This window comes from Arthrobacter sp. efr-133-R2A-120 (genome assembly GCF_030209835.1).
Lineage (GTDB): Bacteria > Actinomycetota > Actinomycetes > Actinomycetales > Micrococcaceae > Arthrobacter.
Window position 1 is genome coordinate 1 of the sequence record NZ_JARVRF010000019.1, and the last position, 115,343, is coordinate 115,343.

A 115,343-nucleotide genomic window follows, 5' to 3' on the forward strand; every position below is an offset into this window, starting at 1 on the left:
CGACGGCCTCCACGGCCGGGCTGCTGCCCGCGCTCCAGGCTGTCCTTCCATCCATACCCACAGCATCGCAGGAGGCACCGACAATTTAGTCCCGCCGCCGACGGGCACGAGGCAGACGAACGCGAGATGCACTCGGCTAGCTAGGTTCCTGCGCTCGGGAAGGAACCATTCGCCTGAATCTCCGGAAAGGGAACGTGAGAGCCTCCCGTGAATCACGGGACCCTGATTTTGCGAAGCGGAGGTAGAGGGAAGGAACAATGAACAAATTGAGCAGTGTGGATGTGACAAGTCCGCCCAGAATGACCACGGCCATGGGATGTTCGATTTCGTGGCCCGGGATATTGCCCATGACCACCAAGGGTACGAGGGCAAGTCCGGTAGCCAAGGTGGTCATGAGGATCGGGGAAAGCCGTTCCGCAGCTCCGCGCAACACGAGGGCGCGGCCGAAGGCTTCATCCTCGTTCCTTTCCAGATGCTGGCAGTGGCTGATGAGCAGGATCCCGTTACGCGCCGCGATGCCCATCACCGTGAGGAACCCGACGAGTGACCCTAGGGACAGGACCCCTCCGGTGATGTAGGCGGCGAAAACTCCGCCGACGAGGGCTATGGGAAGCGTCAGCAGTGCGAGTAGGGCCAGCCGCCAGCTCCGGAACGATGCTTGCAGGAACAGGAAGATCAGGGCAAGGGCAGCCACGGCGAAGATCGTCAGGCGTTCGGTGGCCGCCTGGCGTTCCGTGTACTCGCCGAGGAGCTGGACGCTGTAACCCGGCGGCAGGTTCATCTCTTCGAGGCGTTCCTGTAGCGTGCGGACAACGGTCCCGAGGTCCGCGTCCTTTTCGATAAAGGAGCCGACCTCGACTCTGCGGGAACCGTTCGTGCGGTCAATGAGGTTGGGTGTCGCTTGCACACTGACAGCGGCGACGTCGGCCAGCCGGACTCGCTGTCCGCTGGGGGTGTCGAGCGGCAAGTCTTCAATGCTGGTGACGCTGGCGCGGGTCTCCGGAGTGCTCCAAACCTGGACGTCATAGGCACGTCCGTCCCGGAAGACATCGCCGACCTCTTCCCCGGCGACGAGCGTCGCGGCTGCCCGCCTGACATCGCCGGGTTTCAGCCCATACTTCTGGGCGGCGGCTAGGTCCACCTTGACCGTAATCTGCGGCACCTCGACTTCCAGGGAAACGTGGGGTTCATTGGTGCCCTGGATGTGGTCAAGGATGGATTTGATCTTCTGGGCCTGGTCCCGAAGCACGTTGAGGTCATCGCCGTAGACCCGGACCAGGATTGGTTCGCTGGCGCCGGTCAGGACCTCTTCGATTCTCTCTTTCAGGTAGGTCTGGACGTCACGGTGCAGGCCCGGATAGCCGTCGACGACCTCCTGGACAGCGGCCACCGTTTTTTCGTAGTCGGCGTGGCGGTCGATGCTGATCCAGTTTTCCCCGGCGTTGACGCCGACGATCTCGTCTGCGGTGAACGCCTGGCCAATGTGTGTTCCGCAGTTCAGGACTCCGGGCACCTTGAGGAGCTCCTCGCAGCCCCGCTGTGAGATGCGGTATTCCTCCGCCGCAGATGTTCCGGGCTCCGAGACCCAGTGCATCAGAAAGTCCCGTTCCTTGAAGGTGGGGAACAAGGACTGGCCCAGCAGGGGAGCGATCGCCAGACCCACCAGTGCGATGGCGCCGAAACCGGCGTAGCCGTAGCGGGGCCGATTCATGGTCCGGGACAAGGCGGCGTGGTATCCGCGTTTGAGCACCCGGACCAGGGGAGGATCGCGCTGCTCCAGTTTCGCGTTGCCGAGCAGAATCAGGGCCAGCGCAGGGGTCACCGTCAGCGCGACCAGCATCGAGGCGAGGACGGCCAAGGTATAGGAAACGGCGAGCGGCCGGAAGAAGACACCGGTCAGTCCGTCGAGGAAGAAGATGGGAAGGGCCGCGACGACGATGATCAACGTCGCGTAGACAATCGGACTTCGCATTTCCAGGGAGGCCCGGAGCACCACCGACGCCGTTGATTCCTCGCTGCCCACGGCCCGGTGTTGCCTGAGCCTGCGCATGATGTTTTCGACGTCGATGATCGCGTCGTCGACGACGACACCCACCGCGATCACCAGCCCCGCCAGGACCATCGTGTTGATGGAGCTGGCCGTGAAGTACAGCACGAGCGCCGCCGTCAGCAGGGAGAGCGGAATGGCCACAAGACTGATCAGCGCGGTGCGCCACTGGAAGAGGAAGGCGCCGAGGATCATGACCACCAGCAGGCAGCCCAGGAGCAGCGCGAGGCTGAGGTTGGAAATCGCCTCTTCGATGAAGCTCGCCGGACGGAAGATGGTGGTGTCGAAAGTGATTCCACTCAATCCCGGCTGGAGCTGGCGGAGGGCATCCTCAACTCCCTTCGTCACGTCGAGCGTGTTGCCCCAAGGGAGTTTTTCGACGATGAGCATGAGCCCGTGCCCGTTGTTGATGACCGCATCGCCGATGAGCGGCTGGTGGTCCTCCACGACCTTGGCAACGTCGCCCAAGTGAAGCGCGACGCCGTCCTTTTCCCTGATGGTGACCTGCGCCAAGTCCGCGGGGCTGGAGACCGCCTGGACATGCCGGACGCCCATTCTCTGGTTCGGACTGTCGATGAAGCCGCCCGTGCCGATGAAACGGCCGGGGGAGTACTTCAGCAGCCCGGCGTCCACGGCGCCGGCGGTGACTTCCATGACCTCGTTGAGCGAAACGTTTTCAGCCTTGAGCCTGTCCGGCTGCACCTGGACCTGCAGCATTTGGAGCCGCTCACCCCAGATGGCGACGTTGGCCACCCCGGGTACGCGGAGCAACCGGGCGCGGATCGTCCAGTAGGAGAGCATGGACATCTCGATCAGGGACCGGTTCGAGGAGGTCATGCCGATCTTCATGACGCGGCTCGTCGAGGACAGGGGCTGCAGCATGACCGGCGGAGCCGCCCAGGTGGGCAGTGCAGAGGTCACCGCCGCCATCCGCTCCGAGACCAGCTGGCGGGCGTTCAGCAGATCGGTACCCTGCTTGAAGACAAGTACGATCGAGGACAGCTGGGGCACGGATTTGGAGCGCAGCTCATCCAGGCCGGGCATGCCGCTCAGCGAAGCCTCGATCGGGACGCTTACCAGCTCTTCCACTTCCTGCGCGGTCAGGCCCAGGCAGGCAGTCTGGATCTCCACGCGCGGGGGCGCGAACTCCGGAAAGACATCGATGGACGCTGAGCTCAACTGCACAGAGCCCAACAGCATCACCGCGCAGGCCAGTGCAACAACCACGGTCCTGAATTTGAGGCTGATGCCGATGATCCAACGCATCTCAGTGGGCCGTATCGAATTCCTCGCCGAACAGTTCTTCGGCCCCCAGCGTTACCACCTCCGTGCCGACAGGCGGACCCTCTTTCAGCAGGGCGGCTTCGCCGGCGATGCGCTCGATGTTGACCGCCTGGCGGACATACACTCGGGGCTCCGGATTCGTGTACACCCAGGTCCTGCCCTGGCTGTCGTACAGGATCGCCCCGTAGGGGACGGTGAGCTTCCCCTGCGGACCGGACGCCGCCATCCCTGTCTTTAGCCCAAGACGTTCGACGGCGCGTTCCGTCAGGGTGATGCGGTGCAGGTCCGTCCCCGGGACTTCTTCCATGGTCGCAGGGGCATCCGCGCCTGGCACGGCTTCGGCTTGCGGCTGGGAGCAGGCCGGCAACGATAGCGTCATGAACGCGGCGACCACCAGGGCGATGAGGACCTTCGTGCCGCGGCCCTGCTGGGAAGCTAACTTTTTCATGATGCACCCTCGTTCTGCGCCCGGAGCAGCGAATCGTTCCGGGTTGCGGTCCTGGGCGCCCGCTCCGGTCCGAATCGAAGCAAAAGTGCGGGCAAGACAAATAGCAGGAAAGGAGTCGTGGTCAGTAGCCCGCCCCAGATAATGACGGCGAGCGGTTGGATGATTTCAGTTCCGACCACGCCGCCGAAGAGCGCGAGCGGGAGCAGTGCAAGAGCCGTCATCAGGGCCGACATCAGTACGGGCATCAACCGATCCCGCGCGCTTCGGACGACGAGCGCGGGCCCGTAGGCCGCGCCCGCCTCGGTCCGCAAGCTTTGGGCGTGCCGTATCAGCAGGATGGAACCACGCACGGCGATACCCAGTACGGCGGAGAAGGCAGGAAGCGAGACCAAGGAGTTGACTCCGCCGGTCATTTGGGCAGTGAGCACCCCGCCCGAGAGCGCCGCAATAAGGCCCAGGAAGACCATCGCGCCTAGCCGCCAGCTTCCAAGCGCCGTCTGGAGGAGCACGAGGATGCCGGCCGCAGCGACCGCCGCCAGTAGCCAAAGCCACCGGGCGCTATTCTGCTGCTCTGCGTACCGGGTGAGGATTTCCGCATGGTACGAGAGCGGGAACTGGAGCTGCCGGAGGCCCTTCTCGATGTCCTGCTGCACGTCGTTGAGCGCGCGCCCTTGAATTTCAGCCTTCACATCGATCCGGCGCGAGGTGTCATCGTGGAGGATGACCGCCTCGTTCCCGACCATCTTGACCTGCGCCACGTCGCCGAGGCGTACGTGCCCGCCGCTGGGGGTGTCGATCAGCAGCTCGCGGACGCTGGTAAGGCTGTTCCGGGTCGACGGCGTTCCTTTGACGATCACCGAAAAGACCTTTTGTTGCTGGTAGATGTTGCCGACTTCGATTCCCTGCAGCAGGGCAGCGGCCGCGCGCCTGACATCGCCTGGGATGACGCCCGCCTTCTGGGCCGCTGCCAGGTCAACCTGGACCTCGACGATGGGTTGTTGGGCGGGCGCGTCGACGTGGGGATTGACGACGCCGTCGGTCCGGGCCAAAATCTGCCGGACTTCATCTGCCTTCTGGCGGAGCGTGGCCATATCCAGGCCGTACACCCGGACGGTGAATCCGGCGTCGGCGGTCTCGCGGATCTGCTCGATCTTCTGCTGAGCGTATGTGGATACTTTGCTGGTCAACCCCGGGTACCCATCTACTACGTGCTGGACGGCCGCTGCGGTGTCGCGGTAGGAGGCATCCGGAGAAACGGTCACCCAGAGCTCCCCAGCGCTGATGTCACCCACCTGGTCCGAAGTGATGGCGCGCCCGACGTGTCCCCCCACATTGGCCACTCCGGGAAGGGTCCGGAGCTCTTGGGCGGCCGCATCAGTGATCCGGCTCATTTCCTGGTCTGATGTGCCGGCGATCGTACTCCACTGCACCACGAGGGTCTTGTCCGGCAGGACGGGCACTGTCGGACTGCCTGTGGCCAGTTGGGGCGTGAGGGCAAGTCCGGCGATGGCGACGGCCGCGGCGCCAGCGAATACCCACCGGGCCTTTCCCGCCCCGCGGGATAAAGCACGGCCGTATCCGCTGCGGACCCTGCCCACGGTGCGTCCTTCCCATGCAGTGGTCCGGCGGACGGGCAGGACGAAGACCAGCGCCGCGGTCACAGTCAGCGCCACGATCATCGCGACGGCAAGCGTGAGCAGATAGGAAAGGAGCAGCGGACCGAAAAGCGCTCCGTCCTCGCCCGGCACGAAGAACACGGGCAGCACGGACAACGCCATGATCAGCAGAGAGTAGAGAATCGGCGTTCGCACTGCCCGGAGGGACCCCGATATCAAGGTGTCGCTCGACTCCGCGGCGCCGGACCCGACGCCGGACCCCACGCCGGCCGCGACGCCGGACCCCACGCCGGCCCCGACGCCAGCCCTGCCAGCCCTGCCAGCGCGGACTGCGCCATAGAGGTCTTCGGCGACGTCTCCAACGATGACGGCCAAGGCCAGGACCATGCCGGCCAGGACCATGGTGTTCATCCCGGTGCCTCTCAGGTACAGCACCAAAGCTGCCGCCGTCAGTGAGACCGGAATCGTGACCAGGCTGATGACCGCGGTGCGCCAGGACCGGACGAACGCGCCAAACATGGTGGCTATCAGGACCAGCGAGACAAGCAGTGCGACACCAATTGTGCCGACCTCTTCTTGGATGAACGCTGCCTGTCGGTAGACGGTGGTATCGATCGTGACTCCGGACAAGCCCGGCTGAAGGGCATGGAGCGCCTCGTCGATGCCCCGGGTCACATCCCTCGTGTTCGTCTCTGGAAACTTCTCGATGACCAGGAGCAATTCGGCATCCTTGCCGGAAAGTGCATCGCCGATCAGCGGCTGGTGATCGGTCACGACGCGGGCGACGTCGCCCAACACCAGCTTTCCGGCCGGCCCCTCCAAACTGACTTGGCCGAGATCCTCGGGCGTGGTGATCGGCAGGACGTGCTGCACTCCGAGCCGCTGGTGGCCGGTCTCCAGGAAGCCGCCGGTGCCGGGTGTGGACGCCTCAAGGTAACTCAAGGGCGACACCCACACGGCGTTACCGGTGGTGGTAATGACCTCGTCCAGCGTCACGCCCTTGGCTTCGAGTTGCTCAGGATCGACCAGGACCTGCAATTGCTGGTCTCGGAGGCCCCAAATAGCCACGTTCGCGACGCCGGGCACCGCGAGGAGGCCGGGCTTCATGGTCCAGCGGGCCAGGACAGACATGTCAATGGCAGACATCTCTTTGGAAGTCAGCCGAATCATCATGACCCGGCTCGTCGATGAGAGCGGCTGCATCAGGACGGGCGCTGCAGACACGTTCGGCAACGCGCGCGCCTGTGTCAGGCGCTCGGACACAAGCTGGCGGGCCCGAAAAAGGTCGGTCCCCGGTTTGAACACCATCTGGATGGATGACAGGCCGGGGACGGATTTGGAATGAATGGCTTCCACCCAGGCCACACCGTTCAACAGGTCCGCTTCCATGGGGGAAGTGATCAGCTGTTCAACTTCCGCGGCGGAGAGCCCCAAGGCCTCGGTCTGGATTTCAACCTGTGGAGGGGCGAATTCCGGGAAGGCATCCACTGCCATGCCCGGCAGGCTCGTGAAGCCGAAACCCAGGATCCCCACTGCCAATGCCAGGACCAGAAACCGGAACTGGAGGACCCACCGGAGGATCGTGCCCATCATCGCCGGTCACCCGGTTCCGCGGGAGCGATGGCGGAGAAGCCGTAGAGGGGAGGAGACACTCCAGAATCGATTTTCCGTAAGTGCCTGATGAAAAAGTTAGATCCCCGATACCTGTCCACCACGCGGCTCCTTGGAACTGTGCCAAAGCGCCCCCAGACGTGTACGTCAATAATGAGCCTCGGGCAAACCCCGGGTCAACGCTCCATGCAAGGATTCTCAGGAGAATAACAGGGAATTTTTCATCTTTTCACAAGTGATAGTGGTATACGCAAGAACTAGCCGCCGGAGCCCGGCGTCGCAACCTCGGCGCGGGGCGTTGTGCCGTAAACGCTTGCACTGACCTGGTAGGCGTGCCCGTCCAATTCCAGTGCCTGCTGGTTGATCTCACTCAGCTTGGAGTCTGCGAGCGCCTCCGCTTTGATGAGGTCCAACGACTCTTGGTCCGCACCACCAACCGCTGTCACTTTCACCAGCCCCGTGCCCGCTGAATAGAGCTTTTGCTGGTGGCCCACAGACGGTTCCAGCGGATTGTATTCATCGACGACCAGCACATCGTCATAGCATGCGGCGGGGACGCATACCCGCTCGTGCTGCTTGAAGACAGTTCCGCAATCCAGGAATCCCACGTCGGGTGCGTGGGCCTGGACGTACCCGGGGGTACCGGTCACCGGTTGATCCTGCATGGCGATCCCCGCCTGGGCCTTGGAAATCCCGCTAATGAACGTGCGGGGCGCGCCGGTGAAAGTGCCGTTCTCGTACTCTTCCGGATACTCCCCGAAGAGCCAGACCGCTCCCTTCGCCGTCTGGGCAAAGAAGGCCAGTTCGGATTCCACCAACTGCCCGTCGAAGTAGTCCCGGTCCCACATTACGAGGGTCTTCACGCCGTCAATCACCTTCGTCAGTCCTGTCACGGAGTGGACGACCGTGCGCTCGGAGGTGCCATCGGCACTCTTGACCGTGCCCTTCGTCGTGTACTGCATGCCGGGCTTCAGCGGAAACCACTTGTTGTCTATCCTCGGAGTCGATTGGAAGGCGGAGCTGTCATAGTGGATGGCCGACCCTGCCCCGCAGTACTCTGCGGCGTCGGAGGTCACTGTCGGGGTCGTAGTCGGCGAGGCTGACCCCGACGCCGGCCCTGTCGGTGCCCCGTTTGACGTGGCCGGGGAAGGCGTACTGTTTGGCCCGGAACACGACGCCACCGCGGACAGTGCCAGGAACAGGACGAGCGTGGAACCCCAGGCGGTTAGTCGCTTACTTGGCTGGAACATTTTCGGTGTCCTTCACAACAGGCCAACGTAAGGAGGACTGGGACAGCGAAGAGAGCTCGGCACCCGGGGGAGACCACGTACTTGCCCCGCTGTTCTCAAGCCGCACCGCCCACGGTCCAACTTTTCTCAATTGTGCTCCGGCAGGCGCAGAAAAAGAACAGACCCCCGCACAAACCTGAAGTGGTGAGTGCGGGTTCCCTTGGGCAAGCTGGGGGGCCGGCGGCGTCTGGGGTAGAGAGCCCCGAGCCCCGGGCTCCAGGGGCCCTCCCGCCGTCGGCCCCGTCCAATGCCGGTCCCGGAGGGCCGGCTGGTCTATCTCAAGCCGCGGAAGTGTTCCTGTGTTAATTCAACATCTTTCGCGGCCCTAAGGCACGAGTGCCGCCTACTCGTTTTCCAGGCATGATTGGCTGGACACGCGGGCGGCCTACGTAAGCAAGGCGTTCTCCAACTCCTTGTCCACCCGTGCCAGCTCGGCAAGGAGCCGGGTCAGCAGCTCGGCCCCGGACTCGCCGCCGTCCTTGCGTCCAAGATTCTCCAATTCCTGGCACAGGGATGCAGCGCCGGTGGCCCCGATATTGGCTGCCGCACCCTTGAGCGCGTGGGCTGCCTGTTCGAGTTCCGCTCCGCCGCCATCTTCCAACGCCTGATGAAGGGCAGCCACGCCGGAGGGAACGCCGCGCCGGAACGCTTCGGCCGCTGCGGGCAAGAGCCCAAGCCCATCCGCCGGACCCAGTTCACGAAGTACAGCGAGACGTCCCGGGTCAACGGCCGGTGCTTCAGCTTCGGGGGCAGCCTCGCTGGGAACCCACGCCTTCAGGGCATCCTCCAAGGCAGCCAGATCGACTGGTTTGCTGAGGTAATCATCCATGCCGGCTGAAAGGCAGCGCTCGCGGTCTTCGTCCTGGGCTCCGGCGGTCATGGCGATGATGGGCAGCCGCGCGGAGCGGTTCTCCCTTGCTCGAATGCGCTTGGTTGCTTCGAAACCGTCCATGACGGGCATGTGGCAATCCATGAGCACCGCCGCATAGGAGCGGGCGGCGATGGCGGAGACAGCCTCGGCGCCATCGGCGGCCACCTCGGCTTGGTAGCCCAGTTTGGCAACCATTTCACAGGCAACGAGTTGGTTCACCTCGTTGTCTTCCACCACAAGTATCCTTCCTTTGGAAGGCGTGTCCGGACTCGGGGGCCGGGCAAGTGCGGACGCCTGTTCGGTCGCTGCATTGCCCGCAACGAGCCGCATCAGGCGGTCGTAGAGTTCCGAGCCGCGTACGGGTTTCGTGAGCCATTCGCTGATTCCCGCATCAGTCATATCGGTCTTGGATACCTGGGACGCGGACGTCAGCATCATGAGACGGATTCCCCGCAGGGCCGGGTCGCCGGAAAGCTCGTGGGCAAGCTCGAGGCCGTCCATGTCCGGCATGCACATGTCGAGCACGGCAATGTCGAAGGGTTGGCCAGCGGCGGCTGCCGTCCGTGATCGATCGAGGGCCGTGCGTGCGTCGGCTACCGCGTCCGGCCGCAGCCCCCACGTGTCCAATTGCGATTCCAGCACAAACCTGTTGGTGGCATTGTCGTCGACCACCAACACACGCAGACCCGCCAGTAGGCTCGGGACCGGGGGTTCGGGAAGTCGTCCGGGTTCATTAGCCAGCGGCAATCGGAGGGAGAACCAGAAGGTGCTTCCCTCGCCGGGCGTACTGCTCAAACCGATTTCCCCGCCCATCACTTCCGTCAGACGCCGGCAGATGGCCAGGCCCAGCCCGGTTCCACCGTACCGACGCGTGGTGGAGGCATCCGCTTGGGAGAACGAATCGAACAAGCGCAGATGATCCGCGGCGTCGATGCCGATGCCGGTGTCGCTGACCTCGAATCGCACTAGCGCGGTTCTTGCGTCCTGGTCCGCGATGTTCACCCTGATGGCGACTTCACCGGACGCGGTGAACTTTACGGCGTTGGAAGCCAGGTTCAACAGGATCTGCCGGATCCGGCCGGCATCGCCGGCCAGCTGCGCGGGAACATCGGGGTGGCAGTACGCAATGAGTTCCAGGCCCTTGCCCTGAGCTGCTTCTGCCAGGAGCCCGGCGACTTCCTCCATCAGCAACTGCGGATCGAAGGGGGTGATGTCCAGGTCGATTTTCCCCGCTTCCAACTTCGAGAAATCCAGGATGTCGTTAATCAAGGTCAACAAAGCTCCGGCGGCGGTCTGAACCCCTTCGGCATATTTGCGCTGTGCTCCATCCAGGGGTGTGTCCAACAACAGCGTTGTCAGCCCTATGACTCCGTTCATGGGGGTACGGATCTCATGGCTCATCGTCGCGAGGAACTCGGACTTCAACCTGCTCGATTCCAGGGCCGCCTCCCGGGCGCCCAACAGTTCCGCCTCAGCGGCACGCCGGGCAGTAATGTCCTGCCCGATGGTCGCAATTCCGATGACCCCCTGTTCGCCGTGGATCGGGGAGACCGTCAAGGACACGGGGACGACGGACCCATCCTTGCGCATCCGGTCGGTCTCGAAGCTGCGGGCCTGTCCGCCATTCAGGACAGCGGCCAGCACCTCGTCCTCGGCCTGGAGGTAGGGCGGAACGAGGAGCCCGACGTTCTGCCCTGTCGCTTCAGCCGCAGTGTATCCGTACAGCTTCTCCGCCCCGGGGTTCCAGCTGGTGATGAGGCCCTCGGGCGTCATGCCGATGATCGCGTCGGCCGAGGACTCAACGATCGCGGCCAAGCCCTCCACTTGGGCGAGGGCCTCCCGCGCCTGGTCCTGTGCGCGCTGGCGGGAAGTGACGTCACGGAAACTCCAGACCCGTCCCACGATCTCATCCCCGACCAGTTGGGGCCGGGAATACCGCTCAAACGTCCGCCCGTCACGGAATTCCAACATATCCAGGCTCTCCGCCCCCGGATCGGCGTACAGTTCCTGGACTTTGCCTATGAAGCCGTCGGGATCCGTGAGCTGATCCAGGACGAAAGCCAACAGCCGGCCGTCGTCGTGGGACTCCATAAGATCCGTGGGGATGCCCCACAATTCAGCGAACCGTTCATTCGAACCCGCAATGCTACCGTCTGCCCCGACAACCAGAATGCCGTCCGCTGTGGACTCCAGGGTGGCACTGAGCAAAGAGAGCGCATCACGGAGTTCTGCGTCAACGCGAACGCGGTCACTTACCTCGCGGATGGAGGCGACGAGCTGCAGGCCGGGTCCGACGCCGAGGGGAGCGAAGCTCACCTCAATGGGAAACTCGGTGCCGTCGCGGTGGCGGCCGAACAGTTTCAGGTCGGTCCCGGCACGGCGTATTCCCGGATCACTGGCAAAGAGGTCCCGGATGGCGCCACCTTGGCCCATGAACCGCGCCGGAAGCAGCAACTCATAATGCTTGCCGAGCAGCTGGCTACGCGAATAGCCGAATAGCTGCTCTGCGTAGGCATTGCCGAACGCGATCTGACCGTCCGCGTCGATTACGAGCAAAGCGTCCGGTACGGCCTCAACCAGGCCCCTGAAAGAGCCGACGTGATCCAGCGGCTGCTTTTCGTTTGTCATTTCGGCCCCCAGAGCTGAATAGATGACAAGCCCGCCCACATCGGCGGGCGCCTGGGTGTGCCGGTGTGGCCCTCCCCACGGACAGATTATCCGGGAACCGACTCGAAAGCATCACAAAAATGCCATGTACTTCCGGGCGACTACAACCACCGCTGCCGCTTCGGGAAGGGAACCCGGTCCAGGTCGTTCGCGGCCATGACGGCAGCTCCGCCGGACCGCGCGCGGGCCTGCTCCGCGAGCAGTCCGACGTCGGTGTAGCGCGACGAGAAATGGGTGAGAATGAGCATGCCTGCGCCGGCGGCGGCAGCCAACGCCCCCGCCTGCCCGGCGGTGAGGTGGCGGTACTGCGCCGCAAGGCCGCCGTCGTCGTCGCTGAAAGTGGACTCAGCCACGAGAAGGTCCACGCCCTCGGCGAGTTCCTCCGCCCCCGCACATGGCGCCGTGTCCATCACGAAGGCGAAGCTCTGTGCGGGCCTCGGCACGCTCACGTCTTCCAAGCGCACGCCGCCCAGGCTCCCGTCCCGCTGCAGGAGGCTGATATCCGATCCGGTAATCCCGGCCGCCGCAAGCCGCTCCGGCAGAAGGCTGCGGCCCTCGGGCTCCACAACCCTGTAGCCGTATGTCTCGATTCGATGGAGCAGCGGGCGCACCTCCAATCCCGCGGCGATAGGACCCGCGCCGCCGTGCGGATGAAGCCGAAGGTCGATGCCGGGAGACGCAACAGCCACGAGGGCGCGGATCATGTCCTCACCGGACGCGGGATAGTGCAAGTGGATTGGATGCTCCACCCGGTCCAGTGCCATGCGCGAAAGCACGCCCGGCAGCCCGAAACAGTGGTCGCCATGGACATGGGTAATGCAGATACGCGTGATCTGGCTGGCCGAGACGCCAGCTTGGATCATTTGCCGCTGGGTGCCTTCTCCCGGATCGAAGAGCAGGCCCTCGCCATCCCAATGGAGCACGTATCCGTTGTGGTTGCGCGTCCTGGTAGGGACCTGGGAGGCGGTGCCGAGAACCACGAATTCACGCATGGAACCGAGTGTCTCACTACTTGGCGGCTCCACCCATCATCTTGGGCACCCTTGCCCGGTGACGGTCTTGGGAGGAGGATATGCGGCAAACTCAGGAGGCTTTCGTGACACAGCTTGGCAAATTTGAGAAGTACCTGGTCGAGGAATTCTTTGACGATTACCGTGCCGGAGACATGTCCCACGGTACATTCATTCGTCGGGTGGCGTTCATCACCGGGAGCATGGCCGCGGCTTCCTCGACGATGCTGCAGCTCGGATGTGCTCCGCATGAGGTCCCGCGAAGCACCGATCCCATGCCAAGCCCCATGGCTTCGTCGGCCCGGCTGGCAGGGGAGGCGACGACGGCGGCCGCCGGGCCAGTGCCGGGGGCGAAGAGTCCCCTTTCCGTGCCTGAGGGCGTGTCCGGCCTTGTGACGGCCACTGTCCGGTTCCCCGCCGGCGGAACCGGGATCAGCGCCTACCTTGCGAGGCCCGAGGGGGCCGATGCGGGACCGGCGGTGCTCGTCTGCCATGAGAACCGCGGACTTACCCCGCACATCCAGGACGTCGCGCGCCGTTTCGCCAAGGCCGGGTACGTCGCATTGGCACCGGACCTCCTGAGCCGGGAGGGAGGCACGCCGGGCGTGGATGCCGACGCAGTCCCCGGAGCGCTGACACGGGCAGGAGCTGAGCGCCATGTTTCGGACTTTTCCGCGGGTTTCGATTACCTCCGGTCATTGGATTTCGTGGACGGCGAGCGGATCGCGATGAATGGCTACTGCTTTGGGGGTGGCATCACTTGGCAGGCCGCGACGGAGATACCCAGGCTGAAAGCCACGGCGGCCTTCTATGGCCCTGCGCCCGAGCTGGAGAAGGTTCCATTCATCAAACCGGCCGTCTTTGGCGTCTATGCCGAACTCGACCAGCGCATCACCGGTGCGATGCCGGCACTCAGGGATGCGCTCGCAGCCACCGATGTCCGCCACAAGCTCACTGTCTATCCCGGCGTCGACCATGCATTCCACAACGACACCAGCGAGCGGTACAACGAAGCGCAGGCGACAGCCGCCTGGCAGGACACGCTGGCCTGGTTCGGGGAGTACGTCTGACCAGACGCTTTGCGAAAGAATGTTCGCATGAGTGACGCAGGCGGGTTTATCGATGAGGCCCTGCGCCGTGAAAGCTCGTGGATCCGCGCTGAAGAGATGCAGACCCGGCTCGGAGGCGGTCTCCGTTGCTACGGCTCCTCAGTCGGGGCTATCCGTGGAACGGTCCGCGACGCCCTGCGCCGCCACCCGGGACTCCCGCACGACGAGGTCACTGCCTTGAGCTCGGAATTGTGGGAGGCGCCCGTCTTCGAGCTCCGGCTCTCGGCAATCGTGTTGTTGCAGTCAAACGTCCATCTGCTGACGAATACCGACCTGACGCGCCTCGAGGGTTTTGTCCGTGAAGGAAGGCTGCGCGAACTGGTCGATCCGCTAGCCGTCGACGTTGTTGGACCCTTGATCGCCGGGCTGGATGGGCAGCCGAGGGTGCGTGCTGAAGGCGTGCTGGATCGTTGGACGCAGGAACCTGACGAGTGGCTGCGGCGCGCCGCCCTGATGTCGCCCCTGAGGGCGCTCCGTGCCGGGGGAGGAGATTGGGACGCGTTTGTGCGCCGCGCCACAACCGCGTTGGACACCGCCCGGGAAACGGGCAGGCAGGCCGAGGTTGTCAGGGAAGCGGTTCACGCCGTGCTGAAACAGGTTGCCAAGCAGCGGCCCGAGCTGCAATTCCCCGGGGCTCAGCTCCTCGGGAAACTGGTGTTGTAGCGGTACATGAAGGCCGCCATGGCATCCCGGGCGACTGCTGTAACTGGCCGATAGGTCCTGGTGCCGTTTGTTTCAGTCCACCCCGTGGAGATTCCCGTGGAGGAGAGCCAGGTTATTTCCTTGTAGAACGCAGTCTGCGGTGTCACGTCGGTGAACGGTGATGCCGCAGGGGCAGTGAAGGCCGGGCTGCCTGCGAGGCGGTACATGAAGGCCGCCATGGCGTCGCGGTTCACAGGCTGAAGCGGGCGGTAGGTCTTGATGCCGTTTCCTTCGTCCCAGCCGGTGGAGATGCCCTGCGTCGCGAGCCACGTGATTTCTTTGTAGAACGGAGTTTGCGGCGTCAGGTCGGCGAACGGAGAAACGGCCGGGGGCGTGAACGCCGGGCTGCCTGCGAGACGGTACATGAAGGCCGCCATGGCGTCGCGGTTCACAGGCTGAAGCGGGCGGTAGGTCTTGGTCCCGTTCGCTTCGACCCAGCCGGTGGAGATGCCCTGGGTTGCGAGCCAATTGATCTCGGTAAAGTACGTGTAATTGGTGGGGACATCACTGAAGGGGCTCGACGCCGGGGGTGGCGGCGGGGGTGGCGGCGGGGTCGACTGCCCCAAGGCCTGGGCGACGGTCCGGACGGAAGTGGTGCCGTTGGCCGTCCGCGCGGCCAGCCAGGTGACGAACGTGTCAAAGAGCGTGGGGCTTATGGTCAGCGTGGGATCAGTTCCGACCGCGATGTGGTGGAAAGTCAACTCCAGCCATCCGCCGGTGCTTTCGGCATTGGTGACCAAATCCTCCAGATTCTGCAGGGTCCAGGTGCTGTCCACTTCGTCCGGCGCCTTGGTGACAAGGGGGTTCGCCGGAGGAAGGGTCTCGGCGAACGGGCAGCTTGGGCAGCTGGCGGGTGAGCGGATGTCGCCCAGGCCTCGCGCGCTCGCAAATCCGCAGTTCTTCACGTCAGTTTGAACGGACGCGTTTTCGGCCGCAAATGGATAGGCGAAGTTGTTCACCTGGAATCCCCAGCTTTCGAGCGTCGACTTGCCGTTGCAGATTTCAGCGCTGGCGGCTGCCGAGGTGAGCGTCGTCAGATCCGGGTGTGTAACAGTGTGGCCGCCGATCTCGTTGCCATCGCCTGCGATGGTGTGCAGGTCCGCCTGCGTGAGGTAACCCGGGGTGCCGATCCAGCTGGTCGTGATGAAGAAGGTTCCCACCAGCCCGTGGGCTTTCAACACCTGTTCGGCGGCAAGCTGGTTGCCGTTGCCGTCGTCGAAGGTCAAACTCACGATGGTGGGGGCTGCTGCCCGTGCGGGAACGGCGACTCCGCTGAGGGCTCCCGCGGTGAGCAGCAGGGCACCCAGGACGGCGACGATCCGCTTGTACTTTTTCGGGTTGTTTATCCGACGAAATCCGGCCGCTCGCGGGCCTTGCTTCCTGAAACGCTGACCAAAGTTGCGCATGGTTCCTCCACGAGACGAGGGCCCCCAGGCGCGTATGAATGTAGGGTACGCCTTGAACCCGGCAGGTTGAACACAAATAGCGGGCAAGGGCCGAATTTACAGCTTGCGTTCAGGTTCCACGGCCGGTGCACGTCCCGTGGCCGCGACGTTGGCCGGTTCGTCAGCAAGCTCTGCCTCAAGGAGTTCGATACTTGGCAGGCTTGAAGCGAAATCCTCAGGGAGCGATTCGATGATTTTGCTCTGCCATTCCGAGACGCCGATGGGCAGGTTGATTCCCCGCAGCGCGTACTCGGCCACCACGTTGTTCTTCTCCTTGCAGAGCAGGAGGCCGATGGCCGGCTTGTCATCCGGATGCGCCAGGAGATCGTCCACAGCTGACATGTACATGCCTAGTTGGCCGACAAATCCGGGCTCGAACTTCACAGCCTTGAGCTCGATCACAACATAGCAGCGGAGCTTCAAGTGATAGAAGAGGAGATCGGCGAAGAACTCATCGCCGTTGATTTCCAATCGGACCTGCTCGCCGACAAAGGCGAAGCCTTGGCCCAGTTCCAGGAGGAACTTCTCCACATGCTGGACGAGTTGGAGCTCCAGTTCCCGCTCATTGCGGCGGTCGGTCATGGCGACGAAGTCGAACACATAAGGGTCCCTGGTGGCTTGTTGGGCAAGATCCGAGTCCGCCGGCATCATGGTGGTCTTGAAGTTGGTAATCGCCTGCCCGGAGCGCTCATGGAGGCGCGTTTCGATCTGATGGGCAAGAACGTTGCGCGACCATCCGTGTTCGACGGCGGCCGCTGCGTACCAGAGGCGGGTCGCGGCGTCGTCGAGCTTCTCGAGCAGTGCGATCTGGTGGTACCAGGGCAATGTTGCAAGCGGCGCTTGCAACATTGGGAACTCGGGCCACGCCTGCGCGAAAGTCTTCATGTAGCGGAGGTTCCTTGGCGAGAATCCCTTGGAATCCGGAAACCGGGTTCGTATGTCCGCTGAGAGGCGGGTGACGACCTTCGAGCCCCAGCCTTCCTCTGATTCCCGCTGCGCCAGTTGCCGGCCGATGGACCAGTAGGACGCGAGCAACGTCCTGTTCGCTGCGGAAATGGCCCGTGAACGTCCTGTACTGACTTCCTTGGAAACGTGGGCAAGCAGCTCCGGGTACCAGTCCGGCATGGACGTTCGCGCCGGGGGAGCCGTGAACGACGCCGCTGCTGCCGCCATCGTGGTCTTTTCCGGTTTCAGTTCCTGACTTTGCACTGGCGTTCCCTCTTTTGTGGCGACTATGGCTTTTGTGGCGACTATGTACGGCGACATGGTTTGTCGAGCGTTTCGTCGAACGTATGGGAGAGGGCTGACAATGTAGGAGCTGCCGGGCGCCACCGCTCGGCCGGTCGGATGGGCCGCCCGCAGCCTGTTCCCACGACGGCCCAACACTCGTAATCTGAATGCTGGGAGGTGGTTCCTGTGGAAGCAGCCCAGGGAGATCGGATCATCATTCATGGCAGGACGGTCGGGGCGTCCGACCGGCACGGCGAGATCATCGAAGTCCGCGGTGCAAATGGTGCGCCGCCGTATTTCGTGCGTTTTGACGATGGTCACGAGACCATCCTTTATCCGGGTGGTGATTTCACGATCGATCGCACAGGCGGCAGCTCGTAGCCGGAGGGACGGCCCACTTCCGCCTTGAGCCAATCCCGCCTTGGGCTAAGGTAAGACTTAGCTGCGAAGGAGACCGGGGGAGGGCATGCGTGGACCAGATCCTGGAGCTGCCCTTTGAGGTGGCGCTTGCGGCGCTCTTCGCTGTGGTGATGGTCCGGGTCAACGCGACATACTGGATCGGCCGCGGCGCAGCGGCGGGAATCGAACGGACGCGGTTCGCGCGCGCCTTGCATCGCCCCAAAGCAAGCAAAGCGCAGGCGCTGATACAACGCTTTGGCCCCTACGCGGTCGTGCTGACCTTCCTGACCATCGGACTCCAAACTGCCGTCAACCTGGCTGCGGGGGCTGCCAGAATGCCACTCAGCCGGTATCTCCCTGCGGCAATAGTAGGCTCCGGCATCTGGGCCTTCGTCTACGCGACCATCGGGCTCGCGGCGATAGACGCCTGGCTCGCCGTCATGGCGGCCTCCCCTTTGGCCGCCGTTCTCCTGGTCCTCTTCCTTGCCGGACTGGCGGTCTGCCTGGTCTTGTGGCGTCGACGTCGGACGGGTGTGGCGCCAGAAGATACAGTGGTCTGAGTTCCATTACCGGACCGGCGAAAGGGCAGGCGTTGAGTATTGAGCTTCCGGACCTTGCGGAAGGCGATTTCTACTACGAATCGCTCGGGAATGGGCGGTTCCGCTCGACCATCCACGCCCAGGGCGCGTGGAATCCGCATGAGCAGCACATGGCGCCCGCATCAGGGATCATGGCTGATGCCCTGCTCCGCCACGAGCCGCGCGACGACGTCCGGCTGGCCCGCCTCAGTTACGAAATCCTGGGATTGATCCCGGGCGGCGAATTCGAAATCACCACTGCCACTGTCCGCCCCGGCAGGACGATTGAACTGATCCAGGCGGAACTCTCGGCGGCAGGACGCGTGGCTATCCGGGCTACCGCCTGGCGGATGGCCACCAGCGACACGAGTGCCGTCGGCGCCATAGAAGACGTCGTCATGCCGGCCCCGGACGAATGCAAGCCGTGGGACGGGGCAAGCGTGTGGCCGGGTGGCTACATCCGGTCCCTGGAAATGCGCATAGCGGAAGGACACCGGGCCGGCTCGGGCAAAGTCTGGATCCGCACAGAGCATCCCCTCACCGACGCGGCGGACAGCCGCGATCTCGCGAGGCTCGTTGGACTCGTGGACACGGCCAACGGTATCGCCGCCCGCGTTTCGCCCGGAAAGAACAGCTACATCTTCCCCAACCTTGACCTGCAGATCCACATGTACCGCGAACCCGCGGGCGAATGGCTGGGCCTGGACAACATGGTCTCCTTTGGCGATGACGGCATCGGCCTGACGTCCACGGTGCTCCACGACATCAGCGGCCCTTTCGGCCGGGCTGAGCAGATCCTCACGCTGAGGAAGAGCTGATGGTTGAAGACCTCACCCGGACGCAGCGCACGCTGACGGTAGTGCGTCAGGAAGAATCGCTCGGCGTCGCTGAAGACCTGGACTTCGGAATTGAGCTCCTCAACCGTGCCCGCAGGGGGCAATTGGTGCCGATGCTCCGCTTGTACCGGCCCCGTCCTACAGTGGCGTTCGGGCAACGCGATGCCAAGCTGCCGGGATTCCAGGCGGCGTCCGAGGCCTGCAGGGACCTCGGTTTCGAACCCTTGATCCGCAAGGCCGGCGGCCGGGCAGCGGCCTACCACCGGGGTACCTTGGTGATCGACCATGTGGAGCCGCACACTGACGCGATTGCCGGAGCGAAGGCCCGCTTCTCCTTCTTTGGCGAGCTCCTGGCGGGTGCGCTCCGCCGCGTCGGGGTGCAGGCCGCCGTCGGGGAGATCCCCGGCGAATACTGCCCTGGTGAGTTCAGCGTCCACGGCCTGGACCCGGATTTCCCAACGCACCAGATCAAGCTGGTCGGCACCGCCCAGAGGGTGGTTTCCGGGGGATGGCTGTTCAGCTCGGTGATCGTCGTCGAGAACTCGGCGCCCATCCGCGAAGTCCTCACTGCCAGCTATGAAGCCCTCGGACTGGAGTGGGACCCCGCCACCGCCGGTGCCGCCAATGACCTCTTGCCGCAACTGGACGTACCCACGGTGGAAGACGCCGTCGTCGCGGCTTACGCGGAATACGCCGAACTGATCGACGGCGATTTCCAGAGCCTGCTCCCGGTGACGAGCACCATTACGCCGTTGTAGCGGATTCCGGCCGGTACTACGCTTGAGGCCACAACCATGAGTACCGGGCGGTGGCTTCCTCCCGGAAATGGAATCTGCCGCCCTCCTGAAGCGAGGTAGAGCAATGGACAAGAAGCCATCCGTTGTCCACGATTCCGACGCGGACCTCACCGTCGGTCCGCCGAAGCGCTCTGCCGCGGGCTTGCCCAGCCTGGTGGACTCCTTGCCCCGCGCGGTGAGCCAGATGGGGCCGTCCCGCACCTGGAAGTCCTTGCTGGCCATGAACCAGAAGGACGGCTTCGACTGCATGAGCTGCGCGTGGCCGGATCCTCCCGAGCGGAAGCTGGCCGAGTTCTGTGAGAACGGTGCAAAGGCCGTCGGGTGGGAGGCGGATCCGCTCAAGGTTCCGTCCACCTTCTGGGACGAGAACGACGTCGACTCCCTCGCCGGGCGCTCGGAATACTGGCTGGGACAGCAGGGCAGGCTCGTGGAACCCGTCTACAAACCCGCAGGTTCGAACCACTACCGTCCCATCAGTTGGGACAACGCGTTCCGGATTGTGGCCCGTGAACTGAATGCCCTGGAATCGCCCGACGAAGCCACCTTCTATACGAGCGGACGGACAAGCAACGAAGCCGCGTTTGTCTACCAGCTCTTCGTCCGCGCCTTCGGTACCAACAACCTGCCCGATTGCTCGAATATGTGCCATGAGTCCACCGGGCTGGCCCTCGGTGAGACGCTCGGCGTGGGCAAGTCCGCCGTGAGCTACACGGACTTTGCCAAGGCGGATTTGATCATCATCATGGGCCAAAACCCGGGGACCTGCCATCCGCGGATGCTCACGGCGTTGGAAGAGGCAAAGCTCGCCGGTGCCAGCATTGTGGCGGTGAACCCGCTGCCGGAGGCCGGACTCATCAACTTCAAGAACCCGCAACGTCCCCGTGGGCTGGTGGGCAAAGGAACGGACCTGGCGGACCAGTTCCTGCAGATCCGCCTCGCAGGGGACATGGCGTTGCTTCAAGCCGTTTCCAAGCGCGTCCGGGAAGCGGAGAAGGCGGCACCGGGGGCAGTTCTGGATCATGCGTTCATCGAGGAGCACTGCCAAGGCCTCGAAGCGTTCCGAGCCCATATCGACAACCTGGATGAGCGGGACGTCCTTGCCGCAACGGGCCTGGGGGTACAGGAAATCGACGAGCTTGCCTCCCGGTACCTGCGTGCGGAGAAGGTCATCATCACTTGGGCCATGGGCCTGACCCAGCACAAGAAGGCCGTGGCGACCATCAAAGAGATCGTCAACCTGCTCCTCCTCCGCGGGAACATCGGCAAACCGGGCGCCGGCCCGTCGCCGATCCGTGGGCACAGCAACGTCCAGGGGGACCGCACCATGGGCATTTGGGAGAAGATGCCCGAACCGTTCCTCAACGCCCTGCAGCGGGAATTCGGCTTCGACCCGCCGCGGCACCCGGGCGTCGATTCCGTGGACAGCATCCGAGGCATGCGCGACGGGCGGATCAAGGTGCTGGTTGCGCTCGGCGGAAACCTGGTCCACGCGATGTCGGACACCACGGCGGCTGAGGCCGCGGTCCGCAAGACCCGGTTGTCGGTCCAGATTTCCACGAAGCTCAACCGCTCCCACGCCGTGGTGGGGGAACAAGCGATGATCCTGCCGACGATGGGCCGCACGGAAATAGACCGCCAGGCCAGCGGCGAGCAATTCGTCACTGTGGAAGACACAGTCTGCGCGGTTCACCGTTCTGCGGGAAGGCTGGAGCCGATCTCCGACAAAGTCTTGTCCGAAGTGGCGATCGTGTGCCGCATGGCCGGCACGGTGCTCGGCGATAAAGTCCCGGTTGACTGGGGAGCTTTCGAGGCGAACTACGATTCCGTGCGCGAGCACATTTCCCATGTGGTGCCGGGCTTTGAGGACTTCAACCAGAAAGCCCGGAGCCGTGACGGTTTCGTCCTTCCCCACGGACCCCGGGACGAGCGGAAGTTTCCCACCGCCACCGGGAAAGCAATGTTCACGGTCAACGATCTTGAGACCATCCACGTACCGGAGGGGCGCCTGCTGCTCCAGACAGTACGCTCCCACGACCAATTCAACACGACCACCTACAGCATGAATGACCGTTACCGGGGCGTGAAGAAGGGCCGCCTGGTGCTCTTTGCGCACCGCGACGACCTGGCGGATCTGGGCCTGGCCGACGGCGGCTATGTGGACGTGCACAGCGAAGCCGACGACGGCGTGGACAGGGTCCTGCGCCAGTTGCGGTTGATCGCGTACCCCACAGCCCGCGGTTGCGTGACTGCCTATTACCCGGAAGCGAACGTCCTGGTACCGCTGGATTCGACCGCCGAAGGCAGCAACACGCCGGCGTCCAAGTCGGTAGTGGTGCGGCTGGAACCAGCCGCACCACCGGACTTCAGCGCCAGTGCCCACTAGCGTTCCCCAAAAGGGGGTGACGCACTTAGTGCCCCCTGGCGATCCATTCCTCCAATTGGGGCGCCTCGGCTCCAACCGTAGTGGAGCTGCCGTGGCCGGTCAGGACGAGGGTGCTTTCCGGCAACGGCAGGATCTTGGAACGGATGGAATCGATGATCGTGGGGAAATCGCTGTAGGAACGCCCGGTGGCACCGGGTCCGCCCTGGAACAGCGTGTCGCCACTGAACAGTATTCCTTCGCTCTCCAGATAGAAGGACACGGAACCGGGTGAGTGGCCCGGTGTGTGGATGACGCGGAGCCGGGTGCCGGCGACCTCGAAGATCCCGCCGTCGGCGATGCCGCCGTCGGGATTTGCCCCGGGGTACACCGCCTGCCACAGCATCCAGTCGTCACCATGCAAGTGGATGGGCGCCCGGACGATGTCCCGGAAAGCCCCCGCGGACCGGATGTGGTCGTCGTGGCCATGCGTAAGAAGGATGGCTTTGACGGTCCGGTCCCCGACCGCCTCCGCGATGGACTCGGGCTGGTGCGCGGGATCGATCACGATGCACTCGGAATCGTCTCCGACAATCCAGACGTTGTTGTCCACGTCCCAGGTACCGCCGTCGAGCGAGAAGGTGCCGGAGGTGACGACGCGGTCAACACGAACGGTCTTGCTTTCCTCGGTCACAGTTCAACCACCGATCGAAGGACAGACCCTGAATGCATCTTGTCGAAAGCCTCCTCGATATCGGCGATGCCGATCCGTTCCGTGACGAAGGCGTCGAGATCGAGCTTGCCTTGCCGGTACAGGCTGACGAGCATGGGGAAGTCGCGGGACGGCAGGCAGTCGCCGTACCACGAGGACTTCAGCGAGCCGCCCCGGCCGAACACGTCCAGCAACGGGAGTTCGAGCGTCATTTCCGGCGTCGGGACTCCCACCAGCACCACCGTGCCGGCGAGGTCACGCGCGTAGAACGCTTGCTTGTAGGTCTCGGGGCGGCCGACGGCGTCAATCACCACGTCCGCTCCAAAGCCGCCGGTGAGTTCGCGGATTTGTTCCACGGGATCGCCTTGCGAGGAGTCCACCACATGGGTGGCTCCGAGCTCGCGTGCACGGTCCAGCTTCTTGGCGTCGATGTCGACGGCGATGATGGTGGTGGCGCCTGCCAAGGCAGCGCCGGCGATGGCGGCCACGCCGACACCGCCGCAGCCGATTACGGCCACCGAATCGCCGCGCTTCACGCCTCCCGTGTTGATTGCGGCACCCAGCCCGGCCATCACACCGCAACCGAGCAAGCCGACGGCGGCAGCATCGGCGTCGGGATCAACCTTGGTGCACTGCCCCGCGGCGACGAGCGTCTTCTCCGCGAAGGCGCCGATGCCCAGCGCGGGGGAGAGGACCGTGCCGTCCTCGAGCGTCATCTTCTGTGTGGCATTGTGCGTGTTGAAACAGTACTGGGCCTGGCCGCGCTTGCAGGCGCGGCAATTGCCGCAGACTGCCCGCCAGTTCAGGATCACGCGGTCTCCCGGGACGATGTCGGTGACATCCGGACCGACGGCGCTCACAACGCCGGTGGCCTCATGGCCGAGAAGGAAGGGGAAATCATCGCTGATGCCACCGAGTTTGTAATGCAGGTCGGTGTGGCACACGCCGCTGGTGAGGATGTCCACCAAGGCTTCGCCCGGGCCGGGCTCCGGGATGAGGATCGTTTCGAGGGTGACAGGTGCGCCTTTCGAGCGGACTACTGCCCCTTTGACTGCGTGGACCATGGATAACTCCCCTGTGAGGTTCGTGGACCGCGGACTGGTGTCCGGGTCTGATCCCAAACTGTCTATCACACGGGCCGGACTGCGGTCCGGGGGTTGCTGCGCATTCAGCGTGTGGCGTAGCTGCCTGCGAACGACGGAGGCCGGTAGGACGGACACCCTGCGTCCGTGCTACCGGCCTCCGGAAAATCAGGCGGCGAGGCGCGCTTCGACCTCGGCGGCGGAGGGGTTGGTGGCCGCGGTGCCGTCAGGGAAAAGGACCGTGGGGACGGTCTGGTTGCCGCCGTTCAGCTTCTCCACGAGTTCGGCAGTGCCCTCAACCTCTTCGATGTTGATCTCGTTGTAGCCGATGCCCTTGGCATCCAGCTGCTTCTTGAGGCGGTTGCAATAGCCGCACCAAGTGGTCGAGAACATAGTGATGGTGCCGGATTCGGGGGTGAAGTCCACGGATTCTCCTGTCGTCTTTGTTATGAACTACTCGCGTCAACGGTAACCCGGCAGGCACTATTCCTCCGCGCGCATGTGTCACATGACACGCCAAGGCCAATCGGGCAGGGGTTTGGGCACCCGGGAAACTTCCCTGGACAGAGCCGAGCCGGCTCAGACGGTGACTTTGCCGCCGTCGTCGACTGTCCACGTCGGGTTGTAGGCAATCTCCCATCGGAAGCCATCGGGGTCCGCGAAGTAGCCGGTGTAGCCGCCCCAAGGTTGGGCCTTCGGGGGAGCGACGACGACGGCGCCCGCGGCCTGCGCTTCGGACATTGTGCGGTCCACGTCCCCGGGGCTGGAGACGTTGTGGCTCAGCGTGATGCACGGGACTCCCGACGGCGGATCGACGGCAGCTTCACCCTGCATCTGTTCCACATTCCAGAGGGACAACATCAGCCCGTGGTTGACCTGGAGGAACAAGACGTCGCCTGGAAACTCGGCGTGAACCGGCCAGCCAAGGCCGTCCACATAGAAACGGCGCGACACATCAATGTCGCGCACGCCCAACGAGATGAAATCGACGCGCGGTTCCATAGGACCGTAAGTATTCGGTCCTAGAGCGATTCTTCGACGGCGACGCCGGACTGGAATTCGCGGCCGTCGGCTTCACTGAAGGCCGTCATCACATGTCCCTTGCCAAGGCCGTTGATCGCCGAGAGAGGGAAATGGCCCGTAATGGTGTTCCCGGAGTGCTCAACGCCCTTGAGGTCGTAGTTCTCTTCGGCACTTTGGTCATGGTTAAACGAGAAGAATGCGATCGCCTCCCCGTTCATGAACTCGATGCCCAGTCTTCGTTGAGAGGAATAGTCCGGAGTCGCCGCTACGAGGCCTACGACAAAGGCGCCGGAACCAGGGATGTTGCCCTCGATCTCGAACTTCGCCACGAGCGTGGCTTCCGTGGCGGTGATGCTGGCCTGCTTCAGAAGTGCCTCATGGATGCTCATGGCTCAATCCTGCTCTGTGCAACCTCCGCCGTCCACCCCTGATTCGGGATTTGTCAGTGCTTTGCCGTCGGCCGGATTCGATCGGACATATGGCCGAAATCCGCCCTGACCAGCCGGAAGACTCGGTGATACAGGTACCGGCAGGGCCTCCCTCGCGGCGCGGAAGGCTTCTAGGGTTGAGGACGTGGATAACCGGAATGAACGCATGAAGCGCTTGCTCGTCCCGTCTGCGGCGCTGCTGTGGGGGTTCCAGTTCGCGTTCCTCAACCCAGCGCTGGCACTCCTGCTGGTGGCCCTGTTCAACGCCACGCCAGCCGAGGTGGGGTGGGTCCTCGCTGTCTACAATGCCAGCGGCTTCGTCGCTTCCCTTCTCGTGCCTGCCTATGCAGACCGGGCGAACGACTACCTTCGGCCCATGCTGGCCTGCGGGGTTCTGACGCTGGCGCTGTCCGCCCTCCTGGCGGTGGGCACTTCGCTGCCGCTCGCCGTCGTGGGCTTGATCGTCCTTGGCGGTCCTGCAGGGGTTGGCAGCTCACTCTTATTCGCCCACCTCAGGCACTCAGGTGCCGGAACGTCGGATGTGGTGAACACGCGCGCGATTGTCTCCTTCGCCTGGGTGGCGGGACCGCCCCTGGCGACGTTCATCATGGGCGCGCTGGGCAATCGGGCCATCCTGCTCGCCCTCGGTGTGGTGGCCGTCCTCAATGTCGCCACGACCGCTGCCATGATTTCCCGACGGCGGACTGCCGTCGTCGAGGATCGGCCCAGGGCCCAGGGCGACGAGGACGGGCACCCGTTTTCGAAATTCGGGGTCGCCACCGTCGTCTTCGCTTTTGTCGCCTTGCAGGCCACCAACAGCGCCGCTGTGTCCATCATGAGCCTGTTCGTGACGCAGGGGCTCGGCGTGGATGTCATCTGGGCGGGCATCGCGCTTGGTGTGTCGGCCGCGCTTGAGATCCCTGCGCTCTTCCTGATCGGGCGGCTCGCGCGCCGCTATTCCAGCCGGGCGCTCATCGCATCCGGCTGCGTGGCCGGGATGGCCTACTACGCGTCCATGGCGGTTGTCTCCAACCCCTTCACCCTGATCGCGCTCCAGGTCCTGAATGCCTGGTTCTTCGGGATTGTGGCGGGCGTGGGGCTGACCCTGTTCCAGCGGCTGATTCCCCGTCCCGGCCTGGCCTCGGGGCTCTACACCAACACCAGGCGCGTCGGCGCTATCGTTTCCGGCCCCATCATCGCTTTGGGATCGACGACGGCGCTCGGCTACCAAGGCATCTTCGCGGCCTGTGCGGCCCTCACCGTCCTGGCGCTGCTGGTCATCGTGCTGGCCGGACGGCCGTCGCGGCGGATGCCGCCGAAAGAGCGGCTTGCCGCCTCGGCTCCCGGTGCCCGCTCTTGACGCTAACGATTGAGCCTGACCACGCGCAGGATGATGCCTGCCGCGAACATGAGGACGCCCAGGCCCGCCGATAGCGGCGGAAGCGTGGCCACGAGGATTACGCAAGCAAGGGCTCCGAACACCTGGAGCGCTTTGGGGTATCGGCGGTCTTCGGCCGTCTGGGTGAACGCCGCAACGTTGGCCACCAGGTAGTAAATGAGCACGCCGAACGAGGAGAAGCCGATCGCGCCGCGCAGGTCGGCGACCGCGACGATCAAGCAGATCACGACGGCGAGGGCGACTTCGGCCCGGTGCGGGACACGATAGCGGGGGTGGACGGCGGCGAGCCAATGCGGCAGGTCGTGGTGCCTGGCCATTGCCAGGGTAGTCCGGCCCAAGCCCGCGATGAGGGCCAACAGGGCACCGAGGGAAGCCACGGCGGCTCCCACGCGGACCACCGGAACGGCCCAAGCGAAGGTCCCGGCTCCGACGGCGGCAGCGAGCGGCGTCGGGGTGCCTGCAACGCCGTCCGGACCGAGAGCGGCGAGAAGAGTCACGGCGATGATCGCGTAGACGACGACGGCGATGCCCAACGCGATCCCGATGGCACGCGGAATGGCAAGGCGGGGATTGCGGACTTCCTCTCCCATGGTCGCGATCCTCGCGTAGCCGGCGAAGGCGAAGAACAGCAAACCGGCGGATTGGAGGATCCCGTACCAGCCGTGAGCAAGCAGCCCATCCCCGGGGATGTTCGCCGGGGAGGGAGCAGAACTACTCCAGGAGGCTGCCACCCCAATGGCGAGGGCCGCCAGCACGGCGAGAACCAGGATGCGTGTCAGGCCCGCCGTGCGGGTCACCCCGTGATAATTCACGGCGGCGAGGACGACGACCGCGGCGATGGCCACGGGACGTTCCCACCCTGGAGGGGCCGCATAGGCGGCGAATGTCATGGCCATGGCCGCCGCGCTGGCGGTCTTGCCGATGACGAATCCCCATCCGGCCAGGTATCCGGACCACGGTCCCAGCCGTTCGCGACCGTAAATGTACGTTCCACCCGATGTGGGATATGCGGCGGCGAGCTGTGCGGAGGACGTCGCATTGCAGAATGCCACCGCCGCCGCGACGACGAGTCCAATCAGCAGGCCTGAACCCGCTGCGGAAGCGGCCGGGGTGAAGGCCGCGAACACGCCGGCGCCGATCATGGAGCCTAATCCGATCACGACCGCGTCGAAGGTACCCAGCCGACGGGCCAGGGCCTGCGGGTTGCTCATGACCCTAGGACTTCCCCGCGACTGTCAGTACGATGAGGACGCAGTTGAGGCCCACGATGAGGGCGGCACTGGTCCACCCGGCAATCTTCAATGGCGTGGAATCCGTATGGATGCCCATGACCTCGCGCTTGCCGGTGAGCCGGATTAGTGGAATCAAAGCGAAAGGTATGCCGAAGCTCAAAAGGACTTGGCTCAGCACGAGTGCCAGGGTGGGTTCTATGCCCGCGCCGAGAATGACCAGGGCCGGGACCAAGGTGACCACGCGGCGTATCAGCAAGGGCACCCGGATCTTGAGGAGTCCGCCCATGACCGTTGCGCCGGCGTAGCATCCGACGGACGTTGAAGCAAGGCCCGAGGCAAGCAAACCGACGCCGAAAGCCACGCCGATGATTGGTCCAAGGGCCGAAGTAACAGCGGCGTGGGCCCCGGCGATGGTGTCGGTTCCTTCTACTCCCCGCAGGCTGGAGGCGGCCAAAAGGAGCATGGCGATGTTCACGACGCCGGCCAGCATCAAGGCCCCCACGACATCCACGCGGGTGGTCTTGATGAGCCTCGTCCGTACAGCGGGATCTTCCGAGAAGCCATGCCGGTCCCGGGCCAGGGCCGAATGGAGGTAGATGGCGTGCGGCATGACGGTGGCTCCGAGCATGCTGGCAGCGAGGAGGACGGTGTCCGTGCCCTCGAATCGCGGCACCAAACCGGCCAACACGCCACCGGTCTCCGGGGGATTGACGAAGAGCCCCGAAACGAAACCGACGGCTATGACGGCCAGGAGCATCATGATGGCGTACTCAAAGGACTTCTGGCCTCGTGACGACTGGAGCGCCAAGAGCAACATGGATGCCAGGCCGATGATGATTCCGCCCATGAGAAGCGGCAGCCCGAACAGAAGATTGAGGGCTACCGCTCCGCCGATGACTTCGGCCATGTCGGTAGCCCCGGCAACCACCTCTGCTTGGACCCAGAACAGTCTGCGGCGGTGGGTTCCCAAGCGCTTGCCCAGGAGTTCCGGAAGGCTGTGGCCAGTGGCCAGGCCGAGCTTCGCCGACTGGTACTGCACCAAGACCGCCATGATGTTCGCCGCCACCAGGACCCACACGAGCAGGTAGCCGTAATTCGCTCCCGCAGTGAGGTTTGCCGCGACGTTGCCCGGATCCACGTATGCGATCGCAGCCACGAAGGCCGGACCCAACAAGAGCAGCCGGGACCTCCACCGGGTCTTGCTCGCCGGTCGCTCAACAATCGTGGCAGCCATGGTTTCCTCAACGTCGGGGATACGGTCATGAAGAGGATACCGTTAAGTTAGGCGTACCGAAAAGTAGTTTTTAGGTATGGCTTAGGCGTGGGTGGGTTCTTCCACCAATGCCGTGGCGATGCTGTCCGCATCCTCGAGCGCGGCGAGGTACCGTTCGGCATCCAAGGCCGCGGCGCAACCCGTGCCGGCGGCCGTAATGGCTTGGCGATAGCGGTGGTCCACGGCGTCACCGCAAGCGAAGACTCCTGACAGATTGGTGACAGTGGTGGGGGAATCGACCTTGATGTATCCCTCGGCGTCGAGTTCCACTTGTCCCGCAACAAGGTCCGTCCGCGGGACATGTCCAATGGCAACGAATATGCCCGTCGCCGCATGTTCGCGCGATTCACCGGAACGCGTGTCGGCCAGGGTTACCCCGGTGACTTTGGCGTCGCCGTGGATGGCGGTGATGGCCGAGTTCCACGCGAAGCGGATTTTCGGATTGTCCTTGGCCCGCTGCGCCATGATCCGGGAGGCCCGGAGCTCTTCCCTGCGGACGACGACGGTCACGGTCTTCGCGAACCGGGTCAGGAACATCGCTTCTTCCATGGCGGAATCCCCGCCGCCCACCACGATGATTTCCTGTTCGCGGAAGAAGAAGCCATCGCATGTGGCGCACCACGAAACGCCGTGTCCGCTCAGCCTCTTCTCTTCGGGCAAGCCGAGTTCCTTGTAGGCGGAACCGGTCGCAAGGATCACGGCGGGTGCCTCGTGGGTGTCACCCGAGCCGGTGACCACGCGCTTGAGGTGGCCAAACAGCCGGACTTCAGTGGCGTCGTCGAACACTATCTTGGCGCCGAAGCGCTCGGCCTGCTCCTGCAGGCCATCCATGAGCTCGGGACCCTGGATCCCGGCGGGGAAGCCGGGGAAGTTCTCCACCTCCGTGGTGTTCATCAACGCGCCGCCGGCGGTGACTGATCCGGCAAGGACGAGGGGGCTCAGGCCCGCCCGGGCGGCATAAATTGCCGCGGTGTAGCCGGCGGGGCCGGACCCGATGATGATCAGCTGTTCTTTGCTCATGGGACAAGTGCAACAAGGTCGAGGGATTCAATCAAGGGGCTCGTCAATCCACGTGCATAATGGGTGAATGTTTAACGAAGCCGGAGCCGTTCTGATCCGGCCCATGAGTCACGAGGATTGGCCCGAGGTCCGTGCGATTTTCACGGAGGGTATCGAGACCGGGCAAGCAACCTTTGAAGCAGCGGCACCCGAGTGGGAGCAATTCAACGGGAGCCGCCTTCCCGATCACCGATTCGTGGCTGTTGCATCCGGCCGCGTGGTGGGGTGGACGGCCGTTTCCGCTGTGTCTACGCGTCCGGCGTATGCCGGCGTCGTCGAACACTCCGTCTATGTCGCCGGTTCTGCCCGCGGACGGGGCGTCGGAAGCCTGCTCCTGCAAGCGCTCGCTGCGTCAACCGAAGAGCACGGCATCTGGACCATCCAATCGAGCATTTTCCCCGAAAACCAGGCCAGCATCCGCCTTCACCAAGCGAATGGCTTCACGATCGTTGGCCGCCGTGTACGCATCGCTCGCATGAGTGCCGGGCCCCTCGCCGGCCAGTGGCGGGATACGCTCCTGCTTGAACGCCGCTCACTCCGGGTCTGAGCAGCGAGGTTTGAGCGGCGCGCCAGTGCCGCGCGCCGAGGGCGCCTCATGGCACTTGGCAGAGGCTGTTGAGGGCTGCCCATTGGAGGAGCATGATCGACTTTCCGTCCACGATGCGGCCGTCGTGGATCATGACGAGGGCGTCGGCGAACGCAATCTCGATGATTTCGATGTCTTCGCCCTCCGCGGCTACTCCACCGCCGGGGCCTGTCTGGTCCGCCGGGGTGTAGGGCGCCACGTAGAAGTGCAGTCTTTCGGTGACGGACCCGGGGCTCATGTATGCGTCGAAGACGTGCCTCAGCGCTCCGACGTCGACGCCGAGCTCCTCGCTGGCCTCGCGACGGATAGCCGTTTCGGGATCATCGTCGTCCAGCAATCCGGCAGCAGTCTCGATCAGCATCCCGTCCGGATGATCGTTGACATAGGCCGGGAAGCGGAACTGCCGGGTGAGTAGAACCGTGCCCCGGCCGGCGTCGTACAACAGAATCGTCGCGCCATTCCCGCGATCGTAGCTTTCGCGTTGCTCCGTAACCCATCGGCCGTCCCTGCGGCGGTAGTCGAAGGTGGTGCGACGCAGCACGTGCCAACCGTCGGAAGTCACTTCGACGTCGCGCACCACCACGGCGGGATTGCGGTCGAGGCCTCGGCCGGCCTGGTCGAGACCGGTGCGGCCGCGGTGGTCGGGTACATCAATTCCAGGACGCAACGTTGTGGGCGGGGCATCGTTTCTCGGAGTCATCCCGCTAGAATAGTGCATGATCGTGCAACATCAGGAAGGAATGGGCATGCTTGCTGCCGAACGGCACCAATTTCTACTCTCGCGGCTTGCGGCCGATGGCAAGGTGATCGCCAAAGACATCGCCCACGAACTTGGATTATCCGAAGACAGCGTGCGCCGCGATCTCCGCGAGCTTGCGGCGGCCGGGCTCTGCCAACGTGTCTACGGCGGTGCCCTGCCGGTTTCTCCTGCGATCGCCGACTATGCCACCCGCGCTACGGTCGAGCCGGAGAGCAAGGGCCGCATTGCTGCCCGCGCCGCTTCGATGATCCAGCCGGGTTCCGCCGTGATCCTCGACGGCGGCACCAGCACCCTCGCGGTGGTTCACGCGTTGCCCGCCGATCTCGACTGCACAGTGATTACCCACAGCCCGACCATCGCCTCGGCGCTTGTCGAGCATCCCCTCGTCGAGGTGTTCCTCCTCGGTGGCCGCTTGTTCAAACACTCTGCCGTGACCTGCGGGGCCGCGGCCGTCGAGGCCACCCAGGCCATTTCCGCCGAGCTGTTCTTCCTCGGTGTCACCGGAGTCCACCCCGTCCACGGACTCACCACCGCCGACGCCGACGAAGCCGCCATGAAACGCGCCCTGGCCGCCCGTGCGGCAGACACCTACGTCCTCGCGAGTACCGAGAAAATCGGGGCCGCTTCGCGCTATACGGTGTTGCCTTTTACCAGCATCGCCGGCATCATCACCGATGCGCCAGCCAACGATCCAACCATGAGGCAGCTCTCGCGCCTTGGCGTAGCCCTTGTTGGCGCCGGTTGACCCTGGTTCGCGCTATTCCACACGGTCCTCGTGTGCACGGGTGACGAAGTGTTCGACGCGTCGGTCCGGGACCAGCCAGATCATGGCCACGACGGTGTACGCCGCGACGGCGAGTAAAGGATGGAGGAGGCAGAGACCAAGGCCGGCCACATAGATGAGCGGCGAGGCCTTCCCCTTCCAGTCCCGGCCAATTGCCTGGGCGAGCGCACCCTGCCGCCCCTGGTGCCGGATCAACGACTGCTGCAGGACGAAGTAGGCAACGGCGGCGCAAAGCAGGTTGAAACCGTATGCCAGCACAGGGACCTCGGCGAAGCCCGACTCGTCCATCCAACGTGTGCTGAACGGGAAGAGGGATATCCAGAACAACAAGTGCAGGTTCGCCCACAGTATTCGGCCGTTGACCCGATCCGCCAGATGGATCATGTGGTGGTGGTTGTTCCAGTAGATCCCCACGTAGACGAAGCTGAGCAAGTAGCTGAGGAACGTGGGAAACACGCTGAGCAGGGCATGCCAGCTCGGTTCCGCGGGCACCCGCAGTTCAAGCACCATGATGGTGATGACAATGGCGAGGACACCGTCGCTGAATGCCTCGAGCCGGTTCTTGTTCATCGCATTGCCTTCATGGGGACATCATCGTTGCTGCGGACGCCCGCGGCCAAGAGATTACGCCCGCCCTTCCCGCCTAGCCCAGTGTGGACGCGTCAATGACGAAGCGGTACCGCACATCGGAGGCGAGCACGCGCTCGTAGGCATCGTTGATCTTGTCCGCCGGGATGACCTCGATCTCGGCGCCAAGTCCATGTTCGGCGCAGAAGTCGAGCATTTCCTGGGTTTCCCGGATGCCGCCGATCGCCGATCCCGCGAAGGAACGCCGTCCCGTGATGAGTGAGAACACGTTGACAGGCAGCGGTTCGGCCGGTGCGCCGACGTTCACCAGCGCGCCGTCGAGCGTCAACAACTGAAGGTAGGAACTGATGTCGATCGGGGCGCTGACGGTGTTGATGATCAGGTCGAAGGTTCCCGCGAGCTTTTCGAAGGTGGCCGGCTCGCTCGTGGCGAAATACTGGTCAGCGCCCAAGCGCAAGCCGTCTTCCATTTTCTTCAGCGATTGGGACAGCACCGTGACGTCGGCGCCCATGGCGTGGGCGAGCTTGACGGCCATGTGGCCCAGACCGCCGAGTCCGACGACGCCGACCTTCTTGCCCGGGCCGGCACCCCAGTGCCGAAGCGGCGAATAGGTGGTGATGCCTGCGCACAGCAGGGGAGCGGCGGCGTCGAGCCCTATTCGTTCGGGGATGCGCACCACGAAGTCCTCGGTCACCACGACGTGGGTGGAGTAGCCGCCCTGGGTGATGGTCCCGTCGCGGTCGACGGCGCCATAGGTCCCGGTCATGCCTTTCAGGCAGTACTGCTCCTCGCCCTTGCGGCAGTTACCGCATTCGCGGCAGGAATTGACCATGCAGCCGACGCCGACGCGGTCGCCGACTTTGTGGCGCGTGACTTCGGAGCCGATTTCAGTGACGATTCCGGCGATTTCGTGGCCCGGCGCGAGTGGGTAGGACTGTGGTCCCCAGTCGCCGCGGACGGTGTGGATGTCTGAATGGCAGATGCCTGCGTACTTGATCTCGATGAGCACGTCGTGGGCACCGACGTCGCGGCGCTCAATGGTGGTCGGGACGAGGGCCTCGCTCGCGGACGGGGCGGCGTAAGCACTTACGGTCAGCATTTTTCTCCTGTGGGTGGACGGAGGATTGGCACTATCCATCCAACCGGAGATTTCCGACGTGAGGGAGTCCCTGCTGGTACGGGTACTGGCAGGGACTCCCTCAACTGAATCGGATCTGTTGCGGACTAGCTTGCGCCCAGGAAGATCGGGTTCGTCAAGGCTGCCATGGGGCCGAGCGGGATGACCGTTCCCATCTCCGTGCCGCTGCCGGACGTTCCGTCGATCTTCGGATGCCGGACTTCGACGCGCACGTACGCCGCGAGCTGCGGGGTGGTAAGCCACGTGCTCGTTCCCTGGCCCGACGCGGGAAGCGTGACTTGCTGGGTTTGTCCTTCATCCGTGATGAAGCGCACGACGCCGTTCGGCACGCCGGCGATTTTCGCCGTCACCGTGACGGGGGCGTCTACCGCGACGTTGAGCCGCTCGCCGACGGTTGCGCTCTTGCCGCCCGACGCGACTTGGAAGTCCACCGAGACGTCAGCCGACTCGGCGATCCAGTTCCGTCCGTTACGGATGCCGTCCAGCAGGGCATCCCGGGACAACGCCGCGGCGTTGACCACGTTGTGCGGGAGTCCGATGACCTGCGGGACACTGTGGGCGTCGCTGTTGCCCATCGCCGGGAGCCACCGGCCACCTGTGCGCGCGGAGTGGGCGAGCATCGAGTCCCAGGTGTTGACGGAGGACTCGTCGTCCAGGGTCCACGGGCCCGTCCATACCTCAACCGCATCGGCGTCGTCGTAACCGAACTTCCAGCGGCACGCGACGTAGGGGCAATAGGGGTGTGCCGGAACAACGATTCCACCCGAGGCGTGGATCCGCTGGGCTTCCTGCTCGAATCCCTTGTCGCGGGCCCGATAGCGCCAGTCGATCCATTCGCCCGGCTCCAAGCCGAGCGCGAGGTATTGGCCGTTGCGCGTGGTGACTTCCTCGCCCGTGAGGATGAGCAGATCGTTGCCGGCGAGCGGCCCCCAGGCGCCGTGCGATGCCGGCGTGTTGTGGTCCGTGGAGATCATGAAGTCGAGACGCGCAGTGCGGGCGCCGGCTGCGACTTCCTCGGGGGTTCGCTTTCCGTCCGAGTAGACGGTGTGCAGGTGCGCATCGCCGCGGTACCAGGCTGCGCCGCGGCCGGCGATCTGCTGTGGCGGGTACTGGGGCTTGAAAGGGGCGACGTCGGGTCCGTACTCAAGGGTGACGTTCACGGTGTAATCAAGGCCCTGCCCTGCCACCTGGTACGGGCCAAGAACAACGTTCCACGTGCCCTTTCCAATCGGCCCCGGCAGGTAGCCCGGAGTCGTTTCGCCCGCGCTGATGCTGAACTCGGTCCGGAAACCGCCGGACCAGCCGCGGAAACCCTTTCCGGCGAGCTCGGTGCCCTTCTCATCGAAGATTCCGATGTCGCAGGCGTTCCCGAGGAGGCCGGAGGCCACCTGGGGCTTGCTGTAGGTGTACGAAACGCTGATTTTGTTGACGCCGGCCGGGACCTCGACCGGCAAATACACGAAGTCCGCTGCACCCGGATCCAGATGGCCGGTGATCGTCTTGCTCTTGCTGGTTCCGGTAGCGGCGGCCGCGAACGAAACCGGGGCCAGGGTCAGGGCCGCGCCGGTCAGTGCGGCGGCCAGGAAGCCGCGCCGGGTAGAGGAAAAGGAGGCATTGTCGCCCGAATGGGCTTTGCATGGTGAAGTCACCCGCTCGATGTTGCCCACCGTTACTGAACAGTAGGCAACGGAACCAAGAACGCAGCATGAAAGCAGGAGCGCCAGCAAGCGGCGTCCATTCAGTGGACCTGTCCCCAATTGACCCTTGCCACGAGCCATGCCCGGGCTTACTGTTCTTGGCATGCACCAAGGTCTGGGGCGACGGCGCAAACCTTTCCCATGGACCGAACAGGACGGTGTTTTAGATGTGCGATATTCCGGGTTTGATCAGTCGCCTTGAGGCCGAAGACCTCGCTCGATTGCGCGAGGCAGGCAAAGAAAAGCCCTTGGAACCGGGGATGGTCGCCGCCATAGACGCCGCGGCCGGCGGGCCAGGAGAAGGCCGCGGGTACTACGTGGTCAGTGGTTCCCTGTATCCGGTCGAAGCAAGGGACTACCACCTCAGGGAAGACGTAGCGGAGGCCGTGCTCGCAGCGGAAGGAACCTCTGTAGGCGTCACTGCATAGGCCCGGGGATGCCGGCATCCAGGCCGCAATAACCCAAGCCGCTGGCACCGGCCCACACTGGAAAACCAGGTGGGCCGGTGCTTTGGGGTATAGGGTGCTTTCGGCTACAGGGTGCCCAGCAGCTCCTGCATTTCCTTGATCTCGGCCTCCTGGGCCGTCACGATATCCTTGCCGAGTTTGAGGGCATCGGCGTTCTCGCCCTCGGCGCCTTCCTTCTGTGCCATGGCCACGGCCCCTTGGTGGTGGGCGATCATGTGGGTCAGGAACAGCCTGGCTGCTTCTCGGCCTTGGGCGGCCTCGAGTTTCTTCAAGTCCTCGTTGTCCACCATTCCGTCCATGGCGTGTTCGCCCGACATCCCGGCGGGCTCGTTCCACTCCTTGAGCCAGCCCTCCATCTTCTCGATCTCGGGGGCTTGGGCTGCCTTGATCCTGCCGGCGAGCGCAGTCACTTGTGCAGGGACGCCCTTCTTGGCGAGCACAACATCGCTCATCTGAACGGCCTGGGCATGGTGGGGGATCATCATCCGGGCAAACCCTGCGTCCGCCGCGTTGTGGCCTCCGGCTGTGCCCGCGGCCGGACCGGATGGGGAGGCGCTTCCGTGGTTCATTCCCGGCATGCTGCTGTCACCGCCGGTTCCGGCCGAGCAGCCAGCAACTGCGATCGCTGTAGCCACAGTAAAGGTGGTCATGGTCAGGTTTTTTCTCATGGTTTTGGGGTCCTTCAATCAATCGGCCTGCAGACTTGCGGCTGCGTGGGACGCGCACAGCAAGCCCACCTCGTGGGTGGCGCGTCATGGTGGAGTCTTGTGCGGCGGGCCGGCGGCTCGATGCGGCTGTGGATTTTACGTGCGACTGATGCAGAGATCACCCGGGGAAGGACTACCCGGGCGGTGCGAATATCCGGAGACCAGGACGCCGCCCCCGGCGGTGCCCGCATTGGCATATGGGGGGACGCCGGGTAAAGGAGCTGTCAGCGTGTTGTGGCCCGGAGCAGGCACGCAGACGGCGTGCAAGGCCGACATTCCGGTGCAGGTGCCTGGGCAGGTGCAGGGCGCGGCGGGTGACGAAGTCGCGTGCTGAACTGCGGCTTCGTCCAGCAGCGACGCACGTTCAGCGTGCGTGTGGGCGCCATGCGACTGGCTCACGACGGCGGACTGGCTCACGACGGGGGTGGCGTGCATGCTGTGGCCACCCGCCATGACATGCATCCCGACGATTCCGGCGATGATCGCCAGCAGTCCTGCCAACAGTCCTATGCGGAGAAGGAAGGCGGTGGCGCGGCCCCGTAGGGGGTCGGTCATGGTCTTCCTCCTTCCGCAGCTTGTGCGCTCTGTACCCAGGCTTTACGACGGTTCAACGAGTATAGGCGCAGTTCCGTTTCACCCCGCCATGGTCCGTCCCGTCATGGTCCTTGGCGGTTGCGCGGCTTTCGCGGCGGCGGCTTCGCGGGCAAGGAATGCTCCGAGCTCGCCGATGGTGCTCATCAAGGGCGCGGGGAAGACGACGGTGGTGTTCTTGTCCACGCCGATCTCCACCATGGACTGCAGGTTGCGCAACTGCAGCGCCAAAGGGTGGGCCATCATGGTGTCAGAGGCCATACCAAGTGCTGCGGCGGCGAGGGACTCGCCTTCGGCGGCGATGATCTTGGCGCGCTTCTCGCGCTCGGCCTCGGCCTGGCGGGCCATGGCGCGCTTCATGCTGTCCGGCAGTTGGATGTCCTTGAGTTCCACGAGGGTCACTTCGACGCCCCATTCCAAGGTCAGTCCATCCAGGATCTGGCGGATGTTGGCATTGATGACATCCGTTTCCGCGAGCGTTTCGTCAAGCGTGTGCTGGCCCACCACCTTGCGCAGCGTGGTTTGCGCGATCTGGTCTATTGCGGCGTAGACGTTTTCGATGGCGAGGACGGATTTGATGGCGTCCACCACCCGAAAATACGCGACGGCGGAAATGTCCAGGCTGACGTTGTCCCGCGTGATGATGCCCTGGGACTGGATAGGCATGGTGACGATCCGCAGGGAGACTTTCCTCAACCGGTCGACGAACGGGATGATGAGGACAAGCCCCGGGGTCCGGAGGCCCTGGACCCTCCCAAGCCTCAACAGGACACCGCGCTCATACTGCGTGACAATGTGGACGGCCATCGCAAACCAGATGACCAGCAGGACAATCAAGACAATCAGCCAGGTGATGGCGTCCGCTGTCATGGCCGCCCACCGGCTTCATCGCTTAGTGCTGATGCGTTCATGGCGGAGATCCTTCGGTGGCAGTGGAGGGAAAAGGGAGCCCACTTTCCGCAGCGAGGCAGGCGAACCCGCTTACGTTGTATCTCCAGTAAATACCTTGGATTCGCGGAGTTGTAGGGCCACACATGAAAGGAACGCCCCCTGGGACGTTCCTTTCAATTTCGTGGCTTAGACCCTTTCGCGGGTCCGGTCGATAACCGGCTCCGGATCGTTCGTGAACTCACGATGGCGGCGTGGGAAGGCCCAGAACATGAAGTCCTTCGCGTCCACCTTGGGCTCAGGGGGTTCCTCGGGTTCCTGTGAAGCATCTTTCCTGGTGTCCCGCCGGAAATCCTTGTTGTAGCCGTAGCACATCACAGACCTCCTTCTAGCAACTGCCTTTTAATCGTCCTCCCGATTCGGCAAGCAGTCCACCTTTCAGGGTCGGATCCGCATATATGGACAATGGAGGAGTGAAATCCCCACTCGGTCCGCGGAACGCCGCGCTCGCATACCGCCCTTTCGACCTGGACCGGATTGGCGCGGGTCTGGTCTTCGGAGAATCGCTGGGGGAACTCGCCGAAGCCCTCAGGGCGGGAGGATCGGCAGGAGCCGCCGTCGTGCAAGCGCCTCCGGGGACCGGCAAGACGACGCTCGTCCCGCCCTTGCTTGCCAATATGACGTTCGCCAACATCGCGGCCGGCGCCGTCACGGGGACAGAGCGCCCCCGGGTGATCGTGACCCAACCACGACGGGTCGCCGCGCGCTCTGCCGCACGGCGCCTCGCGGCCCTGGACGGTAGCCGGCTCGGCGATCGCGTCGGGTACACGGTCCGCGGAGAAAGCCAGGCGGGCCCCGGGACCATCATCGAGTTTGTCACTCCCGGAATCCTCCTGCGCCGCCTGCTCGCCGATCCGGGACTTGAGACTGCCGGCGCTGTGATCCTGGACGAGGTTCACGAACGCGGCCTGGAGACAGACCTATTGCTCGGGATGCTTATTGAAGTCCGTGAGCTGCGGGACGACCTCACTCTCGTCGCGATGTCGGCAACCCTGGACGCGCCACGGTTTGCCGCGCTGATTGGTCGGAGCGTCGGAGAAGGTACGGACGAAAGGTCCGACGGCGGCGGGACGGCACCCGTCGTCGACTGTCCGTCCGCCCTGTATCCCTTGAAGGTGGACTGGGCGCCCACGTCCGCTCCACGGCTGGACGGACGCGGCGTAACCCGAGCCTTCCTGGACCATGTGGCGGACACGGCCGCGGCGTCGTACATGGACACGCTCGCAACTGATCCGGATATTGACGCCCTCGTGTTCGTCCCGGGCGCGGGGGAAGTCTCCTACGTCGCTTCCCGGTTGCGCGCCCGCCTTGCTGCGAGGCTACCGGACGCCGAGGTATTGGAGCTTCACGGCCAGGCAAGCCCGGCGGAACAAGACCGGGCGGTTTCCGGCCGTGAGCCCTGCGGACCTCCCCGGATTGTCATCTCGACTGCCCTGGCCGAATCCTCCCTGACCGTTCCGGGAGTCCGGCTCGTCATCGACTCCGGACTGTCCCGTGAGCTGCGTCGTGACGCCAACCGCGGCATGTCCGGCCTCGTGACGGTCTCCTGCTCCCGCGCCTCCGCCGAACAGCGCGCCGGACGCGCGGCGCGCCAAGGGCCTGGACGGGTGGTCCGCTGCTACGAGCAAAAAGCGTACGGCGCTGCACCGGCGCACCCCACCCCGGAAATCGCGGCGGCGGACCTGACGGGAGCCGCGCTCGTCCTGGCCTGTTGGGGTTCACCGGGTGGCCGGGGACTGGCTCTTCCGGACGCACCGCCCCAAGGCGCGATGGACGACGCCATCGAGGTATTGGGAGAGCTTGGCGCGATTAGCCCAGACGGACTTGCCACGGACGTGGGAAAGACCCTGGCCAGGATTCCCGCCGATCCACGTTTGGCCCGCGCACTGCTGGATGGTGCCGCCACTGTCGGGCACCGCGCGGCTGCCGAGGCGGTCGCCCTCGTGGCAGGGGATCAGCGGGCTCCCGGAGCCGACCTGACGCGCCTCCTGGCCACACTCCGGGAAAGCAAGGACCCTGCCGCCCGGCGTTGGGCGGAGGATGTCCGCCGCATGGAGGCGATCGCGCGCCAGGAGGGACCCGGCGTCGGGCCTTCCCTGGCCGCGCCGCCAAGCCTGTCTTCACCGGCGAGTCCCGCCGAAGCCTTGGGGTTCGTCGTCGCGCTCGCGTTCCCGGACCGTGTGGCGCGCCGCGTTCAAGGCATCGGCCCTGAACGGTACCTGTTGACGTCCGGGACACGTGCCGGACTGCCGGCGGGCAGTCCGCTCGCCGGGCACGAGTGGCTTGCCGTGGCCGAAGTGTCCCGTGCGGAGGGCCGGGATGCGGCAGGCACCGGCGCAGTCATCCGTTCCGCCGCGCCCTTGGCGGCGGATGCGGCGGAAGCTGCCGCCAGCCACCTCCTGCGCGACACGATGGAGGCCGAATTCAAGCAGGGACGTGTCACCGCCAGGCGGGAACGGCGGCTGGGAGCGATCGTGCTTTCGTCGACGCCTGTACGGCCCTCCATCGACGACGGGCGCGCTGCCGTAGCCCGTGCCCTGGCGAAAGAGGGCTTGGGGACCATCGGATGGTCGACAGTAGCCGATGCCTTGCGCCGGCGACTGGCTTTGCTGCACAGGGAACTGGGCGATCCGTGGCCGGACGTCTCCGAACCGGCGTTGCTGGCCCGGCTGGACAAGTGGCTGGCGCCGGAGCTCGAAGCCCTCGCAGGAGGCGCTGCTACGAGCGGGATCGACCTGGCAGAGCCGTTGCGGCGGCTTTTACCGTGGCCGGAAGCGGCCCGTCTCGGCGAGCTGGTGCCGGAATGGCTTGAGGTGCCGAGCGGCTCCCGGGTGCGGATCGACTATCCGGACGTGGCAGACGACGGCGGGCGGCCGGTAGTGGCCGTGAAGTTGCAGGAGTGCTTCGGCTGGGCTGCAACGCCCCGTTTGGTGGGCAGACGGGTACCGGTGCTGTTCCATCTTCTTTCTCCGGCCAGGCGCCCGCTGGCCGTGACAGATGACCTGTCTTCCTTTTGGTCCGGCCCGTATGCCCAGGTCCGTGCCGAAATGCGCGGCCGCTATCCGAAGCATCCCTGGCCCGAGGACCCGTGGACAGCGCCCGCCACGGCCAGGACCAAGCGAAAGATGTGACTTCGGCTTGTCGGCAGTTCCAGCCATCTGGGTGGCATTCACAGGCTCGTTCTTTAGGATGCCACGGTGATGAACATGGAATTGCGTCCCGCTGACCTGGCCAACGACTGGTGGCAAGCCGTGCTGCGGGGATTCGCGACGCAAGAGGTCCCGAACCTTGCGACACCTGTTGTGCTGGGCATCCTCGCTGCGGCCGTCGTGCTGAGCATCCCGCGGGCCACCTGGCGCTGGTTCGGCCTGTACGTGACGTTTGTGCATGAACTGGGCCACGCTTTCGCCGCCCTCATGACGGGGCGGGTTGTCCACGGGCTCCGGATCGGGCTGGACCACTCAGGACAGCTCCTGAGCAGCGGGCGCGGCAAGTTCGGGGCGGCCTGGTCCGGTTTCTGGGGCTATCCGAGTCCGGCGGTGGTAGGCGTGGCTCTCATCTGGTCCGTGTCGGCCGGGCGCTCGGGAGCGGCCATGTCCATCGGCGCGCTTGTGTTGCTGCTCGCACTGATTTTTCTGCGGAACTTCACCGGAATCTTCGTGGCGCTCCTGAGCGCGGCGATTGCCCAGCTGCTTGTCATGTTCGCCACTGCCTCGACGGTGAGCCATGTGGTGCTGGGACTCGGCATAGCCCTCGAGGTGGGGGCCGTGCGGGATTGGTTCAAGGTGGCTTCGGTCCATACCCGCCGCCGGGACCGGCTTGCGTCGTCGGACGCCTACATCCTGGCCCGTGCCACCGGGGTGCCGTCCTTGCTGTGGCTGGTGGCTTTCGCCGTTGTCATTGCAGCGAGCGCGGCCTTTTCCGTTCGCCTGGTGTGGGTCATGCTCTCCTAAGCCTGCGGTTTCGGCACAGACGGCATGGATTGCTCTTGCCGTGCGCCGGTCCAGGGTGTGGAATCGGTTAGCAAAGGACGCGGGGGATCCGGCTTCTAACCCAGGAGGTGCTCATGTCGGTGAAAGGCCCAGGCAGTGCGACGAAGGGGTCGAACCGGACCAACCCCGATCTTCGACGCGCGGACCCCTCTTCGGCGCCGGCCGATCGGCCCGAGAATATCCGCAACGTCGTCCTGATTGGCCGCTCGGGCGCGGGAAAGACGATGCTGCTCGAATCGCTCCTTTACGCTGCCGGCGTTGTGTCCCGCATGGGTTCGATCGTGGATGGCACCACTGTGAGTGACTCGGAAGCGACGGCCATCCACCAGCAGCGGTCCATCGGGCTATCCGCGGCGCCGCTGGTCTTCGACGACGTCAAAGTGAACCTTCTCGACACCCCGGGCTACGCCGATTTCATGGGAGAGTTGCGCGCGGGGCTGCGTGCCGCGGATGCGGCGTTGTTCGTGGTGTCGGCAGTTGACGGCGTCGACGCCGGAACCACCGCCCTCTGGGGCGAATGCGAGCGCGTTCGCATGCCTCGGGCAGTCGTCATCAGCCGGCTTGACCATCCGCGGGCGAACTACGATGCTGTCCTGGCCGAATGCCGGGCCGCCTTCGGTGATTCCGTCCTTCCCCTTCACTTGCCTGTCCGCAAGCGTGACGCCGTCTCGGGAGTGCTCGGGCTGCTTTCGGGCTCGGTATCGGAGTACACCTCCGGGGAGCCCAGACCTGCTGTCCGTCCGGCGACCGCGGAGGAACTGGCCGGCGCGGAGGGTGTCCGGGGGGAACTCATCGAGGGCATCATCTCCGAGAGCGAGGACGAGACCTTGATGGACCGGTACCTCGGAGGCGAGGAGGTCCCCATCGACACGCTCGTGGAAGACTTGGAGACCGCGATCGTCCGGGGGACGTTCTTTCCCGTGCTGGCCAGCTCCTCGGTGACCGGGGTCGGCACGGCCGAACTGCTGGAAGTGCTGACCAGGGCGTTTCCGTCTCCAACCGAGGGAAGCCTCCCGACGGTAACCGACCTGGGAGGGACACCTGTCGCACCACTGACCTGCGATCCGGACGGTCCGCTCCTTGGCGAGGTCGTGCGGACTACCGTTGACCCGTTCCTGGGACGGGTGTGCTTGGTCCGGGTCTTCTCAGGGACGCTTCGCGAGGACTCCGCCGTGCATGTAGGCGGGCACGGCCTGGCCGAACGCGGCCACCCCGACCACGACAGCGACGAGCGGATCACTCATCTCTACTCGCCGCTGGGCTCCAACCTTCGGCCCGTACAGTTTGCCGTGGCCGGGGACATTTGCGCGCTGGCGAAGGTGGCGAGCGCCGAGACGGGAGACACCGTTTCCGCCCGCGAGTCTCCATTGCTCGTGGAAACCTGGGACATGCCCGAACCGCTGATGCCAGTGGCGATCGAAGCGGCCTCGCACGGAGATGAGGATGCGCTGTCCAAGAGCCTTGCGAAGGTCGCGGCAGGAGATCCTACCCTTCGGGTGGAGCGCAACTCCGAGACACACCAACTGGTCCTGTGGTGCATGGGCGAGGCCCACTCGGAGGCAGTCCTGGACCGCTTGCGGGAACAGGGGGTGAAGCTGCAGACCGTGGATGTCATCACGCCGCTCCGGGAGACATTCGCCGCACAGGCCGCCGGCCACGGGCGCTATGTCAAACAATCCGGCGGCCACGGACAGTACGCGATTTGCGATATCGAAGTGGAACCACTTGAACGCGGCGGAGGCTTCGAGTTCGTCGACAGGATCGTTGGTGGGGTCATTCCCGGGACGTACGTTGTGTCGGTCGAGAAAGGCGTCCGGGCCCAGATGGGCAAGGGGGTGCGGGCAGGTTTCCCGGTGGTCGACATCAGGGTGACCCTGGTAGGCGGCAAGACGCACAGCGTCGATTCATCGGACGCGGCTTTCCAGGCGGCCGGCGCGTTGGCATTGCGGGAGGCCGCCGCGGCGGGCAGCATTCAACTCCTTGAACCGATTTCGGCCGTGACGGTCCTTGTGGCCGACGATTACGTGGGTGCGGTCATGAGCGATCTGTCCTCCCGCCGCGGGCGCGTCACCGGGACGACGTCCGTGGGCGGCGAGAGGACCGAGATCAGCGCCGAAGTCCCGGAACAGGAACTGCTGCGATACGCGATCGTGCTGCGGGGACTGACGGCGGGAAGCGGTCGGTTCCGCCGTGAGTACTTGCGGCATGAGCCGCTGCCTCCCGGCATCGCCGTTGCCGCGGCGAAAGCCTGAGGCTCAGCCGTTCTTTCGAAGGAACGCTGACACCGGAGCCGCCAATGAGGCTCCCACCTCCCCAGCGCTCTTCTTGACCCCGACACGTGCAAAGGAATGGTCGCCGCCTTCCCACCACTCGATAATGGCGGTGGGTCCAATCCGCGCCACGACGTTTTCGAGCAGCTCGGGCGTCGCGAAGGTGTCCCGGGTGCCCTGCAGAAAGAGCATGGGCAGCGTGAGCCCGTAAAGGTGCTCGTCCCGGAGCTTCTCCGGTTTTCCCGGCGGGTGCAGGGGGTAGCCGAGGTAGACGAGTCCCGCGGCGGGCATACCTTCGGCGACCGCCATCGACGCCATGCGACCACCGAAGGACTTGCCGGCTGCCCACAGCGGTTCGCCCTCCGAACGGGACGCCGCTTCCGCCATGACGGCCCGCCATGCCGCGATCGCGGCAGGCGGCCGGTCGGGGAACCGCTTGCCGGCTTCCCGGTAAGGGAAGTTGAAGCGCAAAGTCGCGACGCCGTCGTCGTTCAACGCTTGCGCGAGTCCGCCCAGGAACGGGTGCTCCATGCCTGCCCCGGCCCCGTGGGCGAGAACAAGGGTCGCGACCGGTTTGTCCGGCCTTGCGTGGATACCGGAGATCGGTGCGCCGTCGACGTCGATCGTGACACGGGATTCGGCGATGCTCATGCTCACTCGAATCGGGAGGGATCGCCGGTGCCGCGCCTGACCACTTCGGCCGTGCCGCTCGAGAAGTCCACCACGGTTGTCGGCTCCGCGCCGGTGTCCCCGGAATCGATCACGGCTTCCACCAGATTGTCCAGGCGTTCCTTGATTTCCCAGCCTTGGGTCAAGGGCTCCTCCTCGTCGGGGAGCAGCAAGGTGCTGGAAAGGAGCGGTTCGCCCAGTTCGGCCAGCAGGGCCTGGACAAAATTATGGTCCGGAATCCGCACGCCCACGGTCTTTTTCTTGGGGTGCAGGAGCCGGCGCGGCACTTCCTTCGTTGCAGGCAAGATGAATGTGTAGCTTCCGGGGGTGACGGCCTTGATGCTTCGGAACACATCGTTGTCGATCATGACGAACTGCCCGAGCTGCGCGAAGTCCTTGCAGACCAAGGTGAAATGGTGTTTGCTGTCGAGCTGCCGGATTGAGCGGATCCGATCGAGGGCTTCCCTGTTGCCGATTTGCGCCCCGAGTGCGTAGCAGGAATCGGTGGGGTAGGCGATGAGCCCGCCGGACTGGAGGATATTCACCACCTGGGCAATTGCGCGTGGTTGTGGGTCCTGGGGGTGGACATCGAAGAATCTTGCCATGCCACGAGCTTACGGGCAGGCAGTACTTCAGGACAGGACATCCTTGCTCGTGAACTTGCCATAAGCCAACGCGCCGGCCGCCACGATGTAGGCCGCCTGCAAGAGGGCGTTGTCGCCGAAGCTCGTCCACGAGATGGGTTGGCGCAAGAGATCGGCAAACCCCAGCCAGTAGTGGCTGAACAGCCACGGGTGCAGCCACTCAAGTTGCGGCAGGTTGTCGGCCACTTGCGACACCACGGACAAGACGATGGTTGCAGCCATGGCTCCCACGGGCACGTCCGTAAAAGTGGAAATTGCCAGCCCGATGGCGGACAGCCCCAACAGCGACACCGCAATATACGCGGCAATCAGCAGGGAACGCACCACGGATTCGCCCACGCCGATCGTGTCGCCCGACAGCAGGGTGACCGGACCCACCGGGAAAAGCGCGACGCCGGCCAGCGCCCCGGCGGCGGCCACCGTGAGGGTCGCTGCGAGGCAGAACGCCGCGGCGGCCCCGTATTTGATCAACAAGAGGCGGACGCGACCGGCCGGGGCGACCAGCAAGTACCTGAGCGTGCCCAGGTTCGCTTCACCGGCAATCGTGTCGCCTGCCACCACTCCGATCGTGAGGGGAAGGAACAAGGGCACGGAGACGATCATCGCCGTCACGCCGACGAAAAGCCCGTTTTGGGTGATGCGGTCCAGGAAAGGCGGGCCGCGGCCCGGCGCCACGGGATGCGAGCTCAGCTTGACCGCCGCGGCAATGAGGACGGGAATCGCCGCGAGGGCCAGGAGCATAGCCCACGTCCGCAGCCGCCTGAACAGCACCGAAAGCTCCGAGGCCATGAGTGACCACGAGCTTGATGCCCGGGCCGCTGGCTGGCCGGGTAAAGATTCGGTTCCGCGTTCAGCCGGCAATGTCGAAACCCTCTCCGGTGAGGGAGACGAAGCGCTCCTCCAGGCTGGCGTTCTCCACGCCGAAACCCCGGACCCGCACGCCGTCGGAGACAAGGGCAGCCACAATCTCCTCGGGAGCCACCTCGTGCCCCGGCGGACCGGTGCTGACGAGGCTCTGGCCATCGGGCCCGTACGAGCCGGGCGGCGGAGCAGACAGCTCCGACTGCAGGCCCAGCCTGGAGAGGACACGGACAGCGGCCTCAATATCGGGCGTGTGGAGCCGGATCGTGGCCTTTCCCGCGGCGCGCAGTTCGTGGAGGGTTCCTTGCGCCACGAGTTTGCCGACGCTCATGACGCCCACATGGGTGCACATCTGTTCCACTTCCGCGAGGAGATGGCTGGAAACGAACACCGTGGTGCCTCCCGCCGCCAGGGAACGGACCAGGCTGCGCACCTCCCGGGTACCTTGCGGATCCAGGCCGTTGGTAGGTTCATCCAGGACAAGCAGTTCCCTCGGCCGCAGCAAGGCATGCGCAATCCCCAGGCGTTGCTTCATCCCGAGGGAATAGGCCCGGACCTTCTTGCCTGCGGCATGGGACAACCCCACCCTCTCGAGCGCTTCATCCACCCTTGCGGCCCTGGTTCGCGGGGAGGCATGAAGGTCGGCGCTGTCCAAGCGCCGAAGGTTGGCCGCCCCGGACAGGAAAGGGTAGAAGGCCGGGCCTTCCACCAGCGAGCCCACATTGGGCAGGACCGTCGCCAGCTGGCGCGGCATTTCGCCGCCAAGAACCCGGATGCGGCCGTTCGTGGCGGCCGCCAAGCCAAGCAGCAACCGGATGGTCGTGGTCTTGCCGGAGCCGTTTGGACCAAGGAAACCAAAAACTGAACCGCGAGGAACCGCCAAGTCGACACTGTCGACGGCGGCCCGGTGGCCGAAGCGCTTGCTGAGGCCTTGCGTCTCTATCGCCAGTTCAGCCGGCGGGGATGCCTCCGTCATTTCGCGGCGGCTGCGGCCTGCAACCGCTCAAGTGGCACCATCCCCGCGAAGACGCGGCCGTCGTCGAGCATCAAGACAGTTACCAGGCTGGTGGTCAGCGCACGGCCGCCCGGCACAGCTTGGGTGAGCTGGGTCAACATCGGAGCCGAACGGACATCAGCGGTCATCGTGCCCGCGGGCAGGACCATCACGGCGTCCCAGCCGGTGCCCGTGATCGTGGGCCGGCTCGCTGTTGCCTTTGCCTGCGGTGCCTGGCCTGTCTTACCGGGGAGAGTGCGCAGCTGCGGGCTTGCCTTCTCTTCCACGGCGGCACCGCGGGGCGGAGTGAAACTGAACAGGGCGGCGTCGGGCGCCGACAAGCTTAAGTCAGTGAACGCGAGCGAAAAGGCCGCTGCGGCCTGGCCCCGTGCCCGCACATCGACGCTGAGCGGCAAGCCCGAGGCGGAGTCGACGGCGATTGTCACGGAATCGACGAGCGTGCCGGTACTGCGCGGCTTGATCACCAATGGGTACGCCGTGCGCCCGGCCACCGAGGTTCCGTCGCCCACGGTCACGTCTGTGGTGGGCCCGACGGCGGCGAGGAAGTGTTGCGCGACGACGTCAGGCGTGGTCACTCCGGGAGTCGGCGTCGCGTGTGGCGCCGCTGCGCGCGCCGGCTCTGCGGGCATTGTCATGTGCGCCGCACTGTTGTCGGCCGAGTTGTAGAGCCAGAGATCGTTGCCATTGCGGACGAGGTCGCGCTCGGCGAGCATGTCCATCACCTGGAACCTGGCTTTGGCGGGGCCGTCAATGTAGACCCGGGCCGTGTGTGATCCGCTCAAAAGCTCCATGACCGAAGCGGGGCCTTGGGTTGCCGTTGGCCCGACCGAGGGGAGCTGGGGGAGTCCCAGATCGGAACTTTGTTGAACGGTCCCGGACAAGGCACGGACGTCGGCTCGGCCGATCATCGCGATGACTTCCTCGGCGGTTTTGTGCGGCAGGCTCGTCGCAGCTCCTGCCTGGTAGGAACCAGCCAGGGCCGCCGCAGCAAGGGCTGCCGGAACCAGCGCGGCCGGCAACCAACGCAACCAGGCGCGGGTCATGGCAACCTCGCGAACCATCCACCATCGGGGAAGTTCATGGTTCCAGACTACTCCTGGTGCCCGGAGTGATCACGTGCCCATGGCCTCCTTGTCCGTGCCGGGCAGCGCGGAGATTCGATTCCCGATCATCGGTAAGCGCATGGCGCCGGTCACACGAAAACCGCGAGTGTTGATCTCCTCACCCCCGGATCTCCGTCCGTACAGAGACAATGCCGTCCCAAGGAGAAACCCCATGGCAATAACCACCCGGAAACAGGCTACGATGCGCAAAACCCCCGGAAAAGCAGCCCTCGCGTCGTTCCTCGGGAGCACCCTCGAGTATTACGACTTCTTCATTTACGGCTCTGCGGCCGCGCTGGTCTTCGGGCCGCTGTTCTTTCCCTCCGACGATCCCGCCGTCGGCCTGATTGGCGCCTTTGCCACGTTCGGCGTCGCTTACATAGCGCGCCCGGTGGGAGGGCTTGTGATGGGCCATTTCGGCGACAAATTGGGAAGGAAGAAGATCCTGCTCATCACGCTCGGCGTCATGGGCCTTTCTTCGCTGGGCATCGGCTTCCTGCCGAGTTACAGCCAGATCGGGTACTGGGCGCCGGTCCTGCTGGTTGCCGGTCGCCTGGCGCAGGGATTCTCTGCCGGGGCTGAGTCTGCGGGAGCATCGACGCTGACACTGGAACACTCGCCGGAAGGCCGCCGCGGCTTCTTTACGAGTTTCGTGATGACCGGCTACGCCTCCGGGATGGTCCTCGCCACCTTGGTCTTCATTCCGGTCGCCGCCTTGCCCCGCGACGCACTCATGAGCTGGGGGTGGAGGATCCCCTTCTGGCTGTCGATTGTGGTCCTGGCCATCGCCTACTGGGTCCGCACCCATCTGGATGAGACTCCCGTCTTCGAAGACGCAAAAGAGAAGGATGCGGTGGCTTCCTTGCCGATCCGCGATGTGCTCAAGTTCCAGTCCATGGACGTGGTGCGCGTTATTGGGATGTCCATCATGTCGGTCATGCAGACCATCTTCACCGTCTTCGGTTTGGCCTATGCAACGGGTGCGGCCGGCTTCGACAAGACGGCAATCCTTACGGTGAATGCCGTGGCGATCGGACTGTCAATGTTCGTCATGCCCCTCGTCGCGAGGCTATCGGACAAAGTGGGGCGGCGACCATTGCTCCTGACCGCAGCCATCGGCTGCTCGGCTACGATCTTTGCCTACTTCTGGACGCTGTCCACCGGCAACATCTGGCTGGTTTTCGCCGCGGCCTTCGTCAACATGACACTGCTCTACTCATGCTTCAACGGCATCTGGCCTTCATACTTCGCCGAACTGTTCGCGGCCCCCGTCCGGTACTCCGGCATGGCCATCGGCAACCAGCTAGGACTGGTGGTCGCGGGTTTCGGCCCGCTGATCGCCGGCCTGCTGCTCGGCAAAGGCGCTGACGGCTGGGTGCCCGTGGCGGTGTTCGCGTGCGCCTGCATGGCTATTGCCGCTGTCTGCGTAGCTTTGTCGAGGGAAACAGCGAAGACGCCGATCGGGGAGCTAGGCGCGCCCTACCTGCTGGGCATGGAGCTTCGGGCGTCCCAAAAGGATGGCAGCGGCTATGCTTCCAACATCGTCCGGACGAACTCCGCGCTTGGCCGTGAATAGGCGGCTCCTAGGCGCTCGAACAAGGCGATTCCCGCCGTGCCGGGCCAATCCTCGGGAAGGAACTCCGCCGGCAGCCCCGGATCCAGGTACGGAATGATCCGCCACCGGTCAATGCATCGGACATAACGGGCGAAGATTTCGGCGGAGGCAGGGCCGCCGTCGGAATCGTTGCCCTGGCCGCCTTCTTCGGCCGCGGAACCATGATGCCGGATGAAGTCGCGATGCAGTTCTGCCACGGCGTCCAGGTCCCACCACGCGGATGCGGCATCGCGGAGGCTGCCGCCCACCAAGGGAGTATCCGTGACGAAAACCGTGGCCATGCCGCGCAGTTCCAGGTCCTCCAGGATCTCCTCCACTTCCTCCCGAAGGGAATCCGGGCAGATCCACAGCCCTGCTGCCACCGTGCCGCAGCCGATCCAGTGCAATCGCCGCCGCAATTGGTGCCGTTTTTCGCGCTCCGTTTCCGGAATGGAAAAGGACACGAGGCACCAGCGGTCCTCCGAGGACATAAGGCGCGGGTTGAATATCCGCCGGTCGCCGCGGGCAAGCATCGATGCGGCGCCCTCGGTGACGGCGAAGCCGGGAACACCGTGACGCTGCTGCGGAAGGACGATTTCCTTCTTCTTCAACCGTGACAAGGCCGTCCGGGAAACAGCCGCGGTCACGCCAAGGGCCTCCATGAGGGCGATGATGTGCCTGGTGGACATCCATCCGCCGGCGTCGCGCAGGTACAAGCCGATCACCGTGCGCAGCAACGACGTGGTACTCCCGGGCCGGGAGTCCATGTCGTCGAGGACGGCACTCACAGGAGCTCGGCGAGGGCGTCCCGGATGGCGGTCACGCCCAGCTCAACCTCCGCGTAGCTGGTGCTGAGCGGCGAGAGGCCGATCCGCAGTCCGTGCGGGGGGCGGAAATCCGGAATGACACCCCGCTCCCAAAGCGTCTGGGTCACCTCGCCGAACAACGGATGGTCCACCGTGATGTGCGAGCCACGCTCTGCGGTGTTGCGCGGGCTGACAATCTCGGCACCGAGGGGGACCAACATGTCCTCGGCCAAGGCAGCTGCGTACTCGGTGAGTTTGATGGACTTCTCCCGCACGGCGTCCATGCCCACCGACGCGATCAGCTCAACCATGTCCTTGAGCGGCTGCATGGCCAGCACCGGGGGAGTGCCGGTGATGAAGCTGCGGATCCCCTTGGCGGGTGCGTAGCTCTCCGTCATGCCGAAAGGGTTGTCGGCGCCCATCCAGCCCCAAATGGGCTGCTGCAAGCGGTCCTGCTGCGCAGCGCTGACATACGCGAACGCGGGAGAGCCCGGGCCGCCATTGAGGTACTTGTACGTGCAACCCACAGCAAGGTCCACGCCCCAGGCGTCCAGTTCGAGGGGGACCGAGCCTACCGAGTGGCACAGGTCCCAGAGCATGAGAGCACCGGATTCCTTGACCATCGCGGTGATTGCCGCGGCATCCGCCAGGAAACCGGAACGGTAAGCCACGTGGCTGAGCACGACGACGGCGGTCCGCTCGCTGAGCAGTCCCTCAAGGTCCGTGGTCCGGACGCCGCTGGCCGGATTGGAAGCGACCCACTTGATGGTGGCGCCCTTCTCAGCGGCGATGCCCTCGATGATGAAACGGTCAGTGGGGAAGTTGTCCCGGTCCACCACAATCTCATCGCGGCCCGGCTGGGCGTCTACCGCTGCCCGGATGAGCTTGTAGAGCATCACGGACGTGGAATCTCCCACGGTGACCTGGCCGGCGGCCGCACCCAAGGTGACGACGCCGATCCGGTCGCCCACCGTAGTGGGCTCGTCCATCCACTGTTCGTCCCAGCCGCGGATAAGTCGGCTGCCCCAGGCGTCCTCGACGAAGGACGCGAGCTTTGCCGACGTCGCCTTGAGCGGCCTTCCGAGCGAGTTCCCGTCAAGGTAGGCGGTGAGCTGGCCGTCCGCCGGGGAGTAAAAGGCCTCACGCTGCCCGGCGAGGGGATCCGCGGCGTCGAGTTCCGCCGACGTCGGCCGTTGCGTTTGCTGCGCGCTGTTCATGTCTCTCCTGAAACTGCTGGGGTTGCTTGGAATTACTGTTCAGTTGCCGATTTCGGTGCGGACGGCGTAGAGCTCCGGGAAGAAAGTCAGGTCAAGGGCCCGCTTGAGGAAGTCGACGCCGGAGGAGCCTCCCGTGCCCACCTTGAATCCGATGGTTCGCTGCACTGTCCGCAAGTGGCGGAAGCGCCAGGCATGGAAGTTGTCCTCGATGTCCACGAGGTCTTCGCAGGCCTCGTAAAAACCCCAAGGCGTGGCTTCCGATTCGTAGATCTCCTGGAAGACCGGGACCAGGTCCTTCTGGAACGTCCACGGTTCGCTCGTGTCACGTTCCAGGATGTCGGCGGGAACGGAATAACCGGCCCTCGCCAGCACTGCGAGGAAGGCGTCATAAAGAGTCGGCTCCTCCAAGAGGGTGCTGAGCTGGCTGTGCGCCGCCGGATCGCTCTCGAAGACCCGGAGCATGTCGCGGTTCTTGTTGCCCAGGAGGAACTCGACGCCGCGGTACTGGTGGGACTGGAAGCCTGACGAACTGCCCAGGAAGCGCCGGAATTCGGAGTACTCGCGCGGAGTGAGCGTGCCCAGGACAGACCACTGCTCGGTCATGGTCCGCTGGATCGCCTTGACGCGCGCGATGCATTTGAGGGCCTTTGCAAGGTTGTCCACATCAAGGAGCCGGCGGGCTTCAAGAAGCTCATGCAGGATCAGCTTGAGCCACAGTTCGCTGGTCTGGTGCTGGATGATGAACAGCAATTCGTCGTGGTGTTCGGGTCTGCTCAATGGGTGCTGGGCAGTGAGGAGGCGGTCAAGGTCCAGATACCCGCCGTAGGACATGGCCTGGCTGAAGTCGGTGCGGACCGAATCCTCGATAGGCCTGATGCTTCGGGCGGAGTGGCCGGTACGGTTTTCCATACATTGATCGTATCACTATCATGACGAACGTCAAGATAATGAAAATCTGAGGATGCGTGACTGACGTTCCAAGGCCACTTTTTGTTGCCTAAGTGAACCGCCGGCGGAGTCTGTACGTTGTAAGATCGGCAGGGGGGTATGCGGGCTCCAGGAGGCTCCATGTACCAGCAGACAGTCAGCATTCGGGATTTACCAGCAGACCGTCGGCATCCGGAGGTAGACGGCCTAGAACACTTCCTCGGTCTCGAACAGATGGCGTTACGTACACGCTCAAAGCTTCGGGCCCGGGACCTCATAGTGCAGAAATACGGGGGCTCCTCCGTAGCCGATGCGGCAGCCATCAAGCGGGTCGCCCGGCGGATCGCCGAGACCCGGGAGGCCGGACACCCGCTGGTGGTGGTGGTTTCGGCCATGGGCGACACCACCGACGAACTGCTTGACCTGGCCGTGTCACTCAGCCCCAGTCCTCCCGCCAGCGAACTTGACGCGTTGCTGACCACGGGTGAACGGATTTCCGTGACGCTCCTGGCGATTGCCCTGTCCGACCTTGGTGTCCCTTCCCGGACCTTCAGCGGAAAGAAGGCCGGACTGATTACCGACGGCATCCACGGCAAGGCGCACATCGTCAACGTTGACCCGCACCATATCCGCGCCTGCCTGAAACGCGAAGAAGTTGCCATCGTGGCTGGTTTCCAAGGGAAGGGCCTCAAGAAGAAAGAGGTCACCACGCTGGGCCGGGGCGGTTCGGACATCACGGCCGTCGCCTTGGCGGCCGCGTTGGGGGCCGGTATGTGCGAAATCTATACCGACGTCGACGGCGTTTATACCGCGGACCCGCGGGTCGTTCCCCGCGCGCGGAAAATCGATGTCATTTCAAACGAGGAAATGCTGGAATTGGCTGCGTCCGGTTCCAAAGTGGTGCATGCCAGGTGCCTTGAGTATGCCCGCCGTTTTGGCGTCCCCATCCATGTGCGTTCGTCTTTCAACCGTGTCATGGGCACCCTGATCCTCCCAAGCCAGGACCAAGAGGCGGTGTGGGACCACAAGCCGGTCTGGGAACGGGCTCCGGCCGTTGAGCAGCCAGTGGTCTCTGCAGTTCTCTGTGACCGGTCCGTGGCGAAGCTAAAGGTCATAGGCGTCGCGGATGGGGTGGGAAAGTCTGCGGAAATCTTCGGGCTTCTTGCCGACGCGCGCGCCCAGGTTGACATGGTCGTTCAAAACAGCTCGGCCGCGCGTGCCGGCGGCAGCGACATTTCGCTGGCGATTCCCAGCCGGGACGGATTCCGTGTCCGTGAGGCCTTGTCCGCTGCCCAGGGGGCCATCGGCTTCATCGACCTCCAGTACGACGGCCAGATCGGCAGGCTGTCGCTGATCGGGGTGGGCCTGCGCACTGACGCCCAGGTCTTTTCGCGGCTCTTCAAGGCCCTTTCGGACGCGGGAGCCGAGATCGAGCTGATCTCGGCGTCCGACATGCGCATCGACGTCGTTGTCCGCGCGGCAGCGCTCGAGGACGCGCAGCGCTCCGTGCGGTTCGCCTTCGGGCTGGACGATGCAGGAAAGGACCCGGCAGGACAGGAGCAGGCAGGACAGGAGCAGGCAGGAGAGGAGGCCAGCAAAGCGCCGTAGCGGGGCCGCAGCACCGGCACCCCATCTTCCCCGCGTCGCAAAAGGCACGGCAGCGGGACGCGCTCAGTCATTGATCCGCCGCCGCGGATCCACGGGATAAGGACCCGATCGCCATGCACACACACCCGCAGCAGGCTACCTTGACCTCGGCACATGTAACCGGGCCCCTGCCAGGACCCGGATCTGCTGAATTGTTGGCTCGCCAGGAACTCCACGAATCCAATGCCCGTACCTATCCGCGGCATCTTCCCATCGCGATTGCCGAGGGCTCCGGTGCCTTTGTGCGGGACGTCGATGGCAATGTCTTCATTGATTTCCTGGCCGGTGCCGGGGTTTTGTCCCTCGGGCACAGCCATCCGGAACTGGTCGAGGTCGTGGCGGAACAAGTGCGGATCTTGAGCCATGGGCTTGATTTCCCGACGCCGGTGAAGGACGCCTTCACGAGCGCACAGCTGTCCATGCTTCCTTGGGGACTTGGCGATCGGATGAAGATCCATTTCTGCGGACCGACCGGTGCAAATGCCGTGGATGCTGCCATCAAATTGTGCAAGACCGCCACCGGACGCGGGGACATCGTGTGCTTCCAGGGAGCATTCCATGGCAGCAGTGCCGTGGGGATGGCGTTGACTGGACTAGTTGAACAGAAACAACCGGTGGCGAACGGGATGCCCGGAGTTCACTTCTTCCCCTATTCCTACTGTGCGCAGTGTCCCGTAGGCCTGCGCCCGGAGACTTGTGCGACCAACTGTGTCCAATTCTTCGAACATTCCCTCAAAGACCCGCTTGGGGGCATTCCACTTCCCGCAGCCGTCATCATGGAAATGGTCCAGGGCGAGGGGGGAGTTGTTCCGGCCACCGTCGAATTCGCGCGAACCGTGCGCAGGGTGACCCGTGAGCTGGACATCCCGCTGATTATCGATGAGATCCAGACCGGGTGCGGGCGCACGGGAACGTGGTTCGCGTTCGAGCAGTACGGGATCGAGCCCGATGTCATCGTGGCATCCAAGGCCCTTAGCGGAATAGGCCTCCCCGTTGCGCTGATCATCTACAACAAGGACCTCGACCGCTGGCTCCCGGGTGCCCACACCGGGACATTCCGCGGAAACCAGTTGGCATTCGCCGCGGGGGCTGCGGCCGTGGAGATCATCCGGCGCGACGACGTTCTCGGCAACGTCCGTAGCCGCGGCGCGCAGATTGCCCGGCTCCTCGCGCCCTTGACCGCAAACCCCTGGGTGCGCGAGGTACGGGGCCGGGGCCTGATGTGGGGAATCGAGTTCCGCGATCCGGGGACAGGACGTCCTGCCGGACACCTGGCCCGCGCAGTGCAGCGAAATGCCCTGGAGCGGGGCCTGATCCTGGAATGCGGCGGGCGGGAGGACTGCGTGGTCCGGCTCTTGCCGCCGCTGAACATCACGGCGGAACTCGTCGACGCCGCTTGCGAGCTGCTGCTGGCTGCCATTGCCGAACAAAGTTCCACCGCAGGACAGAGTGCCAAGGCAGGGGCGGTCCGATAGGGCCCGCCGGCCGGACGCAGGGACAGGACCAGGAGGGGAACATGGGAAGGCACGTGACTGCTCAGGGCAGTACGACACAGGGCAACACAAGGCAGGGCAACACAAGGCAGGGCAACACGATCCGGTGGAGCCCGGGCGAGCGGCTTGAGGAGCTCTTCGAGGACCGGTGCGACCGGCAACGAGCCGAAGGCCGCAGCCGCCATCCGGCAGTGGAAACAGCGGATGGTTCGCTCAGCTATGAAGAACTCGACTCCCGGGCCAACCAGCTCGCCCGCTACCTCCTTGCCCGCGGTGTGAGCCCGGGCGAAAGAATCGCACTGCTGTTCGATGACCCGGTGTGGTCCTATGTCAGCATGCTCGCGGTCCTCAAGGCCCATGCCGTCTACGTGCCCCTCGACCCGGCGTTCCCTCCAGAGAGAATTGCCTACATTGCCGCCGACGCGGACGTCACCATGATCCTGACTGTCTCCCGCCTCGCGGACAGCCTCCTGACCGGGACTGCGGCCCCCGCGGTTCGCATGGACAAGGAGGACCGCCGCATTGCCGCGTTCGAACCCTCCCGCTTGGGCTGGGCGGGGCAGGAGTCCCCGGCCAACGGACTGGCCTACATCATCTACACCTCGGGATCCACCGGACGGCCAAAGGGAGTAGCCATAGCCCACGCCAGCATCTGCCACTTCGTACGGATTGCCGCCGAAACCTACGGCTACGATTCCGGCGACCGGGTCTACCAGGGCATGACCACGGCTTTCGACTTCTCCGTGGAGGAGATCTGGGTGCCTTGGATGGTAGGGGCCACCTTGGTGCCCCGACCGCCCGGGAACAACCTCCTCGGGCCGGATCTTGCCGAGTTCATCGAGGCCCGGAACATCACCGCCCTTTGCTGCGTGCCGACCCTGCTCGCCACGCTCGATGACGAGCTGCCCGGGCTGCGGTTCCTGCTCGTCTCCGGTGAAGCCTGCCCGGAGGACCTTGTGGAGCGTTGGCACCGGCCCGGCCGGCGGTTCCTGAATGTCTACGGGCCCACCGAAGCGACCGTGACGGCAACCTGGGGCACGGCGGAGCCCGGCAAGCCCGTGACCCTGGGCAAACCGTTGCCCGGCTACTCGGCGGTCATCCTGGATCCCGTCCAGGACCGCGCCTTGCCTCACGGCGAGCTGGGCGAAATCGGTCTGGCGGGGGTGGGGCTCGCCAGGGGGTACATCAACCGGCCCGAGCTGACAGAAAGGGCTTTCATTCCCGATTTCCTGGGCTTGGCGGACAACCCCTCCCATCGCATTTACCGCACGGGTGACCTGGGCCGGTTCAACGACGACGACGAGATCGAGTACCACGGCCGCGCCGACACACAGGTGAAGGTCCGAGGCTATCGGATTGAGCTGAGCGAAATCGAAAACGTCCTTCTGCAGATACCCGGGATAGCGATGGCCGTTGTGAAGACGTGGGAGCCCGAGCCGGGAATCACGGAACTTGCCGCCTACTACACGATGCACCAGAACGTCCCCGAGGTGGCAGGAGGAGACATCCGTGCCTGGCTGCGCGAGCGGCTTCCCGCCTACATGGTGCCGGGCTATTTCCAGTCCCTCCGGACCATGCCGATGATGGTCAGCGGGAAAGTGGACCGCAGCCGCCTTCCACATCCCGCCGGGCCGCGCACGGTCAGTACAGACTTCGCTGACACCAGTCCGGTGACGCCCACGGAACGGATCCTCGCCCCGGCTTTGGCTGCGGCGCTCCGGCTCACGTCGGTTTCCACCACCGCCAACTTCTTCAACGACCTCGGGGCAAACTCCCTGCTGATGGCGCATTTCTGCGCCAACGTCCGAAAGGAAGCCAACTCACCCTCAGTCTCGATGCGCGAGATCTATGCATATCCGACCATCGCCGCATTGGCGGCCGCCCTCGACGCCGCGAACGACGAGGCACTGGCGGGGGTCGGCGCCGGAGGGAGGGGAACTGCGACGGCTGAACCGTTCCTGCGAGTGGGGACTGCCCAGTACCTGCTGTGCGGGGTTTTGCAGGCTTTGGCCGCCCTGGCCTACGCGTACGTCGTCGTGCTCATCCCCTCCGCCGGCGAACAGTGGATCGGCGGGTCCCGGCAGCCGGGCGTCCTCGTGGCGCGCTCCGTCGTCGTCGGCACCATATCGTTCCTGGCCCTGGCAGTCATGCCCATTGCGCTCAAATGGGCGCTCATCGGCCGGTGGAAGGCCGAGGAGTTCCCTCTCTGGTCCTTGCGGTACGTCCGCTTCTGGTTCGTGAAGACATTAGTCAACACAAGCCCTGTCCGCTTGTTCGTCGGGACACCGGTCTTCCCCCTGTACCTCAGGGCGCTGGGGGCCAGGATCGGCCCGAGGGTAACCATCCTCTCCTCAAGGATTCCGGCCTGCACCGACTTGCTGACTGTGGGAGCGGACACAGTGATCCGGAGGGACTCAACGTTCAGCTGCTACCGTGCCCAGGCCGGCCGGATCCAGACGGGGCCCGTCATCCTAGGCCGAAACGTCCTGATCGGCGAACAAACGACGCTGGAGATTGACACGGCCATGGGCGACGACGCCCAACTGGGGCACAGCTCCTGCCTGCATCGCTTCCAGAGTATTCCGCCTGGCGGCGCCTGGGCCGGCTCCCCGGCCGAGCCCACCAACACCAGCTATCGCAGGGCGGGACAAGCCGCGTCCGGGACGGCCCGCCGGGCCAGTTTCAGTTTCTGGACCGTGGTGGTCCACGTGGTACTGGTGTCGTCCATCGGGCTTGGAGTCATCGACGTCGTACTCGCTTCCCTCCCCACGGGCGAAACAAACCCGGCCAAGCCGCTATTCTGGCAAGCGCTTCTGCTGATCTCCGCCGTCCTTCTTTTCGGCAGCATCCTGGCCGCTTTCGCCGTCGCCGCCACCGTTCCGAGGCTGCTGGCGTTGCTTCTGGTTCCAGGCAAGGACTACCCCCTCTACGGCGTCCGCTTCGGACTGTTGCGGACAGCCCAGCGGCTGACCAACCTCAAAGCACTCCTCCAGCTCACCGGAGACAGTTCCCTGATCGTGTACTACCTGGACGTCCTGGGCTATCACCAACCGGACATGGTGCAGACCGGATCCAATTTCGGCGTCGGGCTGAAGCATGACAGCCCCACACTGACTACGGTCGGCAGCGGCACCATGGTCTCGGATGGGCTTTCAATCATCAATGCCGACTACTCGAACACCGCTTTCCGCCTTTCGCCCGCCACCATCGGGGCCAGGAGCTTCTTCGGCAACAACATCGCCTATCCCGCCGGAGCCAGGATGGGGGACAACTGCCTCCTGGGGACCAAGACCATGGTGCCTTTGGACGGTCCGCTACGCGAGGGGGTGGGCCTCCTGGGCTCACCGCCCTTTGAAATACCGCGCACCGTGGACCCTGACAACACCTTTGATCGGTTCAGGACGGCGGAGGAATTGCGGCGCCGGATCCCTGCAAAGAACGTACACAACACCGTGACAGTGATCCTCTACCTGCTTGCCCGGTGGGCTGAACTGTACGTGATTCTCCTCGCCGCCTGGGCATCGCAGGCCTTCCTTCCCGCCGCAGGGGGGCTCTCTGCGGTGGCCGCACTGGCAACAATGGTCATCACCACGGGCGTCCTGATGGTCCTCGTGGAGCGGGCGTCCCTCGGCTTTGGTCGACTTTCTCCGACCTTCTGCTCCATCTACGAAGTGCCCTTCTGGCGGCACGAGCGCTACTGGAAACTCGGCGCCGGGGGAATCGTGCAAATGTTCAACGGCACGCCCTTCAAACCCGTGATCTGGCGAATCCTGGGCGTCCGGATGGGCAAGAAGGTCTTCGACGACGGTTGCGGGATCCCGGAAAAGACCCTCGTCACCATCGGGGACTACTGCACCCTCAACGCTTACGCCGTGGCGCAATGCCACTCCATGGAGGACGGCGCGTTCAAACTCGATGCCATCACCCTTGGCGCCGGCTGCACCCTGGGCGTGGGTGCGTTCGTCCATTACGGCACCACCATGCATGACGGCTCGGAACTCGAAGCCGACTCGTTCCTGATGAAGGGCGAGGATGTCCCGGCCGGCGGCATCTTCGGCGGCAATCCTGCACGCGAACTGACCCGGCAAACGGTCCCCGGACTGCTATAACGCCAACGCGTGGCTTACGCTGGCCTTGTTGGCACGTCCGGGAGGGGGACTGCATGACCACCGTGTCGCTGTATCTGGACGTCGACGGCGTGGTGAACCCCTTCGGTTCCATGGGCTTCACTGATTGGGGTACGGAATGGAAAATCGCCGACGCCGGAATCCTCGACGTCGTTTACGCGTCCGAACTGGTTGGCGAACTCAATGAGCTGGCCGCGCACCCCGCGGCGAGGTTTGTTTGGCTGACCACGTGGCAGCGGCTCGCCCCTGAGTTCCTGTGCCCTGCAATCGGTCTCCATGGCGAGCATTGGCCCGTCCTGACCAGCGACGGTTGGGACCAGACCGCCGATTGGTGGAAGCTGGACGTCTTGCAGAAGGACGTCCAGGAGTCCGGAGCCGAACGCATCGTGTGGATGGACGATCAGCTGAACCATGAAGCCGCTGCCCGGTCCTGGGCCGAGTTCCTCGGCAACCGTGTGCTTTGGATCTCACCGGACCCGCGGCGGGGCCTGTCACGCAGCGATATCGCGGCTGTTCGGCAATTCCTTGGATGATTCGATGTTTGGCCATGCCGGCAAATGGCACGTAAGATTCTTAAGGTTTCACGCCCGCCATAGTTAATTCCGCCAGTACAGTCAGATGAACGCGTGCTGAACTGTTTTTTGTTGGGCAGGCCCGGGGAAGTGGAACTGCGCATCATCGACTCTGCAGATTGGGCACCAGGTGGGAATCACCTTCATGGTCGCGCTTGTCATAGCGCTGGCCTTATTTTTTGACTTCACCAACGGCTTCCACGACACTGCGAACGCCATGGCGACTCCGATCGCCACGGGTGCCATCAAACCCAAGACGGCTGTTGCCTTGGCCGCGGTGCTCAACCTCGTGGGCGCGTTCCTCTCGACCGAAGTGGCGAAGACCATTTCGGGAGGACTTATCCGAGAGGGCACGGACGGTATCCACATCACGCCGGAGATCATCTTCGCCGGGCTGATGGGGGCCGTCCTGTGGAACATGTTCACGTGGCTCAAGGGGCTGCCGTCGAGTTCTTCGCACGCGCTTTTTGGCGGCCTCATCGGGGCGGCGATCGTCGGCATCGGATTCCACGCCGTCAACTTCGATACCGTGCTCCAGAAGGTCATCCTTCCGGCCGTCTTCTCGCCACTGCTCGCCGGTGCCGTGGCCTATCTATGCACCAAGCTTGCCTACGCCCTGACGTCCCGGCATGACCCCGAAACCGGCGACAAGCTGACCCAGAAGCGCGGCGGATTCCGTACCGGCCAGATCTTCACGTCGAGCCTTGTCGCCTTGGCCCACGGTACCAACGACGCGCAAAAGACCATGGGCATCATCACCCTCGTCCTGATCGCCGCCGGAACCCAGCCGGCCGGCAGCGGCCCGCAGTTCTGGGTCATCGGGGCCTGCGCACTCGCTATCGCCATAGGAACCTACGCCGGCGGATGGCGCATCATCCGGACGATGGGTTCCGGGCTGACCGACGTCAAGCCGGCCCAAGGCTTCTCTGCCGAGGCGAGCACCGCTTCGGCCATCCTCGCTTCCTCCCACCTTGGCTTCGCGCTCTCTACCACGCAGGTGGCCTCCGGGTCGGTCATTGGCTCGGGCCTCGGACGCAAAGGCACCACGGTGCGCTGGGGAACCGTGGGGCGCATCGCCACCGGCTGGCTCTTCACCCTCCCTGCGGCCGCGATCGTGGGCGCCTTGACGGCGTTCCTCATCGGTACAGGCACTGTCGGCGTGGTTATCGCTGCAGTCGTGGGCACCGCCGTCGTCGTCTACATGTTCATCTACTCGAGGAAGTCGCACGTTGGCCACCACAACGCCGTCGAAGTCGAAGAAGCCGGCACCGCAGTCCGCTTCCGCAAGAAGAACGCCAAGAAACAGAGTCTGAGCAAAAGCATGAGTAAGGACATCCAGGCATGAAGTGGTTGGATCTGGTGCAGGTGGCCGGCGCGACCCTTGTGGCAGCTGTGCTCCTCGTAGTGCTGTATTCGCTCGGTGTCCGCCTCACCGCCATCGCGGGCGACGCCCGGCAGAAGTCGCCGGTCATGGTGCGGTCCCTTGCGTACGTGTGTTTCGCGGCTTGCGGAATCGCCGTGCTTTTCGGGATCTATCTGATCGTTCCGTACTTCACGAAGTAGCTGGGAACGCCGCCGCCTCATGGGTAGGGTGGGGCCATGGCGGATTTCCAGTACTACGTGGCATCCTCGCTTGACGGGTTCATCGCTACCAAGGATGACGATCTCGGCTGGCTGCTCCAGTTCGAAGAGGCCGAGGGCGTCACCGAAAGCTACGAAGACTTCATGGCGGGCATCGGCTGCATAGTCATGGGCGGCCAGACCTATCGCTGGCTCATGGAACATGAACCGGGCAAATGGCCCTATCCGGGTGTTCCATGCTGGATCTTCACCCACCGCGAATACGCGGCGCCGCCCGGCGCGGACGTCACGTTCGTGCGTGGCGAGGTTGAGGAATTCGCGCCGGACCTGATTGCCGACGCCGGCGACAAGAACGTGTGGCTAGTTGGCGGTGGAAACCTGGTAGCCCAGTTCGCCAAGGCCGGCCTGCTGGACGAGATGATTGTCACCCTTATCCCGGTCGCCTTGGGTTCCGGTAAGCGCTTGTTGCCTGTCGAGAGCCCGACGGCGCCGCTTGAGTTGATCTCGTCCCGCACCCTGGGTGGCGCGGCAGTCGAGGTGCGCTACAGGTTCCCAGCGCGTGCCGGGTCAGCGGGCCCTGTTCTCCCGGATCATGTTGGTAATCCGGGCAGTTGACAGCCGTCGGCCGTGTTCGTCGGTCATGACGATTTCATGGGTGGCGAGCGTACCGCCCAAATGGATGGCTGTGCACGTACCGGTGACCAGGCCGCTTGCTATGGAGCGATGGTGGGTAGCGCCCACCTCGATCCCTACGACGTGGCGTCCAGCTCCGGCATGCAGGGCCGCCGCGAAGGAGCCCAGGGTTTCGGCGAGAACCACGTGGGCTCCGCCGTGGAGGATGCCCGCAACCTGGGTGTTGCCTTCCACCGGCATGGTGGCGACGGTCCGTTCAGGGCCCAGTTCAAGGAACTTGATGCCCATCTTCGCCACGAGCGAGCCTACGCCATAGCGGGAAAGCCAACCGTGCAACTCCTGCGGAACGCCGGCCGCATTGAGTTCGTCGGTGAACGGGCCCGGCGTGAAATTGTCCATCATGGCAACTAGGCTGGCACCTGTGAGCGAAACAACCAAACCGGACTCAGTTCCAACGGCAACGCCAGTGTCAACTGGAACAACAACATCAACTGCAACAGCAACATCAACTGCCACCGCAACGGCACCAGACCCTTCAACAAGCAGTGCGGACACCGCGACAGGTGGCCGGCCGAGGCTCTTGGTCCTTGATGGCCACTCGATGGCGTTCCGGGCGTTCTATGCCCTGCCGGCTGAGAACTTCGCCACATCCTCGGGTCAGCACACCAACGCGGTGCATGGCTTCACGTCGATGTTGATCAACCTCATCAAGGATCAGAAGCCCACCCACGTTGCGGTGGCATTCGATGTCTCGGACGACACGACGTTCCGCAAGGCGGAGTACAGCGAATACAAGGGTGGCCGAAACGAGACGCCGCCGGAGTTCCGCGGACAGATCGACCTCATCGACCAAGTCATGGAAGCGTGGGGCATCAAGACCATCAAGATGCCCGGATACGAGGCCGACGATATCCTCGCCACGCTCGCGGCGCGAGGGGAGGCCGCGGGCTACGAAGTCCTCTTGGTGTCGGGGGACCGCGACGCTTTCCAGCTCATCACGGACAACGTGTTCGTCCTGTACCCGAAGCAGGGCGTGTCCAATATTCCCCGCATGGACTCGGCAGCCATCGAAGAAAAGTACTTCGTTCCCCCGTCCCGCTACTCCGATCTGGCCGCGCTGGTAGGGGAGTCCGCTGACAACCTCGCCGGCGTTCCCGGCGTCGGCCCCAAGACCGCAGCCAAGTGGATCAACCTTTACGGCGGCCTGGAAGGGATCCTGGAGAACCTGGATTCCATCGGCGGCAAAGTCGGAGGAGCCCTCCGGGAAAACATCGACGCCGTCAAGCGCAATCGCCGCCTCAACCAGCTCCTCAAAGACCTTGAGCTCCCAGTGACGCTCGCCGAACTCGAGGAGCCGCGCCCGAACCGCCAGGAGGTCGAGACACTCTTCGACACCCTCGAATTCAGGACCCTCCGTGCCCGGCTGTTCGCACTCTACGGCGACGACACAGCCGGAGCGCCTCCCGAGACCATCGACGCGCCCGACTACGCGGTCCTGCAGGACGCCGCCGCCTTGGAGGCCTTTTTCGCTGCGGGCTCGGGCAGCCGCGCCGCAGTTGCCGTGCAGTTGGTTCCCGGGCGGATTGGCGACGACGCCGCTGCCCTCGCCGTCGTTCGGTCCAACGGGGCCGCTTATATCGAGCTGTCGTCCTTGGACGCTGCGGCTGATGCCGTCCTGGCCAAATGGCTGCGGGATCCCGAAGAGGCCAAGGTCATGCACGAGTTCAAGGACGCTCTGAAGGCCTTGCACCACCGAGGACTTGGCCTGGAAGGCGTGGTGGACGACACCGCCATTTCGGGCTACTTGATCCAGCCGGACCGCCGCAGCTACGAGCTCGCCGAACTCGCCCAGCACCACTTGAGGATCACCATCACGGCTGTGGCGGCCCAAACCGGCCAGCTGGAACTCGATCTTGGTGATGGGCCGGACGGTGCCGCGGCCAGCGCGCTCGTCCAGCAGGCCGCCGTCGTGCACGCACTGAGCAAGCACTTCGAAAGCGAGCTCGCCGAGCGCAAGGCCGAGGCGCTCCTGACCACGCTGGAGCTGCCGGTCGCACGGGTCCTGGCCCAGATGGAACTCTCCGGCATTGCCATCTCTACGGAACGCCTGAACGAACAGCTCGCGGACCTCGCGAAGGTGATCGACAACGCCCAGGAGCAGGCATTTGCCGCAATCGGCCACGAGGTCAATCTTGGCTCTCCCAAGCAGCTCCAGACCGTCCTCTTCGAAGAACTTGGCCTGCCCAAAACCAAGAAGATCAAGTCTGGCTACACCACGGACGCCGCCTCGCTGAAGGCGCTCCTTGAGAAGACCGGCCACGAGTTCCTGGTGCAGCTCATGGCTCACCGGGAATCCTCCAAGCTGGCCCAAATGCTGGAGACGCTCAAGAAATCAGTGGCTGAGGACGGACGTATCCACACTACGTACGCGCAGAACGTCGCGGCCACGGGGCGCATTTCCTCGAACAACCCCAATCTGCAGAACATCCCGGTGCGCAGTGAGGAAGGCCGGCGCGTCCGCGGGATCTTCGTCGTCAGTGAGGGCTACGAATGCCTGCTATCGGCTGACTACTCGCAGATCGAAATGCGTATCATGGCGCACCTGTCCGGCGACGAAGGACTCATCCAGGCGTACAAGGAGGGTGAAGACCTGCACCGCTATGTCGGCTCGCACATCTTCAACGTTGCGCCGGAAGAGGTCACCAGTGCCATGCGCTCCAAGGTCAAGGCGATGTCCTACGGATTGGCCTACGGGCTTACCTCGTTCGGCCTGTCCAAGCAACTGGAAATCTCCGTCGACGAGGCCAGGACGCTCATGAAGGACTACTTCGACCGCTTCGGCGCAGTGCGCGACTATCTGCGTGGCGTGGTGGAGCAGGCCCGGATCGACGGCTACACCTCCACGATCGAGGGCCGCCGCCGCTATCTTCCGGACCTGACCAGCACGGACCGCCAGCACCGGGAGATCGCCGAACGCATCGCGCTGAACTCGCCCATCCAGGGTTCGGCGGCGGACCTCATGAAGCGGGCCATGCTCGGCGTCTCTGCCGAGTTGACCAGCCAGGGGCTGAAGTCCCGGATGCTGCTGCAGGTCCATGACGAACTCGTGCTCGAGGTAGCCCACGGCGAACGCGAAGCGGTCGAAAAGCTCGTCACCGAGCAAATGGGGACGGCAGCACAGCTCACGGTCCCGCTGGACGTGCAGGTAGGTGTCGGCTCCAGCTGGTACGACGCCGGCCACTAGCAGGCGCACCGGCCTGCTTGCAGGCTTGCACGGGGCACGCCGCCACTATGGTGGCGTGCCCCGTGCTGTCTGGCTAGGCTCGGGACGTGGCTGATCCCAAGGAAACCAACGAAAAATACAACGTCAAGCGCTTTCGTTCCGTCGACAAGGAGAACCCTGACTACGGACAAGCACGTGATTGGCTCCGGGCCGTCGGCTTCGGATTCCACGACGAGCAACGAAGCGATGATCTCATCGACAAGATCCTCGCGATGTACCAAGCGGACAACCGTGAGCTGACGGGCGTCTACGTCAACGACGAACCACCGTTGCACGCGCTCAACCCGGGGTTTCCGGTGGCTACCTTTGGAACGCTGGAAAACAAGCTGAATGTTGGCTTCGGCCAGGAACTGCGGACCCGCCAGATCACGGCTGTCACCGTCCGCGGAACGCACCGGCGGCACGGCATCCTGCGGGGGATGATGACCGCGGATCTCGCCGATGCCAAGGATGACGGCTTCGCCATGGCCGCCCTGACCGCGTCCGAGGCATCCATCTACGGCCGCTTTGGCTTTGGCGTCGCAACCTTTGAGCGGAGCATCAAGGTTGACACCGGTCCGAAATTCTGCGTCCGGCACGAGCCCGTTGGCCGGGTGGAGATCGCAGATCCAAGAGTCCTTCTCGAACTCGCGCCCGAGGTTTTCGAACGCGCTCACCACCGCACGCCGGGGTCCATCGTGAGGCAGGACTCCTACCGCCATCACGTGTCCGGGGCCATGAAGCGCGACGGCAGTGAGGACAAGGCAATCAAATGTGCGCTCCACTACGCACCCGATGGCACCATTGACGGCTACGTGTCCTACAAGTTCGCCGGCTGGGAAACGAAGCCATACACCGTGGAAGTCGTGGACCTTGTCGCCGCGACGGACTCCGCGTACCTGGAACTGTGGCAATTCCTGGGCAGCATCGATCTCATCGAACAGGTCTCCTGGCCTGAAGCCCCCGTTGAAGACCCGCTGGCGTGGGCGCTCGAGGACGGACGTTGCGTCACGTCCTCCGACTATCGCGACATGTTGTGGTTGCGCGTCCTGGACGTCCCTGCGGCCTTGTCAGCCCGCCGCTACGGCGCCGATGGACGCTTGGTGCTGGAAGTCCGGGATGCGCTTGGTTTTGCCGACGGTATGTGGGAATTGACGTCCGACGGTGGCGTCGTCACCGTCAGTGAGTCGAGTGGCGGGAGCCAGGAATCGGGCCCGGACCTGAGCATGGATGTCACGGACCTGGGGTCTGTCTATTTGGGTGCCGTCAGTCCTGTAATCTTGGCTTCGGCAGGCCGGATCCGCGAGCACACGCCGGGAGCAGCATTGGCTGCCCAGCACATGTTCGCCGTCGAACGCCCCGCCCATTGCCTGACGCACTTCTAGGCACATCTCCACACGCAGGATCAACAACAGAAGAAGGATTCCATGGGGGAATTCCAGCCGGGGGGCCGCTCCTCCGGCACATCAGGGCTGCCGGGCCGGAGGTCGTTGCTGGCGGTCGCCGCCGGACTCGCGGTGACCGGCCTGGCCGCCTGCGCCCAGCAACCGGCAGGTGCACCGTCGCTTCGCCCCACATCGGCTTCAACGCCGGTCGTCGAAGCGGTGGGCCAGCGTCCGGTCGTGCCCGAAACGCGGCCCGCGCCGCCGTCGAGGTCCCAGGTTGTGGCCGAATTCTCCGGGCGCAAGCCCGTCGAATGGGGGCTTGATGTCACTGGCGTTGTTTCAAAAACACCGTCCACGCATGCGGTCTTGACGTTTGATGCCTGCGGTGGCCCCCACGGCTCGGACTGCGATCAACGCTTGCTCAAGACCCTGCGCAAGCTCAACGTTCCCGCCACGTTGTTCGTCAACGGCCGTTGGATCAAGGCCAATCCCGGGCTGGCGGCCGATCTCGCGGCCGATCCGTTGTTCGAACTCGGCAACCACGGCTTCCGGCACGAACCCTTGTCGGTCACCGGTCGCTCAGCGTACGGCATTCCGGGCACGGCCAGCGCGGGCGAGGTTTATGACGAAATCATGGGCAACCAGGAAGTCATGGAGCAGCTCTGCGGCAAGGCCCCCCGCTTCTTCAGGGCGGGCACTGCCTACTACGACGACGTCGCGGCGGCGATCACCAATGCCCTCGGACTGGTGCCGGTGAGCTTCACCGTGAACGGCGACGGCGGCGCCACCTTCCCGGCCCCTACTGTTGCCACGGAAGTGGGAAAAATCGCCGCGGGACGGGGCTCAGGCCAGATTGTGATCTCGCACTTCAACCAGCCCGCCGGCGGCACCGCGGAGGGCTATGCACGTGTCCTGCCAAGCTTGTTGGACCGCGGTGTGACGTTCGCTCGGCTGGGTGACACGCTGCCGCTTTGACCCTCCTTGAGGCGAACGACTAGAATGAACGGGCGCATGCTACGTGCGCGCAAATTTACAATCCACAATTCAGGATGACCCGGCGTTTTGCCGTGTCCTGCGGACCGGCGACGGAAAGCGGGCGGTTTGCCTGACCGATACTCTATCCACAACGGAGCCCCTACTACATGACCATCACCTCCACCGAGAAGCCCGGTACCCCCGTAGTCGCGATCAACGACATCGGTACCGCTGAGGACTTCCTCGCAGCTGTCGACGCCACCATCAAGTACTTCAACGACGGAGACCTCGTCGAAGGTATCGTCGTCAAGGTTGACCGCGACGAAGTCCTGCTCGACATCGGTTACAAGACCGAAGGTGTCATCCCTTCCCGCGAGCTTTCCATCAAGCACGACGTTGACCCCGGGGACGTCGTCTCCGTTGGCGATCAGGTCGAAGCCCTGGTGCTCACCAAGGAAGACAAAGAAGGCCGACTGATCCTCTCCAAGAAGCGTGCTCAGTACGAGCGTGCCTGGGGCGACATCGAGAAGGTCAAGGAAGAAGACGGTGTTGTCACCGGTACCGTCATCGAGGTTGTCAAGGGTGGTCTTATCCTCGACATCGGTCTGCGCGGCTTCCTGCCCGCATCCCTCGTCGAGATGCGCCGCGTCCGCGACCTCGCTCCGTACATCGGTCAGCAGATCGAAGCCAAGATCATCGAGCTGGACAAGAACCGCAACAACGTTGTTCTTTCCCGCCGTGCATGGCTCGAGCAGACCCAGTCCGAGGTTCGCTCCACGTTCCTCAACAAGCTGGAAAAGGGCCAGGTTCGTCCCGGCGTCGTTTCCTCCATCGTCAACTTCGGTGCATTCGTGGACCTTGGCGGCGTAGACGGTCTGGTTCACGTTTCCGAGCTGTCCTGGAAGCACATCGACCACCCGTCCGAGGTTGTCGAGGTTGGCCAGGAAGTCACCGTCGAGGTTCTCGAAGTGGATCTGGACCGCGAGCGCGTATCCCTGTCCCTCAAGGCCACGCAGGAAGACCCGTGGCAGACTTTCGCCCGCACCCACGCCCTCGGCCAGGTTGTTCCGGGTAAGGTCACCAAGCTGGTTCCGTTCGGTGCGTTCGTTCGCGTCGAAGACGGCATCGAAGGCCTCGTTCACATCTCCGAGCTGGCTGTCCGCCACGTTGAGCTTGCTGAGCAGGTCGTCTCCGTTGGCGACGAGCTCTTCGTCAAGGTCATCGACATCGACCTCGAGCGCCGCCGCATCTCCCTCTCCCTCAAGCAGGCTAACGAGGGCGTTGACGCTGACAGCACCGAGTTCGACCCGGCTCTGTACGGCATGGCCGCTGAGTACGACGAAGAGGGCAACTACAAGTACCCCGAGGGCTTCGACCCCGAGTCCAACGAATGGCTCGAGGGCTACGAGACGCAGCGCGCCGCTTGGGAGCAGCAGTACGCTGACGCCCAGGCGCGTTGGGAAGCTCACAAGAAGCAGGTTTCCCAGCACGCTGCTGACGACGCCGCTGCTGCCGCTTCCGGCGAGAGCGACTCCGGCACCACCAGCTACTCCTCCGAGCCGGCTGCTGCCGAGTCCAACGCGGGCACCCTGGCATCCGACGAGGCCCTCGCAGCTCTGCGCGAGAAGCTGACCGGCAACTAATTCAGCCGAAAAGCCACGAAGGCGCCCCTTCCACTTGGAGGGGGCGCCTTCCGTTTAACCCAACGCGGGGTCACTTACGGCCCGTGTTGGCGCCCGACATGGGCCGTAAGTGACCCCGCGTTGGCAGCGAGGAGTGGGCATATGCCCACTATGTCCAGTGGTGGCGGGCACGGGAGGGCATGTCCCTGTGGGGTGGACGCTCGGCCCTGGACGTCGACCGATTTGAGTCCCGACGAGCTGCCGATCACGGATGCCAGCCCTTCACCGGGATCGCACCGGAGATTTGGGGATAACTAACTGATGACGATCTATCAGATACGTCGCACGCGCTGCTAGCATGTGGTTGGCTCTTTGGACAAGGTCAATGAAACCAAGGGGAAAGTCATTGTGCTAAAACATCTCAGGACCGGCCTTGTGATCGCTTCGCTATCGACCTTGCTGGCTGCGGGGGCAGCCGTTCCGGCCTATGCCGCGACTTCCGAGAAAACCGTCGAGAACGCTTCAAAATCCGACCGACGGGAAGTGGAGCTCAGGATTCTGGCCGAGCTGACGCAGAAGATCGCATTTGCGGCGATGGCCGGGGACGAGATTGCGAAAGACTCCCTCAGCGCGTTGAGCATGCTCGACGAGGAGCAGGAGTCGGAACTCGCCCGGATCCTCCTGGATGAGGGATTCATTCAAGCTTCTCAGCGCCCAGGTAGTGGGGTATTAGCGTGACGAAGGTTCGCCTGACCGGGACGTACGTTACGGGAAGCGGCGTCGTGTTGAGCACGAACGGTGCAACTGCACATGTCGTGCACTCATACGAGCCCGGATCGAGCATATCCTGTTAGTAACTTCAGCCACTACGTTTCTGGCGGGCGGGGCTATTTCCAGACCACAGTGACCGTGACCCGGTCCATTTTCGGGTGGAACCACTCCACGAGATCCGCTAATCTCCGACTGGTTACCAGCGGCCCCGGAGTAGTCTCGTGCGGATGGGCGTGATCAGACTTATGAACCCCTTGGTTCCAACTTTTTCAGAGGCGGTACTTTCTTTTGCCCCGCTGGCTTTCCTCTTGCTGGCAGCGCTGGCGATCATGACTTTCTATACGATCAAGCTATTCCGAAAGGCAAGATCCAGGGCGCGCCCGCAGAGCTCACTCGGAAGGACTGCATCGCAGGATTACCACGATCTGAAATAACAGTTTGCCAGGATCCAAGCGTCAACCACAGGACATGCCCCTCGTTGACTGCAAGGAGTGGACATATGCCCACTATGTCCAATGGTGGTGGTCAGGGGAGGGCATGTCCCTAGCGCGGGTGCTCAGGCCTGGACGTCGACCCATACCGTTCCCCGCAACTGGAGGCCCGAGGCGCCGCCGGTCATGGATGCCAGCCGCTCACCGGCGTCCGCGATTGCGCCTGGATCATCGGGTAGCGCCACGCGCAGGATTGTCTCCGAGGGCTCGTAGCTTGTTTCGGCCATGACGTGGCCCGCGGAGCGCAGATCGTTTTCAAGCCTTCCGGCCGCGTGGTGGGGCACGGGGATGTCGCAAATCCGCAGGCGGCGTCGCTGAACCAGGGGAGCGGAGTCCAGTGCGGCCGAGACTGACTCGGAGTAGGCGCGGACCAGTCCGCCGGCGCCCAGGAGGATGCCGCCGAAATAGCGCACGACGACGGCACTCACGTCGCTGAGGTCAGTCACCCCGGGCAGTGTCTCGCGTTTGATGAGCGCCTCGAGCATGGGGATGCCGGCAGTTCCGGAGGGCTCGCCGTCGTCGTTGGAACGCTGGATGACGCGATCCGGACCGAGGACGAATGCCGAGCAGTGGTGCCGGGCGTCATGGAACTCCTTGCGCAGTTCCGCCACCAGGGCCCGGGCGGCGTCCTCGTCGGAAGCGCGGCGCAGCACCGTGATGAAGCGCGAACGCTTGATCTCGAGTTCGTGGCGGAAATCGTCTCCCGGCGCCAATGTTGTGTACGCGGTCGCCCGGCTTTCTTCCTGTTCTGCCACCGACCCAGTCTAGTGTGGAGGGGTGCTGAAGATTGGACTTACCGGCGGGATCGCCTCCGGCAAATCGCTCGTGTCCGCCCGGCTGAGGGAGTTGGGCGCTGTCTTGATCGACGCCGATGCGCTTGCCCGCGAGGTCGTGGAGCCGGGCACTCCGGGCTTGGCGGACGTCGTGGCCGAGTTCGGTGAAGACATCGTCGACGCCGAGGGTCGCCTTGACCGGGCACGCCTCGGCGCGATCGTGTTCGCTGAGCCGGATCGCCGGGAAGCGCTCAACGGGATCATCCATCCGCGCGTCAGGGAGAAGGCTGCGGCGATGCTCGCGACCGCAAAACCCGGAGACATCGTCGTCCAGGATATTCCGCTCCTGGTCGAAACCGGGCAGGGCAGCAGCTTCCACCTGGTGCTGGTGGTCGATGCGCCGGACGAAGAACGGATCCGGCGCATGACGGAGATCCGCGGCATGACGGTCAAGGACGCGGTGTCCCGGATGGCCGCGCAAGCCAGCAGGGATGAACGGCTGGCGGCGGCCGACATCGTGTTGGACAACTCGGCACGGCCCGAAGACGTCACGGCGCTCGTGGACACCTTGTGGGAAGAACGCTTGGCGCCGTTTGCCCGCAATCTCGCAGCGGGCCACCCGGCGCCACGATCCGGCGGCCCCGTGTTGTCACCGCCAAACCCCGGCTGGCCGGTCCAGGCTGAACGGCTGCTTGCCAGGATCCGCCGGGCATCCCCGGAGGTGTTGGGCGCAGACCACATCGGTTCGACATCGGTACCCGGTCTTCCTGCTAAAGACATCATCGACCTGCAGGTAAATGTGTCCTCGCTGGAAGCCGCGGACCGGATAGCACGGGACTTGGGTGAGGCCGGATTCCCGTTGCGGGAGGCCTCCGCCCGAGATACGCCCAAGCCGCCGGACCTGGATCCATCGGCATGGCAAAAACGTTTCCATTGCAACGCGGACCCCGGGCGGCCGGCCAATGTCCATGTCAGGGTCCTCGGAAGCCCGGGCTGGCGATATGCGTTGTTGTTCCGGGATTGGCTCCGCGCCAACCCCGACGCCGTGGGAATGTATGCGGCGATGAAACAGGAGCTTGCCGCGCAGCACGCCGGCGACGGTCGCACCTTGGCATATGCGGAAGCGAAGGAGCCCTGGTTCACCGAGGTCGCCTGGCCGCTCATGGATGCCTGGGCCAGCAGAAGCGGGTGGCAGCCGCCGTCGTACTCGGTGGCGCAACGCTAGGCATGGCACGCATGGCCGGGAAACGGAGAATCACGCCGCATCTTGACGGGCAGCGCCTTGGCGCCGTTCGCGGCCTGGCGTGGGCCGGCGTCGTTCTCATGGCCGGCGCTGCGCTGTTGTGGTTCCTGGCCGGCGGCCGCGAGGAGTTCGTCGCCGGAACCCAGACGCCGACGTGGCGCGTTCTCGTGCCGGCCGCAGCCTTCTGGCTCGCATGGACCGTCTGGCTTGTATCCGGAGCGTGGTTCGCCATCAAGATGTTCCGTTCCATCATGGGGCGGCTCGACGACAGCTGGTTCCGGCCCGGCGGCGGCGACGGTTCAACCCGAAAACGCGGACAGTAGCTGTCCGCGGGCAGGGGTACATTGGATTCATGAGTCTTGCCCAGGAGATCAACCGTGTCGTCGCGCCCTTCGAGGTCATCAGCGAATTCAAGCCGGCAGGTGACCAGCCGGCCGCTATCGCGGAGCTGACCGAACGGATCAACAACGGCGAGAAAGACGTCGTCCTGCTCGGCGCCACCGGTACGGGCAAGAGTGCCACCACCGCCTGGTTGATCGAACAAGTGCAGCGGCCCACGTTGGTGATGGTCCAAAACAAGACCCTGGCCGCGCAGCTCGCCAACGAGTTCCGGGAGCTGCTGCCCAACAACGCGGTGGAGTACTTCGTTTCCTATTACGACTACTACCAGCCCGAAGCCTACGTTCCCCAGACGGATACCTTCATCGAAAAGGACTCTTCCGTCAATGAGGAGGTCGAGCGGCTGCGGCACTCGGCAACCAACGCGCTGTTGACCCGGCGGGATGTCGTCGTGGTGGCTACCGTGTCCTGCATTTACGGCCTCGGTACCCCGGAGGAATACATCGCCGGGATGGTCACTCTCAGCAAGGGCGCCGAGATGAACCGGGACGATCTCCTGCGCAGGTTCGTCGCCATGCAATACACCCGCAATGACATGGACTTCCACCGCGGCACTTTCCGCGTCCGCGGAGACACCGTGGAAATCATCCCCATGTACGAAGAGCTGGCCCTGCGCATCGAGTTCTTCGGCGACGAGATCGAGAACATTTACACTTTGCATCCGGTCACGGGCGACGTCATCCGTGAGGAAACGGAGATGTACATCTTCCCGGCCTCACACTACGTCGCCGGGCCCGAACGCATGTCCCGCGCCATCACCGCCATCGAAGAAGAGCTCGCGGAACGGCTCAAAGTGCTCGAAGGCCAGAACAAGCTGGTGGAGGCCCAGAGGCTGCGCATGCGCACCACCTACGACCTCGAAATGATGCAGCAAATGGGTTTCTGCAACGGCATCGAGAACTACTCACGCCACATCGATGGCCGCGGCTCCGGCACAGCCCCGCACTGCCTCATCGACTACTTCCCGGACGACTTCCTGCTGGTCATCGACGAATCGCACGTTACGGTTCCACAGATCGGCGCCATGTACGAGGGCGACATGTCGCGCAAGCGCACCCTCGTGGACCACGGCTTCCGGCTTCCTTCCGCCATGGACAACAGGCCGCTCAAATGGGATGAATTCCTGGAGCGGGTGGGCCAGACCGTCTATCTTTCCGCGACCCCCGGCAAGTACGAACTGGGCAAGGCGGACGGGTTCGTCCAGCAGATCATCCGCCCCACCGGCCTGATCGATCCCGAAGTCATCGTGAAGCCGACCAAGGGCCAGATCGACGACCTCCTTGGCGAAATCCGGACGCGGGTGGAGCGCGACGAACGCGTGTTGGTCACCACGTTGACCAAGCGAATGGCGGAGGACCTCACCGACTACCTGCTGGGCCACGGGGTCAAGGTCCAATACCTGCACTCCGACGTCGACACCCTCCGGCGTGTGGAACTGCTCCGTGAACTCCGCATGGGCAGCTTTGACGTCCTGGTGGGCATCAACCTTCTCCGCGAGGGCCTCGACCTGCCCGAAGTGTCACTTGTCAGCATCCTCGACGCCGACAAGGAGGGTTTCCTCCGATCGGCCACCTCCCTCATCCAGACCATCGGCCGCGCCGCCCGAAACGTCTCAGGCCAGGTCCACATGTACGCCGACCGGATCACGGACTCGATGGCCAAGGCCATCGAGGAAACCAATCGCCGCCGGGAAATCCAGATCAAATACAACACGGACAACGGTGTCGATCCCCAGCCGTTGCGCAAGAAGATCGCAGATATCACCGATCAGCTTGCCCGCGAAGACGCCGACACCCGCGAGTTGCTGGCCGCAGCCGGAAAGGGCGGCCGGACCGGCAAGGGCAAGGGCACTTCGAAGGTCCGGCAAGATGGCCTGGCCGCAGCGCCTGCCGAAGACCTGGTGGGTCTGATCGAACAGCTGACCGAGCAGATGCACGCGGCCGCCGCCGAGCTCCAATTTGAGATCGCTGCGAGGATCCGTGACGAGGTGGGCGACCTCAAGCGCGAACTCCGCCAAATGCAGTCCGCCGGGCACGCTTAGGGTAAAGTTGGGGCTACGTAGGGGAGTATCCCAAGCGCTAAGTCCGTCAACACGCAAGGCACAGACGCCTCGCCGGGCCTAGCGGATTGCCATTTGAGCGTTGTTGCCTTCGGGCATGGAGACGCAGGCAGGTCGGAGAGACTTACGCCGTTTTGGCGTACCTGCGAAAGGCATTTTAGATGCAACTCCCCGCCTGGTTTGAGATCGGCTCTTTCGTCGTTCTCGGAATCATCCTCCTTGTCGACCTTCTCCTGGTGGTCAAGCGTCCGCACGAACCCTCCATGAAGGAAGCAGGCCTCTGGGTCGCTTTCTACGTCACCCTCGCCTTGGTGTTCGCCGGAGCGATGTTCGCTTTTGCCGGCCCGGAGCATGGCAGCCAGTTCATCGCCGGTTGGGTGACCGAATACAGCCTGAGTATCGACAACCTCTTTGTCTTCATCATCATCATGGCGCGGTTCTCGGTGCCCCGTAAGTACCAGCAGGAAGTGCTGATGGTGGGCATCATCATTGCCCTCGTCCTACGGGGTATCTTCATTGCCCTTGGTGCCGTGGTGATTGAGCAGTTCAGTTGGGTCTTCTACATCTTCGGCGCGTTCCTGCTGTGGACCGCGTGGAAGCAGGCCACGGACAACGGCGAAGACGAGGAAGAAACCTCCGAGAATCCGCTTATCGCCCGCATCCGCAAAGTTGTCCCGATGTCGGAGAAGTTCGACGGAGGCAAGCTTCGAACCACGGTCAACGGCAAGAAGCTGTTCACGCCCATGCTGATCGTCTTCGTGACCATCGGCATGACGGACCTCTTGTTCGCCGTGGATTCCATTCCGGCGATCTTCGGACTGACGCAGAGCGCCTTTATCGTCTTCACGGCCAACATCTTCGCCCTCATGGGCCTGCGCCAGCTCTACTTCCTGCTTGGCGGGCTCATGAGCCGGCTGATCTACCTCAAGCACGCACTGTCGGTCATCCTCGCGTTCATCGGCGTGAAGCTGGTCCTGCACGCCATGCACGTCAACGAACTGCCCTTCATCAACGGCGGCCACCATATTGAATGGGCTCCGGAGATCCCGACCTATGTGTCCCTGGCCGTCATCCTCGGCACGATCGTGGTGGCGGTTGTCGCGAGCCTCCTGACCCCGGCCGCCAGCAAGTCCAAGCTGGACGCTCGGCTCGAGGAAGATTCCCGCAAGAGCATGAACAAGGTTTCCGGGCACTAGTTACTACGGAGCCGCTGACAACTGCGGAACGCTTCTGAGCCCCGGTCACTATGGTGGCCGGGGCTCAGTTCGTGCCGCGGGCCATTCCCAGGAGTCGTTTGAAGATTCCTTCCCCGTCTTCGCCGATGCCATCGTGATGAAAGTCCCCTGTGGTCCAGGCCTGCAGTCCGCGCACGGCCGCCGCGGTTTCCATGGAGAGCTGGTAGTCCACATAGATGTCGTCGCGATACACAGCAGCCGCGACGGGCACGGTGTTCGCCTTCAACCGGGACACATCGTAGAGGGGTTTCCAGTCTTGCTTGCCGGCCAACAGCGCTGCCACTTCCTGCAGTGGCACAAGCGCCGGATCCTGTTCGAAATACCAGGGGTAGACCATTTCGCCCGTCAGGAGCGGCTCTGCGGCATCGGGATGGAACTCGGGGAACTCCTCGCGCACCCGCCACGCCGCCCAGTCGGTGGCCTGCCCTTGGCCGTAGATGGACTCGTGCAAAACCGCGTACAGGGGATTCGATGCCCGGGAAACGAGGCCGTGGACCTGTTCCAGAAACGCGTCGGAGAGGCGTTCTCCCCCGGGCGATGGCACGAAAGCATCCTCCAGGAGCGAGTGCAGGGCATCCACACGGGCGTTCCCGCCCAGGAAGGATCCCACCATTTGGAAGCGTTCCGTGGTGAGGCGTTCCCCGCTGGGCAGCCGCTCCTCCGTGGAATCCAGATGCCGCGCGATCCGGGTGACCCGCTTGCGGTCCTCCGGATACCACGCGAAGTATTCCGCGTTGCGGTCCGCGACCCGTCGGAAGGTGGCGCGGTAGACGCGTTCGGCGGCACCTTCCAACGGGGCCAGACCTCCCGTGATGAGCACTTCGTTCAAACCTTCGGGCGCGAAGGACAAGTATGTCAGCGCGCAGAAACCGCCGAAGCTCTGGCCAAGGACGGTCCATGGCTCCGAACCCAAGGTCTTCCGGATAAGTTCAGCGTCGGCCACGATCGAGTCGGCACGGAAATGTGTGAGATAGTCCGCCTGCGCCGCGGCATCGCCCCGGAGCGGCAAGGTGTTGCGGTCTGCCGGGGTGGACAAGCCCGTGCCCCGTTGATCCAGCATCAGGATGCGGAAACTCCTTCCGGCAGCCTTCATCCAGCCGGACAGGGTCGTGGTCCGGGTGCCGCGCCCGCCGGGCCCGCCCTGGAGGTAGAGCAACCACGGCAGCCGGGCCGTGTCCTCCTCCGAGTGCTCGGCGGAGACGAACTCCCGGGCGAAAACGGTGATCGTTTCCGCGTTGCCGGAAGCCGCCATACCTTCCAACGCCCAATGGTCGAGGGGGACCGTGAAGAAGTGCTCGGTGGTGCGGACACCCCGGAATTCGTGCCGTGCCCGGATCGTGTGCGCCGCTCGCTCAGCCACCCGCTCAGCCACGTGCCATGACCTTGTCATCGCTGCCGAATGCGCCCAGCGCTTCGCCGGTCAGCCGGAACGTCGACCAGCCGTCCATGGGCACGGCACCTAGGCTGCGGTAGAAGTTGATGGACGGTTCGTTCCAGTCCAGGACACTCCATTCCACCCGTGCATAACCACGTTCGACGGCGGTGGCCGCCAGATGCTGCAGGAGCGCCTTCCCGTGGCCCTCGCCCCGCGCACCCGGCGTGACGTAGAGGTCCTCGAGATAGATGCCGTGGACGCCTTCCCACGTGGAGTAGTTCAGGAACCACAAGGCGAATCCCTGGACGTCCCCGGCTGCGTTTTCCGCCATGTGCGCGTACACCCGCGGATTCTCGCCGAACAGGGCATCGCTCAGCATTTCCGGCGTGTTCTTCACGGCGTCGGGCTCTTTTTCGTAGACCGCAAGCTCATGGATCATCTGCAGGATCGCGGGTACATCGGACACTGTGGCAGGGCGGATAACACTCATGATTCGAGCTTACTAGGCGCCTAGAGGCGGTTGACGGCCATCACCCTGACCACAGCGGTGCCGCTCTCGTCGGAGGCTGCCAAGTCCACTTCGGCGGAAACACCCCAGTCATGGTTGCGGGCCGGGTCATCGAAAATCTGCCGCACCCGCCAGATGCCGGGTTCCTCGGTGATCATGAGGAGTCCCGGGCCGCGGGCATCGGGGCCGGTTCCGATGTCGTCGTGTTCGTCGAAGTAGTCGTCCAAAGCGTCTTCCCAACGCTCCGCATCCCAGCCGCTGCCGGCGTCGAGCTCGCCCAAAGCGGCCGCGTCCTCGTCCGCGAACAGCTCAACACGGCGGAACATTTCGTTGCGGACCATGACCCTGAAAGCGCGGATGTTGGACGTGAGCGACGGCGGTGGGGGAGGCGGAGCGTCGTGCGGCGTCGGAGCCACCCCGGAGGTGAGTTCTTCCCACTCGTCGAGCAGGCTGGAGTCGACTTGGCGGACCAGTTCACCCAGCCAGGCGATGAGGTCCTCGAGGTCTTCGCGGAGCGCGTCCTGCGGCACGGTCTGACGCAAGGCCTTGAAGCCGTCGGCCAAATACCGCAACACGATCCCCTCGGATCGGGCCAGCCCGTAGAACTGGACGAACTCACCGAAATTCATGGCGCGCTCATACATATCGCGGACCACCGACTTGGGAGCAAGCTCAAAGTCGCCCACCCAAGGGGCTGCCTTGCGATACACCTCGAACGCTTCGCCCAGGATCTCCGCGAGGGGCTGCGGGTAGCTCACCTCTTCGAGCATCGCCATGCGCTGGTCGTAATCGATCCCATCGGCCTTCATCGCTGCGACGGCCTCGCCGCGTGCCTTCTTCTGCTGCGCGGAGAGGATCTGGCGGGGCTTCTCGAGGGTCGCTTCGATCACGGACACGACGTCCAAAGCGTACGACGGCGACTCCGGATCCAGGAGCTCGAGCGCGGCAAGGGCAAACGGCGAAAGCGGCTGGTTCAGCGCGAAGTTGGCTTGCAGGTGAACCGTCAGCCGCACGGAACGGCCTTCTTTCTCCTGCTCGGCCTCAGGAATGCGTTCAACCACTCCGGCTGCCAACAGCTCGCGGTAGATACTCAGGGCCTTCTTCATGAGCTGCAGTTGCGCGGGCCGTGCCTCGTGGTTTTCGGTGAGGAGACGGCGGGCAGCGGCGAAAGGATCTCCGGGGCGCTCCATCAAGTTGAGCAGCATTGCATGCGTCACGGTGAAACTCGAGGTCAACGGGTCCGGCACGGACTCCACCAAACGGGTGAAAGTGGGCTGCCCCCAGGAGACGAAGCCTTCCGGCGGCTTCTTCCGCACCACTTGCCGCAGTTTCTTCTGGTCGTCGCCGAACTTTGCGGTGGCTTTTGCCATCGCCTTCGCGTTCTCCACCACGTGTTCGGGAGCCTGCACCACTACCGTTCCGGCAGTGTCATAGCCCGCGCGGCCCGCGCGGCCGGCGATCTGGTGGAACTCCCGGGAGTTCAACAGGCGGGTGCGAACGCCGTCGTACTTGCTGAGCGCCGTCAGGAGGACTGTGCGGATGGGAACGTTGATCCCGACGCCGAGCGTGTCGGTCCCGCAGATGACCTTCAGGAGCCCTGCCTGTGCCAATTGCTCCACGAGGCGGCGGTACTTCGGCAGCATGCCTGCGTGATGGACTCCGATGCCATGGCGGACCAGCCGGTTCAGGGTCTTGCTGAAGCCGGCGGCGAACCGGAAACCGGCAATCAGCTCGGCGATCTTGTCCTTTTCCTCGCGGGTGCACATGTTGACGCTCATGAGGTTCTGGGCACGCTCGATGGCCTCGACCTGGCTGAAATGCACTACGTACACGGGAACCTGCTTGGTGCTCAGCAGTTCCTCGAGGGTTTCGTGGACCGGCGTTTCCTGGAAGTAATAATGCAGCGGGATGGGCCGTTCGGCCGAACTGACGGTGGTCGTGGACCGTCCGGTGAGTTCGCTCAGGCCGGTCTCGAAGCGGCTGACGTCTCCCAGGGTGGCCGACATCAGCAGGAACTGGGCCTGGGGGAGTTCCAGGAGCGGCACCTGCCACGCCCAACCGCGCTGGGGATCGGAGTAGAAGTGGAATTCGTCCATGATGACAGTGCCGAGCTCGGCTTCCTTGCCTTCGCGCAAAGCGATGTTGGCGAGGATTTCGGCGGTGCAGCAGATGATCGGGGCGTCCTGGTTGACTCCTGAATCACCCGTGATCATGCCGACGTTCTCGGCTCCGAAAATGTCGCAGAGCGCGAAGAACTTTTCGGAGACCAAGGCCTTGATGGGGGCCGTGTAGTAGCTGCGCAAACCCCGGGACATCGCCTCGAAGTGCGCGGCGATCGCCACCAGCGATTTCCCGGAACCGGTGGGGGTAGCGAGGATGACATTGGAGCCGGACGCGAGTTCCATGATGGCCTCGTCCTGGGCTGGATAGAGCTGAAGCCCGCGGCTCTCCGTCCATTCGACGAAGCGGGTATAGATTTCGTCCGGGTCAACGGATCCGTCGCCGGGGAGCTGCTCAAGAAGTTTCATTGCCTTCCAGCTTAGTGTGGGTGGAGCAGACCACGGAGACCGACGATGGAGGATGCAGTGAAGTGGGATCCAGCCAAGTACATCGAGTTCGGCAATCACCGCGACCGGCCGTTTTTTGACCTGACCTCAAGGATCTTGGCGGAGGATCCGCGGCACGTCGTGGATCTGGGCTGCGGCCCGGGAAACTTGACGGCGACCCTCGCGACGCGATGGCCAGGTGCCGCCGTCGTCGGGCTGGATTACTCCGCCGAAATGCTGGCGAGGGCCCAAGTCCTCGCTGCCGCGCAACCGGGCCTTTCGTTCGTCCATGCCGACATTGCGGAGTGGGCACCGGAAGCGGACACCGACGTCGTGGTCAGCAACGCGGCGCTCCAATGGGTGCCAGGGCACTTGACGATGCTCGCCGCTTGGCTGGAAGCGCTGAAACCGGGCGCATGGTTTGCGCTCCAGGTCCCCGGAAACTTCGGCGCGCCTTCCCACGTGCTCATGCGCGAGCTGGCCGCTTCGCCGGAATGGTCCGGAAGGCTCTCCGGTGTGCTCCGCCACGACGATGCCGTCGGGGAGCCGGCCGACTACCTGCGGATCATGCTCGACGCCGGATGCGACGCCGACGCGTGGGAAACCACCTACCAGCAACTACTGCCGGGAGCCGATCCTGTACTGGAGTGGGTGCGGGGGACCGGCCTGCGCCCGGTGCTCGCCGCCCTTCCCGAAGACGAAGCGCGCACCTTCGAAAACCAATACGCAGCCGTGCTCCGCGAGGCCTATCCACGGGACCGGCACGGGACCGTGTTTGCCTTCCGCCGGATTTTTGCCGTGGCGCAAAAGCGGGGCTGATCGGGCCCAGCTCCACACGCCTCCGGAAGTGCCGCCATTACAAGGTTTCGCACTGTGATCTGAACTACAATGGCAACGCGATCGCGGGGCGGCATCGTGTGGAATCCGCTGCTCCGGAGGCCAACGATTGGAGGCAGTGTGCTGGCATCCTTGCTGTTGCAGCGCTTGGCCCCCTACAAGTCCCACGTGCTGGCCATTGTTCTCCTGCAGCTGGTCCAGACCGGCGCCACACTCCTCCTGCCCACCCTCAACGCCAAGATCGTTGACGATGGCCTCGTCGCCGGAAACAGCGAGGTGATCCTGCGCTTGGGCGCTTGGATGCTGGTTCTCACGGTCGTCCAGGTGCTTGCCGCCGTGCTGGCCGGTTACCTTGGAGCGATTGTCGCCATGAAGATCGGCCGCGGGCTGCGGCAGGACCTCTTCGACAAGATTCACTCCCTGCCCGACCAGGACGTCGCGGCCTTCGGACCGGCCAGCCTCGTGGTCAGGACCACCAATGACGTCCTGCAACTGCAGAACATCACTGTGCTTGTTTTCAGCATGCTCGTGGCAGCACCCGTCATGGGCATCGGCGGCGTGATCCTGGCAGTCGAACAGGACGTTGCCCTGTCCTGGATCGTTTTCGCCATCGTTCCCGTGTTGCTGGTCATCATGCTGTTGATTGTCCGCAAGCTCGTCCCGCTGTATCGCGAGGGCCAAGGCTTGGTGGACCGGATCAACGGCGTGCTCCGAGAACAGATCCTGGGGACCGCGGTCATCCGCGCTTTCGTCCGCCAGCCGTTCGAGATGAAACGGTTCGAGGCCGCCAACGACGCCCTGACAAAGAACAACCTCCGTTCTGCCCGGATAGTCGCGGCCATGCTTCCGCTCGTCATGACCGTGGTCAATCTCTCTTCCGCCGGCGTGGTCTGGCTCGGCGGCCATCGCATTATTGCCGGAGACATGCAGTTGGGTGCGCTGACTGCATTCATCGCGTACATCATGCAGATCCTCCTGGCGATCATGATGGCAATGTACGTGTTGAGCACTGCGCCCCGCGCGGCTGTCAGCGCCGAACGCGTCACCGAGGTGCTCAAGACGGAATCTGAAACGGTCCTGCCGGGAAACACAGCCGATGGGATGGCTGCAGGCACCTCGCAGGCGGAGGGCCTGCGCTTCGACAATGTCGTTTTCGCCTACCCGGGGGCCGAAACGCCCGTGTTGGAAAACATCACCTTCCATGCGGCCCCGGGAACCACGACGGCGGTCATCGGCTCCACGGGAAGCGGCAAGTCGACCATCGTCAGCCTTGTGCCAAGACTGCTTGAGGCGACCAGCGGCAGCATCTCGCTCGATGGACGGGACATCGCTGGCGTTCCCCTCGGTGCCTTGCGCGACCAGCTCGGCGTCGTGCCCCAGGAGACCTGGCTGTTCCGCGGAACCATCGCCGAGAACCTGCGGATTTCACTACCGTCCGCGACAGATTCGCAATTGTGGCATGCCCTTGAGGCGGCCCAGGCAGCGGATTTCGTCAACGAGTTGCCGCAAGGACTGGAAACCACGTTGTCCCAAGGCGGTGCCGGTCTCTCCGGCGGTCAGCGACAGCGCCTATGCATAGCCCGCGCAATCCTGCGCCCCGCATCTGTCTACCTCTTTGACGACAGCTTCTCGGCGCTGGACACAGTGACGGAAGCAAAGCTCCGTGCAGCGCTTGAACCGGAACTCCGCGGGGCAACCGTCATCATCGTCGCCCAGCGCGTCAACACCGTAGTGTCGGCGGACCAGATACTGCTCATCGACGAGGGCCGCCTGGTGGCAAAGGGAACCCACGACGAACTTCTTGAGTCCTCGGAGACCTACCGGGAAATCGTGGCGTCCCAGCTGGAAACGGAAGAAGCCGCATGAGCAGCGAAGGCGAGCAACTCGCCGCCACAGGGAAACCATCGCGCTCGCTCCTCCGCCTGGTTGGCTTGATGAAGCCCGCCCGCGGAGTCATGACGGCGGCGATCCTGTGCATCTGCGGCTTTGTCACGCTCAATGTCGCCGCCCCCAAAATACTCGGAGACGCCACCGACGTCATCGCGGCTGCCGTGTTCGGCGCGCAGTTCGACACTGGGCGCTTCGTCTTCCTGCTGCTCGTGGCCGCGGCCATGTACTGCGTCACTTCATTGCTCAGCTGGGCGCAGGGCCGCCTCAACGCCCTTGCCGTCCAGCGGCTCGCGTACGAGCTGCGGGAAGCCGTGGAAGCGAAACTGCACCGGCTTCCCGTCGCCTACTACGACGGCCGCTCCCGGGGCGACGTCCTGAGCCGTGCCACGAACGACCTCGACAACGTGTCGCAAACGCTCAACCAACTCCTTTCCCAGCTCTTGACCTCGACGTTGATGGTCATTGGTTCCCTCGGGATGATGCTCCTTCTTTCGCCGCTCCTCGCCGTGGTGTCCCTCTTGGCTGTTCCGGTATCGGCCTTGGCATCGGTTATCGTGACCCGACGCTCGCAGAAACACTTCGTCCGGCAGTGGGAAGCCACGGGAGACGTGAACTCCCTCGTGGAGGAGACAGCCACAGGTCACGAGACCATCAAGCTTTTCAACGCCCAGTCTGCGATGGCGGTCCGCTTCGCTACCCACAACGACGGCCTGTACGCCGCCAGTTCCAAGGCACAGTTCGCTTCGGGGTTGCTGGTACCCCTCATGGCCTTCGTCTCGAACGCCAGCTATGTGGGAGTTGCGATTGTTGGTGCCCTGCAGTTCCTCGCGGGGGCGATGAGCATTGGCGGCATTCAAGCGTTCATCCAATTCAACAGGCTCTTCAGCCAGCCGCTGGGCCAGATCGGCGGAATGGCCCAGGTCCTGCAATCGTGCGCAGTTTCCGCCAGCCGGGTCTTCGAGCTGTTGGACGCCGCGGAATTGACGGGGGAACCGGCGGAACGGGACGCTGGTTCCCGCGCCGACGCCGGTTCGGGGCTTGAGGCAGGGCTTGATCTCCAGTCCGATTCCCCTGCGGGGAGGGTTGCCTTCGAACGCATCTCCTTCAGCTACCGGCCGGATGCGCCCCTGATCGAGGACCTGTCCTTCCACGTGGAACCGGGACAGACCGTTGCTATTGTCGGGCACACCGGAGCGGGGAAGACCACGCTAGTCAGCCTGCTCATGCGTTTCCACGAACTCGGATCCGGAAGGATCACCATCGACGGCGTGGACATCGCCGGCCTGGGACGTGACGCGCTCCGCCGGAATTTCGGCGTCGTTCTCCAGGATCCGTGGATTTTCACTGGCACCATCCGGGAGAACATTGAGTATGGACTTCCGGGCGCCAGCGAAGCAGAGATCGTGGCCGCGGCCGAGGCAAGCCATGTTGACCACTTTGTCCGCTCGCTGCCCAACGGCTACTCAACCATGCTCAGCAACGGAGGCGAACCCCTCAGCCAGGGCCAGAGGCAATTGCTGAGCATCGCGCGCGCAAGGCTCTCGGGCCGCCCCATTCTGATCCTGGACGAGGCGACAAGTTCGGTGGACACCCGCACGGAAGTCCTTATCCGCCAAGCGATGCACCGTCTGCGGAGCAACAAGACCTCATTCGTCATTGCGCACCGCTTGTCCACTATCCGCGACGCTGATCTAATTCTCGTCATGGACCACGGACGGATCGTTGAACACGGCACCCATCATTCGCTGTTGGAGCGCGGCGGGCACTACGCCCGCTTGCACGAAGCACAGTATGCCGCCGGTGGCGGCGAACTCGCCGCGATGCCCGTGAGGTCCGCCAAGCATCGCGCCAGCCAAGGGGAGAGGGAAGCCTCATGAGCCCGCTCGGGTTTCCCGGTTCGTGGCGTCCCAATCAGTCCAGCACCGTCGCACTGTATGAACAGCTTCGGCTCCGGATTATCGAGTTGGCCGACGGCGGCACCCTGGCTGTCGGTACCAAACTTCCCGCGGTGCGCAGCCTGGCTGAACAGTTGGATGTCGCCCCCCACACAGTGGCCCGGGCCTACAAGGAACTTGAAGCTGCGGGAGTGGTTGCAACCCGTGGCCGCAACGGAACAGTCGTGTGTGCCCGGGATGACCGCTGGAGCGCATTGGCAGCGGTCGCCGCGAGTTACTCGGCGGCGGCCAAAGCGCAGGGCGCCAGTTTCGCGGAGGCTGTCCAGCTTCTGGCAGCCGCTTATGACGCCGATTGATACCCATCGGTAGGGTGTGGGAAGCCACATGGAAATTCGAAGAAGTTTTCGATTAGCATTAGTGGGTGCCTAAAGCCGTAGCTGAAGTCCCCGCCGTCGAATCCTTCACAAGCGTTTCCGCGCAGCAACCTTCCACGCCCGTAAGACATGACCTGTCCCGGCTCGTGGTCAAGGGAGCGCGCGAACACAACCTCCGGAACGTCGATCTCGACCTTCCCCGTGACGCCATGATCGTTTTCACCGGTTTGTCGGGTTCAGGTAAGTCATCCTTGGCTTTCGACACCATCTTCGCCGAAGGCCAGCGCCGGTACGTGGAGTCATTGTCGGCCTATGCCCGCCAATTCCTGGGCCAAGTGGACAAGCCGGACGTGGATTTCATCGAGGGTCTTTCCCCGGCAGTCTCCATCGACCAGAAGTCCACCAGCAAGAACCCGCGCTCCACCGTGGGCACCATCACCGAGATCTACGACTACATGCGCCTTCTCTGGGCACGTGTCGGCCGGCCGCATTGTCCGGTGTGCCACGAGCCGATCACGCGCCAGACGCCGCAGCAGATTGTCGACCAGTTGCTGGAGCTCGAATCCGGCACCCGCTTCCAGATCCTCGCTCCCATGGTCCGTGGACGCAAGGGTGAATTCGTCGAGCTCTTCAAAGAACTCACTGCCAAGGGATACTCGCGTGCCCGGGTGGACGGTGACCTCGTCCAGCTGAGCGATCCGCCCAAGCTCGGCAAGCAATTCAAGCACTCCATTGAAGTGGTTGTGGACCGGTTGGTGGTCAAGGAAGGGATCAGCCAGAGGCTGACCGACTCGATCGAAACCGCGCTCGGACTCGCGGAAGGACGCGTACTTGCCGAGTTCGTGGACCTCGACGCCGAAGACCCCGCCCGGATCCGGGCCTTCTCCGAACACCTTGCCTGCCCCAATGAGCACCCGCTGGCCATCGACGAAATCGAGCCACGCTCCTTCTCCTTCAACAACCCCTTCGGCGCATGTGCCGCGTGCAGCGGTATCGGCACCAAGCTCGAGGTCGACGAAGAATTGGTGGTCCCCAACCCGGAACTTTCCTTGAACCAGGGGGCCATCGCGCCCTGGTCGCTGGGCACGGCCACCACGGAATACTGGAACCGGCTCCTGGAAGGCCTTGCCTTGGAGCTCGACTTCTCCATGGACACGGCGTGGGAGAAACTGCCGCAGGAAGTGCGGCAAACCGTGCTGCATGGCAAGGACCACAAGGTTGTCGTGCAGTACCGCAACAGGTTCGGCCGTGAGCGCAAGTACAGTACGGGCTTCGAGGGCGCCATCCAGTATGTTCACCGCAAGCACGGTGAAACGGACTCCGATTGGGCGCGCGACCGCTACGAAGAGTACATGCGCCAGATTCCTTGCCCTGAATGCAATGGCGCCCGGCTCAACCCGGCATCGCTTTCCGTGCTGATCAACGGCAAGTCCATCGCTGAAGTAGCGGCCCTCCCGATGAGGGACTGCGCCGACTTCCTCGGCAGCCTCACGCTCACTGACCGCGAGGCCCAGATTGCCCATCAGGTCCTCAAGGAGATCCAGGCGCGCCTGACATTCCTCCTGGACGTCGGGCTCGAATACCTGAATCTCGAACGGCCGTCCGGGACTCTGTCCGGTGGCGAAGCTCAGCGCATCCGGCTTGCCACCCAGATCGGCTCCGGCTTGGTGGGCGTGCTGTACGTCCTGGATGAGCCGTCCATCGGGTTGCACCAAAAAGACAACCGCCGCCTCATCGAAACGCTGACCAGGCTTCGGGACCTGGGCAATACGCTGATCGTGGTCGAACACGACGAAGACACCATCCACGAGGCCGACTGGGTAGTGGATATCGGACCCGGCGCCGGCGAGCACGGCGGCCAGGTGGTTCACTCCGGTTCCTATAAGGAGCTTCTGGAAAACCGGAACTCGCTGACTGGTGACTACTTGTCCGGGCGACGCAAGATCGACATCCCGGCGAAGCGGCGCAAGTATGACAAGAAGCGCGAGCTCAAGGTCATCGGCGCACGCGAAAACAACCTGAACAACGTTGACGCGACCTTCCCGCTGGGCCTCTTCACGGCAGTCACGGGCGTCAGCGGTTCAGGGAAGTCCACCCTGGTGAACGAGATCCTTTACAAGGTTCTTGCCAACAAACTCAACGGAGCAAAGCAAGTTGCCGGCCGGCATCGTTCCGTGGCAGGCCTCGAGCACCTCGACAAGGTGGTCCACGTGGACCAGAGTCCCATCGGGCGGACCCCGCGTTCCAACCCCGCCACGTACACCGGCGTGTTCGACAACATCCGGAAGCTTTTCGCGGAAACCACCGAAGCCAAGGTCCGCGGATACCAGCCCGGACGCTTCTCCTTCAACGTCAAGGGCGGCCGCTGCGAGGCGTGCTCCGGTGACGGCACCCTGAAGATCGAGATGAACTTCCTGCCGGACGTATATGTTCCCTGCGAGGTTTGCCACGGTGCCAGGTACAACCGGGAGACCCTGGAAGTCCATTACAAGGGCAAGACCATCGCGGACGTCCTCAACATGCCCATCGAGGAGGGTGCCGAGTTCTTTGCCGCCTTCACCCCCATCGCCCGGCATTTGAACACCCTCGTCGACGTCGGTCTCGGCTATGTCCGGCTCGGACAGCCCGCCACCACGCTTTCAGGTGGCGAGGCGCAGCGCGTGAAGCTGGCGTCGGAACTGCAGAAGCGTTCGAATGGCCGGAGCGTATACGTCTTGGACGAGCCCACCACGGGCCTCCATTTCGAGGACATCCGCAAATTGCTCATGGTGCTCCAGGGCCTCGTGGACAAGGGCAACACGGTCATCACCATTGAACACAACCTCGACGTCATCAAATCCGCCGACTGGATCGTGGACCTTGGCCCCAATGGCGGTTCGGGCGGCGGGCGCATCGTGGCAACGGGCACGCCCGAACAGGTTGCAAAGTCCACGGAAAGCCACACCGCTGCCTTCCTGGCGGAGATTCTCGGCTAGTCCTGCGGGAACGGCCGGGGAATATTTCGCTTGAAGCCGAAGTATTCCCTGGCCGGCATGTGAGTTTCAGGCATGCCTCAACTCGTGAGAAACTAACCCGGTGACTCAAACAATGGTGCCCGTAATCTTTGATCTGGACGGCACCCTTGTCGATCCTGCAGGTGGCATAACCGGCGGCATCGCCGCGGCCCTGCGCGAAATGGGCCTCCGTGTCCCGGAACAAGCAGTGCTGGACTCCATGGTCGGGCCCAAGCTCAGCGACTCCCTGGAGCACATTGCCGGGGTTCCCGCGGCAAAAGTCGACGAAGTCATTGGCCTTTACCGTGGTTACTACCGTTCTGTGGGAATCGGCCAAAGCCGGCTCTATCCCGGTATCCGTGAGCTCCTGGAGTTCTTCGCGGAGTCGCGGCGGCCGGTTGCCGTGGCCACCCAGAAACCCCAGGGCTTGGCGCACGTCGTGTTGGAGCACCACGGCATTGCCGATTTCTTTGCTTCCATTTGCGGTGCCTCGGACGACGAATCAATGGCGGCCAACACAGCTCCGGGCAAAGTGGCAATTGTTGGTGCGGCGCTGGCCACGTTGCGTTCCCAGCCCGCGGTGATGGTCGGGGACCGCCATCAGGATGTTGCCGGTGCGATGGCCAATGGCCTTGACTGCATCGGGGTCAGCTGGGGATTTGCGCCCGACGGCGAACTTCAGGAGGCAGGCGCCGTCGCCGTCGTGGACACCGCGGAGCAGCTGCTGAAGAAGATCGAAGAACTTGACGCTGTCCGCGCGGCGGCCCTGAGCGAGGTGCAGAACGATGGAAGCCTTTGATGTCATCCGCTGGACCACGCGCGGACTGATTTCCAGCACCTGCCGGCCCACGGTCATCGGGCTGGAAAACGTGCCCAAGGAAGGGCCCTTCATTGTGGCCCCGAACCATTTGTCCTTTCTGGACAGCGTGATTGTCCAGGCCTTGATGCCGCGCCCGGTGGGCTTCTTCGCCAAGGCCGAGTACTTCACCACCAAAGGCTTCAAAGGCCGCGCGATGAAGGCGTTCTTCGAGGCTGTCGGATCCATTCCGGTGGAACGCGGAGAACAGGCGGCCAGTGTGCAGGCCCTCAAGACCCTCCTGGACATCCTGGAGAACGGCCGGGGCATCGGCATCTATCCGGAGGGGACCCGCTCCCGCGACGGCTTGCTGTACCGCGGGCGCACCGGGGTCGGCTGGCTTGCCCTGACCACGGGGGCACCCGTCGTGCCGGTTGGCCTTATCGGCACGGACAAGCTGCAGCCGGTGGACCGCAACACTGTCCGCCCGCAGCATTTCACCATGAAGGTGGGCGAGCCGCTGTACTTCGAGAAGACAGGCCCGGACCATTCCCTGCCTGCCCGGCGCGAAGTGACGGACAAGATCATGGATGCCATTGCGGTATTGAGCGGCCAGGAACGTTCCACCAGCTACAACCAGAGCAAATCCGCGGGGTAACTCTCCGCGAAGCCGGTGCGTACAGGGTGACGTCTTTCCCTTACTAGACTGGATCTGTGGCAGATCCAGCGAGTTATCGACCCCAGGCGGGAGAAATCCCCACCACCCCCGGTGTCTATCGGTTCCGGGATCCACACGGCCGTGTCATCTATGTGGGCAAGGCGAAGAACCTCCGCTCCCGGTTGAACTCATACTTCGCCAACCCTGCGGGTTTGCTGCCGAAGACGCATGCGATGGTGCATGCGGCCAGTAGCGTCGAGTGGACCATGGTGGGCAGCGAGCTTGAGTCGCTTCAGCTCGAATACACCTGGATCAAGGAATTCAAGCCCCGCTTCAACGTCGTCTTCCGCGATGACAAGACTTATCCGTACCTTGCCGTGAGCATGGGGGAGAAGCTCCCCCGGGTCCAGGTCATGCGCGGGGAGCGCCGCAAGGGAACCCGCTACTTCGGACCGTATACGGCCGGCGCCATCCGCGAAACCATGGACACCTTGTTGCGGGTCTTTCCGGTCCGTAGCTGCAGTCCCGGCGTGCTGAAGCGCGCCCAGGCCAGTGGCCGGCCATGCTTGCTCGGCTACATCGACAAATGCTCGGCCCCGTGTGTCGGGCGTGTCACCGCCGAAGAGCACCGGGCCATCGCCGAAGACTTCTGCTCGTTCATGGGCGGCGAAGCGAAACGCTTCATCACCCGCCTCGAAAAGGACATGGGCGCCGCCGTCGCCGAGTTGGACTACGAGCGGGCCGCGCGGCTCCGGGATGACATCATCGCCCTCCGCAAAGTGTTCGAGCGCAACGCCGTGGTGCTTTCCGAAGACACCGACGCGGACGTCTTCGCCCTGCACGACGACGACCTCGAGGCGTCCGTGCAGGTATTCCACGTCAGGGGTGGCCGGGTGCGCGGCCAGCGGGGCTGGGTCGTGGAAAAGGTCGAAGACGCCACCACTCCGGAGCTCATCGAGCACCTGCTGCAACAGGTGTACGGAGAGGACAGCGACAACCAGGGCCGTATTCCGCGCGAAGTCCTCGTGCCGGAGATTCCGAGCAACCATCACGAACTGCTGGAATGGCTCGGTGGCCTCAGGGGCGCCAAGGTGGATATCCGGGTGCCGCAGCGCGGTGACAAGGCCGCCCTCATGTCCACCGTCCGAGAAAATGCCGAGCAGGCCCTGAAGCTCCACAAAGTCCGGCGGGCCGGCGATATCACCGTCCGCTCGCAGGCGCTGCAGGAACTGCAGGAAGCCCTCGAGCTTCCCGTGCCGCTGCTCCGGATCGAGTGCTACGACATTTCCCATGTGCAGGGCACCAACGTGGTTGCATCCATGGTGGTGGTGGAGGACGGCCTCCCCAAGAAGGCTGACTACCGGAAGTTCTCCATCACCGGTGCGGCGGCAACAGACGATACCGCTGCGATGCACGACGTCCTTACGAGGCGCTTCAGGCACTACTTGCAGGATAAATCCGCCCAGCTTCCCAAGAGCGGAGAAGTTCCGAACCCCGGTGTCGGGGAGCCGCCGTCGTCGTCGGACGATGCCGCCCTCACGGGAGCCAAGGCGAGATTCGCCTATCCGCCCAACCTCGTGGTCGTCGACGGCGGGCAGCCCCAGGTGAATGCGGCCGCGCGGGCACTCGCGGAACTGGGGATCGACGACGTCTACGTCGTGGGCCTCGCCAAGCGGCTCGAAGAAGTCTGGCTGCCGGACAGCGACTTCCCGGTGATTCTGCCCCGCACTTCGCAGGGACTCTACTTGCTCCAGCGCATCCGCGACGAGGCCCACCGTTTCGCCATCACCTTCCACCGGCAGAAGCGTGGAAAGGCCATGACGGTGTCCGCGCTCGACGGCGTGCCCGGCCTCGGCGAAGCAAAACGGAAGGCGCTCGTGGCGCATTTCGGCTCCCTCAAGAAAATCAAGGCAGCGACGGCACTCGAACTCACAGCCGCGAAGGGGATCGGCCCGGCATTGGCGGAAGCCGTCGTCAGCCATCTGGCGGCGGCGGGCGCCTCGGGCGAGGCCGCTCCAGCCGTGAACATTACCACCGGCGAAATCCTTGAAACTTAGCTAGGGTAATAGGCGGACCCCTCCTGAAGAGGTCCGCCTTTGGACCATCCCAGAAACTTTGGACCATCTCAGAACGGGGAAACTTGATGTCAGAGCCAACAGCAGGATCCGGCGCGGAGCAGGACGGTCTCGTACCCGTCAAGCCTGTCGAAGCGGAACTGCTGGTGGTGACCGGCATGTCCGGAGCAGGCCGCAGCACAGCGTCGGACGCCCTGGAGGACCACGGCTGGTACGTCGTCGAAAACCTCCCGCCGCAGATGCTGGGCACGCTGGCGGAAATCGTCTCGCACGCGCCCCAGTCCATCCCGAAGCTTGCCGTCGTCGTGGACGTGCGCAGCAAAGGCCTCTTCACCGATATCAGGACGGCGCTCGGCGCCCTCAGCGCCAGCGGAATCACCTTCCGCGTCCTCTTCCTCGATGCCAGCGACAACGTCCTGGTACGGCGCTTTGAGCAGGGCCGCCGCCCGCACCCGCTCCAAGGCGGTGGACGGATCCTGGACGGCATCGCGGCGGAACGCGACGTCCTGAAGGAACTCCGCGAATCGGCCGACGTCGTCCTGGACACGAGCACATACAACGTCCACGGACTGGCGACAGCCATCACCGAACTTTTCACCGACACAGGCCCTGTGGCACTGCGCTTGAACGTCATGAGCTTCGGCTTCAAATACGGCCTGCCCGTGGACGCCAACTTCGTGGCGGATGCGCGCTTCATCCCCAACCCGCACTGGGTTCCGCAATTGCGACCGCACACGGGGCTCGACGCCGACGTCAGCGACTACGTGCTGGGCGCCGCGGGCGTGAAGGACTTCGTTGACCGCTACGTCCTTGCCTTGGAGCCTGTCCTCGATGGCTATCGGACGGAAAACAAGCACTACGCCACCATTGCTGTCGGTTGCACAGGCGGCAAGCACCGTTCAGTCGCGGTCGCCGTCGAACTCTCCAAACGGCTCGCGCAATATCCTCGCGTCACTGTCACCACAAGCCACCGCGATCTGGGTCGCGAGTAATGGGGGTCCTTACCGGACCCTTGCCGCTGGTTCCACCGAAGGGCACCCCAGGCAGCCAACCTGCCAAGGGCCCCACAGTAGTGGCACTCGGCGGCGGACACGGGCTTTCCGCATCATTGTCGGCGTTGCGGCTGCTTACCTCGGAGCTCACCGCGATTGTCACGGTTGCGGACGACGGCGGATCCTCCGGGCGGCTGCGCGAAGAGTACGGCGTCCTTCCGCCCGGCGATCTTCGAATGGCGCTGAGCGCCCTTTGTGACGACACGGATTGGGGGCGCACCTGGCGGGACGTCATGCAGCATCGCTTCAAGACCCCGAGCGGTCGCCAAGGTTCCTTGGACGACCATGCCATGGGGAACCTGCTCATTGTCACCCTCTGGGAGCTTCTGGGCGACGCCGTCGCGGGACTGAAATGGGCGGGCGCGCTCCTGGGTGCCCGCGGCCAGGTTCTTCCGATGTCCACCCAGCCACTGAACATCGAGGGTGACGTCAGGGTGCCCTTGCCCGGGGGCGGGTACGAGTTCCAGGCCGTCAAGGGCCAGGCCAAGTGCGCCGTTGCCGGATCCCTCGAAAACGTCAGGCTCTTTCCGGAGGACGCGCACGCCTGCATCGAAGCGCTGACGGCCATCGAGCTCGCGGACTGGATCATTCTGGGTCCCGGCTCCTGGTACACGTCCGTGTTGCCGCATTTGCTGCTGCCCGAAATGCGCCAGGCCTTGTGCGACACTCCTGCCAAACGCTGCCTCACCATGAACCTCGCCATGGACACCAAGGAAACCTCCGGGATGTCCGCCGCGGACCATCTGGATGCCTTGCGACACTACGCGCCGGAGTTCAGCGTGGACGTCGTCCTGGCCGATCCCTCCTCGATATCGGACCTCAAGGAATTCGAACGGGCTGCCGGGATGATCGGTGCGGAGGTGGTCTTGGGTAAAGTGGGGGCGTCGAGCCGCCGTCCAGTCCATGACCCGCTGCGTCTGGCATCGGCGTATCACGATATCTTCGGGAATAGTTAGGAACATGCGATGGCACTGACCGCATCGGTCAAGGAAGAACTTTCCCGGCTGGACATCAAGAAGTCGTCCGTCCGCAAGGCCGAAGTTTCGGCCATGCTGCGCTTCGCCGGCGGACTGCACATCATTTCGGGCCGAATCGTCATCGAGGCAGAGGTGGATCTCGCCTCCACTGCACGAAGGCTGCGCGCCGCGATCGCCGAAGTCTACGGGCACCAGAGCGAGATCATCGTCGTCTCCGGTGGTGGCCTCCGGCGCGGTAGCCGCTATGTTGTCCGCGTAGTGCGCGACGGCGAAGCCCTGGCCCGCCAGACCGGCCTCCTGGATGGCCGCGGACGGCCCGTACGTGGCCTGCCGTCCGCCGTCGTCAACGGTTCGGCGTCCGACGCGGAGGCCGTGTGGCGCGGCGCCTTCTTGGCTCACGGTTCCCTCACCGAACCCGGCCGGTCCTCTTCGCTTGAGGTCACGTGTCCCGGGCCGGAATCTGCGCTTGCCTTGGTTGGGGCTGCCCGGCGCCTCGGCATCCAGGCCAAGGCCCGGGAAGTGCGTGGCGTGGATCGCGTGGTTATCCGTGACGGCGACACCATCGCCGCGCTGCTCACCCGGATGGGTGCCCATGACGCCCTCATGGTGTGGGAAGAACGCCGCATGCGGAAGGAAGTCCGTGCCACGGCCAACCGCCTCGCGAACTTCGACGACGCCAACCTGCGCCGCTCGGCCCAGGCCGCCGTCGCGGCCGGCGCCCGGGTGGACAGGGCCTTGGAAATCCTGGGCGACGACGTTCCGGACCACCTTAAGTACGCCGGTGAACTCCGCGTGGCGCACAAGCAGGCCAGCCTCGATGAACTGGGCCGGCTTGCCGATCCGCCCATGACCAAGGACGCCATCGCCGGGAGGATCCGCAGGCTGTTGGCCATGGCGGACAAGCGGGCCGGGGATCTGGGCATCCCGGGCACCGAGGCAAATGTGACCCCCGAAATGATGGACGAATAAAGCCCTCGCCCTAGAATCGTCAGGGTGTAGATTTCCGGCCGGTTCGCCGGTCGGATGAACAAAACGAGAGTTACCAACCGGACCCCGGTCCACTACATTGGAGGATTTCGTGACAGAGTACGTACTGCCCGAGCTCGGCTACGACTACGCAGCACTTGAGCCGCACATTTCGGCGAAGATCATGGAGCTGCACCACAGCAAGCACCACGCTGCCTATGTAGCAGGCGCCAACAACGCTTTGGCCCAGCTGGCCGAGGCCCGCGACAAGGGCGACTTCGCCAACATCAACCGCCTCTCCAAGGACCTCGCGTTCCACACCGGCGGCCACATCAACCACTCCGTCTTCTGGAACAACATCTCCCCGGACGGCGGCGACAAGCCCGAGGGCGAGCTGGCGGCAGCCATCGACGACGCCTTCGGCTCCTTCGATGCATTCCGCGCACAGTTCTCCGCAGCCGCGCTCGGCCTGCAGGGATCCGGCTGGGGCTTCCTCGCCTACGAGCCCATCGGCGGCAACCTCCTCATCGAGCAGCTCTACGACCAGCAGGGCAACGTCGCAGTGGGCACCACGCCCCTGCTCATGCTGGACATGTGGGAGCACGCTTTCTACCTGGATTACGTGAACGTCAAGGCTGACTATGTCAAGGCTTTCTGGAACATCGTCAACTGGGCCGACGTCGCAAAGCGCTTCGAGGCGGCCCGCGCGAACGCCACTGGACTGATCGTTCTCTAGGGAACTCCGCCCCGAATCGGTGAGTGACGCGGAATACACAGGGATGTAACAAACTTCACATTCAGGTGAATTTCGCCCAAATACCGGATTGTCTGCCCCCGCAGTTGCGGGGGCAGACGTAGTTAAACGTAAGATGGGTCACGGAAGGCGGTTAGCCTTCAGCAACGTGGCTGGTCGCCCTCCGATCTGATAATCACTTCTGCCCAATGATGTGCGGGAATTGTTAGTTGGAATCAAGATCCGACTCACTAGGTGTGCTTGCAAGAGCACCAAGGAGACTGAAATAGTGACCACCCGTATTGGTATCAACGGCTTTGGCCGCATCGGCCGCAACTACTTCCGCGCAGCACTCGCCCAGGGTGCAGACCTCGAAATTGTTGCGGTCAACGACCTCACGAGTCCCGAGGCACTTGCCCACCTTTTGAAGTACGACTCCGTCGGCGGCCGCCTGACCGAGTCCGTCGAAGTCAAAGAGGGCAACCTCATCGTCGACGGCAACATCATCAAGGTCCTTGCAGAGCGCGATCCTGCGAACCTCCCCTGGGCCGAACTGGGCGTCGACATCGTCATCGAGTCCACCGGCTTCTTCACCAAGGCCGCCGCGGCACAGAAGCACATCGATGCAGGTGCCAAGAAGGTCCTGATCTCCGCTCCGGCTTCGGACGAAGACATCACCATCGTCATGGGCGTCAACCACGAGCTCTACGACCCCGCAGCACACCACATCATTTCCAACGCTTCCTGCACCACCAACTGCCTCGGTCCGCTGGCCAAGGTCGTCAACGACGCCTTCGGCATCGAGCGCGGCCTCATGACCACGGTCCACGCCTACACGGCAGACCAGAACCTGCAGGACGGCCCCCACAGCGACCTTCGCCGTGCCCGCGCCGCAGCGATCAACATGGTCCCCACCTCCACGGGTGCCGCCAAGGCCATCGGCCTCGTCCTTCCGGAGCTCAAGGGCAAGCTGGACGGCTACGCCATCCGCGTTCCGGTCCCCACGGGTTCCGCCACGGACCTGACCGTCACGGTTTCCCGCGAAGTGACCGTTGAGGAAGTCAACGCTGCACTCAAGGCAGCTTCGGAGACCGAGCAGTTCAAGGGCATCCTGAGCTACACGGCAGACCCGATCGTCTCTTCGGACATCGTCGGCGACCCCTCTTCTTCGATCTTCGACTCCGGCCTCACCAAGGTCATCGGCAACCAGGTCAAGGTTGTTTCCTGGTATGACAACGAATGGGGCTACTCCAACCGCCTCGTTGACCTCACGGAGCTCGTCGCATCCAAGCTGGGCTAGGGTAGACACATGACATCTCACACCCTCAACGAACTGATCGCTGAAGGTGTCCGCGGGCGGTACATTCTTGTCAGAAGTGACCTGAATGTGCCGCTCGACGGCTCTACAGTGACCGACGACGGCCGCATCAAGGCCTCCCTCCCGGTCATCGAAAAGCTCTCGGACGCCGGTGCCCGCGTGCTCGTCACGGCCCACCTGGGACGCCCCAAGGGCTCTCCCGAGGCCAAGTATTCGCTCAAGCCCGCAGTAGCGCGCCTTGCGGAGCTCGCGCCATTCAAAGTCCAGCTCGCGGAAGACACCGTTGGTGAGTCGGCCAAGGAGCTGGCCGGGTCCTTGGGCGACGGAGACGTCCTGGTCCTGGAGAACGTCCGCTTCGACGCCCGCGAAACCAGCAAGGACGACGCCGAGCGCGGCGCCTTCGCCGATGAACTCGTGGCGCTGACCGGCGACAACGGTGCCTTCGTGGATGACGCCTTCGGCGCTGTCCACCGCAAGCACGCCAGCGTCTACGACGTCGCCACCCGGCTCCCTTCCTACCAAGGGGACCTCGTGCACACCGAGGTGGAGGTTCTGCGCAAGCTCACCACGGACACCCAGCGCCCGTACGTCGTGGTTCTCGGCGGCTCCAAGGTCTCGGACAAGCTCGCGGTGATCGACAACCTCCTGGGCAAGGCTGACACGATCCTCGTCGGTGGCGGAATGCTCTTTACGTTCCTCGCGGCGGCCGGTCACAAGGTGGCGGGCAGCCTGCTTGAAGCCGACCAGATCCCCGTGGTCCAGGACTACCTCAAGCGCGCTTCCGACGCCGGTACCGCCTTCGTCATCCCCACCGACGTGGTTGTGGCCAGCCGCTTCGCCGCGGACGCTGAACACGAGGTGGTCGCCGCGGACGCGATCGAGGACAGCTCGTTCGGCGCCTCCGGGATTGGCCTGGACATCGGACCGGTATCCGCCGCGGCTTTCGCCGAGCAGATCAAGGCCGCCCAGACCGTGTTCTGGAACGGCCCCATGGGCGTCTTCGAATTCGAAGCCTTCTCGGGCGGCACCCGTGCCATCGCCCAGGCTTTGACCGAGACACCGGCATTCACCGTGGTTGGCGGCGGCGACTCCGCCGCGGCCGTCCGGACCCTCGGCTTTGAGGACTCCCAGTTCGGACACATTTCCACCGGCGGCGGCGCCAGCCTGGAATACCTTGAAGGCAAGGATCTTCCCGGCCTGAGCGTTCTGGACCGCTAAGGCTACACGGCCGGCGGGGCGCCCTTCCTTGAAGGCAAGCGCCCCGCCGGCTTTCCCTATCTCAACGCATCTTTGGAGCACACGTGACAACTTCTGCCAACGGAAACTTCATCCGCAAGCCCTTCATTGCCGGCAACTGGAAGATGAACATGGACCATGTTCAGGGCATCACCCTGCTGCAGAAGCTGGCATGGACCCTCTCCGACGCCAAGCACGACTACAGCCGGGTGGAGGTTTCGGTCTTCCCGCCGTTTACCGACCTCCGCGGTGTGCAGACCCTCGTCCAGGGCGACGAGTTGGACGTAGTCTACGGCGGACAGGACCTCTCGCAGTTCGACTCCGGAGCGTACACCGGCGATATCTCCGGCCAGTTCCTCAACAAGCTTGGTTGCGCCTATGTCCTGGTGGGCCACAGCGAACGCCGCACCATCCACAACGAGGACGACCAGGTGCTGAACGCGAAGGTCAAAGCCGCCTTCCGTCACGAGGTCACCCCGGTCCTGTGTGTCGGCGAGGGTCTTGAGATCCGCCAGGCCGGCACCCACGTGGAGCACACGCTGGCCCAGCTGCGCGCCGGCGTCGAGGGCCTCTCCGCAGACCAAGCGGGCGAACTGGTTGTCGCGTACGAGCCCGTCTGGGCCATCGGGACCGGCGAAGTCGCAGGTCCCGAAGACGCGCAGGAGATGTGCGCCGCGATCCGTTCAGAGCTCGCATCCTTGTTCGACGATGCAGTGGCTGCCAAGACCCGCCTCCTCTACGGCGGTTCGGTCAAGGCCAACAATGCGGCAGCGATCATGGCCGAAAGCGACGTCGACGGTCTGCTGGTGGGTGGCGCGAGCCTGGACCCCGCCGAATTTGCTAACATTGTCAGGTTCGAGAGCCACCTCAGCGCGGCTTAGTCCGTTTTAGGTTCCGCTCCCGTTTTCCGTTCTTCTGAAAGGCCGTCGTGGACGTTCTTCAAGTCATTCTGCAGATCCTGCTGGGCATTACCAGCCTTCTGCTGACGCTGCTCATCCTCCTCCACAAGGGGCGTGGCGGCGGGTTGTCCGATATGTTTGGCGGTGGCATGAGCTCGGGGTTGAGTTCGTCAGGTGTCGCAGAGCGAAACCTCAACCGCTTCACCATCGTCTTGGGCTGCACTTGGGGCGTCGTGATCATTGGACTCGGCCTCATCATGCGTTTCACCGCCGGCGGAGACTCCTAGCACTGCCGTCGTCGGGATCCTCCCACTAGACTAGGCTGCATGGCCTTCACCGCCATGCAGCCGAACTCTTAAGGGGATCGACGATGGTTCATGGTACTTCTGGATTCCGGGGCACCCGGGCCGGCGTCACAGCTGGATCGGCCCCGAGAAACCAACCCGACTCGGTAGTCGGCGAAAGCTTGCCGCGTATTCGTGTTCCCTATTGGTGCGCCAAGGGACATGAAACGCGGCTTGTTTTCGTTAAGCTTCCGGAAGATCAAATTCCGCTTCGCTGGGACTGCCCGAAATGCGGTCTGATTGCCGTCCGCGAACAGGGCGAGGCCACGATGGAACGGGCAGACGACGAGGTCTTCAAGAGCCACCTGGATTACGTTAAAGAAAGACGCTCCAGCCAGGACGCGGAGATCGTCCTGGCCGGAGCGCTCAAGCGGCTACGCGCCCGCGGGGTCCTTGCGGACGAGCTGCTGGGGGACACGTGAGGCTGCGTTTTCGTCGATGAGCCATAGGGTCCTCGACCGGCCACTAGGGCCGGAAGCGGGAACCTGGACCGGGTTGGCCCCCGCGAGGGCCAGTCCCACGGCTCCGGCCTTGTCCTCGCCTGCCACAACCATCCAGATTTCCTGGGCGGAGTTGATGGCTGGCAACGTTAGGGAAATCCTCGACGGCGGTGGCTTGGGGGAGTTCTCGACCCCCACCACGGTGCGGTCCTGCACGCGGATACCGGCCTGCTCGGGGAAGAGCGAGGCGATGTGCGCGTCGGGACCCACGCCGAGCAACAGGATGTCGAATCGAGGCAACTCGCCTGCCTCCTCCGGACGATTGTCCGAAGTATCCGCGGCGTGCTCGGCTTCGGCAGCAGCCTTGAGCCGGGCAGCGTAGTCCGCTGCGGCGTCATCCGCCGTGGCGAACTCGTCCGATGAGCCCGGTTCGTGCACGCGGGCCGGATCCACCGGCAGGCTGGAAAGCAGTGCCTCATGCGCCTGCACGGTGTTGCGGTCCGTGCTGTCCTTGCCGACGAAGCGCTCGTCACCCCACCAGAAGTTCACGCGGGACCAGTCAACGGCGGGCGCCGCGGGCGAGTCGGCAACGGCTTTCAGGGTGCCGATACCCACGGTTCCGCCGGTGAGGACCACCGTGGCTTCGCCGTGCTTGTCCTGCACGTCCACCAGCTTGGTGATGAGCCTTGCTGCGATCGCGGCCATAAGGACGGCGGAGTCGGGATGGATGCTTACTCTGGGGTCAGCGCTCACTGGGACGGTCACTCCTTGCTATTGGTTCGGGGCAGTCCCATAGTAATCACTTCTCCGAAGACATCGTCCGGATCAAGGCGGCGCAGCTCTTCGGCGAGGCAGTCGCGGAGGCTGCGGCGCGGCAGTGAAATCCGCTGGGCGGGCTGGCCCGGCTGGGTCAGTTCCGCAACGGTGAGGCCGGGACGGATGAGCTGGACGTCCCCGGTGGCGCGGCTCAGCCGTACCCGGCGGATGCCGGTTCCTGCCGGGTCGGCGACGATCTGGACCGGCGCGTCGAGGAACAGCGTGAGCCAGGCGGCCAGCAGCAGGGTGCTGGGGGAGTCCGAAGCGCCCTCGACGGCGATGGCCGTGACGGGGGATTCATCCACCTGGTCCAGGGCTGCCGCGAGCTGGAGGCGCCAGTTGGTCAGGCGTGTCCAGGCGAGGTCCGTGTCGCCTGCCCGGTACGTTTTCCGGATCCGGGCGAGCGCTGCCGCGGGGTCGGGCTCGTTTGCGGAGTCCGTGATGCGGCGGTGCGCGATCCTGCCGATGGAGGTCTCGCAGGCGTTCTCGGGGGCTCCGTGCGGCCACCAGGCCACGATCGGCGCGTCCGGGAGCAGCAGCGCCGCGACGAGCGATTCGCTTTCCTTGGCGAGTTCACCGTAGCCGCGCAGGACGATGACCTCTGATGCTCCGGCGTCGCCGCCCACCCGGATCTGGGCGTCGAGGCGGTTGGGCGCTTCGCTTCCCGCGTCCGCGAGGACGATGATGCGGCAGGGGTGCTCCCGGCTGGCCTCGTTGGCGGCCTCGATGGCTTCTTCCTCGAGGCCGGACTTGGTGACGACCACGAGTGTCAGGACGCGTCCGAGGGCGATCACACCTCCCTGCTCGCGCAGGGAGGTGATCTTTTTGGAGATCTTGGAGGTGGTGGTGTCGGGAAGATCTACGATCATGGCCTTCTCCAGGTTCGTCCGTCGCGGGCAAGCAGCTCATCGGCCGAGGCCGGGCCCCAGCTGCCAGGAGCGTAGGGTTCGGGTTGTTCGTCGAGTCCGGCCCAGTATTCCTCGAAGGGGTCCAGGATCTTCCAGGACTCCTCGACTTCCTGGTGCCGGGGGAAGAGCGGCGGTTCACCCAGCAGCACGTCCAGGATGAGGCGTTCGTACGCTTCGGGGCTGGACTCGGTGAACGAGTGTCCGTAGCCGAAGTCCATCGTGACGTCGCGGACTTCCATCTGCGTTCCCGGTACCTTGGAGCCGAAGCGGATGGTCGCGCCCTCGTCGGGCTGGACACGGATGACCACGGCGTTCTGGCCGAAGTCGTCCTCGCCGTGGCCGCGGAAGAGCAGGTTGGGTGCCCGCTTGAACACCACGGCGATTTCCGTGACGCGGCGGCCCAGCCGCTTGCCGGCCCTCAGGTAGAACGGCGCCCCGGCCCAACGCCGGGTGTTGATGTCCAGGCGGATCGCCGCGTAGGTTTCCGTCTTGGAATCGGCGGGAATGCCTTCTTCCTCCAGGTAGCCCTGCACGAGCTCGCCGCCCTGCCAGCCGCCGGCGAACTGGCCGCGGGCGGAGTGGGTCGAGAGATCGTCGGGGAGCCTGACCGCTGCGAGGACCTTTTCCTTTTCGGCACGCAGGTCATCGGCATTGAAGGAGATGGGCTCCTCCATCGCCGTCAGGGCCAGCAGCTGCAGCAGGTGGTTCTGGATGACGTCGCGTGCCGCGCCGACGCCGTCGTAATACCCTGCCCGGCCACCGGTGCCGATGTCCTCGGCCATGGTGATCTGGACGTGGTCAACGTAGTTGGCGTTCCAGAGCGGCTCGAACAACTGGTTGGCGAAGCGCAGCGCCAGGATGTTCTGGACCGTCTCCTTGCCCAGGTAGTGGTCGATGCGGAAGACCGCGTCCGGCGGGAAGACCGACTCCACGATGTCGTTGAGTTTGCGCGCGGACGCCAAGTCGTGGCCGAAGGGCTTCTCGATGACCACCCGGCGCCACTGCCCGTCGCCGGCCTGCGCGAGCCCGTGCTTGGAGAGCTGTTGGCAGACCTGCTCGAACGCCTTGGGCGGAATGGACAGGTAGAAACCGTGATTGCCGCGGGTACCGCGGGTCTCGTCCAGTTCGTCAAGGGTGGCGCTGAGGCGTTTGAACGCCTGGTCGTCGTCGAACTCCCCCTGCACGAAGCGGATGCCCTCGGAGAGCTGGTTCCAGACGGCGTCGTCGAACGGGGTGCGGGAGTGCGCCTTGACGTTCTCCTTGACTTCGTTCGCGAAGTCCTCGTTGCTCCAGTCCCGCCGGCCGAAGCCGACGAGCGCGAAGCTCGGCGGCAGCAGCCCGCGGTTGGCGAGGTCGTAGACCGCCGGCATGAGTTTCTTGCGGGCGAGGTCACCGGTGACTCCGAAGAACACCAATGACGAAGGCCCTGCGATGCGGTTCAGGCGCCGGTCCCGAGGATCCCGGAGGGGATTGCGGTGGCTTGCCTTTCCCGTGGACCTGTAACCGATTTCAGTTTCTGGCATGTTTGGGTTTGTGCCTTAGCTTTCGAGCGCGCTGGCCTGGCCGGCCAGCGCGGCGACGATGTCCTGGAGCTGGGCGACTCCGGCTCCACGATCCGTGAGGTGCAGCCGCAGGACCGGACGGCCGTGGTTCTCGAGAACCTGGGCGTCACCGGCGGCCTGGGCCGCAATCAGCTGACCGAAGGTGAACGGCCGTTCCGGGATGGCGATGTCGCCGCTCGCGGAAGCCGTCACCTGCAGGAAGGAACCGATGGCCGGTCCGCCCTTGTGGAACTGTCCGGTGGAGTGCAGGAAGCGCGGACCCCAGCCGAAAGTGACCGGACGGCCGCTGACTCCGGCGAGTTCGTCGCGGATGCCTTCCAGCTGAGCGAACGCGATCCGGTCGAAATAGGCCTGGACGCTCAGGTAGCCGTCCGTGCCGAGTTCGCCGAGAAGTGCCTTGACAGCATCGGCGGCCGTAGCCGCGTCGCCGAGCCACGCACCCCCGCGGACCTCGATCGCGCCGTCGACGAAGTTCGCCGGCGTCGGCTCGGGACGCGCGTCCAACAGGCCGCGCGCGGCGATCTTGGCTGCCTCGACGTCGGGCTGGTCAAAGGGGTTGATGCCCAACAGGCGCCCAGCGACCGAGGTGGCAAACTCCCAGACGAACATCTGGGTGGCCAGGCCACCGGCGATGGCGGCTTCGTTATCGCCGAGTTCGACGTCGGATTCCGCACCGACGAGGCGGATCACCAGGACGTCTTCGGCGCCGCTGCCGACCTCGGGTGCGGAAGGGCCTGCAACTACCGGCAGGACGCCCGTGCCGAGCTTGCCGGTGGATTCGGCGATGAGCTGTTCGGCCCAGTCCGCAAATCCCACGATTCCGGAACCGTCTTCGACGATGACGATCTTGTTGCGCAGCGGGGTGGTTCCGCCCAGCGCGGCACCGAGCCGGAGCCCGATGTTTTCGGCTGAGTCTTCGTTGAGGATTTCCGCAGCTTCCTCGGCCTCGTCCAGGAACGCCTGGATGTCGACCCCGGCGAGGCCACTGGGGACCAAGCCGAAAGCCGTCAGCGCCGAAAAGCGGCCGCCGACGTTAGGGTCGGCGTTGAAGACGGCACGGTAGCCGGCTTCACGGGAGGCCTTGTCCAGCGGGGAACCGGGATCGGTCACGATGATGATGCGGCTCTTGGCATCGATGCCGGCCTCGGTGAAGGCCTGCTCGAATACCCGTCGCTGCGAGTCGGTTTCCACGGTGGAGCCTGACTTGGAAGAGACCACGATGGCGGTCTCGGCCAGGCGGTCCGCGAGGGCAGCACCGACCTGTTCGGGGTCTGTGCTGTCCAGCACGGTCAGCTCGACGCCAGCGGTGCCGGCAATGACCTCGGGGGCAAGCGAAGAGCCGCCCATGCCACACAGGACAATGCGGGAGACGCCTTCGGCCCGGAGGGCGTCCCGGAGTTCCAGGATCCCTTCAACCAAGGGCTGGGAAACGGTTGCCGCTTCCACCCATCCGAGACGGATGGCGGATTCGGATTCAGCATCCGGACCCCACAAAGTGTGGTCCTTAGCGAAAATCCTGGTGGCAATCCGGTCTTCGACAAGTGCCGGGATGTGTTGCTCGATGGCCTGCTGTGCAGCGCCGCTGGCGTCGTAGCTGAGAGTGCTCATGTGGGTTAGGAAGCCTTCCGTGCAGAGGCGAGGGCGCCTTCGACGTCGGCCAGAAGTTCCTTCCAGCTGGCCACGAACTTGTCCAGGCCCTCGGATTCGAGGATTGCGACGACGTCGTTGTAGGAGATGCCGAGGCCCTCCAATGCGTTGAGGACGCTGTTTGCTTCCTCGTAGGTGCCGGAGACGGTGTCACCCGTGACGACGCCGTGGTCGAACGTGGCGTCGAGGGTCTTTTCCGGCATGGTGTTGACGACGCCGGCGGCGACCAGTTCGGTCACGTACAGGGTGTCCGGGTAGGCCGGGTCCTTGACGCCGGTGGAAGCCCACAGCGGACGCTGGGGGAGCGCGCCGGCTTCGGCCAGAACCGCCCAGCGCTCGGTGGAGAACAGCTCTTCGTAGACCTGGTAGGCGAGGCGGGCGTTGGCAACGCCTGCCTTGCCCTTGAGGGCCTTGGCCTCATCGGTGCCGAGGGCGTTGAGGCGCTTGTCGATCTCGGTGTCCACGCGGGAGACGAAGAAGGACGCCACGGAGTGGATCTTGGAGAGGTCGTGGCCGTTTTCCTTGGCCAGTTCGAGGCCGGACTGGAAAGCGTTGATGACGGCCCGGTAGCGCTCCAGGGAGAAGATCAGGGTCACGTTGACGCTGATGCCCTCGGCCAGGGTTGCCGTGATGGCGGCGAGGCCTTCCAGGGTTGCCGGGATCTTGATGTGGACGTTGTCCTTGTTGACCTTCTTGTAGAGGTGCTTGGCCTCGGCGATGGTGCCTTCGGTGTCCCAGGCGAGGCGGGGGTCCACCTCGATGGAGACGCGGCCGTCCACGCCCTTGCTCGCTGCCGCGACCGGGGCGAAGAGGTCGCAGGCATCGGCGACGTCGGTGGTGGTGATCTCGAAGACAGTCTCTTCGACGGTTGCGCCCTTGGCAGCCTCTTCGGCAATCACGGCGTCGTAGTCGCTGCCGGCGGTGATGGCGGCGTGGAAGATGGACGGGTTGGTGGTGACACCAACGACGTTCTTCTCTTCAATGAGCTTCTGCAGGCTGCCGCTGGAGAGGCGTTCCCGGGAAAGGTCGTCAAGCCAGATGGACACGCCGGCGTCGGAAAGCTGCTGGGTGGGAGTCGTAGTCATTTCTTTAATCTCCTTGGAAATCTGTTCGTTGCAGTCGGATTCGTCTCAGACGCGTTTTCAGCTACCGAGACCCGCGAGGGAGTCCTTGGCGGCGGCGGCGACTGCTTCCGCCGTGATGCCGAACTCCTTGAAGAGGCGCTTGTAGTCGGCCGAGGCGCCGAAGTGCTCAAGGCTGATGGAGCGTCCGGCGTCTCCGACGAATTCCTTCCAGCCCAGTGCCAGGCCGGCCTCGACCGAGACGCGGGCCTTCACGGCGGCCGGAAGCACGGACTCGCGGTACGCGGAGTCCTGCTTGTTGAACCACTCGACGCACGGCATGGAGACAACGCGGGTGGCGATGCCTTCGGCCTGGAGCGCTTCACGGGCGTTCACCGCGAGCTGGACTTCGGAACCGGTGCCGATCAGGATGACCTCGGCCGGGACCGTAGCGCCGTCCTTCGAAGCCTCCGCCAGGACGTAGCCGCCCTTTGCGACGCCGGCGGTGGAGCCGAAGGTGTCACCCTCGGCAACGCCCTCGCCGCGTGCGTAGGTCGGGATGTTCTGGCGGGTCAGCACGATGCCTGCCGGGTTCTCGTGGTTCTCCAGCATGGTCTTCCATGCTGCGGCAACCTCGTTGGCGTCGCCGGGACGGACGACGTCCAGGCCCGGGATGGCGCGCAGGGTGGACAGCTGTTCCACCGGCTGGTGGGTGGGGCCGTCTTCGCCCAGGCCGATGGAGTCGTGGGTCCACACATACAGCGACGGGACACCCATGAGGGCACCGAGGCGGATCGCGGGACGCTGGTAGTCACTGAAGATCAGGAACGTACCGGAGAACGCCCGGGTGCGGCCGTGCAGCGAGATGCCGTTCACGATCGACGCGGCGGCGTGCTCGCGGATACCGAAGTGCAGCACCCGGCCGTACGGGTTTCCCTTCCAGGCGCCCGTGGAGCGCGAGGCCGGAATGAACGACGGCGAACCCTCGATGGTCGTGTTGTTGGACTCGGCGAGGTCGGCGGAGCCGCCCCACAGTTCCGGAAGGACCGGGCCGATCGCGTTCAGGACCTTGCCGGAGGCGGCGCGGGTGGAGACTTCCTTGCCTGCTTCGAACACCGGCAGGGCGGCGTCGAGCTCGACCGGAAGCTTCTTGGCCTCGATGCGCTCAAGCAGCGCAGCGTTCTCGGGGTTGGCGGTCTGCCAGGCCTCGAAGGATGCCTGCCATTCGCTGCGGGCGGATGCGCCGCGCTCAACGACGGCGCGGGCGTGTGCCAGGACGTCCTCGTCAACCTGGAAGGAACGCTCGGGGTCGAAGCCCAGGACTTCCTTCAGTGCTGCGACTTCCTCGGCGCCGAGGGCCGAACCGTGGATCTTGCCGGTGTTCTGCTTCTTGGGGGCAGGGTAGCCGATGATGGTCCGCAGCGAGATGATGGACGGCTTGGTGGTCTCGGCCTTGGCGGCGAGCAGGGCGCCGTAGAGTTCCTGGACGTCTTCGACGTATTCGCCGGTCTTGGTCCAGTCCACGCGCTGGGTGTGCCAGCCGTAGGCCTCGTAGCGCTTGAGCACGTCTTCGGTGAAGGCGATGTCGGTGTCGTCTTCGATGGAGATGTGGTTCTCGTCGTAGATCACCACGAGGTTGCCCAGTTCCTGGTGCCCAGCCAGCGAGGACGCCTCGGATGTGACGCCTTCCTGGAGGTCGCCGTCGGAGGCGATGACCCAGATGGTGTGGTCGAACGGGCTCTCGCCGGCGGGGGCGTCGGCGTCGAACAGGCCGCGCTGGCGGCGCTGGGAGTAGGCGAAGCCGACCGAGGAGGCCAGGCCCTGGCCGAGCGGGCCGGTGGTGATCTCGACGCCGGCGGTGTGCTTGTATTCCGGGTGGCCGGGGGTCAGCGAACCCCAGGTGCGGAGGGCCTCGAGGTCCTTCAGCTCCAGGCCGTAGCCGGAAAGGAACAACTGGATGTACAGGGTCAGGGATGTGTGCCCGGGGGACAGGATGAACCGGTCACGGCCGATCCAGTCAGGGTTCTTCGGGTCGTGGCGCATCAGCTTCTGGAACAGCAGGTAAGCGGCCGGTGCAAGGCTCATGGCCGTGCCGGGGTGACCGTTGCCGACCTTCTCGACGGCGTCAGCGGCCAAAACGCGGACGGTGTCCACGGCGCGCTGGTCCAGGCTGGTCCAAGTCAGTTCTTGCTCTTCCAAATGTGGCACGTAAACCGAGCCCCTCTCTGTGCTGACGGCTGGTGACGGCACATGGCAAACCTCGGGCACAGGATGGCGCCCGCTGCGAAGTGTCTACCAGCCGTTCACCATTGAAACGTTGATCTATCATCCAGACATGCAGATCTGAGAATACGCTTTCTCGGAAACCTTGCGTGAGCTGATCTGCAGACAGCTTAGCCCGGTTCGCGGGCCCAAATGGTGGGAATCTCAAAAAATGGACGCAAATTCCGTTTTATGAATCACCGCGACGTCAAAGTGCCGGTGAACTTTCGGAAACACACGAAAAATCCGGGTGCCGTGGCGTCGGACAGGCCACGGTATGATATCTGGAGGCCGAAGCGAGGTGCCGCCGCCGCGAGAAACCCGCCTTGACAACACCAGCAAAGAACAGAGTGACTGCCAACGTGAGCACAACAGATACGCCCCTCAATGCTTCCCCGGCTGTGGGGAAGGGCGGAATGTCCCGAAAGTTCAAGGCGTATCTGGCACTGACCAAACCCCGAGTGATCGAGTTGCTGCTGGTCAGCACCTTGCCCACCATGATCTTCGCGCAGCGGGGTTTTCCTTCCATCGGGTTGATCCTGGCCACATTGGTGGGCGGCGCCTTTGCCGCCGGCAGCGCAGGGGTCTTCAACTGTTACATCGACCGCGACATCGACAAGTTGATGCACCGCACTGAAAAGCGGCCCCTCGTAACGGGCGAAGTCACTCCCCGCGAAGCACTCGTCTTCGCTTGGATCCTTGGAGCTGCCTCGATTGCCATCCTGTGGTTCGGGGCCAACCCGCTCTCGGCTTGGCTCGGCCTTGGTGCGATTGTTTTCTACGTTGTCATCTACACGATGATCCTCAAGCGCCGCACGGCACAGAACATCGTGTGGGGCGGTGCCGCCGGCTGCTTCCCGGTGCTGATCGCCTGGGCAGCCGTGACAAACACGGTTGAGTGGCCCGCCATCGTGCTCTTCATGGTGATCTTCCTGTGGACTCCTCCGCACTACTGGCCGCTGTCCATGCGGTACGGCGAGGACTACCGCAACGCCAACGTCCCCATGCTGGGTGCCATCGCCGGCGCCAAGGTGGTTTCGGTCCAGGTGGTCCTGTACGCGTGGGCCATGGTTGCGTGCTCGCTGCTTTTGGTGCCGGTGGGCCGCGCGGGTTGGGTGTACACCATCGCCGCCGTCCTCGCGGGCGCCTGGTTCCTGTATGAATCACACGCCCTCTACAACCGTGCACAGGGCGGCGACGTCTCGAACAAGGGAGCCATGAAGGTCTTCCACGGTTCCATCAGCTACCTGACGCTTCTCTTCATTGCCCTTGCGGTGGACCCGTTCATCGGCTCCCCGATCATCGGCCGCTGACGGCCCCGTTACGCGCGCCGTCGGCGTCCCCGTCACCGAAGGACGCTCGCTCACTTATGACGCCATTTCCCCAAACGCCCGCTCACCTTTAGGGCCGTTTCCCCAAACGCCCGCTCACCTATAGGGCCAAAACAGAAGACCCTCTTTCACATCGCATGATGCGAAAGAGGGTCTTCCCTTTGGCTAAGGCGGAGGCGGGCAACCGCCCGGGGGCTAGAGCTTAGGTCTGAACTAGACTTTCGGGCTGAACCGGGCCACATCCGCGGCGTTCGTTGCGGCACTCATGAGCAGGGCGGCACCCAACATGTGTGCGCCTACCAGGAAGGCAGGGATGCCGTTGTAGTACTGGGTAAAGCCAATGACCGCCTGCAGGACCGTCACGGCGAGCAGCAGCAGGGCAGCTGTGCGGAACAGGCCGGTGATTCCCTTACGCAGGACGAAGTAGACGGCGAAGACGGCTCCCGCCGTGATGAGGTATGCGGGCACTGCGTGGATGTGCGAAAAGAGGTCCCAGTCGAGATCGTTGCGCGGCGCGTTAGCGTCGCCGGCGTGGGGTCCGGCGCCAGTCACCACGACGCCCAGGCACACAGCGACTACCGAGAAGAACGCGACGGCGGTCATCACGGGGCTCATGGCGCCCGGAATCGCTGCCAGTGTCCGCTTCATGAAGCGGCCGGTCCGGCCATAGGCGCGGTTGACCAGGAGCGTGGAGAAGACAACCAGGGCCATCGAAACCAGGAAGTGCAGGCCGACAACCCACGGGTTCAGATTGGACAGCACGGTAATGCCGCCGATGATGGCCTGTGCCGGAATGCTCGCGAGCAGGCCCACAGCCAGGAGGAAAAGGTCGCGACGTTCTTTGCGGAGGTTCCACAAATACACCAGCATCAGGACGGCGACGGCTGCCAATGCGAACGTCAACATGCGGTTGCCGAATTCGATGAAGCCGTGGATGCCCATCTCTGGCGTGTTCACAAGCGAACCGCTGGTGCAGCGCGGCCACGTGGGGCAGCCGAGGCCTGAGGATGTCAGCCGGACCGCGCCGCCGGTGACCACCAGGACCACCTGGCCGATCAGTGACAACATCGCCAGCCTGCGGATGGTGCTGTTGACCTCCGTGGGAAGCTTGGCGGTCAACTGCTGGATGGACTTCGGGAGGCGGGAAGCCGTGCTCACAGTTTTCTCAATTCTCGGTACTCAATTCACGCTGACGGTTCGGTTCCACAAGGGGACGCTCAGTTCCATTTGAACCAGCGGACGGCGGCCGCGCCAGGGACGATGGTCCACAGCAGCAGCACAAGAACGTAGGGCAGGGAGACGTTGCCGTGGAGGAAAGCGTCCCTGAGAGACTGCCCCAGTGCTCCCGAGGGCAGGAAGTGCACGACGTTCTGCGCCAGTTCGGGCAAACGCTCGGCAGGGACCACGATTCCGCCGAGGGCGCCCAGCAAGATCCAGAGCAGGTTGGTGATGGCGAGGGTTGCCTCCGGCCGCACGGTACCGGCAACCAGGAGCCCGAGCGCAGTGAAGGCTGCAGCGCCGAGAACCAGAAGGCCCAGGCCCGGAAGCCAGCCTTCGGGACGCGGATGCCAGCCCAGCAGCGCGGCCACGGCGCCTATCACCAGGACCTGGAGGACCAGGACGGCCAAGACGGCGATGATCTTGCCTGCAATGAGGCCGGTCCGGCCCAGGGGAGTGGTCGAGAGGAAGCGGAGCACACCGTAGCGGCGGTCGAAGCCGGTGGCGATGCCTTGGCCGGTGAACGCCGTGGACATGGCGCACAGAGCGAGGACGCCCGGGGTCGCGATGTCCACCCGGTTGGCACCCAAGCCATCGAGCAGGGGTGTGACGGTGAGTCCCACCAAGGCCAGCAACGGCATGATCACTGCGAGGATCAGCTGCTCGCCGTTCCGGATCATAGTCAACGTTTCGTAGCGGCCCTGCAGCAGGATCCTGCGCATCAAGGGCGCCGGTCCGGCGTGGGGTGTGCTGCGCACGGGGATGGCACTGGTCATCGGATGTCCCTTCCGGAGATGTCCAGGAAGACGTCTTCCAAGCTGCGAGCCTCCAAGCGGAGGGACGCCGGCATGATGCCCTTCTCGGCCCACCATGCCGTCAGCTTCGCCAGATGTTGCGGCGTCAGCGTGCCTGCGATCGCGTAGCTGCCCGCGCGGCTTTCGGTGATGGTCAGTTCATCTCCGATGGCTGCCGCAATGTCGAGTCCGGCCGGGGCGTCGAAAAACAGGGTGCGTTCGGTTACCCCGTCCATGGCCTCATGGCCGTGGCTCAACAAGTCGGCGACGGTGCCCTCCGCTACGTTGCGGCCGGCGTCGATGATGTACACATAGTCCGCAAGCCGTTGGGCGTCGTCCATGAGGTGCGTGGTGAGGATGATGCCCATGCCTGCATCCCGCAGTTCGGCGATGAGTTCAAAGACGATTTGGCGGGACTGGGGATCGAGCCCTGCGCTGGGCTCGTCCAGGAACAGGACTTCGGGATTGCCGATCAGGGCAGCCGCGAGCGAGAGCCGCTGCTTTTGGCCTCCGGACAAACGGCGGACGCCGGTGCGGCTGAAGGTGTCGATGCCCAAGCGCTCGACGAGTCCGTCCAGGGGAAGGGGGTTCTGGTACATGCCTGCGATGTGCCGAAGCAATGGGATGGGACGGGCCGACGGCGGGAGGCCGCCGTCCTGCAGCATCACGCCGACGCGCGAACGAAGGTTCGCGCCGGCGGCGTCAGGGTCTTCGCCGAGGAGCCCGATGCGGCCGCCGGTACGCTTTTGAAGGCCTTGCGCGCATTCGAGCGTCGTTGTCTTGCCCGCGCCGTTGGCGCCCAGCAAAGCCGTGATCTGGCCGTGTTCTGCGAACATTGACAGGTCGCTGACTACCCGGAGCATCTTGCCGTCAAGGGAAGCCAGCGGGCCAACGTCCTTGATGAGTCCATCGATGGTGAGGACAGGGGATTCGGGGGATCGCACCAAAGTATTCTACGTGAAGTAGTAGGGGTGCGGCGGGCAAGGTGCCGCAGGCCAGCCTTGCCTTACTGGATGCACGGACTAAATTACGACATGATTGTGTTGTGTATTCCATGAGGAGTTCTGTTTCCGTGCCCGCAGGGCACAGCGCGGTCATGTCTGTGGCCGATGGGACCGCCGTCGGCGTGGCTGACGCGGAAGACCGTACCCGGGACCGCGTTCTCAATGCGGTGTTGGAGCACGGTCCCGTCAGCGCAGCTGAACTCGGCGACATGCTGGGTTTCACGCCCGCAGCTGTCCGCCGGCATCTGGATCACCTCCAGCGTGCCGGGGTCATAGAGGTAAAGCGCGTCGCGAAGGCAGGAGCCGGCGCGGGCCGGCCGGCCCGTCGCTATGTCCTCAGCTCACGGGGGCAGTCGAAGCTCGGGGATGACTACTTGAACATTGCCAGTTCCGCCTTGCGGCGCCTGAGGGACCTCGCAGGCGAGGAAGCTGTCAGGGACTATGCGGTAGAGCGCTTCGCCGAGATGGAACAGCGCTATGCACCCGAAATCGACCGGGCAGGGTCCGACATAACGGCCCGCGCTGTGGCGCTGTCGAAGGCGCTTAGCAGGGACGGATATGTTGCATCGGCTGCATCGATTGAGACCAAGGCGCCCCTGCCCGCTTCCCTCTCAAGTGTCCAGCTGTGCCAGGGCCATTGCCCCATCCAGCAGCTCGCCGCGGAATTTCCCGTTTTTTGCGACACCGAGA

96 protein-coding genes (1 of these 96 running past the window's edge) are annotated in these 115,343 nt (G+C 64.2%); 50 read left to right on the plus strand and 46 right to left on the minus strand.

Annotated features, from left to right (window positions below; all coding sequences use genetic code 11):
* Positions 1 to 136: 136 nt before the first annotated feature.
* The 6 genes from QRN52_RS10680 to QRN52_RS10705 all read right to left on the minus strand — a co-directional run bounded on the left by QRN52_RS10680 (position 137) and on the right by QRN52_RS10705 (position 12,825).
* Complete coding sequence (locus QRN52_RS10680; protein ID WP_284752705.1) at positions 137 to 3,313, minus strand: efflux RND transporter permease subunit; 3,177 nt, start codon at positions 3,311 to 3,313, stop codon at positions 137 to 139.
* 1 nt (position 3,314) lies between these two features.
* Positions 3,315 to 3,779, minus strand: coding sequence for an efflux RND transporter periplasmic adaptor subunit (locus QRN52_RS10685; RefSeq protein WP_284752706.1), 465 nt, complete (start codon positions 3,777 to 3,779; stop codon positions 3,315 to 3,317).
* Positions 3,776 to 6,988 (minus strand): efflux RND transporter permease subunit, encoded by a 3,213-nt coding sequence (locus QRN52_RS10690; RefSeq protein ID WP_284752707.1) that lies wholly within the window; start codon positions 6,986 to 6,988, stop codon positions 3,776 to 3,778. The genes QRN52_RS10685 and QRN52_RS10690 overlap by 4 nt, the downstream gene beginning before the upstream one ends.
* A gap of 275 nt (positions 6,989 to 7,263) precedes the next feature.
* Positions 7,264 to 8,082 carry a hypothetical protein gene (locus QRN52_RS10695; RefSeq protein WP_284752708.1) on the minus strand — a complete coding sequence of 273 codons (819 nt, stop codon included), beginning with the start codon at positions 8,080 to 8,082 and terminating at the stop codon, positions 7,264 to 7,266.
* 598 nt (positions 8,083 to 8,680) lie between these two features.
* Positions 8,681 to 11,794 carry a PAS domain S-box protein gene (locus QRN52_RS10700; RefSeq protein WP_284752709.1) on the minus strand — a complete coding sequence of 1,038 codons (3,114 nt, stop codon included), beginning with the start codon at positions 11,792 to 11,794 and terminating at the stop codon, positions 8,681 to 8,683.
* A gap of 140 nt (positions 11,795 to 11,934) precedes the next feature.
* Positions 11,935 to 12,825 carry a ribonuclease Z gene (locus QRN52_RS10705; RefSeq protein WP_284752710.1) on the minus strand — a complete coding sequence of 297 codons (891 nt, stop codon included), beginning with the start codon at positions 12,823 to 12,825 and terminating at the stop codon, positions 11,935 to 11,937.
* Positions 12,826 to 12,929: 104 nt separating this feature from the next.
* On the opposite strand from QRN52_RS10705, the gene QRN52_RS10710 reads away from it, so the two are divergent.
* Together QRN52_RS10710 and QRN52_RS10715 are read left to right on the plus strand one after the other, a co-directional pair.
* On the plus strand, positions 12,930 to 13,913 hold the full coding sequence (locus QRN52_RS10710) for a dienelactone hydrolase family protein (RefSeq protein WP_284752711.1): 984 nt from the start codon (positions 12,930 to 12,932) through the stop codon (positions 13,911 to 13,913).
* 27 nt (positions 13,914 to 13,940) lie between these two features.
* Positions 13,941 to 14,615, plus strand: coding sequence for a DNA alkylation repair protein (locus tag QRN52_RS10715; RefSeq protein ID WP_284752712.1), 675 nt, complete (start codon positions 13,941 to 13,943; stop codon positions 14,613 to 14,615).
* On the opposite strand, the gene QRN52_RS24010 is transcribed toward QRN52_RS10715, so the two are convergent.
* Both QRN52_RS24010 and QRN52_RS10730 read right to left on the minus strand, forming a co-directional pair.
* On the minus strand, positions 14,588 to 16,060 hold the full coding sequence (locus QRN52_RS24010; protein WP_460455427.1) for a polysaccharide deacetylase family protein: 1,473 nt from the start codon (positions 16,058 to 16,060) through the stop codon (positions 14,588 to 14,590). The two genes, QRN52_RS10715 and QRN52_RS24010, sit on opposite strands and share 28 nt — an antisense overlap.
* A gap of 96 nt (positions 16,061 to 16,156) precedes the next feature.
* Positions 16,157 to 17,308 (minus strand): PDDEXK nuclease domain-containing protein, encoded by a 1,152-nt coding sequence (locus QRN52_RS10730; protein WP_284752713.1) that lies wholly within the window; start codon positions 17,306 to 17,308, stop codon positions 16,157 to 16,159.
* Positions 17,309 to 17,515: 207 nt separating this feature from the next.
* On the opposite strand from QRN52_RS10730, the gene QRN52_RS10735 reads away from it, so the two are divergent.
* The 5 genes from QRN52_RS10735 (at position 17,516) to QRN52_RS10755 (ending at position 22,322) form a co-directional block, all read left to right on the plus strand.
* Positions 17,516 to 17,710, plus strand: coding sequence for a DUF1918 domain-containing protein (locus QRN52_RS10735; RefSeq protein ID WP_059389323.1), 195 nt, complete (start codon positions 17,516 to 17,518; stop codon positions 17,708 to 17,710).
* Positions 17,711 to 17,799: 89 nt separating this feature from the next.
* Entirely contained in the window at positions 17,800 to 18,288 is a 489-nt protein-coding gene (locus tag QRN52_RS10740) for a DedA family protein (RefSeq protein WP_284752714.1), read from the plus strand.
* A gap of 32 nt (positions 18,289 to 18,320) precedes the next feature.
* Positions 18,321 to 19,124 carry a thioesterase family protein gene (locus tag QRN52_RS10745; protein ID WP_284752715.1) on the plus strand — a complete coding sequence of 268 codons (804 nt, stop codon included), beginning with the start codon at positions 18,321 to 18,323 and terminating at the stop codon, positions 19,122 to 19,124.
* The gene (locus tag QRN52_RS10750) at positions 19,124 to 19,900 is read left to right on the plus strand and encodes a lipoate--protein ligase family protein (RefSeq protein WP_284752716.1); all 777 of its coding nucleotides are present in this window, start codon (positions 19,124 to 19,126) and stop codon (positions 19,898 to 19,900) included. The genes QRN52_RS10745 and QRN52_RS10750 overlap by 1 nt, the downstream gene beginning before the upstream one ends.
* A gap of 103 nt (positions 19,901 to 20,003) precedes the next feature.
* Positions 20,004 to 22,322 carry an FdhF/YdeP family oxidoreductase gene (locus QRN52_RS10755; RefSeq protein WP_284752717.1) on the plus strand — a complete coding sequence of 773 codons (2,319 nt, stop codon included), beginning with the start codon at positions 20,004 to 20,006 and terminating at the stop codon, positions 22,320 to 22,322.
* Between the two features lie 25 nt (positions 22,323 to 22,347).
* Here QRN52_RS10755 and QRN52_RS10760 read toward each other — a convergent pair whose 3' ends face one another.
* From QRN52_RS10760 to QRN52_RS10780, 5 genes are all read right to left on the minus strand, one after another.
* Positions 22,348 to 22,992, minus strand: coding sequence for an MBL fold metallo-hydrolase (locus QRN52_RS10760; RefSeq protein ID WP_284752718.1), 645 nt, complete (start codon positions 22,990 to 22,992; stop codon positions 22,348 to 22,350).
* Positions 22,989 to 24,074 carry an S-(hydroxymethyl)mycothiol dehydrogenase gene (locus QRN52_RS10765; protein WP_284752719.1) on the minus strand — a complete coding sequence of 362 codons (1,086 nt, stop codon included), beginning with the start codon at positions 24,072 to 24,074 and terminating at the stop codon, positions 22,989 to 22,991. The genes QRN52_RS10760 and QRN52_RS10765 overlap by 4 nt, the downstream gene beginning before the upstream one ends.
* A gap of 186 nt (positions 24,075 to 24,260) precedes the next feature.
* Positions 24,261 to 24,518 (minus strand): mycoredoxin, encoded by a 258-nt coding sequence (locus QRN52_RS10770; RefSeq protein ID WP_059389319.1) that lies wholly within the window; start codon positions 24,516 to 24,518, stop codon positions 24,261 to 24,263.
* 153 nt (positions 24,519 to 24,671) lie between these two features.
* The gene (locus QRN52_RS10775) at positions 24,672 to 25,094 is read right to left on the minus strand and encodes a VOC family protein (protein ID WP_284752720.1); all 423 of its coding nucleotides are present in this window, start codon (positions 25,092 to 25,094) and stop codon (positions 24,672 to 24,674) included.
* Between the two features lie 20 nt (positions 25,095 to 25,114).
* On the minus strand, positions 25,115 to 25,504 hold the full coding sequence (locus QRN52_RS10780) for a hypothetical protein (RefSeq protein WP_184735461.1): 390 nt from the start codon (positions 25,502 to 25,504) through the stop codon (positions 25,115 to 25,117).
* 184 nt (positions 25,505 to 25,688) lie between these two features.
* On the opposite strand from QRN52_RS10780, the gene QRN52_RS10785 reads away from it, so the two are divergent.
* Positions 25,689 to 26,903: an MFS transporter gene (locus QRN52_RS10785; protein ID WP_284752721.1), complete on the plus strand. Its 1,215-nt coding sequence runs from the start codon at positions 25,689 to 25,691 to the stop codon at positions 26,901 to 26,903.
* Positions 26,904 to 26,905: 2 nt separating this feature from the next.
* On the opposite strand, the gene QRN52_RS10790 is transcribed toward QRN52_RS10785, so the two are convergent.
* The 3 genes from QRN52_RS10790 to trxB form a co-directional block, all read right to left on the minus strand.
* Entirely contained in the window at positions 26,906 to 28,153 is a 1,248-nt protein-coding gene (locus QRN52_RS10790) for an APC family permease (RefSeq protein ID WP_284752722.1), read from the minus strand.
* A gap of 4 nt (positions 28,154 to 28,157) precedes the next feature.
* Entirely contained in the window at positions 28,158 to 29,408 is a 1,251-nt protein-coding gene (locus tag QRN52_RS10795; RefSeq protein WP_284752723.1) for an Nramp family divalent metal transporter, read from the minus strand.
* A gap of 81 nt (positions 29,409 to 29,489) precedes the next feature.
* On the minus strand, positions 29,490 to 30,467 hold the full coding sequence (gene trxB, locus QRN52_RS10800; protein WP_284752724.1) for a thioredoxin-disulfide reductase: 978 nt from the start codon (positions 30,465 to 30,467) through the stop codon (positions 29,490 to 29,492).
* A 67-nt stretch (positions 30,468 to 30,534) separates the two neighbouring features.
* Here trxB and QRN52_RS10805 point away from each other — a divergent pair, with 67 nt between their 5' ends.
* Positions 30,535 to 31,053 (plus strand): GNAT family N-acetyltransferase, encoded by a 519-nt coding sequence (locus tag QRN52_RS10805; protein ID WP_284752725.1) that lies wholly within the window; start codon positions 30,535 to 30,537, stop codon positions 31,051 to 31,053.
* 46 nt (positions 31,054 to 31,099) lie between these two features.
* Here the strand turns inward: QRN52_RS10805 and QRN52_RS10810 are convergent, their stop codons facing one another.
* Entirely contained in the window at positions 31,100 to 31,792 is a 693-nt protein-coding gene (locus tag QRN52_RS10810) for an NUDIX domain-containing protein (RefSeq protein ID WP_284752726.1), read from the minus strand.
* A 16-nt stretch (positions 31,793 to 31,808) separates the two neighbouring features.
* On the opposite strand from QRN52_RS10810, the gene QRN52_RS10815 reads away from it, so the two are divergent.
* Positions 31,809 to 32,597, plus strand: coding sequence for a DeoR/GlpR family DNA-binding transcription regulator (locus tag QRN52_RS10815; protein WP_350225144.1), 789 nt, complete (start codon positions 31,809 to 31,811; stop codon positions 32,595 to 32,597).
* A gap of 12 nt (positions 32,598 to 32,609) precedes the next feature.
* Here the strand turns inward: QRN52_RS10815 and QRN52_RS10820 are convergent, their stop codons facing one another.
* From QRN52_RS10820 to QRN52_RS10830, 3 genes are all read right to left on the minus strand, one after another.
* Positions 32,610 to 33,206, minus strand: coding sequence for a TMEM175 family protein (locus tag QRN52_RS10820; RefSeq protein ID WP_284752727.1), 597 nt, complete (start codon positions 33,204 to 33,206; stop codon positions 32,610 to 32,612).
* 73 nt (positions 33,207 to 33,279) lie between these two features.
* Positions 33,280 to 34,323 (minus strand): NAD(P)-dependent alcohol dehydrogenase, encoded by a 1,044-nt coding sequence (locus QRN52_RS10825; protein WP_284752728.1) that lies wholly within the window; start codon positions 34,321 to 34,323, stop codon positions 33,280 to 33,282.
* A 125-nt stretch (positions 34,324 to 34,448) separates the two neighbouring features.
* Positions 34,449 to 36,164 (minus strand): CehA/McbA family metallohydrolase, encoded by a 1,716-nt coding sequence (locus QRN52_RS10830; RefSeq protein WP_284752729.1) that lies wholly within the window; start codon positions 36,162 to 36,164, stop codon positions 34,449 to 34,451.
* Positions 36,165 to 36,244: 80 nt separating this feature from the next.
* On the opposite strand from QRN52_RS10830, the gene QRN52_RS10835 reads away from it, so the two are divergent.
* Complete coding sequence (locus QRN52_RS10835; protein WP_284752730.1) at positions 36,245 to 36,487, plus strand: hypothetical protein; 243 nt, start codon at positions 36,245 to 36,247, stop codon at positions 36,485 to 36,487.
* Between the two features lie 104 nt (positions 36,488 to 36,591).
* On the opposite strand, the gene QRN52_RS10840 is transcribed toward QRN52_RS10835, so the two are convergent.
* The 4 genes from QRN52_RS10840 to QRN52_RS10855 all read right to left on the minus strand — a co-directional run bounded on the left by QRN52_RS10840 (position 36,592) and on the right by QRN52_RS10855 (position 39,087).
* The gene (locus QRN52_RS10840) at positions 36,592 to 37,194 is read right to left on the minus strand and encodes a DUF305 domain-containing protein (RefSeq protein WP_284752731.1); all 603 of its coding nucleotides are present in this window, start codon (positions 37,192 to 37,194) and stop codon (positions 36,592 to 36,594) included.
* Positions 37,195 to 37,329: 135 nt separating this feature from the next.
* Positions 37,330 to 37,788 (minus strand): hypothetical protein, encoded by a 459-nt coding sequence (locus QRN52_RS10845; protein ID WP_284752732.1) that lies wholly within the window; start codon positions 37,786 to 37,788, stop codon positions 37,330 to 37,332.
* A gap of 78 nt (positions 37,789 to 37,866) precedes the next feature.
* Complete coding sequence (locus QRN52_RS10850; protein ID WP_284752733.1) at positions 37,867 to 38,694, minus strand: slipin family protein; 828 nt, start codon at positions 38,692 to 38,694, stop codon at positions 37,867 to 37,869.
* A 207-nt stretch (positions 38,695 to 38,901) separates the two neighbouring features.
* On the minus strand, positions 38,902 to 39,087 hold the full coding sequence (locus tag QRN52_RS10855; protein ID WP_284752734.1) for a hypothetical protein: 186 nt from the start codon (positions 39,085 to 39,087) through the stop codon (positions 38,902 to 38,904).
* Between the two features lie 98 nt (positions 39,088 to 39,185).
* On the opposite strand from QRN52_RS10855, the gene hrpB reads away from it, so the two are divergent.
* The 3 genes from hrpB to QRN52_RS10870 all read left to right on the plus strand — a co-directional run bounded on the left by hrpB (position 39,186) and on the right by QRN52_RS10870 (position 45,016).
* Positions 39,186 to 41,903: an ATP-dependent helicase HrpB gene (gene hrpB / locus QRN52_RS10860; protein WP_284752735.1), complete on the plus strand. Its 2,718-nt coding sequence runs from the start codon at positions 39,186 to 39,188 to the stop codon at positions 41,901 to 41,903.
* A 69-nt stretch (positions 41,904 to 41,972) separates the two neighbouring features.
* Positions 41,973 to 42,725: a M50 family metallopeptidase gene (locus QRN52_RS10865; RefSeq protein ID WP_284752817.1), complete on the plus strand. Its 753-nt coding sequence runs from the start codon at positions 41,973 to 41,975 to the stop codon at positions 42,723 to 42,725.
* A 113-nt stretch (positions 42,726 to 42,838) separates the two neighbouring features.
* A complete protein-coding gene (locus QRN52_RS10870; RefSeq protein WP_284752736.1) occupies positions 42,839 to 45,016 on the plus strand; it encodes an elongation factor G-like protein EF-G2 in 2,178 nt (725 codons plus the stop codon).
* Positions 45,017 to 45,019: 3 nt separating this feature from the next.
* Here QRN52_RS10870 and QRN52_RS10875 read toward each other — a convergent pair whose 3' ends face one another.
* From QRN52_RS10875 to QRN52_RS10895, 5 genes are all read right to left on the minus strand, one after another.
* A complete protein-coding gene (locus QRN52_RS10875) occupies positions 45,020 to 45,685 on the minus strand; it encodes an alpha/beta hydrolase family protein (protein WP_284752737.1) in 666 nt (221 codons plus the stop codon).
* 2 nt (positions 45,686 to 45,687) lie between these two features.
* Positions 45,688 to 46,308 (minus strand): L-threonylcarbamoyladenylate synthase, encoded by a 621-nt coding sequence (locus QRN52_RS10880; RefSeq protein WP_059389303.1) that lies wholly within the window; start codon positions 46,306 to 46,308, stop codon positions 45,688 to 45,690.
* Between the two features lie 27 nt (positions 46,309 to 46,335).
* Complete coding sequence (locus QRN52_RS10885; RefSeq protein ID WP_284752738.1) at positions 46,336 to 47,136, minus strand: ABC transporter permease; 801 nt, start codon at positions 47,134 to 47,136, stop codon at positions 46,336 to 46,338.
* A gap of 61 nt (positions 47,137 to 47,197) precedes the next feature.
* Complete coding sequence (locus QRN52_RS10890) at positions 47,198 to 48,184, minus strand: ABC transporter ATP-binding protein (protein WP_284752739.1); 987 nt, start codon at positions 48,182 to 48,184, stop codon at positions 47,198 to 47,200.
* Positions 48,181 to 49,266, minus strand: a complete 1,086-nt coding sequence (locus QRN52_RS10895) for a LolA family protein (RefSeq protein ID WP_284752740.1) — start codon at positions 49,264 to 49,266, stop codon at positions 48,181 to 48,183. The genes QRN52_RS10890 and QRN52_RS10895 overlap by 4 nt, the downstream gene beginning before the upstream one ends.
* A 232-nt stretch (positions 49,267 to 49,498) precedes the next feature.
* Between QRN52_RS10895 and QRN52_RS10900 the strand changes: the two genes are divergently transcribed.
* Positions 49,499 to 50,902, plus strand: a complete 1,404-nt coding sequence (locus QRN52_RS10900) for an MFS transporter (RefSeq protein WP_284752741.1) — start codon at positions 49,499 to 49,501, stop codon at positions 50,900 to 50,902.
* Here the strand turns inward: QRN52_RS10900 and QRN52_RS10905 are convergent.
* The 3 genes from QRN52_RS10905 to kynA are packed head-to-tail and all read right to left on the minus strand — an operon-like array spanning position 50,854 to position 53,852.
* A complete protein-coding gene (locus QRN52_RS10905; protein WP_284752742.1) occupies positions 50,854 to 51,708 on the minus strand; it encodes a PaaX family transcriptional regulator in 855 nt (284 codons plus the stop codon). The genes QRN52_RS10900 and QRN52_RS10905 overlap by 49 nt on opposite strands.
* On the minus strand, positions 51,705 to 52,943 hold the full coding sequence (gene kynU / locus QRN52_RS10910; protein WP_284752743.1) for a kynureninase: 1,239 nt from the start codon (positions 52,941 to 52,943) through the stop codon (positions 51,705 to 51,707). Before kynU ends, QRN52_RS10905 begins: the two co-directional genes overlap by 4 nt.
* Before the next feature lie 39 nt (positions 52,944 to 52,982).
* Positions 52,983 to 53,852: a tryptophan 2,3-dioxygenase gene (kynA, locus tag QRN52_RS10915; RefSeq protein ID WP_284752744.1), complete on the minus strand. Its 870-nt coding sequence runs from the start codon at positions 53,850 to 53,852 to the stop codon at positions 52,983 to 52,985.
* Positions 53,853 to 54,011: 159 nt separating this feature from the next.
* On the opposite strand from kynA, the gene QRN52_RS10920 reads away from it, so the two are divergent.
* From QRN52_RS10920 to QRN52_RS10950, 7 genes are all read left to right on the plus strand, one after another.
* Entirely contained in the window at positions 54,012 to 55,478 is a 1,467-nt protein-coding gene (locus QRN52_RS10920; RefSeq protein ID WP_350225145.1) for an aspartate kinase, read from the plus strand.
* Between the two features lie 113 nt (positions 55,479 to 55,591).
* Positions 55,592 to 56,992, plus strand: a complete 1,401-nt coding sequence (locus QRN52_RS10925; RefSeq protein WP_284752745.1) for a diaminobutyrate--2-oxoglutarate transaminase family protein — start codon at positions 55,592 to 55,594, stop codon at positions 56,990 to 56,992.
* Positions 56,993 to 57,033: 41 nt separating this feature from the next.
* Positions 57,034 to 61,119 carry a Pls/PosA family non-ribosomal peptide synthetase gene (locus QRN52_RS10930; protein WP_284752746.1) on the plus strand — a complete coding sequence of 1,362 codons (4,086 nt, stop codon included), beginning with the start codon at positions 57,034 to 57,036 and terminating at the stop codon, positions 61,117 to 61,119.
* 53 nt (positions 61,120 to 61,172) lie between these two features.
* The gene (locus tag QRN52_RS10935) at positions 61,173 to 61,670 is read left to right on the plus strand and encodes an HAD domain-containing protein (protein WP_284752747.1); all 498 of its coding nucleotides are present in this window, start codon (positions 61,173 to 61,175) and stop codon (positions 61,668 to 61,670) included.
* A 169-nt stretch (positions 61,671 to 61,839) separates the two neighbouring features.
* Positions 61,840 to 63,054 (plus strand): inorganic phosphate transporter, encoded by a 1,215-nt coding sequence (locus QRN52_RS10940; RefSeq protein ID WP_284752748.1) that lies wholly within the window; start codon positions 61,840 to 61,842, stop codon positions 63,052 to 63,054.
* Entirely contained in the window at positions 63,051 to 63,272 is a 222-nt protein-coding gene (locus QRN52_RS10945) for a hypothetical protein (protein WP_284752749.1), read from the plus strand. Before QRN52_RS10940 ends, QRN52_RS10945 begins: the two co-directional genes overlap by 4 nt.
* 36 nt (positions 63,273 to 63,308) lie before the next feature.
* Positions 63,309 to 63,905, plus strand: coding sequence for a dihydrofolate reductase family protein (locus tag QRN52_RS10950; protein ID WP_284752750.1), 597 nt, complete (start codon positions 63,309 to 63,311; stop codon positions 63,903 to 63,905).
* Here the strand turns inward: QRN52_RS10950 and QRN52_RS10955 are convergent.
* Entirely contained in the window at positions 63,858 to 64,325 is a 468-nt protein-coding gene (locus QRN52_RS10955) for a hotdog fold thioesterase (protein ID WP_284752751.1), read from the minus strand. The two genes, QRN52_RS10950 and QRN52_RS10955, sit on opposite strands and share 48 nt — an antisense overlap.
* A gap of 199 nt (positions 64,326 to 64,524) precedes the next feature.
* Here QRN52_RS10955 and polA point away from each other — a divergent pair, with 199 nt between their 5' ends.
* The 5 genes from polA to QRN52_RS10980 all read left to right on the plus strand — a co-directional run bounded on the left by polA (position 64,525) and on the right by QRN52_RS10980 (position 71,905).
* Positions 64,525 to 67,167 carry a DNA polymerase I gene (gene polA, locus QRN52_RS10960; RefSeq protein ID WP_284752819.1) on the plus strand — a complete coding sequence of 881 codons (2,643 nt, stop codon included), beginning with the start codon at positions 64,525 to 64,527 and terminating at the stop codon, positions 67,165 to 67,167.
* A gap of 86 nt (positions 67,168 to 67,253) precedes the next feature.
* On the plus strand, positions 67,254 to 68,570 hold the full coding sequence (locus QRN52_RS10965; protein WP_284752752.1) for a GNAT family N-acetyltransferase: 1,317 nt from the start codon (positions 67,254 to 67,256) through the stop codon (positions 68,568 to 68,570).
* 42 nt (positions 68,571 to 68,612) lie between these two features.
* Positions 68,613 to 69,545, plus strand: a complete 933-nt coding sequence (locus QRN52_RS10970; protein ID WP_284752753.1) for a polysaccharide deacetylase family protein — start codon at positions 68,613 to 68,615, stop codon at positions 69,543 to 69,545.
* A 167-nt stretch (positions 69,546 to 69,712) separates the two neighbouring features.
* Positions 69,713 to 71,188: a 30S ribosomal protein S1 gene (gene rpsA / locus QRN52_RS10975; RefSeq protein ID WP_284752754.1), complete on the plus strand. Its 1,476-nt coding sequence runs from the start codon at positions 69,713 to 69,715 to the stop codon at positions 71,186 to 71,188.
* Positions 71,189 to 71,539: 351 nt separating this feature from the next.
* A complete protein-coding gene (locus tag QRN52_RS10980; RefSeq protein ID WP_284752755.1) occupies positions 71,540 to 71,905 on the plus strand; it encodes a hypothetical protein in 366 nt (121 codons plus the stop codon).
* Between the two features lie 589 nt (positions 71,906 to 72,494).
* Here the strand turns inward: QRN52_RS10980 and QRN52_RS10985 are convergent.
* Entirely contained in the window at positions 72,495 to 73,184 is a 690-nt protein-coding gene (locus QRN52_RS10985) for an IMPACT family protein (protein WP_284752756.1), read from the minus strand.
* A gap of 22 nt (positions 73,185 to 73,206) precedes the next feature.
* On the opposite strand from QRN52_RS10985, the gene coaE reads away from it, so the two are divergent.
* From coaE to QRN52_RS11005, 4 genes are all read left to right on the plus strand, one after another.
* Positions 73,207 to 74,427: a dephospho-CoA kinase gene (coaE, locus tag QRN52_RS10990; protein WP_284752757.1), complete on the plus strand. Its 1,221-nt coding sequence runs from the start codon at positions 73,207 to 73,209 to the stop codon at positions 74,425 to 74,427.
* Positions 74,391 to 74,768, plus strand: coding sequence for a hypothetical protein (locus QRN52_RS10995; RefSeq protein WP_284752758.1), 378 nt, complete (start codon positions 74,391 to 74,393; stop codon positions 74,766 to 74,768). The genes coaE and QRN52_RS10995 overlap by 37 nt, the downstream gene beginning before the upstream one ends.
* Before the next feature lie 29 nt (positions 74,769 to 74,797).
* Complete coding sequence (gene uvrB / locus QRN52_RS11000; RefSeq protein ID WP_284752759.1) at positions 74,798 to 76,885, plus strand: excinuclease ABC subunit UvrB; 2,088 nt, start codon at positions 74,798 to 74,800, stop codon at positions 76,883 to 76,885.
* 179 nt (positions 76,886 to 77,064) lie between these two features.
* On the plus strand, positions 77,065 to 78,099 hold the full coding sequence (locus tag QRN52_RS11005) for a TerC family protein (protein ID WP_284752760.1): 1,035 nt from the start codon (positions 77,065 to 77,067) through the stop codon (positions 78,097 to 78,099).
* Between the two features lie 64 nt (positions 78,100 to 78,163).
* Here the strand turns inward: QRN52_RS11005 and QRN52_RS11010 are convergent, their stop codons facing one another.
* From QRN52_RS11010 to QRN52_RS11020, 3 genes are read right to left on the minus strand one after another with little or no spacing between them, the layout of a single operon-like run.
* Positions 78,164 to 79,510, minus strand: a complete 1,347-nt coding sequence (locus QRN52_RS11010) for an alpha/beta fold hydrolase (protein WP_284752761.1) — start codon at positions 79,508 to 79,510, stop codon at positions 78,164 to 78,166.
* A complete protein-coding gene (locus QRN52_RS11015; protein WP_284752762.1) occupies positions 79,503 to 80,003 on the minus strand; it encodes a GNAT family N-acetyltransferase in 501 nt (166 codons plus the stop codon). The genes QRN52_RS11010 and QRN52_RS11015 overlap by 8 nt, the downstream gene beginning before the upstream one ends.
* A gap of 20 nt (positions 80,004 to 80,023) precedes the next feature.
* Positions 80,024 to 82,549, minus strand: coding sequence for a DEAD/DEAH box helicase (locus QRN52_RS11020; protein WP_284752763.1), 2,526 nt, complete (start codon positions 82,547 to 82,549; stop codon positions 80,024 to 80,026).
* A 57-nt stretch (positions 82,550 to 82,606) separates the two neighbouring features.
* On the opposite strand from QRN52_RS11020, the gene QRN52_RS11025 reads away from it, so the two are divergent.
* The 17 genes from QRN52_RS11025 (at position 82,607) to QRN52_RS11105 (ending at position 102,032) form a co-directional block, all read left to right on the plus strand.
* Positions 82,607 to 83,386 (plus strand): trans-aconitate 2-methyltransferase, encoded by a 780-nt coding sequence (locus QRN52_RS11025; RefSeq protein ID WP_284752764.1) that lies wholly within the window; start codon positions 82,607 to 82,609, stop codon positions 83,384 to 83,386.
* Positions 83,387 to 83,455: 69 nt separating this feature from the next.
* A complete protein-coding gene (locus QRN52_RS11030) occupies positions 83,456 to 85,270 on the plus strand; it encodes an ABC transporter ATP-binding protein (protein ID WP_284752765.1) in 1,815 nt (604 codons plus the stop codon).
* Positions 85,267 to 87,171 (plus strand): ABC transporter ATP-binding protein, encoded by a 1,905-nt coding sequence (locus tag QRN52_RS11035; RefSeq protein WP_284752766.1) that lies wholly within the window; start codon positions 85,267 to 85,269, stop codon positions 87,169 to 87,171. Before QRN52_RS11030 ends, QRN52_RS11035 begins: the two co-directional genes overlap by 4 nt.
* On the plus strand, positions 87,168 to 87,545 hold the full coding sequence (locus QRN52_RS11040; RefSeq protein WP_284752767.1) for a GntR family transcriptional regulator: 378 nt from the start codon (positions 87,168 to 87,170) through the stop codon (positions 87,543 to 87,545). Before QRN52_RS11035 ends, QRN52_RS11040 begins: the two co-directional genes overlap by 4 nt.
* A gap of 65 nt (positions 87,546 to 87,610) precedes the next feature.
* A complete protein-coding gene (gene uvrA / locus QRN52_RS11045; RefSeq protein WP_284752768.1) occupies positions 87,611 to 90,538 on the plus strand; it encodes an excinuclease ABC subunit UvrA in 2,928 nt (975 codons plus the stop codon).
* Positions 90,539 to 90,638: 100 nt separating this feature from the next.
* A complete protein-coding gene (locus QRN52_RS11050; protein ID WP_284752769.1) occupies positions 90,639 to 91,355 on the plus strand; it encodes an HAD hydrolase-like protein in 717 nt (238 codons plus the stop codon).
* Positions 91,342 to 92,010 carry a lysophospholipid acyltransferase family protein gene (locus QRN52_RS11055; protein ID WP_284752770.1) on the plus strand — a complete coding sequence of 223 codons (669 nt, stop codon included), beginning with the start codon at positions 91,342 to 91,344 and terminating at the stop codon, positions 92,008 to 92,010. Before QRN52_RS11050 ends, QRN52_RS11055 begins: the two co-directional genes overlap by 14 nt.
* 56 nt (positions 92,011 to 92,066) lie before the next feature.
* Entirely contained in the window at positions 92,067 to 94,067 is a 2,001-nt protein-coding gene (gene uvrC, locus QRN52_RS11060) for an excinuclease ABC subunit UvrC (RefSeq protein ID WP_284752771.1), read from the plus strand.
* Positions 94,068 to 94,153: 86 nt separating this feature from the next.
* Positions 94,154 to 95,077, plus strand: a complete 924-nt coding sequence (rapZ, locus tag QRN52_RS11065) for an RNase adapter RapZ (protein WP_284752772.1) — start codon at positions 94,154 to 94,156, stop codon at positions 95,075 to 95,077.
* Complete coding sequence (locus QRN52_RS11070) at positions 95,077 to 96,093, plus strand: gluconeogenesis factor YvcK family protein (protein WP_284752773.1); 1,017 nt, start codon at positions 95,077 to 95,079, stop codon at positions 96,091 to 96,093. The genes rapZ and QRN52_RS11070 overlap by 1 nt, the downstream gene beginning before the upstream one ends.
* Positions 96,094 to 96,102: 9 nt before the next feature.
* Positions 96,103 to 97,083 (plus strand): DNA-binding protein WhiA, encoded by a 981-nt coding sequence (whiA, locus tag QRN52_RS11075; protein ID WP_133202987.1) that lies wholly within the window; start codon positions 96,103 to 96,105, stop codon positions 97,081 to 97,083.
* A 109-nt stretch (positions 97,084 to 97,192) separates the two neighbouring features.
* Entirely contained in the window at positions 97,193 to 97,816 is a 624-nt protein-coding gene (locus QRN52_RS11080; RefSeq protein WP_059389282.1) for a superoxide dismutase, read from the plus strand.
* A 286-nt stretch (positions 97,817 to 98,102) separates the two neighbouring features.
* Complete coding sequence (gap, locus tag QRN52_RS11085) at positions 98,103 to 99,113, plus strand: type I glyceraldehyde-3-phosphate dehydrogenase (protein ID WP_284752774.1); 1,011 nt, start codon at positions 98,103 to 98,105, stop codon at positions 99,111 to 99,113.
* Positions 99,114 to 99,122: 9 nt separating this feature from the next.
* Positions 99,123 to 100,349 carry a phosphoglycerate kinase gene (locus QRN52_RS11090; protein WP_284752775.1) on the plus strand — a complete coding sequence of 409 codons (1,227 nt, stop codon included), beginning with the start codon at positions 99,123 to 99,125 and terminating at the stop codon, positions 100,347 to 100,349.
* Positions 100,350 to 100,432: 83 nt separating this feature from the next.
* A complete protein-coding gene (gene tpiA / locus QRN52_RS11095) occupies positions 100,433 to 101,248 on the plus strand; it encodes a triose-phosphate isomerase (protein ID WP_284752776.1) in 816 nt (271 codons plus the stop codon).
* A gap of 47 nt (positions 101,249 to 101,295) precedes the next feature.
* Positions 101,296 to 101,553 (plus strand): preprotein translocase subunit SecG, encoded by a 258-nt coding sequence (gene secG / locus QRN52_RS11100; RefSeq protein ID WP_059389278.1) that lies wholly within the window; start codon positions 101,296 to 101,298, stop codon positions 101,551 to 101,553.
* A gap of 83 nt (positions 101,554 to 101,636) precedes the next feature.
* Positions 101,637 to 102,032 carry an RNA polymerase-binding protein RbpA gene (locus QRN52_RS11105; RefSeq protein ID WP_284752777.1) on the plus strand — a complete coding sequence of 132 codons (396 nt, stop codon included), beginning with the start codon at positions 101,637 to 101,639 and terminating at the stop codon, positions 102,030 to 102,032.
* Here QRN52_RS11105 and pgl read toward each other — a convergent pair.
* Genes pgl through tkt form a run of 6 tightly spaced genes read right to left on the minus strand, consistent with a single transcriptional unit; the run spans position 101,985 to position 110,243 of the window.
* Positions 101,985 to 102,803, minus strand: coding sequence for a 6-phosphogluconolactonase (gene pgl, locus QRN52_RS11110; RefSeq protein ID WP_284752778.1), 819 nt, complete (start codon positions 102,801 to 102,803; stop codon positions 101,985 to 101,987). The genes QRN52_RS11105 and pgl overlap by 48 nt on opposite strands.
* 8 nt (positions 102,804 to 102,811) lie before the next feature.
* A complete protein-coding gene (locus QRN52_RS11115; protein WP_284752779.1) occupies positions 102,812 to 103,735 on the minus strand; it encodes a glucose-6-phosphate dehydrogenase assembly protein OpcA in 924 nt (307 codons plus the stop codon).
* Positions 103,732 to 105,297, minus strand: coding sequence for a glucose-6-phosphate dehydrogenase (zwf, locus tag QRN52_RS11120; protein ID WP_284752780.1), 1,566 nt, complete (start codon positions 105,295 to 105,297; stop codon positions 103,732 to 103,734). The genes QRN52_RS11115 and zwf overlap by 4 nt, the downstream gene beginning before the upstream one ends.
* Before the next feature lie 15 nt (positions 105,298 to 105,312).
* Positions 105,313 to 106,944, minus strand: a complete 1,632-nt coding sequence (locus tag QRN52_RS11125; protein ID WP_284752781.1) for a glucose-6-phosphate isomerase — start codon at positions 106,942 to 106,944, stop codon at positions 105,313 to 105,315.
* A gap of 5 nt (positions 106,945 to 106,949) precedes the next feature.
* Entirely contained in the window at positions 106,950 to 108,068 is a 1,119-nt protein-coding gene (tal, locus tag QRN52_RS11130; RefSeq protein WP_284752782.1) for a transaldolase, read from the minus strand.
* 57 nt (positions 108,069 to 108,125) lie between these two features.
* Positions 108,126 to 110,243 (minus strand): transketolase, encoded by a 2,118-nt coding sequence (tkt, locus tag QRN52_RS11135; RefSeq protein WP_284752820.1) that lies wholly within the window; start codon positions 110,241 to 110,243, stop codon positions 108,126 to 108,128.
* A 413-nt stretch (positions 110,244 to 110,656) separates the two neighbouring features.
* Between tkt and QRN52_RS11140 the strand changes: the two genes are divergently transcribed.
* A complete protein-coding gene (locus QRN52_RS11140; protein ID WP_284752821.1) occupies positions 110,657 to 111,619 on the plus strand; it encodes a heme o synthase in 963 nt (320 codons plus the stop codon).
* A gap of 231 nt (positions 111,620 to 111,850) precedes the next feature.
* On the opposite strand, the gene QRN52_RS11145 is transcribed toward QRN52_RS11140, so the two are convergent.
* From QRN52_RS11145 to QRN52_RS11155, 3 genes are read right to left on the minus strand one after another with little or no spacing between them, the layout of a single operon-like run.
* Entirely contained in the window at positions 111,851 to 112,795 is a 945-nt protein-coding gene (locus QRN52_RS11145) for a COX15/CtaA family protein (protein ID WP_284752783.1), read from the minus strand.
* Positions 112,796 to 112,854: 59 nt separating this feature from the next.
* Complete coding sequence (locus QRN52_RS11150) at positions 112,855 to 113,631, minus strand: ABC transporter permease (RefSeq protein WP_284752784.1); 777 nt, start codon at positions 113,629 to 113,631, stop codon at positions 112,855 to 112,857.
* The gene (locus QRN52_RS11155) at positions 113,628 to 114,593 is read right to left on the minus strand and encodes an ABC transporter ATP-binding protein (protein ID WP_284752785.1); all 966 of its coding nucleotides are present in this window, start codon (positions 114,591 to 114,593) and stop codon (positions 113,628 to 113,630) included. The genes QRN52_RS11150 and QRN52_RS11155 overlap by 4 nt, the downstream gene beginning before the upstream one ends.
* 152 nt (positions 114,594 to 114,745) lie before the next feature.
* Between QRN52_RS11155 and QRN52_RS11160 the strand changes: the two genes are divergently transcribed.
* Positions 114,746 to 115,343 carry the 5' portion of a helix-turn-helix transcriptional regulator gene (locus tag QRN52_RS11160; protein ID WP_284752822.1) on the plus strand. The gene runs 170 nt beyond the window's last position, so 598 of the gene's 768 nt are visible here — the first part of the coding sequence; its start codon is at positions 114,746 to 114,748; the stop codon falls past the right edge of the window.

Bases quoted from the DNA above. Each gene is read 5' to 3' on its own strand.
- QRN52_RS10945 (WP_284752749.1), top strand. From the start codon at position 63,051: ATGAAGTGGTTGGATCTGGTGCAGGTGGCCGGCGCGACCCTTGTGGCA.
- QRN52_RS10795 (WP_284752723.1), bottom strand. From the start codon at position 29,408: ATGGCTGCCACGATTGTTGAGCGACCGGCGAGCAAGACCCGGTGGAGG.
- QRN52_RS11055 (WP_284752770.1), top strand. From the start codon at position 91,342: ATGGAAGCCTTTGATGTCATCCGCTGGACCACGCGCGGACTGATTTCC.
- QRN52_RS11105 (WP_284752777.1), top strand. From the start codon at position 101,637: ATGGTTCATGGTACTTCTGGATTCCGGGGCACCCGGGCCGGCGTCACA.
- QRN52_RS10805 (WP_284752725.1), top strand. From the start codon at position 30,535: ATGTTTAACGAAGCCGGAGCCGTTCTGATCCGGCCCATGAGTCACGAG.
- QRN52_RS10845 (WP_284752732.1), bottom strand. From the start codon at position 37,788: ATGACCGACCCCCTACGGGGCCGCGCCACCGCCTTCCTTCTCCGCATA.
- QRN52_RS10775 (WP_284752720.1), bottom strand. From the start codon at position 25,094: ATGGAACCGCGCGTCGATTTCATCTCGTTGGGCGTGCGCGACATTGAT.
- QRN52_RS10840 (WP_284752731.1), bottom strand. From the start codon at position 37,194: ATGAGAAAAAACCTGACCATGACCACCTTTACTGTGGCTACAGCGATC.
- QRN52_RS10930 (WP_284752746.1), top strand. From the start codon at position 57,034: ATGGGAAGGCACGTGACTGCTCAGGGCAGTACGACACAGGGCAACACA.
- QRN52_RS10685 (WP_284752706.1), bottom strand. From the start codon at position 3,779: ATGAAAAAGTTAGCTTCCCAGCAGGGCCGCGGCACGAAGGTCCTCATC.
- QRN52_RS10875 (WP_284752737.1), bottom strand. From the start codon at position 45,685: ATGAGCATCGCCGAATCCCGTGTCACGATCGACGTCGACGGCGCACCG.
- QRN52_RS10855 (WP_284752734.1), bottom strand. From the start codon at position 39,087: ATGTGCTACGGCTACAACAAGGATTTCCGGCGGGACACCAGGAAAGAT.
- QRN52_RS10820 (WP_284752727.1), bottom strand. From the start codon at position 33,206: ATGAACAAGAACCGGCTCGAGGCATTCAGCGACGGTGTCCTCGCCATT.
- whiA (WP_133202987.1), top strand. From the start codon at position 96,103: ATGGCACTGACCGCATCGGTCAAGGAAGAACTTTCCCGGCTGGACATC.
- QRN52_RS11030 (WP_284752765.1), top strand. From the start codon at position 83,456: ATGGCAACGCGATCGCGGGGCGGCATCGTGTGGAATCCGCTGCTCCGG.
- QRN52_RS11115 (WP_284752779.1), bottom strand. From the start codon at position 103,735: ATGATCGTAGATCTTCCCGACACCACCACCTCCAAGATCTCCAAAAAG.
- kynU (WP_284752743.1), bottom strand. From the start codon at position 52,943: ATGAACAGCGCGCAGCAAACGCAACGGCCGACGTCGGCGGAACTCGAC.
- QRN52_RS10765 (WP_284752719.1), bottom strand. From the start codon at position 24,074: ATGGTCCACGCAGTCAAAGGGGCAGTAGTCCGCTCGAAAGGCGCACCT.
- QRN52_RS11020 (WP_284752763.1), bottom strand. From the start codon at position 82,549: ATGAAACTTCTTGAGCAGCTCCCCGGCGACGGATCCGTTGACCCGGAC.
- QRN52_RS10750 (WP_284752716.1), top strand. From the start codon at position 19,124: ATGGTTGAAGACCTCACCCGGACGCAGCGCACGCTGACGGTAGTGCGT.
- QRN52_RS10680 (WP_284752705.1), bottom strand. From the start codon at position 3,313: ATGCGTTGGATCATCGGCATCAGCCTCAAATTCAGGACCGTGGTTGTT.
- QRN52_RS11035 (WP_284752766.1), top strand. From the start codon at position 85,267: ATGAGCAGCGAAGGCGAGCAACTCGCCGCCACAGGGAAACCATCGCGC.
- QRN52_RS10700 (WP_284752709.1), bottom strand. From the start codon at position 11,794: ATGACAAACGAAAAGCAGCCGCTGGATCACGTCGGCTCTTTCAGGGGC.
- QRN52_RS10790 (WP_284752722.1), bottom strand. From the start codon at position 28,153: ATGAGCAACCCGCAGGCCCTGGCCCGTCGGCTGGGTACCTTCGACGCG.
- rapZ (WP_284752772.1), top strand. From the start codon at position 94,154: ATGTCAGAGCCAACAGCAGGATCCGGCGCGGAGCAGGACGGTCTCGTA.
- uvrB (WP_284752759.1), top strand. From the start codon at position 74,798: ATGAGTCTTGCCCAGGAGATCAACCGTGTCGTCGCGCCCTTCGAGGTC.
- QRN52_RS10810 (WP_284752726.1), bottom strand. From the start codon at position 31,792: ATGACTCCGAGAAACGATGCCCCGCCCACAACGTTGCGTCCTGGAATT.
- QRN52_RS11015 (WP_284752762.1), bottom strand. From the start codon at position 80,003: ATGAGTGTTATCCGCCCTGCCACAGTGTCCGATGTACCCGCGATCCTG.
- QRN52_RS11070 (WP_284752773.1), top strand. From the start codon at position 95,077: ATGGGGGTCCTTACCGGACCCTTGCCGCTGGTTCCACCGAAGGGCACC.
- QRN52_RS10955 (WP_284752751.1), bottom strand. From the start codon at position 64,325: ATGATGGACAATTTCACGCCGGGCCCGTTCACCGACGAACTCAATGCG.
- QRN52_RS10935 (WP_284752747.1), top strand. From the start codon at position 61,173: ATGACCACCGTGTCGCTGTATCTGGACGTCGACGGCGTGGTGAACCCC.
- zwf (WP_284752780.1), bottom strand. From the start codon at position 105,297: ATGCCAGAAACTGAAATCGGTTACAGGTCCACGGGAAAGGCAAGCCAC.
- QRN52_RS24010 (WP_460455427.1), bottom strand. From the start codon at position 16,060: ATGCGCAACTTTGGTCAGCGTTTCAGGAAGCAAGGCCCGCGAGCGGCC.
- QRN52_RS10690 (WP_284752707.1), bottom strand. From the start codon at position 6,988: ATGATGGGCACGATCCTCCGGTGGGTCCTCCAGTTCCGGTTTCTGGTC.
- QRN52_RS10705 (WP_284752710.1), bottom strand. From the start codon at position 12,825: ATGCGTGAATTCGTGGTTCTCGGCACCGCCTCCCAGGTCCCTACCAGG.
- QRN52_RS10920 (WP_350225145.1), top strand. From the start codon at position 54,012: ATGTACCAGCAGACAGTCAGCATTCGGGATTTACCAGCAGACCGTCGG.
- QRN52_RS10950 (WP_284752750.1), top strand. From the start codon at position 63,309: ATGGCGGATTTCCAGTACTACGTGGCATCCTCGCTTGACGGGTTCATC.
- QRN52_RS10895 (WP_284752740.1), bottom strand. From the start codon at position 49,266: ATGACCCGCGCCTGGTTGCGTTGGTTGCCGGCCGCGCTGGTTCCGGCA.
- QRN52_RS10850 (WP_284752733.1), bottom strand. From the start codon at position 38,694: ATGACAGCGGACGCCATCACCTGGCTGATTGTCTTGATTGTCCTGCTG.
- QRN52_RS10755 (WP_284752717.1), top strand. From the start codon at position 20,004: ATGGACAAGAAGCCATCCGTTGTCCACGATTCCGACGCGGACCTCACC.
- QRN52_RS11090 (WP_284752775.1), top strand. From the start codon at position 99,123: ATGACATCTCACACCCTCAACGAACTGATCGCTGAAGGTGTCCGCGGG.
- polA (WP_284752819.1), top strand. From the start codon at position 64,525: ATGGCGTTCCGGGCGTTCTATGCCCTGCCGGCTGAGAACTTCGCCACA.
- QRN52_RS10815 (WP_350225144.1), top strand. From the start codon at position 31,809: ATGATCGTGCAACATCAGGAAGGAATGGGCATGCTTGCTGCCGAACGG.
- rpsA (WP_284752754.1), top strand. From the start codon at position 69,713: ATGACCATCACCTCCACCGAGAAGCCCGGTACCCCCGTAGTCGCGATC.
- QRN52_RS10865 (WP_284752817.1), top strand. From the start codon at position 41,973: ATGAACATGGAATTGCGTCCCGCTGACCTGGCCAACGACTGGTGGCAA.
- trxB (WP_284752724.1), bottom strand. From the start codon at position 30,467: ATGAGCAAAGAACAGCTGATCATCATCGGGTCCGGCCCCGCCGGCTAC.
- QRN52_RS10870 (WP_284752736.1), top strand. From the start codon at position 42,839: ATGTCGGTGAAAGGCCCAGGCAGTGCGACGAAGGGGTCGAACCGGACC.
- QRN52_RS11040 (WP_284752767.1), top strand. From the start codon at position 87,168: ATGAGCCCGCTCGGGTTTCCCGGTTCGTGGCGTCCCAATCAGTCCAGC.
- QRN52_RS10715 (WP_284752712.1), top strand. From the start codon at position 13,941: ATGAGTGACGCAGGCGGGTTTATCGATGAGGCCCTGCGCCGTGAAAGC.
- QRN52_RS10970 (WP_284752753.1), top strand. From the start codon at position 68,613: ATGGGGGAATTCCAGCCGGGGGGCCGCTCCTCCGGCACATCAGGGCTG.
- QRN52_RS11150 (WP_284752784.1), bottom strand. From the start codon at position 113,631: ATGACCAGTGCCATCCCCGTGCGCAGCACACCCCACGCCGGACCGGCG.
- QRN52_RS10830 (WP_284752729.1), bottom strand. From the start codon at position 36,164: ATGCCAAGAACAGTAAGCCCGGGCATGGCTCGTGGCAAGGGTCAATTG.
- QRN52_RS11005 (WP_284752760.1), top strand. From the start codon at position 77,065: ATGCAACTCCCCGCCTGGTTTGAGATCGGCTCTTTCGTCGTTCTCGGA.
- QRN52_RS11125 (WP_284752781.1), bottom strand. From the start codon at position 106,944: ATGAGCACTCTCAGCTACGACGCCAGCGGCGCTGCACAGCAGGCCATC.
- QRN52_RS10890 (WP_284752739.1), bottom strand. From the start codon at position 48,184: ATGACGGAGGCATCCCCGCCGGCTGAACTGGCGATAGAGACGCAAGGC.
- QRN52_RS10925 (WP_284752745.1), top strand. From the start codon at position 55,592: ATGCACACACACCCGCAGCAGGCTACCTTGACCTCGGCACATGTAACC.
- kynA (WP_284752744.1), bottom strand. From the start codon at position 53,852: ATGGAAAACCGTACCGGCCACTCCGCCCGAAGCATCAGGCCTATCGAG.
- QRN52_RS10880 (WP_059389303.1), bottom strand. From the start codon at position 46,308: ATGGCAAGATTCTTCGATGTCCACCCCCAGGACCCACAACCACGCGCA.
- tal (WP_284752782.1), bottom strand. From the start codon at position 108,068: ATGACTACGACTCCCACCCAGCAGCTTTCCGACGCCGGCGTGTCCATC.
- QRN52_RS10825 (WP_284752728.1), bottom strand. From the start codon at position 34,323: ATGCTGACCGTAAGTGCTTACGCCGCCCCGTCCGCGAGCGAGGCCCTC.
- QRN52_RS10900 (WP_284752741.1), top strand. From the start codon at position 49,499: ATGGCAATAACCACCCGGAAACAGGCTACGATGCGCAAAACCCCCGGA.
- QRN52_RS10780 (WP_184735461.1), bottom strand. From the start codon at position 25,504: ATGAGCATCCATGAGGCACTTCTGAAGCAGGCCAGCATCACCGCCACG.
- QRN52_RS10885 (WP_284752738.1), bottom strand. From the start codon at position 47,136: ATGGCCTCGGAGCTTTCGGTGCTGTTCAGGCGGCTGCGGACGTGGGCT.